Source organism: Psychroflexus salinarum, assembly GCF_042677225.1.
In the GTDB taxonomy this organism is placed as follows: Bacteria; Bacteroidota; Bacteroidia; order Flavobacteriales; family Flavobacteriaceae; genus Psychroflexus; species Psychroflexus salinarum.
The window spans coordinates 173,015-288,357 of record NZ_JBHTIV010000002.1; the positions used below are offsets into that span (position 1 = coordinate 173,015).

A 115,343-nucleotide genomic window follows, 5' to 3' on the forward strand; every position below is an offset into this window, starting at 1 on the left:
ACCAATGTTTTTGGACAAGAAATCAATGTCGATTCACTTCTTTATGAAACCATCGATCTGTTGAAAGAAAAAGAATATGAACAGGTGAAAATCAATGCACAGAAAGCTCTAAAAATCGCTCCCGATTATCTTGACTACAATTTGGTTTTAGGAAGAGCTCAGGAAATGACTGGTGAAATCGACAAGGCCCGCTTGAATTACGAGATCGTTATAAATCAAAATAAAGATTATAAAACCGCATTTTACTACTTGTTCAATTTAGAATTTCAGGCAGAAAATTATAAAAGAGCTAAAGAGGTAAGTGAAATGGGGATTGAATATCATCCCGACGAGGACAATTTTTATTACAAAAAGCTTTCCACATTCCAGCCCTTAGGAGACTTGAAAGGGGAATACACATACATTAAGGAAATTCAGCCAAGGTTTCCCGATAATAAAGATTTGGAGGGACGCAGGGTTAATCTTGAACTCCGGTTCAATTTTGATATTGCTGGGGTAAATTACAGTTTTACTACCTTTGACAGAGAAAACTTTGGCCCCTGGCATTTATTGAACTTTCAATATATACACCAAAGAAAATGGGGCTCTCTCATTGGTCGCGTAAATTATGCAAATCGGCTTACAGCAGGGGGGGATGATAGAGATGGTTTGCAATACGAACTGGAGTCTTTTTTCTTTACAGGCAAGAATAGTTACAGTTTCGTCGGTGGCTCCTATAGTAGTGATGAGGTATTTCCAACTTGGCGATTAAGACTTTCGCATTTTATGTATTTTAATAAAGGGTGGGGTGGAGATATCGGTGCACGATATGATCAAACCTTTGATGATCGTGAATTTTATACGGCTGCATTAGGCATTAATAAATACATAGGCTCTTACTGGATTTACTTAAGATCGTTTTTAATGACTGAAGACGAAAATAAATATTATCCGGCTTTTACGCTGATCACACGTTATTATATAGACACAAGATTCGATTACTTGGCTCTCAACCTGAGCTATGGAACAAACCCGGATGAACGTTCTGTTTTAGGTCAATTTCAACGCCGTGTTTCTACGGAATCCTATCGCATCAATTTGGGGTATTTCAGAATGATAAATCAGAAATATTTAGTCGGTATTCAGGCTGGTTTCAATAATCAGGAGTATTTACCAAACCGTTTTCAAAATGAATATGAATTATTTGTAAGCTTTCAATATAAGTTAAACTAAATGCAGAAACGAATATTTATACTATCTCTGATTTTAAATATGAGTCTGACTTTATATTCACAAAATATTTTGATTTTTGAAGCTGACGAATTTCAACTCAGTTTGTTTCATACTGAAGCTACTAAACAAGCGTCAGATGATCTAAATCATTATTTTTCAGAAGTCCTGGGTCAAACTATTGAGGTTTCTGCAGTAGAAAAGAATCACCAAATTCTTTTATCAATCAACTCCAAAACTTTGAATGAGATTACTTTTGAAATTTATTCGGATCAGGATAATATAAGGATAAGTGGCGGAAGTCAGAAAGCCTTACAACGTGGTATAGCTTTTTTTCTGGAAGAAATAGGAATTATTAAAATGACCGAGAACGATTGGTTTTTAAAGTCTGATCAAAAACTCAGCTTTCCTGCTTTTTACCATAAAAAATCTGAACCTGATTTTATTTACCGGTATTTATATTATCCGGGAAATTTCGATGAAAAGTTCAGCAACTGGTATCAGTTAAATCACATAAAAAGTGATTTTAATTTGTGGGGGCACACTTTTGATAAGCTAATGCCGCCAGCTGAATATTTTGAAAAACAGCCTGAGCTTTTCGCCTTATATGAGGGCGAAAGAAATCCAAGTTCCATTTGCTACACCAACCGGAAAACTAAAGCAATCTTTAAAAAAGAACTGAATAAAATCATTAAACAAAATCCAAATGCTGAGTTTTTTTCAGTAAGTCAAAACGATGATACCGTTTATTGTCAATGTCAAAAATGTGAACAACTGAATCTTGAATATGGTGAAGAACGCGGTGCACATTATGTATTCATCAACGATCTGGCTAAAGAATTTCCTGCAAATAACTTGTTGTCTTTAGCCTATTTACACACTTCACAACCTCCCGAAAATCTGCACCTTGTTCACAATCTTTACATGATGTACTGCCCAATCAGTGTAAACCGTGGCAGAAGTTTTGCCGAAGATTCGAGGAGTGCAGGTATGAGAACGACTCTGAAAAACTGGAGTAAGACGACAGAAAACCTATTGTTCTGGGACTATACGGTACAGTTTTCAGATTACTTTTCAGCTTTCCCAAATATTCACACCTTTCAGAAAAACTATGACTATCTGAAATCTGCTGGAGTTAAAGGTGTTTTTAGTCAAGGTTCTGCGGATATTCCTTCTCACTTTTATGAACTGAGACAATATATTCTTGCCAATTTGATGCAGAATACTGAAATAAATCTGGATGTAGAAATCAAAAATTTTATAGACATGTACTATGGAAACGCAGCGGTACATGTCTTGAACTATTTTAATCGGCTCACATCAAATCAAATGAACTCTAATTCATATCTGGATATTTACGACAATCCGGTCAGGCAGATTAAAACCTTTCTGAGTCCGGAAAATATGTCTGAATACAATCAAATTATCCTCAATGCTGAAGCTGCCGTCAGCGAAGATAAGAAGATGAGCAAGCGAATAAAGGACTTACGCCTTTCTCTGGAATACACCTATTTTCAGCAGTCAAAATATTTTGGAAAAGACCAGCACGGTATGTTTGTTAAGGAATCTCCCGAAGAAACATATACGATTCGCCCAAACCTAACTAAAAGAGTCAAAGATTTTAAAAATTACTTGAATGAAAAGGGAGTGTATGAAATTTCTGAAATGGGATTGAGTCCAGATGACTATTATCAACGCTGGACAGAGATAGTTAACTACGCCAATATCAGTCCTAAAGCTTTAAAAGTAGATATTAAATTATTGACTCAGCCTAGTGAAGTGTATGATGGTAAAGGCGCTTATGGTTTAGTTGACGGTGTCCGGGCTTACAAAGATTTTAATATCAATTGGTTAGGCTGGTATGGTAATGATGCAGAAATTCAGATTGATGTGGAAGGCCTTCAGGTAAAATATATCAGATTGAATTTTTTGGAAAATCAAAGACATTGGATCTTTACTCCTCAGAGCATCAGGCTTTCTGGAATAAAAGACGGACAAAAAATTAAAATTGAGACTTTAAATTTTCCAGAACTTACTGAAAACAAAACGATTGAAATTAGTTCTAAAACTTTGAGTGTTCAGGATTCAAATAATTTTAATGATTTAGTACTGGAAATTATTAATAGAAAAGACTTACCTCCTTGGCGAAAACGAAAAAATAAAAAAGCCATGTTTATGATTGACGAAATAGAAATATATTAGATATGAAACCAAAAATTTTAATTATTGATGACAACGATTTAACTTTAAAGCTTATACGTTTCATCCTGGAAAAGAATAATTTTGAAATTGTAATTGCCAAAGATGGGATTGAGGCCATAAAAAAGTTTGATCAGACAAAGCCAGATTTAGTCCTTGTGGATATCTTGTTGCCTTTCAAATCTGGATTAGAAGTTGCTCACCACATCAAATCAGTTTCTTCACAAACCCCGGTAGTGGTTCTGTCTGCTCTGGGAGATGAAGAGTCAACGGTTGAAAAAGCTTTTGAGTTTGAAGTAGATGACTTTATAAGTAAACCATTCTCTCCAAATGAATTGCTTCTAAGAGTCAAACGCCTATTGAAATAAACAGTGAAGTTTATATTCAGTATCTTTTAGGCAGCATTTTTTTCGATACTGTTGATAAGCAGAGCGAAAGCTGACGAATGGCCTGTCCGGCCTTAGCTAATCGGTACAGGCCGTTATATGTTGGTATTAAGCGTTTTAAATTAAGCTGGTTGTTTTGAATCTGACTCGTATTTACATTGAAATTGGCGCTTTAGATTTGATTGATACTTTTCAGTGATGTCTTCGAATTGTAGATAAAACAGACTTGAAATTTTATAATTGGTATGTTGGCTCCACTGTATTGGTATTTATATGACCCGGATAATTGAGTGTGATGCTGCCTTATGAAAGGAAAGTCGTGAAATTATAAAGTGATTTTGATGAAATCAATTTCAGTTTTTTATTTATATTTAAGAACTATATACTGGAACCTTAAATCACTTGTACAGAATTAAATCATTTAGTCAATTGACCTTTAAAAAGCTATTTCACTTGTTTTTAATTCCTGTCATTAGTGCATAAACTAACTAAATTATAAGACCATCGGCAAAGATGTTTAAAGAACTCATCAATAAAACAAATGGAAACCTTTCCACAATAAACCACTGTTGAAACAGGTTTTGATGACAAAAATTTAATTTATAGAAAACTACAGTAAATTATAATTTCAGATATGAAATTTTTTCCAAAAGCCTCATTTCCCTCAAACGAAGCAGATCGTCTTAAAGCGCTCGAGTCCCATAACATCATTAAGCCAGAACAGGAAAAGAACTTAGATGAACTGGTAGAACTTGCCAGCCGTATTTGTAAAACGCCTATTGGTTTAATCACGTTTATTGATGAAGAGTTGCAGTATGACAAATCTTCCGTAGGTATGCCGGATAATTCGCGATCACGAGCGGATAGCTTTTGCCAATATACGATTCTGCAGGATGATATTTTAGAGGTGGAGAATTTATCAGAAAACGAGATCTTCAGGTTTAACCCATTTGTAAAAGAAAGTCCTAATTTCCGGTTTTATGCAGGGACACCATTAAGTACATCAGAAGGACTCAATATTGGCACTTTATGTGTCATTGATACAAAACCGGGCCAGTTGAGTAGTCATCAAAAAGAGGCTTTAAGAATTATAGCCAAGCAGATAATGGCACAACTGGAAATAAATAGGCTAAATATCAATCTGGAAGAAAAGGAGGAAAGCCAGCTTGTGGAAAAAATCCAGGAGACAAAGAAAAAGCTGGATAGTAAAGAGTTGGAAAATGAACAATTGCATAAAGCCTTGAACAAGGCAAAACGAGAAGCAGAAAGAGCTGTCGTGGCCAAGGATAATTTTTTGTCCAACATGAGCCACGAAATCCGAACGCCTTTAAATGCAATCATTGGATTTTCAGATATCCTTAAGAAGGAAAAGCTTAATGATTCTCAGATAGACCTTATTGATACCATTTCAAACGCTGGAGAAAATCTGCTGAGTATCATCAATGATATTCTGGATTTATCTAAAATTGAATCTGGTCAGTTCTTATTAGAAAAAAAACCATTTAGCCCCGCTAAAGCACTAAAGGCTGTGTGTGAAATGCAGAGCGAAAAAGCCACAGAAAAAAACATCAAACTTGAAAAAGAAATAGATGATACTGTGCCTGAACTGGTTTTGGGAGATGTATTTAGATTAAGTCAAATCACCACTAACTTAATAAATAATGCCATAAAATTTACACAGGATGGGTTTGTCAAAGTTTCGGCCTCCGCTGACTTGTTGGATGATGACAATTGTACTTTAACGATAAAAGTGCAGGACAGTGGCATCGGTATTCCAGAAGATAAGCAGCAACTGGTATTCGAACGCTTTACTCAGGCTGATGCTGCCACTTCACATAAATTTGGCGGTACAGGTCTTGGCCTTAATATTGTCAAACTGTTGGTGGATAAGTTCAATGGCTCTTTGTCATTGGAGAGTAAAGTAGGTGAAGGCTCAGTCTTCACGGTTTCTATTCCTTTTAAAATAGAACGTGAATTAGAAGAAGCCAAGCAGAAAGAAATCCCAGAACATAAGTTTATCCCTGCCAGGATCTTATTGTTTGAAGATAATCCCTTAAATCAGAAGTTAGCGCAAAAAGTACTTTCAGATTTAGGTCATGAATTAATTACTGTTTCCAATGGAGTAGAAGGTGTGGAGTGGCTGAGAAATAACAACAATCAGGTAGATTTGATTTTAATGGATTTGCGAATGCCGGAAATGGATGGTTTTCAGGCTACCTCTAAGATCAGAAAAGAGTTAAAATTAGATGCCCCTATAATTGCAATGTCAGCCCATTCTTTAAGTCAGGGTAAAACTAAATGTATTGAATATGGTATGGATGATTTTTTGGCTAAGCCTTTCAAACTTGGTGACCTTAGCAATAAGATTCAGATGGCACTGAGCGGCAAAAACAACTTAACTAATTTGACAAGCGGAGTGGATGAGCAAACCCCTGATAAGTTATATGATTTAAAGCAATTGGAATTGCTAGCCTCTGGTAATAAAGAATTCATAGAAGAGATGTCAGATACCTTTATGACACAAACTCCTGTTGACTTACTGGAAATACAGAAGGGCATTACCAATAAAGATTATAAAACGATCTACCAAACAAGTCATAAACTAAAGTCTAGCTACGGGGTCATAGGCTATAAAAACGTACTTCTACTAAAAAGAATAGGAGAAATGAGCCAAAGTGAAGATGCAATGGAAGAGATACAAAAGATCTTCAGGAAACTGAAATCGGAAACAGCAGTTATAATTAAGGATATGAGCGAAGAATTAAGCTAAAGATCTTATGATTCGCCAGCCTGTGATGGTGAGAGTTTTCAATTTACATATCCGGCTCATTTGTTGATTTGTCGAGTGGATATACTTTGAAATCAAATGGATTCAACTAACTTCACTCTAAAGCTATAGTCACAGTAAATCTAGGTCTATAATGGTCTGTACATACTTCAGGTGATTCAATACCTGAAATATGATGCTCATTTGTAAGTTATCCTGGTTTTATCCAAACTAGATGATATGACTAGTTCCTTATTAATCAGGTCTTGAGAAGTTTAAAAAGTAAGAACATGGGTCCATTTTAGGATATACATGGTCAAAAATGTTGTTGCTGTGCCAACAAAAAGTGCACTTTGCCAGAAGTAAACGCGACCTCCCCCAAGTTTCCACGTCTTTTTACCGAATTCATTTTTATAATAAACATGAAGTGCTTTCCAAAAAAGAAAAGTAGCTCCTATAAAAATCAATAGTGCTAATGCTAAAACCTTTGCCATGTATTTAATTTTTAAAGTTGTCAACTAACTTACATATATTTTATGTTGGGAAAACATGTGAACGGTATTAATTTTATGCAACCCCTTTTTTTACTTCTAAAAGTCAAATTGGAGATGGGGTTTGATCGGTCAGAAAGGATAGGGATTAATTTTTTTGTTCCTTTTAAATAGATTAGAATGATTAACTAATCCTGTTTGAAGCCTCGTTAATTCATTCAGGGCCATCTCCTTGATGTCATATAATCCGGAAACAACGCCTTCCCCCACCACGATACATCAGTAATGAATGCACTTTCAGCAACCTCAGAGGGGATGTTTGGATGCGTTTAATTGAGATTATTCTTTAATACAAAGACTGGCCAATAAAGTCAGTCCTTGTCTTTCAATGTCATAAAAAGCCTTTTAAGCGTCAAAACCAATGAACTTCAGACAAAAAACAAAGCTCAAAAACTCATAACAGGAGATAAGAAGAGATAAAAGACCTTTTCTCTATTTGTCGGTATTTTACAGGTTTATAAAGTCCATTAAGATTATTTTAGCTTTCAAAAGTTAATTAATGAAATTTATTAACAGTTTGAATTTTAATCATTCTTTCATTAAAGATATTGTTAGAATTGATTATTCAGCAGATATGCCTTTACAATGCATAAATGATTATGGTTACAGTTACATCATGTTTCGTTTTGGTGATTTTGAAGCTTATGATTATAAAAATAACCTAATAGAAATACCTAAAATTTTTGTGAAAGGAACTGGTGACTTTTTTAATGTAAAAGCTTATAAAAACAGTAGCTGGATTTCAGTTGAATTACCCAATCATAGCTTGCATAACATCACCAGACTCATCGCAAAAAAAAGTAGAAATAAACTGATTGATTTATACGATTATGTGGATGCTTCCATCTTAGACAGGCTTTACTATGAAATCTACGAAAACAAAACTGTAGAAGCTATCACACAGACACTGGATAAGCATTTATATAAATTTTACAGCGCCTGGAACTGCGATTTGGATTCAACCGTGATGGTTAATTATATCTACAGTCGTAAGGGATTGCTTTCGGTATCGGAATTAAGTGAAAAATTTCCTTATGGAGAACGCAGTATAGAACGTATGTTTAGCAGAGAAGTGGGCTCATCTCCGTATCGCTTTATCCGCCTGGTCAGGTTCAATTTTATTATTCGGGAATTGGAAAAGGGGGAGTACACAAAGTTTGAAGATTTAATTGAAAGATACAATTACTATGACCATTCGCATTTCGAAAAAGATTTCAAAAAATTTCTAGGACAGAGCATCAGCACCTATAAAAATGATTTTAATCCTTTGTTGTCCTTGGCATTAAGCAGAGAATACAATAAAATATAGATTCTTATTTGAAATATCTTCGAAAAGTAAACTGCCTTAATTTTTAAAAAACTCCTAATTCACTTAAATTATTTTTCATGAAAAAACTATTACTCAGTTCTATACTAATATGTTTTGCGCTAATTGGCAACGTAATTGCTCAATCTGTAGCCAACCAAACAGTTTTACCCGCATCTTACAGAATGGCAATGGGTTATGATAGTGAGGTGTATGAAAATGAGCAATATATCGTTTTGGAGGACGGCTCTATCGGTGTTTATGGTGCTCTTTATAAAAATGATGGAGTCGATATTACAGAGATAACATTACCGGGATCATTAAGAATGGCTCAAGATCACGACATGGAAGTTTATGGAAGTGAATTGTATACTGTTTTAGAAGATGGTTTTAGTGGTATAAGAGGTGCACTTCATAAATATGATGGAACTACTTTTACACAAATAAACCTGCCTGGATCTCTGACAATGGCTCGAGATTACGACATGGAAGTGTACAACAACGATCTTTATTTAGTCTTGGAAGATGGTTCTAGTGGAATATATGGGGCATTATATAAGTATGATGGTACATCTTTCACTCAAATAGTATTACCAGGCTCTTTGAGAATGGCTGAAAGTTATAACATGATCATGTATGATAATGATTTATATGTAGTCCTGGAGGATGGTTTTAGTGGTATAAGGGGTGCACTTCATAAATATGATGGAACTACTTTTACACAAATTAACCTGCCTGGATCTCTTGAAATGGCCCGAGATTACGAACAAGAAGTGTACAACAACGATCTTTATTTGGTCTTAGAAGATGGTTTTAGTGGTATAAGAGGCGCTCTTCATAAATATGATGGAACTACTTTTACACAAATAAACCTGCCTGGATCTCTGACAATGGCTCGAGATTACGACCTAGAAGTGTACAACAATAATCTTAATTTAGTCTTAGAAGATGGTTCTAGTGGTATAAGGGGTGCTCTTCATAAATATGATGGAACTTCTTTAACACAAATAAACCTGCCTGGGTCTTTGGAAATGGCTAGAGATTATGACATGGAAGTTTTTAATTGCAAACTTTATTTTGTCCTAGAAGATGGTTCAAGTGGGGTATATGGAGCGCTTTATGAGTTAGATAATGTTTTACCAAGCGTTATAACTCAAAACATTACAGTGGAACTTGATGCTAACGGCGAAGCATCTGCTACTGCTGTTGAGGTCGATAATGGGTCTACAGACAACTGTGGTGTAGATACACTAGCTTTAGATGTCACTTCATTCGATTGTTCAAATATTGGAGAAAATACGGTAACCTTAACGGTAACTGATGCTTCAGGAAACCAAGCTTCTGCTACGGCTGTAGTCACTGTAGTTGATATTTTATCACCTGCTGTAGTCACTCAGGATATCACAGTTGAATTGGATACCAACGGAGAAACAAGCATTACAGCAGATCAAATTGATAATGGCACTTCAGATAATTGTAGCAGTATTTCTGGTTACTGTATTGAGGGGATGACCTACGGAAATGCCGAGATATTAATTGAAGGCGCCGGAATGGGTCGTGTAGACTTTAGTGCCGGTTTAGTGAGTGCCTCATCCGGAGGGGTTCCAATGGAATTAGTTCCTATTACTACCATTGACTCTAAAGTGCGTAGTGGTGACCTGGTGCATGCCAGATCTACATTAAGTACTGGAAGTCGACCATCCGGTGAATCCATTTTTTTCAGAACCTCTGATGGTCGCATTACCTGGGGAGGACATTCTCCTTCGGGACCTTTTGCAAATCGAACACGATTAATTATTGAACAAGAAAATGTTGCTGCTGGAGAATTGATTGACTTCAGTAAGCCATACAACTTAAGATTTCAATTAAATGGCAGGTACCTAAGTCAGGCAGGTAGTTTTTTTAGCTCAACAAGCACACCTGCAGAGGTTTCAGCTATACTAGTTTCAGGTGATTTAGGGGCAACCAATAATTGCTTGTTAACAACCAGCCTTGATGCTACAACTTTTGACTGTTCTAACTTAGGTGAAAAAACAGTAACCTTAACAGTAACTGATGGAAGTGGTAACTCTTCTTCAGCAACAGCAATAGTGACCGTAATAGATAATATAGCTCCAACAATAGTCTTACAGGATGTTTCTGTGGAGCTTGATGCAGAAGGCACGGTTAGTATAGAGGCTTCAGCTTTTGATAATGGAAGTTTTGATAACTGTGGAGAGGTCACTTTTAGCACAAATTTAGTTGAGATCTTGAGCTGTGGTGCTTTAGGACTAAACGAGGTTACCGTTACTGTTACCGATGCTTCAGGCAATCAATCTCAAAACACAGCGATCTTGACTGTTTTAGATAATTTATCTCCTGCTATGGTCACTCAGGACTTAACTGTTGAGCTAAATGCCAACGGTGAAGCTACCATCACTGCTGCTCAGGTCGATAATGGGTCTGCAGACAACTGTGGTGTGGATACGCTAGCTTTAGATATAACTACTTTCGATTGTTCTAATCTTGGGGAAAACACAGTAACCTTAACTGCGACTGATGCCTCAGGCAATCAGGCTACAGCCACGGCAACAGTAACTGTTGTAGATAATAGTCTGCCTACAGCGGTAGCTCAAAACCTTACAGTAGACCTAGATGAGTTTGGTGCTGCCAGCATTACTGCTGCACAAGTGGACAACGGATCCTCAGACAAGTGTGGTATTGATAATTTAAGCCTGGATGTCAACAGTTTTGACTGTTCTGCTTTAGGTGAAAACACCGTAACCTTAACTGCGACCGATGGCTCAGGCAATCAGGCAACAGCCACAGCGGTCATCACCGTAATCGATGCTATGGCACCTGCTCTGGTCACTGCGGATATTACAGTAAGCTTAGATGATAATGCTACAGTAAGCATAGAACCAGGTGATCTTGTCGATACGCTTGAAGACAACTGTTCGTTAGCAGGAGAGATAACACTTGCTTTGGATCAGGACACCTTTACGGCAACAGGTGTTTATGTGGTAAATATAACCGCAACAGATGCTTCAGGGAATACAACTACAGAATCTGCTGAGGTGACGGTGGATTCAACACTAAGCATAGATCAGGTCGATTCAGACATACAGGTTAAACTTTATCCAAATCCAACGACAGATCACTTATTCTTCGAAGTTTCCAATACAGAACTCATGCACATCACTATTTACGATATGAATGGTAAGCTTGTTAAAACAAGTCAGGAAAGTCATTCTGTTGATGTGACTAACTTATCCAGTGGAGTGTACTTCGCAAAAGTTGATGCTAAGGGCGGAAACACATTGAAGATCCTAAGATTTATAAAGAAATAAATTTCATCCTCTTATTTTTTTCTAAAGCCTCCTGTTCGGGAGGCTTTTTTATATGTATCCCTGAACAGCTAAGCCTATTCCACTCCAGCCGACTGTAAAGTCACCGACATCCAGCCTGTGAAAATTTAATGACACACGACCTTAACCACAACATCAGGTTTAGGATTGATTCCCAGGCTTAGCTGAGGTGTGGGGAGGAGTGAGGTTTGATTTCGATACAAGAAGTTGGTTTGCCAGTATATATAGGGTTTCAAGAGATGGAATTATAAAATGACAAAATACCTTGACGAAAAAAACATTACAATATTCAAGGAGCTGAGAGTGAAAAATAGTAATTCACTCAAAATCATCACTCAGTTTTCACCCTAAAAGAAGAATAGATGTAATGCTTCAACCTGAAACTTTGACAACCTGATGAGTTCATCTTAGCTCTCAGGTTTTAAACAGCAACCGTGAATGGTCACACAGGAGGAATTAGGGACAATTTTCTATCAGTCTATATCTGGTTTTGCGAGACATAAACACTTAAAACTCCTGAAACTTCCTTGCAATATGCTATATAGTGTACAAGTCACTCTTTATGACAGTTTATTAATTTCTTTCTCAATCTCTTGCATACAAAAGGGTTTGCGGAAATATCCTTGAATTAACCCTGACTTTATTGCATTTTCGATTTCATCATTTACTTCAAATCCTGTTAAAATATAAAACTTCTTTTCAGGATACTTTTTTTTCGCTTCCATAATAAATTCTATTCCGCTCATTTCAGGCATACTCAAATCACTAATTATGGCTTTTGTGTCAGCATGTTTTTCTAGTAGGTTCAGCCCTTCATATCCACTATACCCTGTATAGACCTCATAATTAACGGAAAAATTAATTTGAAAAAGCATGACATTTATTTTTTCGTCATCAATATATATGATCTTGATTTTCTCACTCATGGCCTATTTATTTTCGGTAATACTATTCTTACTGTTGTTCCTTTTCCTACTTCTGATTTAAATTCAAGTTTCCCTTTGTGCTCTTTTATGATGTTGTAGGTAATCGATAATCCCAGGCCTGTGCCTTTCCCGGGGGATTTGGTCGAAAAGAACGGGTCCGTAAGCCTTTTTAGATTCTCTTTTGGAATACCTGTACCAGTATCTTCAATTGTTATGACTACCTCAGATTCTTTTTCTCTTGTTTTTACTATAATTGTCCCGACTGATTCAATGGCCTGAACAGCATTACTTAATATATTTATAAATACCTGATGTAAACTCCCTACATTTCCTTTAATGACCATATCAGAATTGCTGTAATCTTTTTCAATAGAAATTTGACATTTTATCTGACTACTCATCATAATGAGTGAATTTTCAACTATCTCATGCAAATTACAATCTTCGTCATAAGAATCGCTTTTACGACTGAACTGGCTTAAACCCTTAACAATAGAAGAGGAACGGTCAACACCAATCTTCATAGCTTCAATTAATTTTCCAACTTGCTCAGGGTGATCTGAAAGTGAATTTTCTTCATAATGACGGTGTAAACCAACATAAGAGCCCATGATGTAATTCAATGGATTATTAATTTCATGAGCAACACCTGCTGTTAAAATACCAAGTGATGCCATTTTTTCTGTTTGAACTAGATGAGCTTGAGTATCTTTAAGACGTTTGATATTCAATTCTAATTCCTTTGTACGTTCCTTAACTGTCTCCTCAAGATGATTTTGATGTTCTTGTAATGCTATTTCTAAACTCCGATGTTTGTTAAGTTGCCTTCTGATGAAAAAGAATAAGAGAATTGCAGTAATAATCACATAAAACCACCCTTTGTAGGTTTGAAAATCACTCAGTTTGGCCTTGTTATTAACCAGTAAATGTAGAATTTTATCAGAGAAAAGTATCCAAAGACCACCTATTAGTGTGTAGAGAATAGTTATTCTATATTCAAACTTAAGGGACTTCATATAAAATAATTTTGTTAAGACATCATTAATAGTTCAAAAAAACATTTACCAAATACATTAATAATACCATAACACTGTTTCACTTGCTGCCACTGGTTATTAAATATTGAATCTAAACATTTATATCAGGCATTCATAAAATAAATTTATTTTAATAACATTTTTTTAACAAAAACTCCTTCAGCCACTTATCAGTGATGAGATTAGAGTTATTGACCCTCACCTTTAACATACTTTTTATTAGAAACCTAAAACTGTTTAATCAATTTTCATATCTATGTGAAATGATATAAGTTGGATAGCTGCTTTTAACAAAAAGCTGATCCTCAATGGACTTATAAAAGTCCATATGTTTGATAATTTAAATAAGCAAAGCTTTTCATAATCTTTAAGCCTATAATTTAACCTCCTTTCATCTAACCTAATCGCATAAGAAGCAAATATGAAGCAGTGGAGTTTTTTGAGTCTTAAATTTCTTTGAATAATTGAAAAAATGCAAAATTCTTTTGATCATACTAGTAGTCACCTAAGTTCAATTCTAGATTTAGACATATTGATCTACACTATATTTTCTACATTACTTTTTTATGAGCTTTTCTTTATTACGACTCATTATTCTTTCGTTCTATTTACAAATGTATTGTTCTCATAAAATGCGATATTCCTGATAAATTAAGCATTATATATTCTAAAGTTGTAAAAGGAAAAATGAGCTGTGGATAAACCGATATTCACCTGTGAAAAACTCATGTCCACTTGTAGTTGATTTAATTTAATGTACATTATTTGATACTATCCTCAAGTACTTTTTCTAATGACCTCTATAGAAAATAAGGCGATTCTCATGTGCATTTATAAATGAGAGCTTAAGAATGGGTTTATAAGCTATATCATCTTAAGCCAAAGGCTTTCTGGATTTGAAGGCCAACAGGATCCATTCCTCTCCAGCTGTTTTTAAAAAATTCAATGACACACGAGCTCAACCACAACATTAGGTTTAGGATTGATTCCCAGGCTTAGCTGAAGCATAGGGAGGAGTAAGATTTGATTTCGATACAAGAAGTTGGTTTGCCAGTATATATAGGGTTTCGGGATATGGAGGTACAAAAAGGTACAAGTTTTTGCCACTTTCCGTGAAGAAATTAACATTCCAGCAATGACGGGGCCTGCGAGCGCACAAAAATTAGCATTTGGCTAAAATCACCCCTCATTTTTCACTCCATTTGATTTGCACCTTTTGTAATAATCTGTAAATCAATTAAATAAAAATATTTAAATTTCAAATCCGTCATTTTTTTGATTTTCTTGTACCTTTTGAGGTACAAACCTGATTAAAAATAGAGTTTTTTACGTAAAGATGGGGGTGTTCAACTTGATTTTTTTTTATCGATACCTTCCAGATCATATCTCACCACTCCACCAATTTTATGAGCTTTTAGTTTTACAGATTTATTCCAGTTATTTAAAGTCATTAAGGAAACGTCAAGAAGTTCTGCAGCTTTTTTTCTAGACACACATCGTGTCAGTTCGTTGTATTTTAAATCTTTTAGTAGTGCTCTTAGTTCTCTGGTAAAATCTTATTTAAATTTTTTTCTGATTTCTTTTACAAGCTCGTGTTTTAGCTCTTCTAAAGTTACATCGATAAGCCTTTTGTAAGTTGACTCCATAATCTTTGGGGTTTAATATTTAATTTAATATTAATTCAAAAATATCGTCCGCCAATTTTTCATTAAGTCTCGATTCACTAACTACATTTACAAAACCTAGTTTACAAAAATGAGGTTCATCATTATTAAGCGGTAAAGCAAATGAACCTGGATTTGAGGTTTTATTGCTTTTACTAGGGTAGAGGAGCATGCTTTTTCTTGAGCTCCAGTGATGGTTGTAGGCAAACATCTGCTTTAAGTCAGCATCACTTGGTTTATTGTTGTCAATTAGTTTCCACTTGGTATCAATAATATAAGTTTCGCCATTAACTTCAAGGACAATGTCTGGTCGAATGGTTTTTGTATTCCAAAACCTTTTTGATTCCTGACCATGAATCTGCCAGTTACCTTGATTCGCTTTTTTCAAAATGCGTAATATATATTCCTCCCATAAAATATTCATATCAAACATAATGGCGAGTAGATCTCTACGTCCTGCTTTTATGTCTGGTCTGTAATTTAATAATATCAACTTAGCAATGTCTAATGCTTTACCATAAGGATTATGTTTTCTTGAATTAGGTATACGATCGAACACTGAAGGATTAATGCTCACTCTCGAAACCTTTGGAAACTGAGCAAGCATTCTACCTAACTTGTCTTTTATTATAGAGTTATTGGATATGCTAGAGATGATCAATAGAGCTTCATGTAAAATCTGATGTAATAAATGATTTTTAGAATAGACCGTGTAAGAAACGTAGAACCTTTCCTTATGAACACTATTTTTTGCTATATGCTTGTTGAAGGCCAAGGCTCCTTTGAGTGAGTTTTGTTGTCCTTCTTGCTTTTTATACTTCTTTATTAAACCTTGACGTAATAACAGTTCTAATTCATTTAAAAATAGCTCAAAATACAATTCAAGTACCGAATTAGCTCTTAACTTCAAATTAGCTGTTCCACTTTCTTTAGCTTGTAGAAGCTTACAAGTTTTGAGCATTTGGATCAAAACATGCTGCCATGCTTCAGGATTATCTTCTTTGCCTGCTTTAGGCAGAATTTCAATGGTAGTTTTACCTACTTGAATAGCTCCAACATAATTTTTAAACCTGACTCCATTATGAATCAATTCAAAGAATGGCGTATTGGGGTTGTGATCATGAAATTTTAAAAAGGCTTCATAAATTCCCTCTGTAAACCCTGACTTATAATGACGTTTCTCTTTCTTGTAAGTAATGGATTGATACTCAAAAACCGATATGTAGTTTGGTTGACTAGACATCTGTATTGTTCATCAACTTTTTGATGGCTTGTACAAAATCAACTTGCTTACTGATTTCATAGTTGACGGCATCATTATAATCTGACTCATAATCCCCTTCATTTGCAGCAAATTTGACATTAGAATATCTCTCCTTGTCCATAAATCCTTCCCCAATGACCATTGCGATCTTTACATAATCGTTGAAGAAGTATTCTTGTAATAACGGAATAATATTTTTCATAAACAGCGCTTCAAGATCCTTAGCAAGTTCCGCGGAATCTTTAAGCTTTAAAAAATATGAATGACCAATTTGATGATCTCGATCGATCAATACTGTAATGCGTTCATTTATGGTTCTAAGTATCTGAGAAAGTGGATAGCTTTCAAAGGTTTTATTCTCTAAGATAGTATCTATGAGTTCATAATCTGGTAACATTTCTTTAAATTCGAAACGTCTTCTTAATGCAGAATCTAAAGCCTCAATAGACCGATCAGCCGTATTCATGGTACCTATGATGTATAAGTTTTGAGGAACACTAAACTCTTTTTTACTATATGGTAAAGTAACTTTTAAGGCTTCCTCTTTGCCTTCTCGTTTATCTTCTTCAATTAACGTAATCAGCTCTCCGAATATTTGAGAAACATTACCTCGATTAATTTCATCTATAATTATGACATAATTATTATTTTCAGGTACTTGTTTCTTCGCCTTCCCAAAGAATTTAGTTTTTAACTTTTTTGTATATAGTTCGTAAATTGACTGCTGCGAAAAGTTTTTTTCATACACTTTCTTTACAGGTATTTTAGCATCTAATATTTTCCACTCAACTTTACGAAAATGATTATACCCAGTAAGAGGAGTTTTATCGGATGATTTATATTCATAATCTCCTGTAATTACTCCAACGGCTTTCAATGTCTTATTACCGTGAGACACAAAAACGAGGTCTCCTTTTCGCATCCACACTGCCAACCTTTCAATAGCACTAATATTAAAGTCCGTAGGTTTAACATTCATGCCTGATTTGACTAACCGATCCTGAATCTCTTTTCGATTTTTCACTCCAGAGAAATCTAAATCACCTCCCCAACCGATAGCTATGTAATTATTCTCTTTACAGAAATCGTATACCAATTCGCCTGTATCTTCTAATGTATTGCCCAAAGAAACTTTAAATATCTTTCTATCCTTGAATAAATCAGACTGAAGGTGATATTGATCTTCATCTGTTTCCTCAAACTCTTTTAAAACCTTTGCATTTTCACAGGCCTCTTTAAAAATTCCATTTACGATCTTGTAACTTACCTGTTCTCTTTCCTGATCTTCTTCTTTGTCTTCTTCACTATCAATAACAGGTTTAATCCCTTCAATAAAGTCTTCATAACTCATGGATTGATGAAAGGTGGTGAAAATAATTCTACCTTCCTCAACATAATGATCAAACTCCTTTTTGATTTGATGCCCTTCTAATCCATCAGGATTTATTCCAATAATTTTGAGCGCCTCATTTTTTGTTTGATAGGTTTTACCTGTTCCAGGAGGACCGTACAGTATTTTGTTTAATGAATTCATATTAGTCTTATATTTAAAATCAAATGGTTCATTAAGTGTATTTGCCTCATTATTAATTACAGCTGGATTGTAACCACTAAATAATAAATTATACGCTTCTTTAGTAAAAATGCACATATACATTTGTACAACTTTCAACTCTTTGGTGAATGGTCCGTACTTCTTAGGGAGAAGATCTTCTTTTCCTTCCATAACATCTTGAACTGAAGTAACTGGAATTGGTGTTTCCAATTCTTGATAGTTCACTTTTACTACAAGGTCAATTTCACCATTGGACTCATAAGGACGCGACTTAAATTCGAACTCTTTTGTGACTTTGGAAACTGCTCGAATAGCAGAATTAGCATAGTGAATAATTATATCCTCTTCGTATAAATCCCTCAATCTTTTGTGGTGATGTACGGAATGGTCTGGTGCAGAAACAATACCATGTTCTAATTCTACTTTGTAATTATTTCCTTGGTTTACCCAAAAGTAGTTCGGTTCATGATCCAATACTCTTTTATTCATAAATAACATGAAATCTTGTACCAACCAAACCAAATCTACATCCTCAATATTTGAAGCTTCTGGAAAAATAAGCTGAATCAATTCAATCAAATCACTCTCGTATTCTTCTAAGGCTACTTGAGAGATTTCATTTAAACATGTTGTGGCAAGATTAAAACTTCTTAAACCTGATTTTGGTTTATCATCTAAGTCAAATAAGTAGAAAAGTGGTTTTATAAGATCTTCATTCGCATACACTTTATACTTCTTCGGCAATAAGGTAGCCACCCAAATACTGAACTTAGGAAAAGATAAAGAGCTTTCTTTTAGATCTGAGTCATCAAGCAATTCATCTTTCTGCATTTTTCGGATATTCTCTATATCAATAAGTTCAATAAAATGATCATTAAACCTTTTGTTTATCACTATAAAGTTTATCCCCTTTGTTCCCTCGTCATATTCTTGCTCCTGAGATTTTCTGCACAGTTCAAGGACCTCTTCATTCGATTGATTATCAATATCAATATTGTCGTTTACCCAACGTGCAAATTTAAATTTATATGCTTCTCGGTATTTCAGCCACTGACTCCGTTTACAATAAGATATATATTCTTCAAAATGTTTTCGAAATCTGAATAAATCTAATTCCTTCTCAATCTTTTTATTCATGTACTTTAAATGAACATTCTTTTTTGTCACTGGCTCTTTGAGTTCTTTGGTATGAGACTTAGGTTCTATAGAAAATCCTTTTTCTCGTAAAAAAACAAAACAGGCACTATCCTCTCCTCCTTTAAAACGATTATGTGGTATGTAAAAAGCTGATGCAAAATAGGACGCTAATGAAGCCACATACTTTGGAGGAAAAGCAAAACCTTTATATACCAAATCATAAGTAGAGGATTTGCGTTTAGGGTTATATCCTTCTTCAAGTATTCGATTGAGCGCTTTTACTATATGTTTCTTCTCGATACTTTCGAAATAGTCTTTTTCAGTCATGTAATTTTAGGTTATCTCTTGTTTTAAAGCGATAGTAAATTTTTTATACAACTCTTGCTAATATATTAAGCACTCCAATCACTAAATTGCCCTTCAGCTTGCTGCATGATTTCTTCTAAGATTTCATTAAGCTTGGATAAACTCACTTTCTTGCGTAATTCTTTTTTAACAGCTAAGCGTATAGCTGCTTTGGCGTTTTCTTTCTTGGTCCAATCTAATTGTAAATTAGACTTTACCGCTTTTACTACAGCTTGTACAATGTCTTGAATAGGTCCTTCTTCTTTAATGATCTCTTGTTTAGCCGATAATATATCGTAAAAAGCCAATTCTTCTTCGCTTAGGCCTAATTCTTCTTTGCGTTGGTCTTCTTCTTGTAACTCTTTGGCACGATCAACTAATTCGGCAATAGTGGCATAACTATCTATCGCGTTGTTATGGTACCTGTCAATTACCTTTTCTAATTCTTCTTTGAGCGATGTGTATTTTTTAATGTTTTTAGGTAGCCGCAATTTGATTTGATCTTTCAGGATGTTTTTAATGATTTCAATCTTTAGCGCATGACCGTCTTTGTTTTTCTTTGCCCCAAGAAGAAAGGTCTCGTCGAGAATGGAAATGTCTGGTTTTTCTATGCCAGCCATAGCATATACATCCACGATGGCTTCTGAATCTATACTTTGTGAAATCAAATCACGGACTTCTTCTCGTCTATCGGTTTTATTGCTTTTAGTTGATTTGGCATTTCTTACCGCTTTGGAGACATGTTGAATAAAAATAGTATCCACGGCATAGTCTTGAATGGCTGGCTGACTTTTCACGATAGATAACAAACCCGAAAGCTTTTTCTCAGCTAACATGAATTCTTCTGCGGTGTCATTATCCTTTAAAAGATGGTTTAAAGCCTGATGAACTAAAAGGATTTTATCGGCTTCACGTAATTGTTTCCAATCACTGTAATCTATAGCTTCAGGAATCATGACTTTACAAATTTCCACCTGATTGAAAAACAATTCTAAAGCTTGTTCCATGTCTATGGCAGGTTTGCCTTCACCGCCGCTTTGGGTGTATTTATTGGTGGCTGTTTTTAAATTATCTCCAATGCCAATATAATCCACAATTACCCCGTTTTCTTTGTCTTTAAATACGCGATTGGTTCGGGTGATGGCTTGCATCAGGCTATGGCCTTTCATAATTTTATCCACATACATGGTATGTACGCAAGGCGCATCAAAGCCAGTGAGCCACATGTCTCTAACAATCACAATTTTTAAAGGATCATCTACCTGTCTAAAGCGTTTTTTTAAGCTTTCGTGGGCGTCTTTGGTTCGGATATGTTTATTCCAAGATTCCGGGTCTTTGGAAATATTTCCTGTCATTACCACAGCCACTTCTGGACAATCTCCTTGAGCGGTTAAGGCATCGTACATTTTTACACAATTTCTTCGACTCATACACACCACCATGGCTTTGCCTTCTAAGGTGTCTGTTCGGTTTTTGTAGTGATTTAAAATGTCTTTTGCTATTCTATTAACGCGGTCTTCACTTCCTGCAGCATCTTCGATGGCTGCCCATTTTAAATTTCCTGTATCTTCTTCATCTCCTGTAATTTTATCAACTTCTTGGTCAATATCTTCATTCCATAAATGCAGTTTAGCTAGGCGTGGCTCATAATAAATATTTACCGTTGCGTTATCTTTAACCGCTTGTTTGATATCATAGGTATGAATTACATTTCCAAACACTTCTTCGGTATCGGCATCTTTAGAATCTACAGGAGTTCCAGTAAAACCAATAAATGAAGCTTTTGGCAAGGCTTTTCTAAGGTTAGAAGCAAAACCTTCGAGCAAACCATACTGGGTACGGTGAGCTTCATCGGCCATCACGATAATGTTTTCTCGTTCTGACAATACGGGATGTTCTAACTCACCCAAACTTTCTTCCGTTGAGGTTCTCAGTCGAAATTTTTCTATGGTGGTAAAGATAACACCACCGGCACCCGCTGAAAGCAGTTTTCGCAAATCCTGAGTGCTATCGGCATGATGCACATCACCTACCAAATCTTTCGCTAGGACAAAGTTTTCATAAAGCTGCATATCTAAATCGCTACGGTCTACTTGAACCACAATGGTTGGATTACGCAAAGCTGGTAAGCTGCGTAAAATACCCGTATACATAGCCATGGAAATACTTTTGCCTGAACCCTGTGTATGCCAGATCACGCCAATACGGCCATCACCAAAAGGGCGAACTGATTTTAAGGCAGCTTCTACAGCAAAATTGACCCCAAAGAATTGATGATATTTCGCCCCTTTTTTAATGAGTGTGCCATTGTGGTCTTCGTGAAAAATGAAGTTTTTGATGTAATTGAGCAAACGTGCTTTAGGGAATAAACCGTGTAACAAGGTATGCATCTGAAAATCATCTTCATCTACTGTATGTCTGCCGTTGATGCTTTTCCACGGGGCAAACCACTCCAAACCACTACTAAACATACCGTGTTGTGCTTCATTACCATCACTAATTACAGTAAGTGCGTTGTACTCGAACAAAAGCGGAATGTCTTTTTTGTAATGCTGAATCTGATTATGGGCTTCTTTAATGGTGGTGTTTTCGTTATACCAATTTTTCAGTTCAAAGACTACAAGCGGTAAACCATTGATGTAAATGATGATATCTGGACGACGTCTGTTTTTACCCGTAATGCTAAACTGATTAACCGCCCAAAAGTTATTGTTTTCTGGGTTTTCGAAATCGATAGGATAGAGGTGAACCGCTTTTTCGTTGCCTTGGGCATCTTCAAAATCCAAGTCGATGCCTTTGGTGAGTTTACGATGAAAGCTGCGGTTACGGTGCGCAAGATCGGCACCTACATTATTGGTAAACTCAGCCACTGCCAAATCCTGCATATCATTAGGCAATTGCGAATAAGCTTTTTGTATAAAGGCTTTGAGCTCGGGTTTCAGCACCACTTCGTTAGGACGATGCTCGATAACTGTTCCGTCTTTATGCGTGTAACCTAAATCTTCTAACCAATCTATGGCGGCTTGTTCTATGCTTGCTTCTGTTGTCATATTCATACTGTCATTGCGAGGCGCTAGCCGAAGCAATCTGTTACTTTTTCTGTTAAATCATCCCACTCGGGATTTATGCTTTCAACTAATGCTATTTTTTTGGCTCTACTTCCTGCTTTTATTTGTTTTTCTCTTGCTATTGCATCACCAATCATTTGAAAGGCTTCTAAATATACTAACTTATTAAGGTTGTATCTTGCTGTAAACGACTTCTTGTTCATTTTATCTTGATGTTGTTTGATGCGTTGCAACAAATTAGCTGTTACTCCTGTATATAAGGTGGTGTTATTTTTATTGGTTAATATGTATATAAATCCAGGTTTCATTCTATTTTGTCATTGTAATGCCCTTTTTGTACGTCATTGCGAGGCTTTAGCCGAAGCAATCTTTTTATACTTAGTTCTATCTTTATTCATGAGATAGCTTCGTTCTTTCATTATTCATAAGATTACTTAGTTCTATCTTTATTCATGAGATTGCTTCGTTCGTTCCTCTCTCGCAATATTCCTTAAGACGTACTTCACCACTGATGAGTTTTGGTAAAAGTGTATCGCGAAGTTTGGTGAGGTTTTGGTTTTCAGTTAAATTATGAATTATCTGATTATGTAAATTAACTAATTCATTAATTAAATCTTGAATATCTTCTATATTATTCGGTAAACTAATTTCTATATTCTCTATTCCAGATGCACTTATATTTGGTTGTGCACTGCCATAGGCTAAACCTTGTATAACTTCATAATATTCTTTTGATTGCAATATTTTACCAACTAAAATGGATGAGTTTAGAAACAGTTTATCTTCAAGTTTTCCAACCCGTTGATTTAACCACAAAGGTTGTTGGTAATCTGGAACCACTCCAACTTTACCAACTTCTGCTCCTGTCATTGCAACTAAAAAGTCACCTGGTTCTATTTTGAACTTATCATTAATTTCTAACGCTTTTTCAGCCGTAATACAATTACAATTATTAATATCGACAACGTTATTTGATATATTTTTAATCTTTACAACCTTCTCTCCAAAATCTTGAAACCATTTTGACTTAAAAGCATATCCACTGATAACTTCTATTAAATCTTCTAGCCTTTTCACTTCCCACCCCTCAGGAATTGGCCCCAATTCACTATCCACAAACTCACCATCTTGAAAAGGTCCGAAGTCTACAAACCAATGCTTGTAGAGTGCCATGGCCATATCTTCTAGGGTTTTATTGATGGCGAGGTTGTTTTCTATTTTGTCGTCAATGGCGGAGAGAATATTGGCGATGGCTTTTTGTTCGGGTAGTGGGGGTAATTGGATTTCCCATAGCTTTAAACTATTCCAGTCTGCACGAGGCATTTTTGTGCCAGTGCTAGTTTCAGTTGCCTTATCTGTAAATTCCTGTGTTTTTATAAATTGATGTAAATAACTTTGAGTAACTAAGCTTTCATCTTGAGTATTAAATATTAACATGTCTGTTGAACAAATGCCTGAAAATTTTGGGCGATACACCTTTTTAAAATACGGTCTTATTTTGCCATATAAGATATCGCCTTCCCAAAATTTTGATTTATTGCTCGTAACATCACTTGCATCTCCTATGCTATCTAACAAGAAATTCCCTTGACCTATATGTTCTAACCCAATGTACTTTTCACTGTTAAATTCAGAAGGTTTTATCCCTTCCTTTCTTAATTTAGCAATATCTCCAAGTTTATATGTTTTCCATTTTTTGGACATTATTTGGTGTTATTTCATCTCTTTGTTAAAGATTTTCTTTGCTTAACTTTTCCTTTCACTTTATGATTTTTTAAAAGCTTATTTAGTTCTTCTATCCAATCTAATTTCCTTTCTATTTCTAAATTATTATAAATAATAGCTAGTCTAGTTTTTAAGGGCTTTATTACTTTTAACAGTTGGGCTATGAGTTCAACTTTCTCATGACCCTTTTTTTCTGTTTCAAGAAAGGAATAATCTCCTCCAAATTTACTTAACTTAAAATCCTTTTGTAAATTAAACTCACTTATTATTTCATTTAGTGTCTCATCTTTATTTGCTAATTTAACTAGAGCCTTCCACATTAATTCTGGATCCATAACATCTTCTATAGCTATTTGTTCACCATGTGTATTATCTGTATAATCTATTATTTCAACATTACCATTTTTAAAAATATATCTTTTGAAATGTAAAATTTCAGATGTTGTTGTCAAAGATGACTTATACTCTCGATCATTATCTGATAAGAAAATAATTTTATTATTTGTGTAATTTTTCTCGTTTTTATTTCGAAGTGGGACAGATAAAAAGTCAACTAAACTAATAAGTCTATCAATACCACCTATAGATAAAAATTTTACTTTTTCAGTATCAAAATATGATTGTAAATAGATTTTATCTGAATGTCCTTCGACAATTATCCAATCCTTATTTCCATTTCTTAAAGAAGCCAGTATAGAAGAAGCTAAGTCATATATACTTTTAAAAAATATATCTTCAACTTTATGGGCTTCGTGATTATCAAATAAATTAGAAGAGTCAAAATTTGATATCCTAGGTACTGATTTTTCTTCTTCCAAAGTATGACTAATTATCGCATCATTAATTATAGGCAAAGCGCCATACCAATGTGTAGTTACGAATGTTTGAATATTTCTTTTTGAGATTTTTTCAATTTTTTCAAACTGTTCAAAGCAATTTGTGACATCCAATGATGATTCAGGCTCATCTATCCCTAAAATAATATTACTTTCAGTATCACTGTTATCAATTAGTAAAGAATATATAATATCAATTAAAGCTTTTTTACGTTGTCCTGAACTCATAGAAGAAATTTTAGTGTCATTTTTCCTAAGTGTTCTATTCCTAAAATACTCTTCAATTACTTTACCTCTTAAGTCCTTTGAAGTAACTTTCTTTTTTACGTTTGGATCAGTCTTGAAAGAATAATTAGAATCGATTTTTTGGACTCTGTCTTCTACCGTAGAAACAAAGTCCCTAAGGTTTCCATTTATAATATCAATAATTTTTTTTTCAACTCTATCAAATGTCACTTTAGTATCAAAAATATCATCAATCTTCTTTTTTATATCTTGTCCAATGAGATATTGTAAGCTGTTATTTTCAAGCCTTAAATAGTCATTCAAATTTGTTTCAACTGGAATGAAAATGTATTCATACGAATTTTTTAAAGCTGAAGAAAAGCTGCTAATTTTTTTAGATTCAAATTTTTCAAGTAAAACACTATGTAATTCTTCAAATGGTCCAAATTTTAAGTTTTTTTCATAATCAATTCCATCTATTAAAAGATAATGAGTATCTCTGGACATTTTTGGATCAATATGCTTTTTTGAATTTTGAAATAATAGTTGAGGCTTACTATTATTTGGCGCTTTTAAACTCCATAAATAATCACTTATAATTTCTAATATTTCTTCTAACTCTTTTTTAGTTCCTGAATAATTAGAATATATTTTTTCAAAAAACTTTTTTTCAACACAAAATATTGGGGCTATATATGCATCTAAACGCTTTTCATTATGAGAAAATTGAAATTCAGACTTATTAAAATAAACATCAAATATTTCCAATATAGAAGTTTTTCCAGATCCATTTTTTCCAATAATCAAATCTAGATTAGAGCTATTATAATTAGTAGTAAAAGATATATAATGTAAATTCCTATAGCATTTATAGTGTCTCAAAAAAACTCCAAATATCATATCGTAAACTTTTCAAAATTATCCAAAATCTGTTGTTGCAATACATTGCCTTTTTCAAACTGTTCAGCCAATTGAGCTTTTAGGCTTTCCATTTTGTCTTCAAAAGGAATCCCATCGTCTTCAATGGCTTCGGTACCCACATAAATGCCGGGGGTGAGTTTGTAGTCTTGTTTGGCGATTTCTGCTGTTGTGGCGTTGTAGCAGAAGCCGTCAATGTTTTCGTAAGCTTGAGATTCATCGCTATCGCTCAGAATGACATTTCTCCATTTATGATATGTATCGGTGGCTTTTTTCAGGTCTTTATTGTCAAAGACACGAAGTTTTCGGCTTTCCATTCGACCTTGTTTAGATAAATCTATAAATAAGACTTCATCTAAACGTTTGCGGTGTTTGCCGTCTTTGCCATCTCTGTTTTTACTTAAAATAAAAATACAGGCGGGAATGCCTGTGGTTAAAAAGAGCTTATCCGGTAAGCGTACAATACAGTCTACCATATTGTGATCTACCATATGTTGTCTTACGTTTTTTTCACCTTTATTATTAGAAGTCATCGCACCGTTGGCCATCACTACCGCAGCAGTTCCGGTGTCGCTGAGGTGATTCCAGAAGGTTTGCATCCACATAAAGTTGGCATTGCCATCGGTGGTAAATTCGTCTTTAGGTCCAAATAATCGTGGATCGTTTTCAGGTAAATCTTCAGGATGCCACTGACTCACATTAAAGGGTGGATTCACTAAGATATAATCGGCTTTAAGGTCCGGAAATTTGTCCTGCAATAAGGAGTCGCCCAGACGTACATCAAAAGACAAATCACGTAAAGCCAGATTCATTTTGCATAAACGTAAAGTACCGTCATAGCGTTCCTGTCCGTAGATCGAAATATTGCGCTTACTGCCGCCATGGGCTTGTAAGAATTTAAGCGATTGTACAAACATACCACCAGACCCACAGGCATTGTCAAAGATTTTTCCCTGATAGGGTTCTATCATTTCAACCATTAAGCGGACAATACTGCTTGGCGTAAAAAATTGTCCAGCACCAGAGCCTTCCGCGATGGCAAACTTACCAATGTAATATTCATAAACCCGTCCAAGGACGTCGGAGCCGGGGTTTTCCTTTTCTGAAAGTTTCGGGTGAGATAACAAATTGATAAGTCCAGCTACATTTTTTGGCGTGAGTTGGCTTTTTACAAAAATCCGAGGTAAAATTCCCTTTAAGTCAGGCCGGTATTTTGCTAAAGTCTCATCGAGTAAATCGAAAGCATCGTCAACAATTACTTTTATATTGTCTTGTTCTGCATTGTCCTGAAGGTATTCCCAAGTGGCTTCTTTGGGTAAGATGTACGTATTTTTAGACAGGTATTCATCAGGATCTTCTAACACATAATTGATTTCTTCATCATCTGTGGTATAGTAATCTGAAGTTTTATCATGTAAGGCTTCATTTAGTTCTTCTTTCCTGACTTCATAGCGCTCAGATAGGTGTTTTAAAAATATGAGTGGTAATACGTAATCTTTATATTGGTTTTCAGCAACTGCGCCACGTAGTTCATTAGCGGCTTTCCATAATTCCTGCTCAAAATCGATGTCGGCTTTTGTTTTTTGCATTCCTTCTATTAGTGAATTGGTCTATTTTTTAAAAACCTAAATCTAAACAAACCCTTAACAGTATGCAATGAAAATGTGTATTTGTGTCATATGATGTCTGAATAATATTTGCAATTTGGTTATCAGAAAAGTAATTAATGGAATCTGTTGCAGGAGCCGTTGGTAATTTTGCAACGGTAAATGAAACAGCCGTTGCTAAAACCGTTGAATCAAGTTTTAAGCTAGGATTGGTCTTAGTCCATTTTATATTAAGTTAATGTTATATGAAATCGCATCTTAGCAATTATGCAATACTATAAGCAAAACATATTTATATTTGAAGCCTAATTAAAAAGAATAAACTTCAATGAAAAACTTTACACCTTTCTGGAAAGGTTTGATGCTTTGCGTATTAACCTTTTCCTTTTTTACAAGCAACGCTCAAATACCAACAGACTATTATTCGCCAGCTCAGGGAAAGACTGGGGAAGAACTTAAAACGACACTTTATACGATTATCAAAGATCATGTTGAATACCCGTATTCAAGTAGCTCAACAGACGTTTGGGACATTCTCAAAGAAACAGACCGCGATCCGAATAATCCCAATAATGTCATTGGTATTTATTCTAATTTTTCGATGACTGCTTCTCTGGAATATAATAGTGGCGACGGATGGAACAGGGAGCATGTCTGGGCAAAGTCCAAAGGGGATTTTGGAACTACGCTTGGTGCAGGAACAGATGTGCATCATCTTCGTGCTGCTGATATTTCAACCAATTCAGCACGGAATAACAGGACCTTTGCAGAAGCGACCGATCCGTATGTGGATGGAAGCGGCACCTATCAGGGAGCAACAGGATCTTATACCAGTAGTACTGAGTTTGTATGGGAACCTAGAGCCGAAGTCAAAGGAGATATTGCCCGGATGATTTTTTATATGGCTACTCGCTATGAAGGTTTTAATGGGGAACCAGATTTGGAACTTGTGGATTATGTAGTTGATGCCTCAGATAAATCGCCTCTTCATGGAAAACTTTCTGATTTGCTGGCATGGCATGCAGCTGATCCCGTAGATGATTTCGAAAGGCAGAGAAATGATATGATTTACAGCTATCAGCAAAACCGAAATCCTTATATCGACCATCCTGAGTATGTTGAATATATTTGGGGTACTACTACAGTCACCCCTTTAGCTTTGACATCAACACCCGTAACCGATGCAACAGTGAATGAGCAGTACACCTATGATATTACTACCACTGGTGGAGAACCTTCAGTTTCTTTGTCTGCAAGTCAGAAACCATCCTGGTTAACCTTTACAGATAATAATGATGGGACAGCTATTTTAGCTGGAACACCTACTGAAAATAATACAGGGTCGTTTAACATTAATATTAATGCTGCTGATGGAATAACAAATACATCACAGGCATTCACATTAACGGTCTCAATATTACCTTCTGGTAATGGGAAGGCGACAGATTTATTTATTTCAGAATATATAGAAGGATCTTCCTATAATAAAGCTATCGAAATAGCGAATTTCACCGGTTCCGATGTTGATCTCTCAACGTATTCCATTCACAAGCAGACCAACGGATCAGGTAGCTGGAGTGGAGGATTAAATCTAACAGGCATTTTACCACAAGGAGACGTATTTGTGGTTGCTCATTCCTCTGCATCGTCCGAAATTATTTCACAAGCTGATATAACGACAGCTGCTTCAGAAATGACCTTTAATGGTAATGATGCTGTATCTCTATTTAAATCTGGAAATGTATTGGATGTCGTAGGTACGTTTAACGACGCTGCTTATTTTGCTAAAGATGTAACATTGGTGAGAAAATCAAGTATTACAACACCCGTGACGACTTATAACGTCAATGAATGGGATAATTTCTCAACAAATACGTTTGTTAATTTAGGAACTCATGCCTCAGAGTATTCAGTGCCAAATGAAGCACCTACAGTTTCAATAACGTCACCTGCTAATAATTCTACTTTTATGGAAGGAGATGTAATTAGTATCGGTGCATCAGCAAATGATAATGACGGATTTGTATCAAAAGTAGTATTTTACCAAGGGACCACGTTTATTGGTGAAGATAATTCGGCGCCCTTTTCTGTCAATTGGTCAAATGTTGCATCAGGTGATTACGTTATCACTGCTTTAGCCATTGATGATGAAAACTCATCAACCCTTTCGGCCCCAATAAATATTACTGTAGAAGCTTCTGCAGCTGCCACTGATTTATTTATTTCAGAATATATAGAAGGGTCTTCCTATAATAAAGCTATCGAAATAGCGAATTTTTCTGGTTCTGATGTTGATCTTTCCGCTTATTCTCTTCACAAGCAGACCAACGGTTCAGGAAGCTGGAGTGGGGGATTAAATCTAACAGGTATTTTACCACATGGAGACGTATTTGTGGTTGCTCATTCCTCTGCATCGTCCGAAATCATTGCACAAGCTGATATATCAACGGCTTCTTCAGAAATGACTTTTAATGGTAATGACGCTGTATCCTTGTTTAAATCTGGTAATGTACTGGATATCGTAGGTGCGTTTAACGACGCTGCTTACTTTGCTAAAGATGTAACATTAGTGAGAAAGTCAAGTATTACAAGCCCAGCAACTCTCTATGATCTCAATGAATGGGACAGTTATTCAAAAAATACATTTGGCTATTTAGGGGCGCATGGTTTTTTAGGTAAATCCAGCTCTATTGGAAACTCAAAACTTTCCAAAGAAACAGTGGATAATAAACCGTCAGAAGAAAAACTGCTGTTTTATCCCAATCCTTTTCAGAACTCTGCTTTTCTTAGATTTAATGCACTGGTAGATTCAGAAATAGTGATAAACCTTTACAACATGTCTGGAGTGAAAATTGAAGAATATGTTTACTCAGGTAAAATAAAAAGAAATGAATTTACATTTGGAAGTAAGTTAAGTAGAGGGATTTATATTCTGGAAGTTGTTATTGAAGGTATTCCTGAGAGAATGAAAATCATCAAAAACTAGAGTAGTTTTATGGCTTATATAAGTAAAACGCGAAGGCCAGTCTTTCGCGTTTTTTAGTATCAGTATTTCAAAGCAATCAAAAGGAAGAAGATGTTAAGTGGAGGATATCCAGGGAAATACATAATCAAAACAGCTGGAAACGTGAGTAGTGCAATGCCGTTGGTGTTTTTGCAACGGCTATCGAGGAGAGCCGTTGCTTGAACCGTTGCTAATTTTGCAAAGGGAAATGAAACAGCCGTTGATGGAACCATTGGCCATAGCCTTAAAACACCTTAATTAAACTTTTGAAATAAAGTGAATAGTGCTTTAAACCGCTAGTTGTATGAGAAGCTCACAGATGTGTTCAACTTTATAAGGCATAGCAACATAGAATTACAAAAGGTATCACAAAGCTTTCCTAAGAAAACTAAAAAACGATTTTACGTTTAAGGGAATACTCTTATATTAAGGGTTATAACAAATTTTAAAACGATTGATTATGGAATTTAACGATAAGATTAAAGAAGAATTAGAAGGAAGAATTAAAGGACTGGAAGATCTCATTGCAAAAAAGGGGATAGGCTCAAAACAACTGAATAAAGCTAAAAAAGTACAGCGTGATGGTAATATAGCTTTATTTGTAGGGGGCTTAATCACCGCTGCAGGAATTGCTTTTTGGGCCATGAACCGAAACAATGACGATTAATTTAGGATAACATCTAATCCGGTTGCAAACGCATTGTAGCTTTTGAAATGTTTTTTATAAAAGTCCATTAGTTCACTAGTGGACTTTTAATTCTTTGCTTTTAAACTATAACTCATGTGCGCTCATATGTCTCAAATCCAAAAGGTAGAACAATTCGAAGAACAGTATAAGGTTAAACCCAGCTATGTAAGTAAACGCGGACTTTTTGATGTACAAATCTCTGGCTGGATTAGGTTTGGTTCACCTTATTGAAATGACGTTTTTTATAAGTTCAGTTTTACGCACTGGTTAGCCCATACCTCAACCGACCTGATTGATTGTTCAAAATTTCTTAACCTAAAAACTAACTAACGCATATATCTTGTTTATGACTTCAAAAGATAAAGATTTTAAAGCAGAAATTGTCTCCTTAGAAAAAGCTTATGAAGATTCCCTGAAACTCGCTGAAAAAATTGCCGCTTCTTCCGATCGCTTTGATGCCATAGTTGGCATAGCACGTGGCGGTTTTCCACCTGCGCGTTTTCTTTGTGATTTTCTCAATATTGAAGAGCTACACTCCATACAAGTTAAACATTATGGCAGTGGTGCTGAGGAGAAGGAAGATGCTGAAGTGCTCAACAAAGATTTTAAGGAGCTTAGCGATAAAAATGTATTGCTAGTTGACGATGTAAACGATTCCGGAAAGACGTTAAAAGCAGCATCTAAGTTCCTGGAGGCAGCGGCTTTGCTAAAAACGGCGGTCATTCACGAAAAAGATACCACCAATTTTAAAGCCGATTTCGTTGGAGAACCCGTAAAGGAATGGAGATGGCTCATTTACCAATGGGCAGCAGCGGAAGACGTTTTGGGATTCCTTAAAGAAGGAGATATGCTAGAAGCGGATGCGACTGAAGCACAGCAATTTCTTGAGGATGCCTATAGCCTGGAAGTGGAAATGTCTTTATTAACAAAGATACTTGCCACGAAACCCGCTTATAAGTAAACCAACTGCATACTACAGTTTATTTTTGTTCAAATAGCTTCCGCCTGATGTAGATTAGCCTTTATTCCAGAACTCGATGACCTGCGTTAAATCCTTGATTAGCTTAAGTTTAAGGTTTAGGTTGTCACTTTACTGAAAGATCGTGTATTTACCCGTTGACAAGCCTTGAAATTTTATAACTTCAAGTCAAATTTTAAAAATCCATGTGCGCCCATACGTCTCAAATCCAAAAGGTAGAACAACTCGAAGAGCAGTATCAAGTCAAACTCAGTGATGAGAGTAAACGGGAACTGTTTGACGAACCCAACTATCACATCATCGGCTTCACCCATGCGCAGATGCTGATCATCCCGCAGGAAAAGCCCAGTGTTTTAGCGGCGGCTACCTGGGGCATAGCACCCGAAAACAAGTCGGTAGACGAATTGAAGGACTATTACAAAGAAGCCAGAAAGTTTGGTGGGGGCATCAATGCAAGATCAGAAAAGGCCTTTGATCATTTTCTGTACAAACAATCTATTTATACCAAACGCTGTATCATATCCGTTTCCGCTTTTTTTGAACCTCACGATCATGAGGGTAATAAATATCCATTTGTATTCAAACCTAAAGGCAAAGATTTTTTGTCTCTGGCAGGCATTTATACGCGTATTGACAACAAAGTCACCTTCGCCATTCTCACCAAAGAAGCCTCACCCTTATTTGCCAAAATCCATAACAAAAAGAATCGGCAGCCGGTGATGCTTTCTGCAGAGCAGGAAAAGGACTGGCTGAAGGACGGCCTGGATCAGGAGGAAATAGAAGGCATTATAACCACAGACTACGATGAAGATCAGCTGGAGTATTATCCTGTCAGTAAAGATCTGTTTCATCCTCAGGAAAACTCTAATGTGGAAAGCATTTTAGACAAAGTAGAGTATGAGGGGCTGGGATAATGAACTATTGCTATTCTAGACCTTCAATACAATTGATTTTATAGTTGATTATTTTCTTTAACCCTAAAAAGCTTAGCTTATTGGGGAGGTAGTTGTCCAGCCTTGATGTCCTTTCCTTTGCCTAAATAAGGCCAGGCTTCGTTATTTGTGCGTTGTTCCATGGTCATTGAATGGTATATATCTTGCATACGTATTGTTTCATCTTTCCATGTTATTAGTGTATTATTCGCATCCATATACGCCTTATGCTTTTTAGCTAAACGATTGTATTCTGGTATTTCCTTTTCAGCAAAAGGCTTTCCCTTTGTTTCTTCAATTAACATATCCAATACGTTTTGTAGACTTTTATCCGATTGAAACTGATCTGTTTCAATATTAACAATGCTTTTTTCATTGTATTTGAATCCCAAATTTACATTAGCATTCGGATAATCTTTTAACTGGTCAATCATTTGATCTACAGTGTACTCTTTGCTATCAATGAGAAATTTTTTATTATCATCTATTTTATCATCAACAAATATAACGATTTGCTGAGGTAAGTTAAAGTTTGATGTTGCTTTAAGCTTAACTTCTTGCTTTCCACAACTCATGATGAGTAAAGTGATAATAGGGATGATGGCAAGACCTCTGATGAGTCCGCTGGTTGTTGAAGTGCTTGTTTTCATAATGTTGAACCTTTTTTTAATGATTGGGAAATGAAATGTATTGGCCATAGCTTGAGGATATCTGTTCGATGCCAGACTCAATATTAATTTTTGGTACTGTGTGGTCGAAAAACCTTGCTTTAAAACAGTTTGATCAGCCATAAACTCATGATTTAATTTGACGCTGTACCTGATCAAATAAACTATTGGATTGAACCAGAAGAGTACTAGTATTAACTCTACTATCAAAATATCGATACTGTGTTTCTGATCCAGGTGTGCCTTTTCATGCTCTAGAACAGCTTCAGGGATAAGCCCTTTCTTATAATCATATGCATTGACGTAGATACTGTTTAAAAAGGAATGAGGAACTTTTATTTCCTGGCGTAGAACTAATCGATAGCTACTATATCGACTGATTTTATCATTATCCTTTATTCTGAAAGCATATATATTTTTTACAAATCTCCAAAGCATCATGCAAACACCAGTTAAATAAACTGCTATTAAGACGTGAGACCAATCGATTTTAGAATCTTGCTTTTCAATAGTTGCTTCGGCAGGACTAATGTTAGCAAAGTCTGTTAAGGAATGATCTTGTAAAGGAATACTAAGGGTTTCTACGATTATAAAAGGGATGATGAATGAGATTCCAAGTGACCCAATCAGGTAAAAACGCTTGCAATGATGAAAGGAAGTATTTTCTAAGGCAAGCTTATAGAAAACCCAAAGCACAACTAAACAAACCGATGAGTTGATCAGGAAATGTTCCATAGTTATTTGTCTTTAATTTGCTGGTCTATGATTTTTCTGAGTTCTTTCAATTCAGTCTTGGTAAGCTCTGTCTCTTTGGTAAAGAAGGAAGCAAACTGTGAGGCGCTATCATTAAAGAAATTCTTTATTATTCCATTGACGTGCTTAGAAAAATAAGCAGATTTTTCTACTAGCGGGAAGTACTGACGGCTTTTCCCGAAAAGAGTATAACTTACAAAACCTTTGTCAGTCATTCGTTTTAGAAGAGTTGCAATAGTCGTCGTTGCTGGTTTTGGCTCTGGATAGTCATTGAGAAGATCTTTCATAAAGGCCTTTTCTCGTTTCCATAAATGGCTCATCAATTCTTCTTCAGATTTTGATAATTTCATATTCTACAGTATTAGAATTACATCTACAAATGTAGAATAATATTTTACATCTACAAACGTAGAGCTAAATTAACTACTTATAGTTATTTCGATCATCATAAGATTTTCTAATGAAAAGGGATGGCTTCATGATAATTTAGACCAGGATGGGATCGACTGAATTACAAATAAAGACTGCGATGAACATCAGCTGGAGTATCATCCTGTCAGTAAAGATCTGTTTCATCCTCAGGAAAACTCTAATGTGGAAAGCATTTTAGACAAAGTAGAGTATGAGGAACTGGAAGTAAGCTACTAAGTTGAAAGGCAACGGCTGTGCAACTGAAATAGAAAAGCTGCTGACTCCTGCAATAGTTTGGAATACTGCCTGTCCTAAAATACAACAGGACAATAGGGCATATTTTAAACAAAAGCATAAATCCTTTTGAAAGGGATTAACTTAATTCACTTTTTCAGCATGTTTTTGCTCCTGATGCTTATAGTGATCCTGGTGGATTCTTTCAATTGTCCCGGGAATCAGGAGTGGTTAGTTCTGAAATACTTACTACTGGAAATTCCCTTGCGATGACATAGGCTAGAGTACCTAATGCATAGGCAGGAATGTCCCAATAGTCTGCCGTAAACCGATCACTGATGAGCGGAAAGAGGACTTCGCCGATCAGCACCACCAGTAAAAAGTAGCCCAATATTTCGGTGTAGGACAGCACGAAGTGTCTATCGCACAAAAGAATCCGGCGTTCCCAAAGCACTGCATATAATAGTAACGGCATAAGAACTATAGGATCTAAATAATTATCCAGAAAAGCGATGTGTAGTTGAACTCCCAGTTGAAGATACTGATGTATTAAAAACAGCACTGCAGACAGACTTACCAGGATGAGGACCGGACTTTCCTGTTTCATAATCCAATAACAAGCGTGATGAACATCACGATAAAAATGACGGGGGATAAGGTTAGGAATAAGATCAAAACCGGTAATTTTAAGATAAACAGAAGAATCTGGAGGACAAGGGGATGTTTGGGTGACGGTTTCATCCAGTCCTTAGCAAAGTAATAGATCAAAGAGAATAAATTCTCTGTAGTTTTTTCTTCTTTATGAAGTAGTTTATCAAGTTTAGGCTTCTTCATCTATGTGATACTGTACGTTCTCGTTAATTAGAATCACCTAAAATTAACAATTTAAAATCAGAATAGTCCTATAAAAAGCGATGTATTCTGCCTATGTCTGCCTTTTCTCATCCACACAATGATGAAGCTAAAACCTATTTGATTGTATTGAAGTCAAAGGACAAAGCATCATTGTTTTAGAAAGGAATTTACACCCGGCTAGGCAAAAGTCACCTTCTACATTTTCAGCAAAAAAGCGTCGTCCTTATGTGTGTAAATCCACAGCAAAAAGAACCGTTAGTTGGTGATGTGATCTTCAAGTCAGCTAAATTCTTATTTGGATGACAGAGATTTATTTTTCCTCAGAATAAGTCTAATGTGGAAAGCATTTTGGATTCATTTGGGCATTACAAAACAATCAAATTAACATACAGCAGGGGTTCTGTTTGTTTAGAACGCTTGCGGGTGTAATCGTAATCAGGAACCGCAAAAACAGAGTAAACGATAAAGTGCAGTTTTGGTGCTTCAGGCGCTTCAAGCCGGGGACAAAAAGTAAACCCCTCCAGATCATGAATAGCTACCGACCGCTGTTGAAAATTGGATGTAAACGAATGCGTTTTAAAATCAAAAATCACTTCACCAATCACAAAATCTAAGCGCACACACTCAAAAAGCAGGTCATAATTCACCAGGTTGGGCAGTAATTCCAAACAGCCCTGAGAAGAATTAAACCGAAGTCCCGGTTGTAAGGCCTCCACCCAGGAGCTCGCATTCGGACTAAAGTTAAACTCTTTAAAAACCTTGTAAAATTCAGGATGCTTCAGAGCTTCATCCAGGCGTTTATGTCCCAGATCATGCTTGAGATCAAATTGATTTAGTTTTACAAATAACTGCTGAACATAGCTGTGAAAGTAAGGTATAGATATCCTGAATAAAGGAGCTAGCGCCAGCCTGAAATGCCTGTTAATCTCTGCGATGTAGGCAAACTCTGTATTGCTTTTTCGCACATTGGCAAAGGCTTCGTTATATCTCAAATCATCCCCGCTTGGCCGTTGGTAGCTGCGCCTAAAACACACCTTACCATCTGCTTCATAAAATTCGTAACCCTGATAGGTAAACGGAAGTTGAGACGGTTTAAAATGATGAAAACTCATATTTATAGCTTGAAATAGGAGAGGAGCTGCAGTATAGTTCCTTCGTAGCTAAAGTAGGGATAATGTAGGGTATAGGCCGTACTTTGTTAAAAAAAATCCGATCCTTTTGAATAGACCCCTGCTTAATGTTTACAGCTAAGAACAGGTTATTTTTACCTCAGCGTATTACTTGCCAATACAGAAATTAGCGAAAATGTTGCCTAAAAGCTCGTCATTGGTGACTTCCCCTGTAATTTCACCAAAATGATATAAGGCCTGACGAATATCGATAGCGAGTAAGTCAGTGGTCAAACCTTGATTCAAGCCTTCCTGGACTTTGTTGATTTCCTCCAGGGCAAGCAGCAGGGCATTATAATGTCTGGAGTTGGTAACAATCGTATCGTTGTTGCGTAAAGCGCCATCATCTACATAACTAAGGAGTTGGTCTTGAATAGCTTCTATTCCCGTTTTGTCTTTAGCAGAAATAAAAAGCAGATCTTTAAAGTCTGTTCTCAGTTGTTCCTTATTCTTCTCGGTAAGCAGGTCTGCCTTATTAGCGAGTAGGAGGAAAGGACGCTCAGGAAAGGCTTCTTTGAGCTGAGTGATGTCTTCTTTGACGCGATCCCACTCTTTAACAATGAGTTGATGCTTATGATCAAAAACTTTTGGAGTGTCTATTAATTTGATAATGACCTGCGATTGCTTAATTTTTTCGAAGGTGCGTTCAATCCCAAGACCTTCAATAGTGTCCTTAGTTTCACGAATGCCTGCAGTATCGATAAATCTGAAACCAATGCCACCAATGGAAATTTCATCTTCTATGGTATCGCGGGTAGTTCCTGCAATTTCACTTACAATAGCTCTTTCTTCATTAAGTAATGCATTGAGTAAAGTAGATTTTCCTACGTTTGGCTCTCCGACAATAGCCACAGGAATTCCATTTTTAATAACGTTTCCTACAGCGAAAGAGTCAATAAGCCGAGAGAGGACTTTCTGAATTTTTAAAACTAAAGCCTGAAACTGCTCTCGATTGGCAAATTCAACATCTTCCTCAGAGAAGTCGAGTTCAAGTTCCATCAAAGAGGCAAAATCCAGGAGTTCCTGTCTTAGTTCCTGCAGTTGGTTAGTAAATCCACCACGCATTTGCTGCATCGCCAACTGATGACTGGCAGAATTATCGCTGGAGATCAAATCGGCAACGGCCTCCGCCTGACTTAAATCCATTTTACCATTGAGGAACGCCCTTAAGGTAAATTCTCCAGGCTGTGCACTGCGACATCCTTTGGAAATAAGCAGCTGTATGATTTCTTTTTGAATAAATGAGCTGCCATGACAAGAGATCTCAACTGTTGGCTCCCCGGTGTAGGATCGCTGATCCCTAAATACACTCACCAAAACTTCATCCAGAATACGCTCACCCTTTCGGATAGTTCCTAGCTGTAGGGTATGACTCTTCTGATCTAAAATTGAAATGCCGTTTCTGGCATGAAACAGGGGAGCGCAAAGCTCTAAAGCTTGTGAACCGCTCACACGTATCACAGCGATAGCTCCACTTCCCGAAGCAGTAGCAAGAGCAACAATAGTATCTTTATTTATCATGCTACAAATTTACAGCCTGTTTTTTAATTTGAATTGCTTTTCTATTAGAATTGAGATTTATGTTTGGTTTTTATGGTTTAATTGTTAAATATTGTAACATTAAACAAAGTCTAAAGTCTAATTATAAAAAGAAATCATGGAAGTATATCAAGACCCTGTATTCAGAGAAGATCGTCAAATGTTACTTTTTGCTCACCTTTCTCAACTCTTAAATCTGTTCACCGGGTTTGGAGGTTTTTTGGTACCTCTGGTTATTTGGTTAACACAAAAAGATAAAGTAGAACACATGGATGAACAAGGAAAGCAAATTATGAATTTTCAATTGACTATGATTTTAGCGGCCTTGGTTGCAGTGCCTTTAATGTTGATTCTGGTTGGTTTTGTAATTCTTGCTGGTGTTGCCTTGCTTACTTTAATTTTTCCAATCATTAATGCTATAAAGGCAAATGATGGAGAACCAACTCATTACCCACTAAGCATAAAATTTTTCAGGTAAATACCGAACCTCAACTGATAAGTTCTCGTATATAAAGTGGATCGATAAAGATTCATTTGTTTTAAGTTCGTTTAAAAGAAAACAGCCTCTGTAATAGAGGCTGTTTTTTGTATTTAATACTAAGAGAACTGGTTAAACTGTATTATTGGTTACCCAGCATGACCGGCATCACAAGCATAGTGATGTGTTCACCTTCTTCCAGTCCGTCTACGGGAGTAAGAATTCCAGCTCTGTTCGGTAAGCTCATTTTGATTTTGATATCGTCAGAATTCAAATTGTTCAACATTTCAGTTAAGAACTTAGAGTTGAAACCAATAGTAAGGTCATCACCCTGGTAATCACAAGTGAGACGTTCTTCAGCTTTATTGGAATAATCCAGATCTTCTGCAGAAATATTTAATTCTGCACCAGCGATTTTTAGTCTGATCTGGTGAGTTGTTTTGTTTGAGAAAATAGACACACGTCTGACGGAACTCAGAAATAATGAGCGGTCTATAGTCAGGACATTTGGATTTTCTTTTGGGATAACAGCTTCGTAGTTAGGATATTTTCCATCGACTAGACGACACGTCAATTCCACATTCTCAAAGCTGAATTTAGCATTCGACTCATTAAATTCTATCTGTACATCTTCCTCACTGCCTAAAAGAACTCCTTTCAACAGATTGAGAGGCTTCTTGGGCATTATAAATTCTGCTGGTTTTTCTGTTTTGATATCCGTTCTCGAATACTTCACAAGTTTGTGAGCATCTGTACCAACAAAGATTAGAGCGTCTTCAGTAAATCTGAAAAAGACACCGTTCATCACTGGCCTTAAGTCATCGTTTCCAGTAGCGAAAATCGTTTTGTTAATAGCTGTGGCCAGTATATCTCCAACTAAAACAGTTTGGCTTGCATCTTCAATACTTACAGGCGTTGGGAAATCTTCAGCATTGGCGTAAGCTAGAGCATATTTACCCTGCTCAGAACTGATTTCTACAGTATGATTGTCTAGCTTATGAAAAGTAAGTGGCTGTTCAGGGAATGATTTTAATGTGTCTAAAAGCAATCTGGCAGGAACGGCAATTTCTCCTTCATCACTTGATTCTACATCAAGATTAGCACTCATAGTGGTTTCCAAGTCCGATGCAGAAATCTTAAGTGAGTTGTGATTCAATTCGAATAAAAAGTTATCCAAAATCGGCATCGTGTTATTATTGTTGATAACTCCGCCAAGTGTTTGGAGGTTTTTCAACATATATGTACTGGAAATTATAAATTTCATATGATAAATGTATTTAATCTATGCAAATATATTTTTTTCTACTGAATAATGGAGCATTCTTACTTTTGCAAAACTTTTTATTGACTCAATGTGTCTTTTACAAGCTCATCTTCAAATTCCCACTGAGTGACACCGCCTTTCAGCTGGAATATTTTTTTAAATCCTGCATCTTCCAGAATTTTTGAACATTCTTCAGAGCGTCTTCCTGTTCTGCAATAAACTGCTACTGGTTTGTTTTTATCCAGTTCTTGTATTTTCTGAACAAACTCGTCGTCATAAACTAAGTTTTGTGCTCCTTTAAGATGTCCTTCCCGGAAAGATTCAACTGATCTCACATCAATCAATTGAACTGAATCCAAAGCCATCAGCTCCTTCATCTCTTTTGAAGTTAAAAGTGTAGATCCACTTTTACTTTCGCAGGAGATGAGAGTACCCAATAAAAGAAATACAATCAAAATTCTCATCACTATTTTTTTACTTCACCATGCCAATCTATGATACCACCTTCAAGATTGTAGGCATTTTTAATTCCGGCTTTTTCCATGATCTGGCAGGCCATTTCACTTCTTCGTCCAGATCTGCAGTACACATAGTAATCTTTATCCTTTGGAAGTTGCTCAATTTGGTCCATGAACCTGGAAGTATCTTGAATATTTATAAGTTTAGCACCTTCTATGTAGCCTTCATTAAATTCTTCTGGAGTCCTTACATCAATTATTTCTGAGTTTTCTGATGCCTTTAATCCATCAACCCATTTTTTTTCGTTTAAATTTTCCATTGCTTTTTTTTGATATTAATGATGTAAAAATACAATAATCCTTACATCTAGTGATATTTCGCCTTTAATTCTGAATAAATTATTACTCCTAAACTTTAACATAGCTTTTAATTTTCATAGGGAATTTTGAAATTACATTTGTATCGACAACAATTGTAAGTACATGATAATCGAAAAAGAATTAAAAATTTCAAAACAGCTTCCAGAGTCGAAAAGAGCTTTGCTCAATCTCCTGTTTACAGAGAACTGGATTACAGATGAAATTACAACAACTCTGAAGCCATTCGATATCACTACTCAACAGTTTAATGTATTGAGGATTTTGAAGGGGATGAAAGGTAAGCCCAGCTCTCTTCAGACTATCCAGGAAAGAATGATAAATAAAATGAGTAACACAACTCGTCTGGTGGATAAGCTGATCAAGAAAAACTTTGTCCAGCGTGAGCAGTGTGAATCCAACAGGCGTAAAGTTGATATTACTATTACTAAAGAAGGGATTGAAGCACTGGAAGAGATTAATAAAGTGGTTGATGAGTCAGAGTCAAAACTGACTGAAAGTTTAACTCAGGATGAATTAAAACAACTGAATCACCTTCTGAATAAATTGAGAACTTAAACTAATATATATGAATAATTACATTGAAAATTTACATTGGCGTTATGCCACAAAGAAATTTGATTCTGAAAAAGAAGTCTCTGAGGAAGATTTAGAAACATTGCTTGAAGCTATAAGACTTTCAGCTTCATCATACGGTTTTCAGCCTTACGAAGTGTTTGTGATTAAAGACCCTGAAGTGAGAGCTAAATTAAAACCAGCTGCTTTTGGACAGCCCCAGATCACTGATGCATCTTACCTGTTGGTATTTGCTTACAACACAAATGTAGATGAGAAGTACCTCGATCAGTTTGTGAAAAATAACAGTGAAACAAGGAATCAGCCAGTAGAAGATTTCAATGGACTAAAAGAAATGATTCAAAATTCTGTTTTGACCTTTTCTGATGACAAAAAAGAAGTATGGGCTTCAAGACAGGTTTACATAGCTTTAGGTAATTTGCTTTCAGCAGCTGCAGAATTAAAGATAGACGTCTGCCCGATGGAAGGTTTCAATCCAGATGAATTTGATAAATTATTAGATCTGCATTCCAAAAACCTTAAGTCAGTAACTTTAGCAACTATAGGATATAGACATGAGGATGACCAGTTGAAAGATGCTAAAAAAGTAAGAAAATCCAAAGAAGAATTATTTACAAGAATTTAATATAAACACAAACCTTAAAATTTTAAACTATGAAAATGAACGTTTTAAAAGGCACATTAGCCCTAACAGTAATCTTAACCTTAGTAGCATTTACCAATACTATTGAGAAGAAAAAAGTGAACATCAAAGAAAGCACTATCCAGTGGGAAGGTGAAAAATTAACAGGTTCTCACGAAGGAACTATTGACCTAAAAGACGGTTTTTTCCTAATGGAAAATGGTGAGTTAGTTGGTGGTGAATTCACTGCAGACATGACTACAATTGATGTAACAGATTTAGAAGGTGATAACAGAGATAAATTAATGGGTCACCTAAGATCGGATGACTTTTTTGGTGTAGATAAATATGAGACAGCAAAGTTTGTTATTAAAACTGTAGCTAAAAAAGGAAATGTTTATGGTGTTTCTGGAGATTTAACCATCAAAGGAAAAACAAATCCAATTGCTTTTGATATGAAAATGAATGAAAATTCAGCAACAACCAACCTTACTATTGACAGAACAAAATACGATGTGAGATATGGTTCAAATTCATTCTTCGATAATTTAGGAGATAAAGCAATTTATGATGAATTTGATTTGGCAGTTAATTTAAAGTTCTAATAATTTTGTTTTGATTGATTGATTGATTGAGAAAACCTGCCAGATGGCAGGTTTTCTTGTTTTATATACCCTAAACGAGATGACTCTAAATGTAAATCAGATCTTATTTCTTGAAATACTCCCAGGTCACTTTCAGGCCTTTATGAACATCAAATTGAGGTTCATAATTCAATAATTTTCTTGCTTTATTAATATCAGCCAATGAATCTCTTACATCACCTTGCCTTGGAGGCCCGTAAATAGCTTTAAGTTCAGTTTCAGCAGCGTCCTGTAAGGTATTCCAAAGCGAATTAAGACTTATGCGTTCACTATAAGCAACATTATAAACCTGATTGACAGCTTTCTTATCTGCAAACGCAGCTTTTATATTTGCTTGAACAGCATTCTCTACAAATGTAAAATCTCTGGTCTGCTCTCCATCACCATTTATTGTTGGTGGATTTTGGTCTTTTAGAGCTTGCATAAATAAAGGAATGACAGCAGCATAAGCACCCTGTGGACTTTGTTTTGGGCCAAACACGTTGAAGTAACGTAATCCTATGATTTCCATACCATAAGTTTTAGCAAAAACATCAGCATAAAGCTCGTTGACATATTTTGTAACTGCGTATGGAGATAAAGGCTTTCCAATAGTATGCTCAACTTTTGGCAGATTTGGACTATCGCCATAGGTAGAGCTGGAAGCGGCGTATACAAAACGTACAACAGAATCAGCATTTTTACAGGCTACAAGCATATTAAGAAAGCCTGAAACATTTACATCGTTACTTGTTATAGGATCGTCAATAGATCTTGGAACCGATCCTAAAGCTGCCTGATGAAGTACAATATCCATTCCGTCAACAGCCTTTTCACAATCTTCCAGTTTTCGAATATCACCTTCTATAAATTCAAAATTTGACTCAGATTCAAACTCACTTATATTTTCTTTATATCCATTTGATAAATTATCTAATACACGAACTTGCTTAGCTCCAAATTTCAATAAATACTCAACTATATTTGAACCTATAAAGCCCGCACCTCCAGTAACTAAAAAATTTATCTTGCTTATATCTTTATCGTGATAAGTTTTAGAATACATCATAACCTTCCGTCTATTTTATCTGTTGGTAGAAAAGATTTTACATCAAAAACAACTGCTCTTTCGTTTTTAAGCGCGGAGAAATCTAATTTAAGAAATTCGTTGTGAGATACAGCGAGTACAATACTATCGTAGGTAGAATTCAATTCGTTGCATCTTAATATATCAATACCAAACAATGTTTTTACTTCTTCTTTATTTGCCCAGGGATCGCAGACATCGACCTGCATGTTATAAGCTTGTAATTCTTCAATCACATCAATTGCTTTAGTGTTTCTGGTGTCAGGACAATTTTCTTTGAACGTAATACCGAGAACAAGTGCTCTGCCATTTTTTACTTTTGCTTCTTTGTTAAGCATAAGCTTTATAACTTCATTGGCTACATACTTTCCCATACCATCATTCATTCGTCTTCCGGACAATATGATTTCTGGATTATAGCCAACTTCCAGAGCCTTCTGTGCTAGATAATAAGGATCAACACCAATGCAATGTCCACCTACAAGTCCAGGTGTGTATTTGGTGAAATTCCATTTTGTAGCAGCTGCTTCAAGCACATCATTTGTATCGATATCTAGTAATCTGAAAATCTTAGAAAGCTCGTTCACAAACGCAATATTGATATCTCTCTGTGAATTTTCTATCACTTTGGCAGCTTCTGCAACTTTTATACTGCTTGCCAGATGAGTTCCTGCTGTAATAACTGACGCATATAATTCATCAACTTTTTTAGCTATTTCAGGAGTAGAACCTGAAGTCACTTTTAGTATCGTGGTTACAGTATGCAACTTGTCCCCTGGATTGATTCGTTCTGGTGAGTATCCTGCAAAGAAATCCTTATTGAATGTTTTACCAGAGTACTGTTCCAGGACAGGTACACAAACTTCTTCTGTCACACCCGGATAAACTGTAGATTCATAAATTACAATATCATTATCCTTTAGTAATTTGCCTATAGTCTCACTTGCTTTTATTAGCGGAGTAAGCACTGGTTGTCTGTTTTTATCGGTTGGAGTAGGCACAGTCACAATAAAGATGGTTGCATCTCTCATATCTTCCGCGTCTGTAGAGAGTTTCATGGCAGGTGAAGCGCTGTTAGTCAAAGCTTCTTTTAAATCTTTATCAGAGACTTCAAGAGTATGGTCTTTGCCGGTATTCAGTTCATCTACTCTGGATTGATTGATATCAAAGCCTATGACGGAATATTTTTTGGAAAAGGCAACTGCAAGGGGTAAGCCTACATAACCTAAACCAATGACAGCTATTTTAGGATGACTCATAGTGAGGGGTATTTTAAATATTGAATATGTTTTTAATCTTGCTTTTGATTCTTTTTCTTAATGACTTTTTCCTTTCTTCTTGTAAATAGCCATTACCATAACGACCATAACCGTAACCATAGCCATAACCATAATTATAACCATAGCCGTATTTAGCTTTATGCTGAAAATAATTGAGGACAAAACTAATGTTCTTTACCTCTCCCTTTTCATACTTCTCATTGATCACGCTCAGCATTGCCTTTTTGGTGTAATTCTGTCTCAGTAAATAAAGAGAAGCATCTGCATATTTACCTAAATTCAAGGCATCAGAAACCAAACCAATAGGTGGAGTATCCATAATAATACAGTCGTATTTTTCCTTGAGAGAAGAAAATAAATCTTCCATTTTATCTGCCATAAGTAACTCAGAAGGGTTAGGGGGAACAGGACCGGAAACAATTAAATCCAGATTATCAAATTTCGTTTTTTGAATTATTTCTTCAATAGAGTTTTGGTCAATAAGATAATTGACTACTCCTATATCGTTTGTAATATCAAAATCTTCAAAAATCTTTGGTTTTCTTAAGTCAAGACCTATAAGCAGTGTTTTTTTACCGCTCATCGAGAATACAGAAGCCATATTGATGGCTGTAAATGTTTTTCCTTCACCACTTACGGAGGAAGTAATAAGAATGGTTTTATTCCCCTGAATATGCTTTTGCTTAAAGATAAACTGCATACTTGTCCTCAATCCTCTAAAACTTTCTGCAATAGCAGATCTTGGTTTTGAGAATACTGCAAGATTACTGCTGGTCTTACTTTTTCCTACAACGCCAAGAATTGGGATAGGCGATAACTTGTTTATATCCTTAGGATTGTTGATTTTATTATCTAGAAAGACTAATAAAAATACAAAGACCAATGGCACAAAACTTCCAATAAGTAAGGCCATAACATAATTGAGCTGCGTATTAGGCCCAATCTTACCGCCGCCAGTATCCATAGCTTTATCAATAATTTGGACATCGCTTACATTTGCTGCCTTTATAAGACCAGCTTCATTTCGTTTGCTTAAAAATAAACTGTAAGTCTGCTCACTTATCGTATATCTTCTCTCTATTTTAAGCAAATCCTGCTGCTCTTTTGGTAATGTTCGGATCTGACGTTCCAAGTCAGCAACATTTTTTCTTACGGTACTTAATTGTTCCTGTAAAATCTCTTTGGAAGAATCTATATTTTCCAGCAATACAGATTTGGTGGCGTTTATTTGCCTGTCTATATCATCAAAGACTGGAGCATCAGTTTTAAGCGAATACGCATATTTACTTCTTTGTTCAGAAAGAGTTACAATTTTTCCAACGGCTGAACTTATGCTTGGTTCATCTATTCCTGCTACAGACGGAGCGGGAACTTCTTTATAATTTTGTCTGTTCCTTAGGTAATCTTCAAGTCTGTTGTAATAATCCAGCTGCCTTTGGATTTCATTTTGTTCTAAATCGAGGTTTGTAAGCCTTTGTCTTATTTCACTACTCTCTGCAGTCAGGTCTATAATGTCATTACTTATCTTAAACTGATTGAGTTCTTCTTCAACAGACTTGAGTTCTTTAGATTTCTCGGTGAGACTACTGTCTATAAATCTGATGGTTTTTGTGGCAAATAGATTCTTCCTGTTTAGCATATCCTCACTAAGTACTTGGACTGTAGTGTTGAGATAATCCACTAGTTTTTCCTTATTGTTTCCAGTTAAAGATAGGTTCAAAATAGAACTTCCTTTGTTCTCTGGATTTACATTGATATTTTGATATCTTTTTACTGTGGAGTAGTAATTGTTGAATTGAATGTAGTAAGGTTTGCCCTCATTTACAGGTAAAGTATTTCTTAAAATTCTTCCTTTAAAATAAGGTGAGTTGACATATTCTGAAGTCGAAAAAACAGCTTTGTAATTTTCTTTATTTGAATAAACGCTCTCTTGCTCATTAGTGGTATAGTTATAAAAACTTAAATTTCCAGGTTCTTCCTCTTCAAATTTTAAACTAAGTTCAAAAGTGTTCTCATCCAAAAACTGAATCGTCATTTGCCTTCCAATGAGCTGAGCTCTCAAACTATCTTCCATTACTACAAAAGGAACTTTGCCGTAGGCATCTTCCTTTTGGTATTTTCCATCTTCAAGGTATTGGATATAATAGCGTAATCTGTCAACGACCTTTTCGTTGTGAGTCCTGGTTTTTAAAGTGGTTACGGAAGTGTTGACCTTGTCCGAAACGCCACCCCAGTTAAAGGTTAAACTTGTGTTGGAAGTAAAAAATGGGTTTTGATCATCTTTTATAGTTATTAAACTTTCTATTTGATAGATGGGTTGCTTACGTACATTTATGAAGTAGGCAATGCTCATTCCTATGAGAATACTAATCACAAATAAATACCAATAGCTAAAGATCTTGACTATAAATCCTTTAAAGTCAAAATACCCAGTAGATTCGTTGATTTCGAATTCTTCTTCCATTAGAGTCTTATCAGTAAAATTGTAATTCCAGTGACCAATGAAAATAAGGTGGCTAGTGTGCCAAAACCTGTTTCACCAATTCCCAGTGATTTTTGAGGCAGTGGGTCAACAATAATTAAATCATTAGGCTGTATATAGTAGAAAGGTGAATTTACTGCTGAAATTTTGGTTAAATCAACCCTGTGAATTCGCTGTCCTTCCGGGTACTGTCTTAGGATTTTTACATTTCTTCTGTCTCCGTAAAGCGTTATATCACCAGCATTTGCAATTGCTTCCATTATAGATACTTGCTCTTTGTAGATAACCTGACTCCCGGTTCCAATTTCTCCTAAAGTGGTATATCGAAGTCCAGCCAGTTTGACTGTAATGAAAATATTTGCTTCTTCTTTAAAATACTCATTCATCAGTTTTTCTCGGAGCTTAAGCCTTATATCTTCTAAAGTAAGTCCTATTACTTTTATATTTCCAAGAGTAGGAATCCTTATTTCACCATGCCGGTCTACTAGAAATCCGTCAAAATAAGCCCTTTCTTCAGTTGTTGCTGTAGAATTTTCAGCATCACCTATTGGATTGAACATGCTGGTTAACTCTTGATCGAGTGCCTTTACTCTTATACTTAAAAGATCATTGATTTGAACCCGATAAGGCCGTTGCATTTGTTGAAAAGAGATTAAACTGTCTGCTCCAGTTCCCTTGTCTTCAGATAAATAAGTAAGTCTTTTAGTACTGATACAAGACGTTAAGGACGTTATCGTTAGTAAAATTAAAATGAGTGATGTGAATTTCATTCAGTGGTCAATTGTTATGGCAAATATAGTTTTTGATTTAGAAACATAAACCAATATGTAATATTTTATAAATCTTAACGTACAGATTTCAGATTTATGTCTACAGTGCTTTCCCCTGAATTTAATTTTAGACTTGTTATTATTTACACTGAAGCTATTTTTAATATTTATGAAATGATTGATATTTGTCATTATTTAAAATGATGGCAAATAGAAAAATTTACTTGACGCTTGGACTATTTTTACTTTTCAGTCTGTCTGCTAAAGCACAGCAATTTGCTGAAAGCTGGGATGGTGTCCCAAATATAGAGAGGCATCAATTTACTCTAAATTTCATAGGTCCTGGAATACGCTATGAACTGGGCTTGTTTAAAAATGTGAGTGTATCGACCAGTATTTCTCCCGGACTTGCACTTTATCAGGAAGGATACTCTTTTGGGTTTGCATGGCATACCCGAGTAAGATATTATCATAATTTTAAAACAAGATATAATTTCAATAAAGAAATAGCAGGGAATTCTGCAAATTATATTGCTCCCGCAAGAACTGTGTTTTGGGACCCTTTACAAATCAGTCACAACCTTGATGGGGATAAAAACTTTTCACTCGCATTTTATGGTGCTGTTTATGGCTTTCAAAGGACTAATGAAAAGGGATTTAATACTACATTTGAGTTGGGTTTTGGCTATTATGATGGTTTTGGCGTTCCGAGTGGTTATGGGCCTTTACTTAATTTTACATTTGGTTGGGTTGCCACAAAGAAAAAATCAAATAAAATCATTAAAGTTAATTGATGATGATTTTATTTTTAGCCAAAAGCCTTAAATAATTATTATTTAAGGCTTTCACCAGTAGTGTTTCAGCTTGTTAGTCCGGGGATATCTGGCAGACCGTCTTTGGCAACTGCCGAAATTTCAGCTTCATTAACATCTCCCGCTTTTTTAATGGCTTTATTAAGTGTAAGTATTAAATAATCTTCAAGTTGTTCTTTGTCTTGAAGTAATTCATCATCGATTTCAATAGATTTGATCTCGCGATTGGCTGTGATTTTCACTTTCAATAACTCATCATTACTTTTTTCAAGTAAGGTGACACTGTCCAGTCGCTTTTTAGTTTCTTCTACTTTAGCTTGGGTTTCTTTGATTTTATTCATCATACCCATCATATCTCCAAACATATTTCTTTGTATTTAATTGATTTGCAAAATTACTATATTGTGTGGCTGAAATAAAAGTAATTCAGCAGAAATTAAATCTAGTCTTATGAAACAATTAATCCCTATTCTTGCCTTAAGCATTATATTTGCAGCTTCTTGTAAAAATGAAAATACGAAGATGATAAATACTGATGCTAAGCTACCTGTAGCTGAAAAAAAACCTAAGACACTTTCTATACATAACGAAGACAGAGTAGATAACTATTACTGGATGAACGATAAAGAAAATCCAGATGTAATAGCCTATCTCAATGCTGAAAATGAATATTACGAAGAGTCAACATCTCATACTAAGGAATTTCAAAATGAATTGTTCGAGGAAATGAAATCGAGAATCAAAGAAGATGATTCTTCAGTTCCTTACAAACTCAACGGGTATTGGTATCAGGTGAGGTATGAAAAAGGAAAAGATTATCCTATTTACTCACGCAGGAAAGGAAGTATGGACGCTAAAGAGGAAATAATGTTTGACTGCAATGCAATGGCAGAAGGTCATGCTTATTTCAATCTTGGGGGATTGGCCGTAAGTCCAGACAATACCTATGCGTCGTTTGGAATAGATACTGTAAGCAGAAGAAAATATACTATTCAAGTTAAAAACTTAAAAACTGGTGAAATTCTACCAGAAAAAATAGAAACTACGACTGGAGGTTCTACCTGGGCCAATGATAATAAAACATTATTTTATACAAGGAAAGACGAGCAAACACTTAGATCCAACCAAATTTTTAAGCATAAATTGGGAGATTCTCCGGAAAATGATGTGATGGTTTTTGAAGAAAAAGATGAAACCTTTAATACTTATGTGTATAAAACTAAATCCAAAAATTACATTATAATAGGTTCTTCAAGCACTATGTCCGACGAATATCGGATTTTGGATGCTGATAAACCAAATGAAGAGTTTAAATTATTTTCTGAACGAAGAAGAGGACTAGAACATGACCTCGCTCATTATAAAGACTCATTTTATATCCTGACCAATAAAGACGATGCGCAGAATTTCAAATTGATGAAAACTTCTGTTGATGCAACTTCAGAATCTAATTGGGAGGAGATGATTGCTCACAGAGAAAATGTCCTGTTGGAAGGAATAGATATTTTCAATAACTTTTTGGTAACTAGTGAGCGATATAATGGTTTAACAAGAATTCACGTCCAAAGTTGGGATGAAACACAAGATTATTACCTTCCATTTACTAGTGAGACCTATACCGCAAAAACGACGACCAACGTAGATTTTGATACTGATAAATTAAGATACTCATACAATTCACTCACAAATCCAGCTTCTGTGATCGAATTTGATATGGTTGATAAAACTGAAACTGTTCTCAAAGAGCAAGAAGTTCAAGATCCTGACTTTGATAAGAATAATTACATTTCAGAAAGAATTTGGGCAACTGCAGAGGACGGGACAGAAGTGCCTGTATCTTTAGTTTATAAGAAAGGAATAAAACGAAACGGTAAAAATCCACTCTTACAGTATGGTTATGGAAGCTATGGGGCTACGATGGACCCTTATTTTTCATCAACAAGATTATCTTTATTAGATAGAGGGTTTATTTACGCTATTGCTCATGTAAGAGGTGGAGAATATCTCGGAAGAGATTGGTATGAAAAAGGAAAATTACTTCAGAAGAAAAATACATTTACTGATTTTATTGACGTTTCTAAATATTTAATAGACCAAAAATATACATCTCCAGACCATCTTTATGCTATGGGTGGAAGTGCAGGAGGCCTATTGATGGGTGCGGTTATAAATATGGCTCCAGAGCTTTATAATGGAGTTATTGCTGCTGTTCCTTTTGTGGATGTAGTGACAACCATGTTAGACGAATCAATTCCGCTAACAACTGGTGAATATGATGAATGGGGAAATCCTAATGAAAAAGAATACTACGACTATATTAAAACCTATTCTCCATACGATAATGTTGAAGCAAAGGCATATCCCAATTTATTGGTGACTACAGGTCTTTACGATTCTCAGGTTCAATATTGGGAACCGGCAAAGTGGGTAGCTAAATTGAGAGAACTCAAAACTGATGACAACAAATTATTTTTTGAGACTAATATGGATGCTGGCCACGGTGGAGCTTCAGGACGTTTTGAAGCACTGAAAGAGTTAGCAAAAGACTACGTATTTATTTTTGATTTAGAGCAAATATCAGAGTAATCCAAAAAAAATCGTAATTTAGCCCCCTGTTATTTATTTAATAGACACTACTTACGTGAAAAGACGTTGGCTTTATGCATAAAAATTTGAATGTTCACGATAGCTTATTATCAATGGTAGGCTGTACACCTTTAATTAGATTAAAAAATATAACTCAAGATTTTCAGGGAGAATTTTTAGCTAAGTATGAAGCTCAAAACCCTGGGTTATCTTCTAAAGACAGAATTGCTCATTACATAATTGAAAAAGCTGAACAAAATGGTGATCTTAAGCCTGGCGATACAATTATAGAGACTACTTCTGGAAATACTGGTTTTAGTATTGCTATGGTAGCTGCAATTAAGGGATATAAATGCATTCTTGCTGTAAGTTCAAAATCTTCTAAGGATAAAATTTCTCTGCTTAGAACTATGGGAGCAGAAGTAACTGTTTGTCCATCCAATGTAGCTCCAGAAGATCCCAGATCTTATTACGAAGTTGCTAAACGTATTCATGAAGAAACTCCTGGTTCGATTTATATCAATCAATATTTTAACGATTTAAATATTGATGCTCATTATTTGACAACTGGCCCCGAAATTTGGGCTCAAACTGAAGGAAAAATTACTCATTTGGTAGCTTGTAGTGGTACAGGTGGAACTATATCTGGAACTGCGAGATTTCTTAAAGAAAAGAATCCAAATATTAGAATATTAGGAATTGATGCTTTTGGTTCAGTTCTTCAGAAATATCATGAAACTGGAAAACTGGATAAGACTGAAATATATCCATACAAAATAGAAGGTTTAGGGAAAAATTTGATTCCTACAGCTACAGACTTTAATAGTATAGATAAATTCACAAAGGTTAGTGATGAAGAAAGCGCTTATATGGCTCGCGACATCGCTAGAGCAGAAGGTATGTTTGTTGGTTATACAAGCGGTGCTGTTATGCAGGGAATAAAACAGTTGGATAGCGAAGGAGAATTTGATTCTAAAAGTAAGGTTGTAGCTATTTTTCCTGATCATGGCTCTAGATATATGAGTAAAGTTTTTTCTGATGATTGGATGAAAGAACAAGGATTTACAAATTATCCTGGATTAGAAGATGAACAAAACAAAAGCAATTTGAAAAAAGCCCATATCACAAATATCAACTAATTGATATTGGGTAAGTTTGCAACACAAAACATATTAAAATGAAAGATTTATTTTCAAAAATTTATAGAGATAAGGGTCCGCTTGGTAAATGGGCAGATCAAGCTGAAGGGTATTTTGTTTTTCCTAAACTGGAAGGACAAATAAGTAACCGAATGAAATTTCAGGGACGTGAAGTTATAACCTGGAGTATCAACGATTATTTAGGCTTAGCAAATCATCCTGAAGTAAGGAAAGCAGATGAAGAAGCAGTGAAGAAGTGGGGAAGTGCATATCCTATGGGAGCAAGAATGATGAGTGGTCATACTGATCTTCACGAACAACTGCAAAATGAATTAGCTGAATTCGTTAGCAAAGAAGCAGCTTACGTACTTAACTTTGGTTATCAAGGAATTTTATCTACAATTGATGCTTTAGTTGGTAAAGATGATGTTATAGTTTATGATGTAGATGCTCACGCATGTATCATTGACGGAGTTCGTTTGCACTTGGGTAAACGTTTTACTTATAAGCACAATGATTTAGACAGTATTGAATTGAACCTGGCCAGAGCTGAAAAAATTGCTGAACAAACTGGAGGTGGAGTTCTTTTTATTTCTGAAGGTGTCTTCGGAATGAGAGGAGAGCAAGGAAAGCTAAAAGAAATTGTTGAGCTTAAGAAAAAGTACAACTTTAGATTGCTTGTTGATGATGCTCACGGTTTCGGTACACTTGGTAAAACGGGTGCTGGAGCAGGAGAGGAACAAGGTGTTCAAGATCAGATCGATGTCTATTTTGCAACTTTTGCAAAGTCTATGGCTAGTACTGGTGCTTTTATAGCAGCTGACAAAGAAATTATCGATTATTTAAAATATAACTTAAGATCACAGATGTTTGCAAAATCATTGCAAATGTCACTTGTAGAAGGTGCTTTGAAACGATTGGAGCTATTGAAAAGGTCTACAGAGTTTAAGGATAAACTTTGGGATAATGTCAACGCTCTTCAAAACGGTCTTAAAGAAAATGGATTCGATATTGGTACAACCACGAGTTGTGTGACTCCAGTTTACTTAAAAGGAAGTATTCCAGAAGCTATGGCTTTGGTTAAGGATTTAAGGGAAAACCATGGTGTATTCTGCTCTATTGTGGTCTATCCAGTCATTCCAAAAGGTTTAATTCTATTGAGAATGATTCCAACTGCTACCCATACCATGGAAGATATAGATTTGACTCTGAAAGCTTTTTCAGCTATAAGAGAACGTCTAGAAAATGGTACATACAAAAAACTTTCTCAGGCTTTGATGGAAAAGATGGGAGAATAAATACTTTTAAAGTATTGAAAACAAAAAGGCCGAGCAATTGCTCGGCCTTTTTGTTTTCAATAGTCTCCAATTACTGCCATCCGCCACCAAGACTTCTATATAATTCAACTACAGCACTGAATTTATCAAACTTTATTTGAATGACTTCAAGCTCTGTGTTTAAAGCATTTTCCTGAGCATTAAGAACTTCAAGATAATTGGCTAAACCATTGTTAAGCAATTCTTTAGAATCAGATAAAGCTCTTTTGTAGGCTTCATACTCTTTGGTTTTTATTTCGACTCTTTGACTGGCATTTTGAAAATTGAGTAATGCATCAGAAACTTCTTTACTTGCTGTAAGTAGCGTTCTTTCAAAGTTAAGCAGAGCTTGTTCCTTTTCACTTAAAGCAACTTCATACTCGGTTCTTATTTGTCGCCTATTGAATATAGGTTGAGTTAACCCTCCTATCAAAGTCAGAAACAAAGAATTCGTTGAAATGAAATCTGCAGGTTCTAAACTTTGAAACCCTCCAGTTGCTGAAATTGTGATGGAAGGGTAAAATCTACTTTCTGCAGCATTGGTTAATTCGAACGCATTAATTAACTGATATTCTGCTGCAATCACATCTGGTCTATTTTCTAGAAGATCTGATGCTATTCCCGTAGTAAGGTCCTGGTTAATCTGTTGGGTAGAAAATTCACTTCGCTTAAAGTTTTGTGGGGATTCACCTTTCAATATAGAAAGTGTATTTTCTAAAAGCTTAATGTTATTTCTCAGATCTAGTAAAAGAGCTTCAGCTGCATAAACCTGAGCTTCAGTTTGATTTACAGCTACAGAGGTTAGATTTCCTGCCTCCTTAAGCGCAGCACTAGTCTCAAGACTCTTTTTACGGCTTTCTAATGTTTGTTCAGTAATTTTTATCTGCTCATCTAAAGCTAATATTTGATAATATCCTGAAGCGATTCTAGAAATTAAATCAGTCTTAACTGCTTTATGTGCTGCTTGAGTTTGCATAAATCTAGCTTGAGCAGCTCTTTTATTGCTTCTGATTTTACCCCAGATATCTGCTTCCCAGGATAAACTTGCATTGAGCTCATACTGATCAATAGAAGAGAAAAAGCTTCCAAACTGTGAATTTGGTGCTAGTTCCTGATGTGTAAAACTACCATTTAAATCTACGGTTGGATAATATCCAGCTTTACCTTGTTTGTAGTAAGCATTTGCAGCGTTTATTTGTTGTAATGCAATTCTAATATCCTGATTGTTTTCAAGAGCTTCATCAATATGATTTTGAAGAATGGTGTCTGTAAACATTTGCTTCCAGCTCACTTTTGAAATAGGAATAGAATCACTAGATAGCTGATCTGTTCTATAATTGATTGGGTCTATTTCTTCTTCTGGTCGTTCATAATCCTTAGCTACAAAGCAGGATTGCAGAGAAGATATACAGACGACTACGAAAATGGATTTAATAATATATTTCATGATCTATTCAGATTCTTTTAAATTAGTTTGAGATTTTTTGACTCTCGCCCTACTTGAAGGACTTACTTTTTCCTGTAACCATTGAAAAACAACAAAGAGAACTGGAATAACAAAAACTCCGATAACAGTTCCTACAAGTAAGCCTCCAGCCGCTCCTGTGCCAATAGAATTATTTCCTTTTGCTCCAACACCAGTAGCTAATACCAGAGGAAGAAGTCCTAAGATAAAAGCAAACGATGTCATTAGAATGGGTCTTAATCTTACTTTGGCTCCATCAAGTGCTGCATCGTAGATGCTCATACCTTCGTTTCGCCGCTGTATAGCAAATTCTACAATTAAAATGGCGTTCTTAGCAAGTAAACCAACTAACATAATTAGTGCTATTTGGAAATAAATGTTATTTTCCAGTCCAGCAAGATTAGTACTCCAAAAAGCTCCGGCTACTCCAATTGGTAATGAAAATATAACAGCAAATGGAAGCATATAACTTTCGTATTGCGCAGCAAGAAAGAAGTAGACAAATAAAATACTTAAAGCAAAAATAATTATAGATTGGCCGCTAGCTGCGATTTCTTCTCTAGTGATTCCTGAAAAGGCTATATCATAATCATTACCCAACTGTTGATCTGCTACATCACGGATAGATTGTATAGCATCACCAGAACTAAACCCTGGATTTGTGGATCCATTAATAGTTACTGCGTTATAAAGATTAAATCTGTTTATCACCTGAGGACCGTAAACTCTTTCTAACTCAACAAATTCTGAGACTGGTGAATTCTCACCAGAGGGTAACCTCACGAAAATACTGTTTAGGCTTTCTTTATCTTCACGGTCTTTAGGTAATGCTTGAACAAACACTCTATATTGTTTACCAAATCTAGAGAAATTGGATACAAAAAATCCACCTAAATACGATTGCATTGTCGATAAAACATCGTTTACAGATAAACCGCTTGCCTTAATTTTAGGCACATTTAAATTCAAATCATATTGTGGAAAGTCTGTACTAAATGAACTGTTGGCAAAAGCTATGCTTGGTTCTTGAAATAACCCCCCTACAAATTTTTCTGCTGTATTATCCAACTCATTTAATGAACCAGAAGATTTATCCAGAAGTTGCATTTCAAAACCGTCTGCAGCTCCATAACCTGGAACGCTGGGAGGAGTGAAAAATTGAATTTGGGCATCTGGAATGGTAGAAGTAACTTGATTTAGTTTTCCTACTATTGAGTTGATTTGTGTTGCATCAGATGTCCTTTTTTCCCAATTATCAAGAATGATGAATCCTTGAGCGTAAGAACTACCAGCTCCAGAGAAAAAGTTTCTGCCTGTAATCAAAGATGCAGTTCTAATACCTTCTATATTTTGTATTCTATCGTATACTTCCTCTGTAGCTTTAAAAGTTCTATCCAGAGAAGCGCCGACAGGTAGCTCCATATTCATAAATACAACTCCTCTATCTTCTGTGGGCACAAAACCTTTTGGTGTTAATTCATTAGCAAAATAAATAGCCACACCTGCAACTGCCAGAATAAGTAGTGTGACCCATTTCTGTCTTACCAAAAACTTTAATGAATTTACATATTTACTTCTTATTGCATTAAAACCAGCATTGAAAGCGTTGTAAAAACGTTGTAATAAATTGGGTTTATCTTTTTGTTCTTTTGGTGGTTTTAGAAATAAAGCACATAAAGCCGGGCTTAAAGTCAAGGCATTTATAGCAGAAATAAATATGGCGACTATTAATGTGACACCAAACTGTTCATAAAACACGCCTGCAGGTCCCTTTATGAATGTAATTGGAATAAATACAGCAGCCATAACGAGTGTTATAGAAACAATAGCGCCACTGATTTCACTCATTGCAGAGATAGATGCTTCTTTGGCACTTTCTGCACCCTCTTCAAGTTTAGCATATATAGCTTCAACTACAACAATCGCATCATCGACCACAATTCCAATAGCAAGGAGAAGTGCAAAAAGTGTTAAAAGGTTGATAGAATACCCAAATAAATTCAGAAAGAAAAAGGTTCCAATAATCGAAACTGGAACGGCGATAGCTGGTATTAAAGTTGATTTCAAATCTTGTAAAAAGAGAAAAACCACCAAGAAAACAAGTAAAAAAGCTTCAATAAGAGTTGTCTGGACTTTGTCTATAGAAGCAGTCAGAAATTCGTTTGTATCGTAATTGACAAGATATTCTACACCTTCAGGAAAGTTCTTTTCGAGATCATCCATTTTGTCATAGATCCTTTCAATTATCTCCTGTGCATTGGATCCGGGTGTCTGGAAAATACCAAAGTTAACACCCGGATAGCCTTTACTTCTTGATAATGAGTTATAAGAGAAAGCTTCAAGCTCTACTTTGGCTACATCTTTTAATCTAAGAAATTGATTATTATCAAATGTTTTTAAAATAATATTTCCATACTCTTCAGAAGTTTTGAGTCTACCTCTATAGGTAATCACATATTCAAAGGCTTTTCCAGCATTTTGTCCTACAGATCCCGCCGCAGCTTCTTGACTTTGCTCTCTTATAGCCGCAATGACTTCAGCTGAATTAATATTGTAATTCGCCATTTTATCTGGATCTAACCAGACTCGCATGGAATAATCCTTACCTCCGAATACAGAAACATTTGCAACACCATTAATTCGCTGTAATTCTGGTTTGATATTTATGTTTAGATAATTTTGAACATAAGTATCTGAATAATCTTCATTGGTAGAATAAATTGCAGCATAAAGTAATGCTGAATTCTGTTGCTTGGCTGTAATAACACCACTTCTTAATACTTCGTCAGGTAATACTGAATTTGCTCTGGCAACTCTATTTTGAACGTTTACGGCAGCAATATCTGGGTCATATTCCTGTTCAAAAAATACTGTAATAGTTGCACTACCATCATTACTTGCTGAAGAAGTAATGTAAGTCATACCTTCCACACCATTGATTTGCTCTTCAATAGGAATTATGACACTTTCCAAGATGGTTTCAGCATTGGCTCCTGGAAAACTTGTGGTGACTTGTACTGTTGGTGGTGCAATATCAGGATATTGAGTTACTGGTAATTCCTGTATTCCAAGAAGTCCCAACATTACAATTATGATGGAAACAACTGTAGATAAAACGGGTCTTTCTATAAATGTTTTTAGCATGATTTCTATTTAAAAACTTTATCAAATGAATTTACAATCGAATCCATTGTTGATGATACAGGTTTTATTTTGTCATTGTTTTTAATTTTATTGACACCTCTGCCAACTATTTTTTCACCTTTATTTACTCCAGATTTTATCACAAAATAAGGATCTGCCCTTACCACTTCAATCGCTTTTTCTGTGACTGTAGAATCTGATTCGTTAAGTTTGAAAACAAATTCTTTACCCTGCCGAGAAAATGTAGATATTCTTGGAATGACAATGGCATCTTCAGTATAAATAGGTATTTTAATTTTTCCTGTAAGCCCGTCTTTTAGTAATGAATTGGAATTATCAAAAGTAGCACGGAATCTTACAGTACCAGTTTGTCGGTTGACTTGACTAGAAATACTTGTGATTTTACCTTTATTTTGATATTCCTGCCCGTTGGACATAATCAAAATCACTTCAGGAAATGAAGAAATTAAATCTTCCTTTTCTTTCAAATTTTGATTAAATTTTGTGAGCATATTCAAGTAATCTTTCTCATTAACAGAGAAGTAAGAAAAAACTTTGTTCGTTTTAACTACTCTGGTCAATGGAAGCATGTCTGAAGGATTTATTAAAGCACCATCTCTGTAATTTATAGTTCCTACAAAGCCATCAACCGGACTTTGTATACTTGCGTAACTTACATTCGCATTGATACTATTAAGATTACTTTTAGCTGTTTCAAGTTGAGCTTTAGCTGTTTCTAACTGGTTCTGGCTAACAATGTTTTTTTCAACCAGAGGTTTTAACTTCTCAACTTCAATCTGAGCTGCATTGACTCTTGCTCTTGCTGCAGAGGCATCTCCACTCAGGCTTCTGGTTTCAAGTTCAAATAAAACTTCACCTTTTTTAACAGCCGCACCTTCTTCAACCAAAACATTTGTAATGTATCCTGAAACTTTAGCTCTTATTTCACTGCTGACGATTCCTTCTAGCTGAGTTGGATATTCAGAATAAGTAGTTACATCCATCGTTTCTGCTTTTATAATAGGAAGTTCTGGAGGAGGTGGTGCTTGTTGTTGACCTTGATTTTGACAGGAGCTTAACAATATTACTGTTAAGACAAGCAGGCAAACTAATTTATTTTTCATGTTGATCTAAGTTATGACTTGTTTGTTTAAGGTTATTTATTGTGTCAAGAATGTTTTCTTTCTCACTTTCAAGATGATTTTTGAAAATAGCGACAAGTTTTTTATTGAAATCTTGGTCATCTTTATATTTAATAACTTTGGAAAGCATCTTAATTTCCTTCTGAATTTTTTCTAAATGGGATTCAAGAGTATTACACAGATAATCACGCTTAGTTTTAAAATAGCGCTTTCTCTTGTCATCTTTATATATAAAATCCAAACGGTTTTCTTCAATTAAAAAGTTTAACTGGTTGGAAACAGAGCTTTTACTAGCTCCAGTTATTTCAATAATTTCTTCAAAAGTGAGGGATTCAGCTTTTGATAAAATGATAGAAGAATAGATTTTTGCAGCTAATGGAGGTAGATCGCGTTCGTTTACAAAGTGTGAGCTCAATTCCTCTATGAGATTGTGAGTTGAAGTGGGAACAGAGTCGTTTTTTTGTTTCATGAAACAAATGTAATTTTAGTTCGGTTACAAGCGAACCAAAACCACATAAATTAATGTTAATGACATGACTTTTAATTTTTACTTAAGGAATGTCTATTATAAAAATTAATAAATTTATTTCCTTATTGTTTGTTATTAGATTAATAGTATTAACAAAAAATTATAGTAAAGATTATTATTGTTTAATCTTTTTAAGATAGTTTTGAACAACTAAAAAAGTATAACTATGAAAAAAATAATTTTAAGTTTAAGTGTAATTGCCCTGATTGCATTTTCTTCATGCAAGAATAACGAAAGCAAAGAAAAAGAAACAGAAATGGAAGAAACAACTATGGAAGCTGAACCATCTTCTGAGGAAGCTAAGTCAGACCAACAGACCATAGTAGACATTGCATCTGGAAATGATGATTTTAGTACTCTAGTAACTGCTGTAAAAGCTGCAGGTTTAGTTGAGACATTAAGTAGTGATGGTCCTTTTACAGTCTTTGCACCTACCAATGATGCTTTTGGAAAATTACCAGAAGGCACATTGTCATCTTTATTAGAAACAGAGAATAAAGAAAAACTGACTGGCATTTTAACTTACCATGTTGTTTCTGGTGAATTTATGGCAGCAGATGTTGTAAGTGCTATCAAAGACAACAGTGGAAGTTTTACAATTCCAACCGTACAAGGTGAAGAATTAACTGCAACATTAGAGGGAGAAAATGTCATTTTAACAGATGCTAACGGTAATAAGACTACCGTTGTAATGACTGATGTTGATGCTTCTAACGGAGTTATCCATGCTATTGATGCTGTTGTGATGCCAAAATCATAAGGAAAGCACATTTTAAAAAGTTTGAAAACCCTTCAGTGATGAAGGGTTTTTTTATGCAGAATGTTGAGATTTAGGCCTAATTGGAATCATTTGAATTTAATTTGATGCTAAACCTGATAATTTGTAATCACTTTTTTGAATATAAACTTAGTTCTAATGTGGTTGTGAATTGAATAGGCAGGTAATTATATTTTTTTATTTAAATAAATAAAAACTCTTATCACTTCGGCTGTTGACGAAGTCACAGGTAATTCTTAATTTTAAAATAAATTTAAAGATGTCCAAACTTCAATCTATTTCAGTTACAGTTGATGCCGTTATCTTCTTTAAGGAAGAACAGGAAAGATTTCTGTTACTCATCAAAAGAAAAAGGGATCCATTTAAAAATCATTGGGCATTGCCAGGTGGTTTTATAGATGCTGATGAACTAGTTATTAATGCTTGTCAACGTGAATTAAAAGAGGAGACAAATTTAGATTTGAGTTTAGATCAATTTAGATTTTTAAGCTTCTATGATAAACCAAATCGTGACCCTAGAAGTAGGACAATTACTTTTGCATTTGTAGCTGAAATCGAAAATAGAATTGAAGTAAAAGGTGATGATGATGCCGATGAAGCTAAATGGTTCAATATTCAAAATTTACCTAAATTAGCTTTCGATCATCTTAAAATTATTAAAGATGCTCAAAACGCATAGTAAATTTAAAATTTAAAAAATTATGAGATTTCATACAAGAAAATGGATAAAACCAGAAGATTTAAATCCAAACGGGACCTTATTTGGAGGTAAACTCTTAGCGTGGATAGACGAGGAGGCTGCTTTGTATTCAATTATTCAACTGGAAAATCAAAAGACCGTTACCAAATATATGAGTGAAATTGATTTTAAAAGTTCAGCTCAACAAGGTGATATTGTAGAAATTGGGATTGAAGTCGTAAAATTTGGTACCGCTTCTCTTACATTGAAATGTGAAGTCAGAAATAAAATGACAAGGAAAACTATAATTGTTGTTGATAAAATTATAATGGTAAGTCTAGATGAAGATGGCAAGTCCAAACCACATGGGAAAACTAAAGTTGAATTTGTTAAAGACAGATTGATTAAGGAGTAATTAAGGCAAATACTTGCGTTCTACTACAAATGGACCAAAAGGTAAAATCGAACTTAAGAACACAATAAATAAAACTTTTACAGACCAGTTTAATTTTTCAAACATCCAATATCCACCAATAAGATAAAGTATAAAAAGGATACCATGAGCCATCCCTACAATTCTTACATATTCGGGCATTTCCCAAATGTATTTTAAGGGCATAGCTATAAAAAGTAATAACAGAAATGAAATGGCCTCAAGGATGCTTATCCATCTGAAGGCTTTTATTGAAGTATCATTCTTCGACATGTCTTTTTTGGTCAAAAATAAGGTTTACATGGCATTAATCTTATATTTTTGTAACTTGGAATTAAAATTTAACAAATTTATTAAATGAAAATACTTGTTACTGGAGGTCTTGGCTTTATAGGATCTCATACAGTCATTGCGTTGCAAAAAAAAGGATATGAAGTGATAATAATAGATAATCTTTCAAACTCTTCTTTAAAAGTGCTTGAGGGAATCACTAGTATTTCATTTAAAACTCCAGAATTCGAGAAGCTGGATTTAAGAGATAAACTTGGTTTAAAAGAATTTTTTGTAAAACATCAGGATGTGTCTGGTGTCATTCATTTTGCAGCTTCGAAAGCTGTAGGAGAAAGTGTTGAAAATCCGCTACTCTATTACGAAAATAATATCGCAGCTCTTACATATTTGCTACAGAATCTTGTGAAATTACCAGAGCAAAATATCATTTTTAGTTCTTCATGTACCGTTTACGGTGAAGCTGAAGACCTACCTATTTCTGAGGGGGCTCCAGTAAAGAAAGCGATGTCTCCTTATGGAAATACAAAACAAATCGGTGAAGAAATTATAACTGATACATGTAAAGCAAACGATAAACTGAAGGCGATCTCACTTAGATATTTTAATCCCATAGGTGCACATCCTACCGCAGAAATTGGCGAGTTGCCTTTAGGAACACCACAAAATTTAGTTCCTTTTATTACACAAACGGCAATTGGAAAACGCAAAGAATTATCTGTTTTCGGAGATAATTATCCTACCGAAGATGGAACTTGTATACGAGATTATATTCATGTTATGGATTTGGCAGAAGCTCATGTGGTGGCTTTAGAAAGAATCATGAGTTCTAAAAGCAAGGAAAATTTCGAGGTTTTTAATGTAGGGACGGGAATTGGTTCATCAGTCTTAGATGTCATAAAGGCTTTTGAAAGTGCTTCCGGAGAAAATTTAAAGTACAAAATTGTGGATAGAAGACCTGGGGATGTGGTTGCTGCTTATGCAGATACCCAAAAAGCCAACAAAACCTTGGGCTGGAAAGCTAAAAGAAGTTTAGGACAAGCTTTGAAAGACGCTTGGGAATGGGAAAAAAGTCAGGATAAGTCATAATTCATTAATTTTTTATCATGAAAATTTTAAGTGCTTCACAATTAGCAGATTTGGACAGCTTTAGTTGTAAGGAACAGCGCATAAGTTCATGGGAATTAATGGAGCGAGCCGCTGGATTGGCTTACGAAGAAATTAGTAGTAGTTTAGAGTCAACTTCACAGATGATTAAAGTTCTTGCTGGTCCAGGCAATAATGGTGGCGATGGATTGGCCATAGCTTACTTTTTAGCTCGGGACGGTTTTGATGTAGAAGTCTACCTTGTCAACTTTACATCTTCGCGATCTGATGATAATCAAAAAAATCTTGTAAGACTGAAAAATCAATCAAAATGCAAGATTGAAGATATTGATGAAGACTCAAAGGTTCCTAGTTTTAACTCTAACGACATTATTATAGATTCCATTTTTGGTGTAGGTCTGAATAGACCAATGCCAGAATTTGTTCAAAAATTAATAAAATCTGTCAATAAGCATTCTTTTAAAACTATTGCTATAGATATCCCTAGTGGAATGTACATGGATAAATCCATAAATGAAGATGAGCAAGTTTTCAAATCAGATTTAACTCTTACTTTCCAGACTCCAAAACTTTCATTTTATTTACCTGATTATTCTGATTTTATTGGAGAAGTTAAAATTATAGACATTGGTTTAAGCCAGAAACGCTTAAGTGAAATTTCATCTGAATTTACTTTCGTAGACCTAAATTTCACGAAAACACTTTATCAGCTAAGATCTAGATTTTCACATAAAGGAACCTATGGTCACGCTGTTTTGATTGGTGGCAGTCGTCTTATGTTAGGCAGTGTCATTCTTTCTTCCAAGTCTTGCATGCGTTCTGGTGTGGGTAAAACAAGTGTGTTGATGCCAAGTCGAGGATATTCTGCTTTGATTCAACATTTGCCAGAAGCTATGATTATAGAAAATACATCTGAAGAATTTATTAGCTATAAAAAGCTCGATTTCAATGCAGATGCGATTGGAATCGGTGTAGGTATTGGAACATCTAAAGATGCCTTAAAAGCTTTGAGCAACTGGTTAGAAAACTCCAAACAACCACTAGTAATTGATGCCGATGCTCTAAATCTTATTGCAGAGCATAAAGCTTTGCAGCGGCAAATTCCGAAGAAATCTATATTGACACCACATCCGGGAGAGTTAAGAAGATTAATTGGAAGCTGGAAAGACGATTTTGAAAAGTTAGAAAAAATTAAAAATTTCTCAACAAAACATGACGTAATCATTCTAGGAAAAGATGCTTTCAGTCTTTGTGTCTACAAAAATAAGGTTTTTGTGAATTCAACAGGAAATTCAGGGATGGCTACTGCGGGTAGTGGTGATGTTTTGACTGGTTTGGTTACTGGATTGCTAGCTCAAGGTTATTCAAGTCTGAATGCAGCTACAATCGGGATGTTTTTACATGGTATGGCTGGAGATTTGGCTGCTAAAGAAACCTCCCAAGAAAGCTTGATTGCTTCAGACATTACTAATCATTTAGGTTATTCTTTTTCCAAACTTAAGGATTGAACAATTCTTAAATATTATATTTGAAAAAAGATTATTAAATGTCACAAATCCATTATATAGATTCTACAGTACTTGGCTTTTCACAAATACAAACTTTAATTGACGACAATTATAAATTAGCCCTAAGCGAAGAAGCTACTTGCAAAATCAATAAATCCAGAGCTTATCTTGACCAGAAACAAAAGGAAAGTAAAAATCCTATTTATGGGGTAAATACAGGGTTTGGATCTTTGTGTAATATTAAAATTGACGAAGATAAACTTACCTTTTTACAAGAGAATCTTGTAATGTCACATGCTTGCGGAACTGGAGATAGGGTAGAGGAGTCGGTTGTGAAATTGATGTTATTACTAAAAATACAATCTTTAAGCTACGGTTATTCTGGAGTTTCTATTGAGTTGGTTGAAAGATTAATCGATTTTTATAACAGAGGAATTTTTCCTGTGATTTATGAACTAGGTTCATTGGGGGCTTCTGGAGATTTAGCACCTCTTGCACACTTGGCTTTACCCCTTATTGGAAAAGGAGAAGTTTTAATAGATCAAAAAGTTGAAAAATCTTCTGTTCTGAAAGAAAAATTTGGCTGGGAGCCCTTGGTACTTCAATCTAAAGAAGGTTTGGCATTGTTGAATGGAACTCAATTTATGAGCGCTCATTTGCTTAGAAATGTTTTAAAGACTAAACGACTGATGAAATGGGCAGATACAATCGCAGCTATTTCAATAGACGCTTTCGATTGTAATTTATCTCCTTTTGATAGTTTGGTTCATAAAGTGCGACCACATAGAGGTCAAATAGAAACAGCAAAAACAATTCTCAAGCTACTCGAAGGGAGTGAGATAGGAGGAGTCCAAAAACAAAACGTACAGGATCCTTACTCTTTTCGATGTGTGCCTCAGGTTCACGGAGCTACAAGAGATGCGCTCCGTTATGTTGAACAAACTTTGCTAACGGAAATAAATAGTGTGACCGATAATCCTAATATTTTTTCAGATGAAGATAAAATAATATCTGGAGGGAATTTTCATGGTCAACCCTTAGCTATTTCAGCAGATGTGATGGCTATTGCAGTAAGTGAAATAGGTAATATCTCTGAGCGTAGAATTTATCAGTTGGTTTCAGGTCTCCGTGGCTTACCAACATTTTTAGTAAGTTCGCCAGGACTTCATAGTGGTTTTATGATACCTCAATACACTGCAGCAAGTATTGTAAGTCAAAACAAACAGTTGTGCACACCAGCAAGTGTAGATTCTATTGTGTCTTCCAATGGTCAGGAAGATCATGTGAGTATGGGTGCAAATGCAGTGACTAAGCTCTCGAGAATTGTTGATAATGTAGAACGTGTTTTGGCGATAGAACTATTCAATGCTTCACAAGCCATATATTTTAGACTTCCTCTTAGAAGTTCAGATGCTATTGAATATATTTTAAAAGAGTTTCGGAAATTAGTTCCGTTTGTAAAAGATGATAAAGTGATGGCTACAGAAATTCAAAAATCAATTTCTTTTTTAAGAAGTTATAAAATTTAATATTGCATTGTTTATTAACTTATTTTTGTAAGAAATTAAATTCAAATATGATGATTAAAAAAATTGCTTTACCATTATCGATGTTATTATTAATATTTATTACCGCATGTGCTACTAAGGTAAACTTTCCTGTTTCCCAAGTTGCTCCAGGCGCAGATATTACCGCCAAAGTAAAAAAGGACGGTAATGATAATTACAAAATAGACCTTAAGGCTGAAAATTTGACTTCTCCAGATCGCTTAGACCCTCCAAAAGAAATGTATGTGGTTTGGATCGAAACTGCAAGAGGAACTAAAAATATCGGAAAAATAAATATGTCTTCGAGTCTGTTTTCTAGTACAAGAAAAGGGTCCTTAAGTACCACAACAGCTTTTGAACCTAAACGAATTATCATAACAGCTGAAAATACGTCAAGTAATAATGAGCCTGGCACATTTGTAATTGTGACTTCTGATAATTTTTAGCTGAAATTAAAAATTTAAGTATAAAAAAACCATCTGCCTGAGGCAGATGGTTTTTTTATACCTTTAAAAAGTAATTTATTTTTCTAAAGTAATAGTTCTTGTAGTAGAATTAAATGGACCTGGTATTGGCTTTAAATCCTCATCAACTAAAGTGATTTGAATTTTATTTTCACCCAGTGGCATATTTTCAATAACATGAGGAACCCATTCATTAATTAAATACTCTTCGTTATTATTTACCACTACTTTCACCTTATTCCCATTTTCACTGATTTCAGTTCCTACCAAGAAAAAATCAAGAAGAACTTTTTCTGTATCTTTTCCTTTGTAAGTTCCTTTTGGTCTGCTGTAGAATAAATGTTCTCCGGAAAAATCGATATCCATTTTTTGATCTTCAGATGGATTACCAGCTACGATTTTTTTCACCACAAAAGAACTTGGGTTTTTTACAGCCTCATGATAAGATCTGGATAGGAATGCTAGTAAAACATGTTCTCCTTCTTCGATGTCTTTTGAGAATTCACTTTCATAGTGAGCTGAATAAGGGCCATTGTCTAAAATGAAATGTATATGTTGACCATTTCCTGAATTTGCTAGGCCGTTTTCACCTGCGTTTTCTGTTTGAACTCCAAGTTCGTAGTTTTCAACCTTAAAGTCAAAATCTACAGAGCCTGCAGGTACTTCAATAACATCACCACCTGGGTGGGTTAAGGTAGCTTCTGAATATTCTGGAGATTCCTCCATTAATGGAGTAATAGTTACAAGTGTATCAGTTACACCAACAGCTTCTTTTTTGTCTTCTTCTTTATCTTTTTTCTTCCCCTCGTTACATCCTACCGCAAGGAGTAAACTGAGTGCAAAAGTTAATAAACCTATTTTTTTCATGATTATTTGATTTAAATTTAATTGTAAATGTAGCCTAAATACTGAGTTTGCTAAAATTTAAGCATTAACTTAACATTACTTTTAGTTTACTAATTCTGATGAAATATCTATATCGGATTCTAAAGTTTTGTGCACAGGACATCTATCTCCAATTTCATATAAACGCTTAATTTGTGATTCGTCTAGGTTTCCTTTGATTTCTACTTTTTTGTAGAAAAAGTCTTTTTGTGTAGTTTTTCCGTTTTCATTTTCAACTTTTCTTTTCTCATGATCCACATGGACGTACACTTCTTCAAGTTCCCATTTTTTGTGTCGAGCATAGACATGAAGAGTCATCGCAGTACATTCAGCAAGTCCTGCTGTAAGGAAATCGTATGGAGCTGGACCAAAGTTATTTCCATCGTGATCTTCCGGTTCATCTCCTATTAAACTAAAATCTCCAACTTTAAGATGTGTTGTAAATTTATCTTCATCCTTTAGAAATGCTGCTGACTGACTATCTGAAGACATCGCAGGATTCTCTTTTTTACTAAGATCCAGGCAGTTGGAAGCCCAGTGCCCAATAAGATTCCCAATGTAAGATGCATCAATATTTTCATTCAGAAGATGATCCGCTTTATCCAAACTGATAAAGCTTTTGGGATGATGAGCCCATTTATAGAGTTCTTCTGCATTTTTGATATCCACAATTTGATCTTGTGGCGAGTGCATAATTAAAAAAGGCTTCTTTAAATCACCTAAAAATGATTTTGTATCCATTGTTTTTAAAACCTCTAAAAAATGCTTTTTAATATTAAAGTCTTTTCCTCCAATATTTACAAGGGCTTCATCATTTTTTGTAATAGTGTCAACACTATCCTTTATCAAATTCTGAACATGAGAAGGTTGAGAAGGACTTGCTATGGTTGCAATAGCCTTAATATTATCCAATTTTTTGGCAGCATACAAAGCTGCTGTGCCGCCAAGTGAATGACCAATGATCAAGCTTGGAGCTTTATATTCTTTCGCAAGAAATTTAGAAGCTTCAAGCAAATCCTCTATATCATGAGAAAAATTGGTGTCTTCAAATTCACCTTCGCTTTGCCCTAGACCAGTAAAATCAAATCTTAAGACTGCTATTCCAAGTTCTGTTAATGCAGAAGATATTTCTCTTATTACTTTTAGGTTTTTACCACAGGTGAAACAGTGGGCAAAAATCGCATAAGCTTTTGGATGCTGCGTTTCTGGAAATTGTAATCGACCAACAAGTTGATCTCCATTTTTATTATTAAACTTTACTACTTTGAGTCCCATGCTAACTATCTTAAAATTAGTTTTGAAATAAGCTCCCGACCCAGACTTTCGTTGAGTGTTTTGATAATTTTCTCCTTACCATAACTCAACTCTTCCCTTAATGTTGAAGAAGACAAATGAACGGTGAGTATATTATTTTTGAATTTGATCTCGTTCGTGTAATTTTTGATCGCTGGTCCAAGTTGAGTCATCCATGCATTTTCAACATCCACCTTATTCAAACCAGGATTTAACCTGTGCTTGTTTTTAAAGATTTCCATCAAATCTTTCATAGACTGCTCTTCATTTGCTCTTTTATTTTTCATCTAAGTCTATAGTTTTGGGGTTGTGTCTTTTATAGGTGTAAATAAAGTTTTGTTTGTTTTTCACCACAAACTTATCTTCTTCAATGCTCAGCAAAGTTTCAGACCAGGTGTCATATTCATTTTTATAAACTAACACCAAACTATCCTCATAATCTTCTATCGTGAAGTACTCTCTGTTTTGAGAAGATTGATAATTCCCAAGTAAATTTGGTTGCATTTTTTTTCTGAATCCAATAGAATCTTCAATTTGAAAATAATCCACCATTTGATTCATTTCATAGGACTTATCTCCATAAGGCGTCTCTGCTTTTTCAATTTCCCAAAACCCATTAAGTTTTGAAACTTCTTTAAAGTCAGGCTTTGAGTTGCAGGAAACTAGTATTACAAAACTAATCAGTAAATAATTAAACTTCATGTTCTAGATTTATCATTTTATATTGAGTCGCATTTTTCTTCACAACTTCTTCCGTACGTTCTGGGTGCGTATCACTGATGCACATTTGCCCAAGTTCAGCATTAGTCACCATTTTTACGATTTGGGAAACCCGATCTTCATCAAGTTTATCAAAAATATCATCCATGAGTAAAATTGGTTTAACACCATAATGAGATTTTAAAAAATCATATTGCGCAAACTTTAATGCAATCAAATAAGATTTTTGCTGACCCTGAGATCCAAACTTCTTTACAGAATGTGATTTTATTTTGAAAACCAAATCATCCTTATGTGAACCATAATTAGAAAACTGACGCTGTAAATCGGTTTTTATACCTGATTTTAAAATCGATTTAAATGACTCTTCATCATTAAACTGACTTCTATAGGTTAAACTGATGTTTTCTCTGGAACTGCTTATTTCCTGATACCTTTTTTGAAGAATAGGTTTGAATTCTTCTATAAATTCACGTCGCTTTTCAAAAATAAGTTGTCCGAGTTCAATGATTTGGTCATCATAAACCTCAAGACTTGTTTCGTCATAAGTTCTGTTAGCAGCAAAATATTTTAGTAAGGCATTGCGTTGCGAAAGGATTTTATTGTAACTCAATAAAGTATCCAGATATAATTTGTCTCCTTGTGAGATCACACCATCCATGAATTTTCTTCGGGTTTCACTACCTTCAAGAATAAGATCACGGTCTGTAGGAGAGATAATGACAAGAGGGATGGTTCCGATATGATCACTTAATTTCTCATAATCTTTTCCATTTCTTTTGATTAATTTACGTTGCCCTTTTTTGAACGAAGTGATTATTTTCTCAGATTTTCCTTCATTTATAAAATCTGCCTCCAGCATAAAAAACTCTTCACCGTGCTTCACATTCTGACTTGTAATAGGGTTGAAATAACTTTTTCCAAATGCAAGGTGATAAATGGCATCAAGAATATTGGTCTTTCCGATTCCATTTTTACCGACAAAGCAATTTATTTTAGAATCGAACTCTAAAGTCAGTTGTTCAAAATTCTTATAATTGATAAGTGTCAGTTTATTTAAAATCATGTGATTAATTCAATTTACTTTTTGCTGTAAATGCTGGTATTTTACTTCTGATTTCAATAGAAGTCGAAATGTAAAAATATCAAATAAATAGTGTATTGTATATGGAATAAAATTATATTTTTGCTCAATAGAATAAAATACAATTATGGCATCATACAAGAAAAGAGGTTACAAACCAAATAACAAAGCTGAACGCGAAGAGCAGATTGAAAACGAATCTACAACAGCTGAAGTGTTTAGTACATTAGATGAAGGCGCAAGTTCTACAGAGCGGTTTTTATCTAAATATCAAAAGCCTATTTTTGGTGTGATCATCGCCATTGCAGTTGTTATCCTAGGATTTTTGGGCTACCAGAAATTTATTCAGGAGCCAAATGAAGCAGAGGCTGCAAATGAGATGAATCAAGCTCAGCAGTTTTTTGATTCTGCTATAGAAGCTTCTGGTGCAGAGCAGGACTCACTTTTTACAAGATCTCTACAAGGCGGAAATGGTAAATTTGGCTTTCAAGATATTGCTTCTAATTATAGTGGTACAAAAGCTGGAGAATTAGCTAACTATTACGCAGGTATATCTCATTTGAATCTAGGAAACTATCAAGACGCAATTGAATACTTAGACAAATTCAACGCTGATGATGAGATTTTAACTCCATTAGCAAAAGGTTCTATAGGTGATGCGTTTTTGCAATTAGATCAGCCAGAAGAAGCTTTAGATTACTTTGAAAAAGCTGCTAATCTTAGAAAAAATGAATTTACAACTCCTAAGTTTTTACTTAAAGCTGCTATTACTGCAATTAGTTTGGAAGATGGTGAAACTGCAAAAAAACACTTGAACAGAATTAAAGACGAGTTTCCAAATTCTACCGAAGCTAGAAATGCAGACGTATACTTAGGACAAGCAGAAGTTCTTTAAAATGGCTACTTCAGAAAAAAATCTTTCGGTTTACGATAAGGATAAACTCCCTGATGCCAAAGACATGAAAATTGGTCTTGTGGTTTCAGAATGGAATCCTGACATTACAGAAAATCTTTTCCAGGGTGCTTTCGATACTTTAATGGATGTTGGAGCTATCAAGGAAAATATTATAAGATGGAATGTTCCTGGCAGTTTTGAACTTCCTTACGGATGTAAAAAAATGCAGGAAAGTTTTGAGATGCTAGATGCCATAGTGGCAATTGGTAATGTGATTCAGGGAGAAACCAAGCATTTTGATTTTGTTTGTCAAGGTTTAACCCAAGGGATTATGGATTTAAATCTTAAAAATGATATTCCAGTAATTTTTTGTGTATTGACCGATAACACCAAGGAACAGTCTGAAGCCCGTTCAGGCGGAATTCATGGTAACAAAGGTTCAGAAGCTGCAATTGCTGCTATTAAAATGGCACAACTTCGCAAGGATGCTAAATTCTACAAATCGAATTAATCTATTAAAAGAAATTCGCTAGCTTTAAAAAGGTTTAAGCCTCATGAATTGATGGAAATTCTTTAATTTTGAATTCTCATCAAAAGATATGTTTAAATTAAAGTCGCTTAAATTAAGAAAGAATTCTAGGTATAACTATACTCCCAGATATTACAAGGGTAAGGATACTGGAAATCCATATAGTTTTGATTCTAAATTTGCTAAATATAAAGAGACGCATAATTCTGTAGATTTTGGCTCGCATTGGGCAGAAGCGCGAGAGAGTTCTAGAAATAGAAATAATCGTGGTGTAAATAGGACTATAATTATAATCGTACTGATTTTAACTTTTATCTTTTTATGGATCATCGATTTTGATCTATCAATTTTTTCTTCACAATAGTCAATGAGCAGTATTATTCATTTATTACCAGACCATGTTGCAAACCAAATCGCAGCAGGTGAAGTCGTTCAAAGACCAGCTTCTGTCGTTAAAGAACTTTTGGAAAATGCTGTAGATGCTGATGCAACATCCATAACTTTATTGGTAAAGGAAGGTGGTAAAACTTTGATACAAGTTATTGATAATGGCTCTGGTATGGGCGATACAGATGCAAGACTATCTTTTGAGCGACATGCAACTTCCAAAATTAATTCAGCTGAAGATTTATTTAGATTAAATACTAAAGGATTCAGGGGTGAGGCTCTAGCTTCTATTGCAGCTGTCTCACATGTAGAGATGAAAACTAAGACTGAAGATGAAGATCTGGGCTCTCATCTTGTTATTGAAGGGAGTAATATTGTAAAACAAGAACCTTGTGTAACACCAGTTGGAACTTCTTTATCTGTAAAAAATCTCTTTTTTAATATCCCAGCAAGACGTAACTTTCTAAAGTCTACAACAGTTGAGCAGAAGCATGTTATCGATGAATTCCAAAGAGTAGCTTTGGTTCATCCTTCTATTGCTTTTAAACTCAACCATAACGGAAGTGAACTTTTTAATCTTCCTGCAGCTAATCATCGACAACGTATAGTTGGCGTCATGGGAGCGAAGACCAATGAAAAGTTGGTTCCTGTAAAAGAAGAAACAGATTTAATAAAGTTGACTGGTTTTGTTGGAAAACCAGAATTTGCTAAGAAATCTCGTGGTGAACAATTTTTCTTCGTCAATGATAGATTTATAAAGCACCCATATCTTCACCATGCTGTTTCTAGTGCTTTTGAAGGTTTATTGAAAGATAAGGCATACCCATCATATTTTTTATACCTGCAAGTAGATCCTCAATCCATAGACATCAATATTCATCCTACTAAAACAGAGGTGAAATTTGACAATGAGCATGCTATTTATTCAATTTTACGAAGTAGTGTCAAACATAGCTTGGGTCAGTTTAATGTATCTCCAGTTTTAGACTTTAATAAAGATTCTAGTATGGATACTGATTATGTTCAGCATAAAACTGGAGCCAAAATTCCTTCAATAGATGTTGACAGGAATTTTAATCCTTTTGAATCTGAAAAAAAAGTAAGCAACTCTAATGCTAATACAAGTTCATTCAAATCAAAATCAACTGAAAACTGGGAGTCTTTGTATACGGAAACAGCTGATAATAATGATGACTTAATGAATATAGAAGTAGAAAGCGAGCCAGTTGCACCATCACTTTTTCAAGGACAAACACAAGTCCATCAATCCTCTGGAACTTTTCAACTTCAGCGAAAATATATTATAACCTCTACAAAATCTGAAATGCTCATCATAGATCAGCATCGGGCACATTTCAGAATTCTTTATGAAGAATTGCTTAAAAATATAACAGCTCAACCTGCTCTAAGCCAACAGCTTTTATTTCCTTTAAAACTGCGTTTAGATGCTAATGAAATGCGAGTATTCAAAATTTTGAAAGATGCACTAGTCAATGCTGGATTTTCAATCTCAGAATTCGGAGAAGATTTTGTAAAAATAAATGGAATTCCTAACAGATTGCCAGAAAGCGAAACTTCGATTTTACTAGATCAGCTTTTGTCTGATTTTGAAAATGACATACCTGATTCTGGTTTTGACCAAACCGATAGGCTTGCAAAATCACTAGCTCAAAGCATGGCCATAAAGAATGGAACAGTTTTGCAAAAAGAGGAACAAACAGAACTTGTAAATCTGTTATTTTCTTGTAAAGAACCAATGTTAACTCCTCTAAATCGATTAGTTTTCGTGAAACAGTCTGCTGCAGACTTCGACAAAAAATTTATGTAAATGGGAAGAATCACCGATACGGTAAAAGTCTTATTAATAGCTAATATTTTATTCTTTTTTGGAGCAAATTATTTAGGAGATTATGCCTATAAAATCTTCGCCTTGTGGTTTCCGGAAAATCCAAATTTTGGAATTTGGCAAATCATCACTCACATGTTTATGCATGGTGGGTTTTCACATATCTTGTTCAATATGTTTGCTTTATACATGTTTGGAAGTTTGCTAGAACAATATCTTGGCCAGAACAAATTCTTATTTATTTATTTTTCTGCAGGTTTAGGGGCTGCCGGCTTACAAATTCTATTTAGTTATATAGGTTTTAATAATGCTTACCAGGCATATATTGACGCGGGAGTAAGTTCTCAGGAAATTTCAAATATGTTTGAAAGTGTCCGAACTACAGGTGAATACAGAGTCTACTCTTCAATTCCCAAAGAAGTAAGCAATCAGCTATTCAGTAATTATCTAACACCTATGGTAGGTGCATCTGGCGCTATTTTTGGAATACTGGCAGCTTTTGCAGTTGTCTATCCCAACTTACCTCTATACATCATATTTGTTCCAATACCTATTAAAGCCAAATATTTAATCGGAGGTTATTTCTTATTAAACCTGTTTTCTGCAATAACTGGAGTAACTTTGCTTGGACCTTCCAATACAGCTTATTGGGCGCATATTGGTGGTGCAGTTATAGGTTTCATCACTATGTACTACTGGAAGAAGAATTCGTTTGATGCTAATAGATGGAATTGATATGGACTGGAAACAGAAATTAAGTTATAAATACAACACAGCGGATACCTTAGAAAAATTGATAGGTATTAATGTTGCATTGTTTTTACTCACCTTCGTTTTTAGAACTATAGGGTTTTTATTTCAAATACCAACAGACTTCTTTATAGAATGGTTAGTATTTCCCAAGAGTCTTATGGAGTATGCTTATAAGCCATGGACAATTATCACTTATGCATTTATGCATTCAGGGATTTTTCATATTTTATCCAATATGCTTATTCTATATTTTTCCGGAAAATTCTTTTTGACTTATTTTTCTGGGAAACGTATGTTGAATCTATATGTTCTTGGAGCTATTCTCGGTGCTTTAATATATACCTTAAGTTATAACTTATTACCAGCTTTTAGTGGTACCGGAAGATCTTATTTAATTGGCGCTTCAGCTTCTGTAATGGCCATTCTCGTAGCTACAGCAACTCAGGCACCTAACCTTCAGGTACGCTTATTCTTTTTAGGTAATCTCAAACTTTGGTGGATCGCTGCATTTTTAGTTGTTTTAGATATCATTCAAATACCAATATCCAATCCCGGAGGACACTTAGCTCACCTTGGTGGTTCTACAGTAGGGTATTTATACATTACTCAGTTAAAAAAGGGAAATGACATAGGTTCGTGGTTACAGACTATTACAGATTGGTTTATAGAATTTTTTCAGCCAAAGTCAAGAAAAAGTAATATGAAAACTGTTCATAAAAACACTAAGAAAAAACAGAGTTCATCAACAAGCAGGACAGATAAGCAGAAGAAAATTGATCAAATTTTAGAAAAAATCAGTAAAAGTGGTTATGATAGTCTCTCCAAAAAAGAGAAAGATTTTCTTTTTAAAGCCGGAAAAGACATGTAATTGTCATGAAAACTAGACTCAATTTTTTTCAAAAAGTAATTTTTTCATTCAATATATTTTTTGGAGTCTGTTTACTTGTTGCTTATATCTTACCTTTTGTACCGCCAAAACTGTCTGCATTTCTTTCGATTCTGAATCTAGGGCTACCTATTTTTATGCTCATCAATTTAATATTTGCAGTGTACTGGATTTTGAGGCTAAAGCTTCATTTTTTATTATCAACATTGCTTTTTCTTTCTGGTTTCTCATACTTAAGCAAAATTTTTGTTCTAAATAAGAGCTCCGAAGTTAACACAGAAAGCACTTTTAAAGTAATGAGTTACAATGTTCGTTTATTTAATGAGTATAATTGGATAAATGAAGACCGTGTTCCTGAGAAAATCTCCGAATTTATTTCTTCTGAATCTCCAGATATTGTAGCTTTTCAGGATTACTTAAAGGTCGATGGACTTAAGTTAAACGAATATCCTTATTTTTTTGAAAAGTTTAAAACTGAATCTTCAAAAATTGGAATTGCAATCTTTAGTAAACATAGAATCATAAAAAAAGGAACTATTGATTTTCCAAATACCCATAATAATGCAATATATGCAGATGTAGTCATGCGACAAGACACCTTAAGAATCTATGCAGTGCATCTTGAGTCGCTCAAAATCATCCCTGATGTAAATGCTCTCCAAAATGAAAACCATCAACAACTCATTAGCAGAGTAGGTAAATCTTTTGTAAAACAACAAGAACAAGCAAAGATGCTTACGGATAACTTTGAGTCAACACATCTTTCTAAAATAGTTTGCATAGACATGAATAATACGCCTTTTTCTTTTGTTGCAAGTAAAATTTTAGAGCATAACCTTAAAGATGCTTTTGTAGAATCTGGACAAGGCTTAGGTAAGACTTTCGATTTTGATTTTTTACCACTTAGAATTGATGCCATTTTCAATGAAGAAAACATTGAAAATATAAATTTTAAGAATTACGATTTAAAACTTTCAGATCACTATCCTATAATGGCAAGCTTTAAACTTTAACGAATAAGTTTTTGTGATTCTAAATAATTTAAAGCAGCTGGACCTTTATTAAATAAGAGATCGAGAATACTGAGGTTGGAAATGTACCCGTATTTGGATTGAAAAACTTGAATATATTCTTCAAATTCTGCCTTTTGTTTCCTTTTAGAATTAGTTAGATACCTCTGATCATCGTAACTTTCAGTTGTTAACTCAAAATTTTCAGTAAAACTGAAATCAAAGTCTAGACCTAGAGATTCAAAAACAATTTCCATACATTTCAAATTAAAATCCATTAGAAAGGTTGCTTTTTTTTCAAATAAAGGAACAAATTCATCTTCATAATATTCAAAAAAAGGAGATGTCCTGTATGCTGCTTCTAAAGATTTCCAGTGAAGACGCTGCCACTTGAAAGCATTTTCAATTTGTATATCTTTATATTTTTGATGTTTGTCCGTTTTTTTTTCTCGATGTTTAATTGGGACATTGAGTAAAAGTTTACCATTAGCTCCGTAAATATATTGCCGTGTTCTATAGGTTTGCTTTTGGTAATTGTCATGCTTTTCCATTACAATATTTTCAGATTGAGCAATAAAAGCATATAAATCTATAGGACCAAAGTAACTAGGATTTACGAGAAGTGGTTTCACAGTTTATTTTTTCTTTTTGATGAAATAATTATAACCGATAATAAGGACTAATCCTATCAAAAAATATACGAAATAGGAGGTAGGCTTACCTTCGCCGCCTACTGTAGTAAATAATCTTTCCCATCTAACTTTATCAATCAAGCCATTAGCATTTCCATCAAGACTCATCCAAATGAAAACTGGTTTACCAACTACATGATTTTGGGGGACATATCCCCAATAGCGACTATCTTCACTATTGTGACGGTTATCTCCCATCATCCAATAGTAGTCTTGTTTGAAAGTATATTCATTGATGGGTTTGCCATTAAGATATACCTGAGAATCTTTTACTTCAAGCTTATTATCAAATCCCATTTCAGATCCTTCATAAACTTCAATAATTCTTCTGTATAGTGAGAAACTCTCTAAATCAAGTTGAACAGTTTTCCCTGCTTTAGGAATATAAATCGGACCGAAGTTATCTCTGTTCCAATTTACCTTTCCGTTATTAGGGAAAATACCAGGGTCAGCTTTACCTTCTGGTGAAATTATGCGTTGAACTGACTTTACATTAGGATGATTTTTAAACTTAGCCAGATTCTCTGCAGTAATTGCATTGACTTGGTACAAGTCACGCTCTCTATCTACCCACTGTAAACCATCTGTGATTCCATATATTTCAACTAAGCTACGCATATTGAAACCCTGGCCTTTACCTTGAACTACATAAGAATATTGAGGTTTTGCTCTATCTGGGAGTTGGAGAGGGGAATTGTTGACATAAATTTTACCATCTATAATTTTTAAAGAATCTCCCGCAACACCTACAGCTCGTTTGACGTAATTTGATTTTTTATCTACAGGTTTATCGTAATGTTTACCAGATTTATCTCTAAACATTCTTACTGTGTCCACAGGCCAATTAAAGACAACAATATCATTACGCTGAACCTTTTGAAATCCGGGAAGTCTCAAATATGGTAATTGAGGTTTATTAGTGTATGATTTAACTCCCAAGCCAGGAATCGTATCATGAACCATAGGAAAAGAAACTGCTGTTTGAGGTAATCTAGCACCATAATGAAATTTGCTTACAAAGAGAAAATCACCAACTAACAATGTTTTTTCAAGAGATGAAGTTGGAATTGTAAATGGCTGCATGATATAAGTATGTACAATAGTGGCAGCAACAACAGCAAATAAAATTGAACTGACAAAATCTCCAGACTTCGACTTAGCTTTTAAACTTCTATCTTCAATGTATTCATGTTTAGTGAAATAGTTAATGTAGTAGGTATAAAACCCAAGTGTAAGGAGCTGTAAGATAGTGTCCTTTGTATCGTTTTTGCCAAAACTTCTAGCAGTTTCAACCCATATTACTGGGAACATTATCAAATTGACAATAGGAACAAAAATCAGAAAAACCCACCACCAAGGCCTGTTGATGATCTTAAATAAAATAATTGCATTATAAATAGGAATTGCAGCTTCCCACCACTTTCTTCCTGCACTTTGATATAATTTCCAAGTTCCAAAAAAGTGAATAACTTGAATTAATAATATAAAAAGTAATATATCTGTAAATGACATGAAAAGTGTTTTAATTAGGTGAGTTGAGTTGAAGGACATCTTTCATAGAATAAACACCTTCTTTTTGTTTTAAAATCCACTCAGCTGCAACAACAGCACCATGAGCGAATCCTTTTCGGGATTTTGCATTATGTGAAATAGAAATAGTATCAATATCAGAATCATAAGTCACATCATGATAGCCAAAAATTCCAGCTTCTCTTTCAGCTTCAATATCTATAGATGTTTCATCATTCTTTGGAGGATGATTCCATGATTTATAACTTGTTTCTTTGATAATTTGATCTGCCAAACTAATTGCTGTTCCACTAGGAGCATCCTTCTTTTCCAGATGATGAACTTCTTTTAGTTTAACTCCGTATTCATCGAGTCCAGACATCATTTTTGCTAAGTAGGAATTCAATTCAAAAAAAACATTTACGCCAACACTAAAATTGGAGGCATAAAGAAATCGACCAGACTCAGATTTACATTTATCAACGGCTTCGGTATATTTGTCTAGCCAGCCAGTTGTTCCAGATACTATAGCAACTCCATTCTCTAGACAACTAGTAATATTATTGAAGGCTGCTTCTGGAATACTAAAATCAATGGCAACATCAGCGTTTTTTAATTCATTAATATCTAGTTGTCCAGATGAAATATATACGATGTCATGATCCCTGGAAAGTGCAATTTCTTCAACAGTTTTACCCATTTTACCGTAACCTAGTATTGCAAGCTTCATTTAGTTAAATTTAAAATTCAAAGTTAAACCATAATCAACGTTTCCACTCAAATAATTCGGTTGAAAATTTGGTTTGAGAGAGAGATCTCTGGAGACATCAAATTGACGAAGGTGAGCATCAACATTAGCATCTACTATATTCAATAAATAAAATGCTACTGTTGCTAAAATTGCGAATTCTTTATTTTGTCTAAACTGCTTTTGTGCATTAATGAGCCCTTCATTCTCTAAGATATTCTGAAACTCGTCATCTGTAAATCCTGCAAGTCTTCGTTTATAAGCATCTCGATAACGATTATACTGACTGTCATTTTGAATTACTAAATATAAACTTGTACCTATACCAGCGTAAACTAACGGGATTTTCCAATAACTGCCATTATAAGCCTGACCTAAACCAGGTAATACAGCAGAATAAAAGGCTGATCTTGCTGGAGCTAGAGGATCATAAAGATCCAGCTTAAAAGCTTCTTTTGTGGAAATCATAGTTGTTCTCACTTCAAGACTATCTTGAACCTGTCCAAATGTGAGTAAAAACCCGCCTAATATGAATACAAGAGAGTAGAGAAAATTATGAGTCACCTTGTATTAATTTTTTAATTCTTTGAAAATCTTCATCGGAAGAAAAAGGAACGATGAGCTTACCATTTCCTTTTTTGTTTACTTTCAATTCAACTTTTGCACCAAAATAAGATGAAATTTGCTTTAGGGCTTTTTGTTTCTTTTCGTCAACTTTTGGCTCTTTTTTGTCTTTAGATTTTGAAGAATTATCTTGGATTCGCCTTACTAAGGCTTCTGTTTCTCTTACTGAAAGTTTATCTTTTAAAATTCTCTCATAGACTTGAAGTTGAATGTCAGTACTATCGATATTGATAAGTGCTCGACCATGCCCCATGCTTAAGAATCCATCTCTCATTCCTGTTTGGACAATAGGATCTAGCTTTAGTAGTCTTAGATAATTAGCAATAGTCGATCTATTCTTGCCAATTCTTTCACTCATTTCTTCTTGAGTCAAAGCAATTTCATCAATAAGTCTTTGATAAGATAGTGCAACCTCAATAGGGTCTAGGTCTTGACGCTGAATATTTTCTACAAGCGCCATTTCTAAAGACTCTTGGTCGTTGGCAATTCTTATATAAGCAGGAATGGTTTGTAAACCAACCATTTTAGAAGCTCTGTAACGACGTTCACCAGAAACTAATTGGTACTTGTTAAAGTCCAGCTTTCTTACAGTGATTGGCTGTATTACTCCTAGTTCTCTTATAGATGATGCCAGTTCTTTTAAAGCATCCTCATTAAAACTTGTTCTAGGTTGAAATGGATTAACTTCAATAGCCTCAAGGCTTAATTCTACGATGTTGCCAACCACCTTATCTGCATTCTTATCTTCAGCAGATTTGATGTCATTTTCTGGATCATTTAATAAGGCTGAAAGGCCTCTTCCTAAAGCTTTTTTCTTCGTCGTTTTCGCCATGAATCTAGTTTGACTTTTTAATAATTTCTTCAGCTAAACTTAAATAGTTATTTGCTCCTTTACTTGCAGCATCATATTTTATAATGCTTTCTCCATAACTAGGAGCTTCGCTTAAACGTACATTTCGTTGTATAATTGTCTCAAAAACCATGTCGCTAAAGTGTTTTTTGACTTCTTCAACCACTTGGTTGGATAAGCGTAATCTGGAGTCATACATTGTTAACAACAAACCTTCAATACTTAATTGTTGATTATGTATTTTCTGAACGCTTTTGATTGTATTTAATAATTTCCCGAGCCCTTCTAATGCAAAGTATTCACATTGAATAGGTATTAAAACTGAATCTGAAGCCGTAAGTGCATTCAGAGTAAGTAATCCTAAAGAGGGAGCGCAATCAATAAGAATATAATCAAATTTAGATTTAATAGGCATCAGAGCTTCTTTGAGCATGTACTCTCGGCGTTCCATGTCTACCAGTTCAAGCTCAATTGCTACGAGGTCTATATGAGAAGGAATCAACTCTAAATTTGGAGAATCTGTTTCCATGATAGCTTCTTCAGCATTTTTAGTGTGTTCCAAAAGCTGATATGTACCAATTTCTACAGTTTCTATATCAATTCCCAATCCTGAAGTTGCGTTAGCTTGAGGATCTGCATCGATTAGAAGTACTTTTTTCTCCAATACACCTAATGCTGCAGCCAGGTTAACGGCTGTCGTGGTCTTACCAACACCACCTTTTTGGTTTGCAATCGAAATTATTTTACCCATTAAAAGTTATGAATTACGAGTTGTAAAATTACAATTATTTATGGCATAAGATTATGCCTTCAAATCTTTGTGAAAATTAAGAAAATTTCTAGCTCTTTTTTTGAGAACGAATCATTTGCTCCAATTGATCCCACATTTCAGGAGTGACCTGCTCAAGAAGATTAAACTGTCCTGCACCTTTCAACCACTCTCCACCATCAATAGTTATAACTTCCCCATTGAGATATTGGGCAAAATCTGAAACTAAATATGCAGCTAAGTTTGCTAATTCTTGGTGATCGCCAACTCTTTTAAGAGGAACTTTCTTAGCTAAATCAAACTTCTCTTTCAGTTCTCCTGGAAGTAATCTATCCCAGGCACCTTTGGTTGGAAATGGGCCTGGAGCAATTGCGTTAAATCGGATTCCATATTTTGCCCACTCTACGGCCAGTGATCTGGTCATGGCTAGTACTCCTGCTTTTGCTGTAGCACTAGGAACTACAAATGCAGAACCAGTCCAGGCATAAGTAGTTACGATATTAAGCACAGTTTTGTTAGTTTGATGTTTGTCAATCCAATATTTTCCTAAAGCTAAAGTACAGTTCTTGGAACCTTTTAAAACAATGTCTATAATGGTATCAAATGCATTTGCAGACAATCTTTCGGTGGGAGAAATGAAATTTCCTGCAGCATTATTAAGCAAAACATCAACTTCTCCAAAAGCTTCATGCGCTTTATCAATCATACTTTCTACTTCCTCGTAATGTCTTACATCACACTGTACAGGCAGGCATTTCCCTCCTGTTTCTTCTTCCAGAGCTGCTGCAGTTGTCTTTAGTTTATCCAGATTTCTACTTGTGATAACTACGTTTGCACCTAGCTCCAAAAAGTAGCTAGTCATAGATTTGCCTAAACCACTTCCTCCTCCAGTTACAATTATAGTTTTGCCTTTTAGGGCATCATCACGTAACATTTTTCTTTTAAAATCCATCAGATATTTTTTTTCAATTTACAAATTAATGTTTCAAAGTCAAGTATTCGAGTAAATCAATTATTTAGTAGCTTAAAGATAAAATTATAAAAAAGATCAAAGCTAAAGCGAAAGTGCTTAGAGCTACTTTTTTAAGTTCAGGGTCCAGTTTTTTTGGATCCTTATAATTAATAATTTTCTTTAAATGAAAGACTAAAGGAACAAAAGCTAATAAAGAAGCATAGATTAGAAATAGATTTTGATTGAACTTTACAATGATATAAACAAGAAGACTTACAAAAGCTCCAGCAATTAGCCTAATGTGATAAGCTTTAGCAAACTTTTTTCCATTGATGACTACGAGGGTTTTTTTGTTTGCATTTCTATCGCTGTTTTCATCTCTCATATTATTAAGATTGAGTACAGCACTACTTAAAAATCCTATACTCATAGCTGGAAGAAGAAGCAAAAAATCAATTTGCTGGGTCATCAAAAAATTAACTCCAATAACACTTACAAGTCCAAAAAAAATAAAAACAAATATATCTCCAAGACCTTTATAACCATAGGCAGAATCGCCAACTGTATATTTTATAGCTGCTATAATTGCTGAAGCTCCTAAAAAAATGAATAACAAACTCAAAACAAAATTATCCTTACCTAAGCTTGTATATATCAAGGCAGCTGCAAATAAAGCTGTAATCACGGATGTTAAGATAATTCCTTTTTTCATCTCTTTATCTGTAATTATCCCGCTCTGTAGAGCCCTCATTGGACCTATTCGCTCATCATTATCGGTTCCTTTTACACCATCTCCGTAGTCGTTGGCAAAATTGGAAAGGATTTGCAATCCTAGAGTGGTAGCCATAGCTAACCAAAATATTCCAGATTCAAATTGATTGGATGGAAAAGCCAAAGCAGAGCCTACCAAAATTCCAGATAATGAAAGTGGTAATGTGCGTAAACGCGCTGCAGAAATCCAAGCTGAGAGTTTACTCATACTCTTAAATTCCTGTATAATTAGACGGCGTGATAGCTCTTAATTCAGCTTTTACGGAATCAGAAACTTCAAGCGAATCTATAAAAGTAGAAATACTTTCCTCATTTATTTTTGAATTGGTTCTTGTCAAACCTTTTAAAGCTTCGTAAGGATTTTTAAAACCCTCACGTCTCAAGATTGTTTGAATTGCTTCTGCTACAACAGCCCAGTTATCGTTGAGATCTTTTTCAATCTTGCTCGAGTTCAATACTAATTTATCAAGTCCTTTAGCTGTAGACTGTAGAGCGATAAGCATATGTCCTATTGGAACACCAATATTCCTGAGAACTGTACTATCCGTGAGATCTCTTTGAAGTCGACTTATAGGTAATTTTGCTGAAAGGTGTTCTAGTAAAGCATTTGCAATGCCTAGATTACCTTCAGAATTTTCAAAATCAATAGGATTCACTTTATGTGGCATCGCAGACGATCCAACTTCTCCTTTTTTAATTTTTTGTTTGAAATAATCCATAGAGACATAACTCCAGATGTCTTTATCAAAATCCAATAAAATCGTATTGATACGCTTCATGGCATCAAATGTGGAGGCCATATTGTCGTAATGTTCAATTTGGGTAGTAGGGAAGGAGTGCTTTAATTTTAAGCGTTTTTCTACAAATTCTTTTCCAAAATCCCTCCAGTTAATTTCAGGGTACGCTACTTTATGAGCGTTAAAGTTTCCTGTTGCACCACCAAATTTAGCAGAAGCAGGAACAGCAATAAGCTGACTTAACTGCTCTTGAAGTCTTACTGTAAAAACTTCAAATTCTTTACCCAATCGGGTAGGAGAAGCAGGTTGTCCATGAGTTCTTGCAAGCATAGGTACTTTAGACCATTCCCTCGCTTTCTCACCGATTTTAGTGATCACCTTTTCTAATTCAGGAATATAAACTTCATGAATAGCTTCAAGCAAGCTAAGCGGAACCGCTGTGTTGTTGATGTCTTGAGAAGTCAAGCCAAAGTGAATAAATTCTTTTGAGGTTCTTAAATCCAAATGATCCATTCGTTCTTTTATGAAGTACTCAACTGCTTTTACATCGTGATTGGTGACTTTTTCTATCGATTTGATATGTTCTGCGTCATCAAGGTTTAAATCCAAATAAATAGAACGCAAACTTGGATACAGAGAACTATCAACATTTTTTAATTGAGGAAGCGGTAGTTCACACAATGCAATGAAATATTCGATTTCTACTCTTACTCTGTATTTAATTAAAGCATGCTCACTAAAGTAATGCTTTAAAGATTTTGTTTTGGAAGAGTAACGTCCGTCAATAGGGGAAATGGCGTCAAGCGAATTCATGTACTGAGATTTAATTTCGCTAGCAAATATAAGCTTTCATCAGCATTTTTTTAAGTAAAAAGGATTTACTTTTAGACTTCAAACTTCTTCTGAATCTATTTAAGTTAACTTAAATCCAGTAGTTTTTTTACTACTTTTTCTACTCCTGTTGTAGCTTTTTCAGCAATAATATTAGTACTATTTGATTCTGAAATGGAAGGATCTGGATCGACAAAATAAATAGGAGTATGTTCCGGAGCAAAATCTATAAGTCCGGCAGCAGGATAAACCTGCATAGATGTTCCTATAATAATGATGATATCAGTTTTTTTGATAATGTCTATAGCTTTGTCCATCATAGGAACAGCTTCACCAAACCATACCACATGAGGTCTCAATTGATGCTCTTCTTCATTGACATGCCCAGGAAGTATATCTTCAGTCCAGTCATAAATCAAAGCTTCATCCTTTACACTTCTTGCTTTCATGAGTTCACCATGAAGATGTGTAATACTGGAACTACCTGCTCTTTCATGAAGGTCATCAACATTCTGGGTAATGATATCTACTTTATATTGCTTTTCAAGATCAACTAAAGGTTTGTGAGCCTGATTGGGGAGAACAGATTTTAACTGTTTCCTTCTTTGATTGTAAAAATCTAAAACTAATTTTGGATTTTGTTCAAATCCTTGTGGTGTTGCAACTCGCATCACATCGTGTCCTTCCCAAAGACCATCATGATCTCTGAAAGTTTTTACGCCACTCTCTGCGCTTATTCCTGCTCCAGTAAGTACGCTTATGTGTTTCAAAGGTTATCGGTTTATTGCTCTATATTCTTCGTAGCAACTGCTTATAGCATCTAGAACTTGTAGGTCGTTTGCTGTAGTGATAAAGTCTCTGGAATAATTGCATCTATCCAAAACTTGATCGATATCATCTTTATTTATTTGGAGTACTGCTGAAAGTGTTTCTCTGTCATATTTATCTTGTAGAATATCTTTAATGCTTTCGTTCATTTTCATCTTACGTAAACGTCGCATTTGCTGATCTTTTTTACTGAAGGTTTTGTAGAGTAAATCAGCAGGATTAGAAATGGATTGTAATACTTTTGAAATGGCACTGTTTTGATAATTCCCGCCTTCGTAGGCGTAATCTAAACCAGATATACTGTATCTGTAATTATCGTAAATAGGAATGTTTTGTGCATCTATTTCTAGATATCCTGTAAGCTGAACTTCTTTTAGTTTAACTTCTTGCAGAGCAATTGCAGATTCTGTCATTTTGATCTTGACATCTCCAAACTTTACCCAGTCATCAGTAATTTCAACTTGAATAGATCTATAACCAAGGTAAGATAGATATAAAGTATCGTTTATTCTTGCTTTGACTTTGAATTCACCTTCTTTATTTGTTGTGGAACCTTTAACTGTGTTAATATTTACAATATTAACGTTTTCTAAAGGCTTATCATTCGCTGCATTCATTACAACTCCTGTAATGATCTCTAAATCTTCATCTTGACTCCAGCTAGTAATTGAAATCAGAGAAAGGCAAATAAATATAAATAAGTGTTTATAATCCATATTTTAAAAATAGTCATTTCGATACAATAAGCTTATATCGAAATGACTTTTTAGAACTTTATTTAGTTTTTATTTCTTCTTCTTTCGAAAGAACTTTTTACGCTAGATCCACCAGATTTTTTTCCTTTAAAATCTGATGATTTATTTTTATCAAAACGTTTTCTAGGCTTACGATCACCACGATCACGGCCTCCACCGCCACCTTTTCTACCACCACCACTTTTTTGGTCTTTGGTGATTTCAACATTGACGTGTCTTCCTTTTAGCATAAATGTATCAAATGTACTTTGTACTTTTTCAACATCATCAGTAGGAACGTTAAAGAATGAAAATGTATTTTTCACATCAACTTTAGCTACGCCGTCACGGTCTAGATTCAATTGCTCTTTTAAGAAATCTTTTAAAGACATCCAGTTGAAACCGTCTTTTTCACCAATATTGATAAAGAAACGCGTTTCATCACCATAATCTTTTCCAGAAGAATATGCTTCATCTGCAGAATGTTGGGTGATTTTAGGAGCATTTTTGTAGTAATTGTGGAATCTTGTAAACTCTACAGAGAAGAATTTTTTAATGATATCTTCTTTACTCAAGTCTTCAAACTGAGCTTCCAGGTCTGGAATAAAAGAATCTATCTCAGGGTTAATTTTTGTAGTCTTAATTTCATCTGCAAGGTGAAATAACTGGCGTTTACAAATTTCATCTCCTGAAGGTAATTCTTCCTGAGTGAATTTCTGACCGATTATTTTTTCAACTTGACGAATCTTTCTAACCTCACTTTTAGTGACAATAACCAAAGATTTTCCTTCTTTTCCTGCACGACCAGTCCTTCCACTACGGTGAGTGTAAGTTTCGATTTCGTCTGGGAGTTGGTAATTGATCACGTGAGTAATGTCATCCACATCAATTCCACGGGCAGCAACGTCAGTTGCTACAAGCATCTGGATTTGTTTCTTTCTGAAACTGTTCATTACCATATCTCTTTGAGCTTGGCTCAAATCACCGTGAAGTGCGGAAGCACTGTAGCCATCTTCAATAAGCTTCTCAGCTACTTTTTGAGTATCTCTTTTGGTTCTGCAAAAGATCACTGCATAAATATCTGGATTGGCATCTACTACACGTTTAACTGCGCTGTAGCGATCACGACCTCCTACTATGAAGTATTCGTGACTTACAGATTTTGTAGAGATATTCTTTTGTCCAACAGTAATTTCTTTTGGACTTTTCATGAATTTTTTAGCAATCATCGATACCTCTTTTGGCATCGTTGCGCTAAATAACCATGTATTTTTTTGATCTGAAGAATGGGAAAGGATTTCTTTGATGTCTTCAAAGAATCCCATATTTAACATTTCATCAGCTTCATCAAGGATACAAATGTTGATGTTGGAAATGTCGATAATGTTTCTTTGGATCATATCTTTCATACGTCCAGGAGTTGCTACAATAATTTGTGCACCTCTCTTTATTTGCTTTGCTTGATCAGTAATGCTTGCACCACCGTAAACCGCAACAGTGTTGAGATTTTGATAGTATTTTGCATACTGTTTTAGCTCGTTGGTAATTTGCATACACAACTCACGCGTTGGAGAAAGAATTAAACCTTGTGTTTTTTTAGAATTAAGGTCGATATTCTGAATTAATGGAAAACCAAATGCTGCGGTTTTTCCTGTACCTGTTTGGGCTAGCGCTACCATGTCGGTAGGCTCTTCGAGTAAGATAGGAATCGTTTGTTCCTGTACTTCACTCGGGGACTCAAATCCCAAATCTTCAATTGCTTTTAAGATTTCGGGGCTTAAGCCTAATGATTCAAATGTAGTCATAAGTAATTTAAAAATAGGTGCAAAGGTACGTATTCCTAAACTGGTTATGAGTGGTATTTGTTTTTATTTTAGGCTTTTAGAAATTCAATCAGTTTATGAAAGGCCAAACCTCTATGACTTATTTTGTTTTTTTCTAAAGAAGACATCTCAGCAAAAGTTTTAGTAAACCCTTTTGGTTTAAAAATGGGATCATATCCAAACCCTCCAGTACCAGAAGGTTCTTTAGTGATTTCTCCATCGCATATTCCTACAAATTCTTTTATCTCGTTGCCGTTTATGAAAACAATGACTGTTTTAAATCTTGCTGATCTATCTTCAGCACCTTCGAGATTCTTGAGTAACTTTTCCTTATTGGCTTCATCGCTTTTTTCTTGTCCAGCATATCTTGCAGATTTGACTCCTGGCTTTCCGTCCAAAGCCTCAACTTCAAGCCCTGTGTCGTCTGCGAAACATGGTAAATCATATAATTCTGAAATCGTTTCAGCTTTTATTTTAGCATTGGCTTCAATCGTCTCTCCATATTCCACGATTTCTTTGTTATAGTCTAAATCATTTAGAGATAGAATTTGAATATGTTCTGGGAGTAGCTCTTGTATTTCCTTGACTTTATTTGGATTGTGTGTAGCGAAGATCAGTTTCATAAGATTCCTTTTGCTTTTATTTCTAAATATTTATTGATGGTATTCACAGATAAATCTTTAGGCTTAGTCAATACGGTTTGAATGCCGTTCTTTTCAAGCTCTTTTACCATTAATTGTTTGTTGTAGATAAATTCCTGGGCAATCGTTTTTTCGTAAATTTCTGTCAATTTGGTGGTTGACTTGTTAGCCAGTTCATCAAGTTCAGTATTTTCAAAAAAGATAACTACCAGAAGGTGAGACTTAGCCAAAGCTCTAAGATAGGGGAGTTGCCTCTTCAAACTTGTGATGTGTTCAAAATTGGTGTACATCATCAACAAACTACGCTGAGTAATTTTTCTCCTACTATGTGCGTAAAGTCTATTAAAATCAGACACCAAAAAATTAGATTCTATCCCGTAAAGAGTTTCCAATAAAGTATTTAAATGTGATTTTTTAGAATTGGCAGGTATAAAATTGTCAATTGTATCAGCAAACGTGAGCATACCAACTTTGTCTTTCTTTTTCAAAGCAATATTGCTGAAAGCCAAAGAAGCGTTAATGGAATAATCTAACAAAGACAAACCTTCAAAAGGCATTTTCATCACGCGGCCTACATCAATAATATTATAAATAGGCTGTGATTTTTCATCCTGATATTGATTTACCATTAGTTTGTTATGCTTGGCAGTTGCCTTCCAGTTAATGGTGCGGATATCATCGCCAGTTACATAATTTTTAATTTTCTCAAATTCCATGGTATGCCCAATCTTCCTAATTTTTTTCATCCCATAGTGACTCATTTTTTGGTCGATGGAAAGAAAATCTAAAGCTCGCATTTGAATAAATGAAGGATAAACTTTTACCATAGCTTCATTTTCGAATCTATAGCGCCGCTTGACTAATTTTGATTTGGTGCTGATGAAGCAATTGAGATACCCAAATTTATATTCTCCTCGTTTTACAGGAGTCAGCGAGTAATTATAATCTCGTTTTGAATTTCCTTCCAAGGATAAGATTTTTAAAAAATCTCTCTTCTGAAATTGCACTGGTATTTCATCTATTATTTCCAGATGAATAAGGAAGTTGTATTTATTTTCAAAATGAAGCTCAACTGCATTGGCATCGCTGTTTGAGAATTTTTCTGGCAAAATTCTATCTGCAGAAAACTTATTTCCATTGAATAATCTGAAAATTTCAATCAACAGTATTCCAATAAAAATAATCAATAAACCAGAACTGATGATAAATAGGCTTTCAAACCAAAAGGAAATCAAAAACAGACCCGATAAGCTATATAGAACTGTATAAACCCGTTTACCAAAATAAAGAGATGAAATAAATTGACGCACTATCTAGGAATTTCTATAGATTTCTGAATGAGATCGATAACTTGTTCTGGAGTTGTGCCTTCCATTTCCTTTTCTGGTGATAGAATAATTCTATGATTTAGTGTTGGTTTCAGGCTTAATTTTACATCTTCCGGAGTCACAAAATCTCTTCCTTGTATGGCTGCAAAAGCTTTCGACGCTTTAAGAATTGAAAGTGAGGCTCTTGGTGACCCACCAAGTAAAAGATGCGGATGTTTCCTGGTTTGTAAAACAATTTCAGCGATATAATCAAATATTTTATCTTCAACTACAATATCATGAATTTGATCTCTGAATTTAAGCAAAGTTTCTACATTCATAACCGTTTCAATTTCATCTAGAGGAAGCCCAGATTTACGACCATGGTGAGATTTCAATATCTGGACTTCTTCTTCCAGATTTGGATATTCAATTTTTAATTTGAATAAAAATCTATCCAGTTGAGCTTCAGGTAAGGCATACGTTCCTTCCTGTTCGATGGGATTTTGAGTGGCAATCACCATGAATGGAGGTGGCATTTTATATTCCTTTCCATCCATTGTAATTTGTTTCTCTTCCATAACTTCAAACAGAGCAGCCTGAGTTTTAGCAGGAGCCCGATTGATTTCATCTATCAAAACTATGTTAGAAAAAATTGGTCCTTTCTTGAATTCAAAATCAGATTGGTCCGCTTTAAGGATAGATGTTCCCAACACATCACTCGGCATAAGGTCTGGTGTGAATTGTATTCTGTTGAATTTAGTATTTATAGATCTGGCGAAAAGTTTTGATGTAATGGTTTTAGCAATACCGGGAACGCCTTCTATAAGTACGTGACCATCTGTAAGTAATCCAACGACAAGCAGTTTTACAAAATCATCCTGACCTACAATAACCTTAGCAAGTTCTTTGCTGATGGCTTCTACTGAAGATTTCAGTTCTTCTAAAGGTATTCTATTATTGAATTCTATTGAATTTTCTTCTTGCATAATCTAGCTGTTGAAAGTTGTAATTTTTTTATCTAATATTTTTAATTCGTCTTCGCTGACGACTTCGGAAGTATTAATGCGTTCAATATACTGAAATAAAGCTTTTAAGTCTTCATAATCTTTATCGGTTTTGGAAGCTAAATCTTTCAAAAATGAGGTATTAATGTCATTTGTGGATAAATGATAGGCAGACCTGATGTGTTCCAAAAAGGTTGTGATTTGTTTCTGAGCTATGACTTTATGGTCTTTTTTATCCAAATACATTCCTGCGATGGTTTGTGCAAACTCGTAAGACCGATTTTCGACAGGAGGAATTATTGGAATAGGACGTTGTTTGCGTTTACCTCCAAATATTATAAATAAAAGTGAGGTAACTATTATGAGATAATAAGTTGACTTTAGATAGGGGTTGGATAGTAGATAATACAATGGATTTGAAATTCTTTCCTTTCCAGATTTGTAGTAATTGTCCCAGTATAATGGTTGATTGAAGTCTAAATATCCAAGAGTTCTTGCTGTGTAGTCACTATTGTTGCCATCTACCATGAAATAATTGGTATAGACTTGCGGGGCAAGATGAAGAAGGAATTTTCCTTTCCCCCATTCAATTTCAACGAAATTGGTATGATTTAAGCTCTCAGCTTTAGTGTTTTTTGTCTTTACAATACCTAAGTTTTTTGTTACAGCTGAATCAATTTCAGAAAAATACAGATATTCAAAAGTTTTTTTTGATGTCCTAAAATTGGATAACTGAAGAGATTCTTCTTTCAGATTAAAACTAGGTTGATATTCAATTTCAGAATTACTTACATGAAAACTAACATCCAGATTTAATGTATCCAAAAGCAATTTTGGAATACCTTCTGAGGCTATAAAAACTGTGTTTCCAGAATCTACCCAACTTAAAAGAGCTTCATTCTCTTCTTTAGTCAAATTGACGTAATTGTTCAGAAAAAAATAAGTTCCTTCTCTTTGTATACTATCTTGAAAAATTTCGAAAGGCGATTGGTTAAAATGCTCAATTTCTGGAGTAAAGTTTTTGAAACTCTCATAAAATATTTCCGTAGCAAGTGCTCTGTCATCTGTATGCAGGTAACTTGGAGTCCAGTCAGTTGGTTTTTCTTTTGTAGCATCCAGTATGATGACTAGAACTATAAGCCCAATCAATCCCCAAAGCAAAGCTTTCATCTTTTTATCCATTTGCTTTGGTATTTTGAATAGTTGTGATTATGGCTTCAAAACGATTTTTAGCTTTTTTGTATTCTGTAATTTCCAGTTGAAAATCACCATACCACACAAATTCGTAAAATCGCGATGCATACGTAAAATCTGACTTGATCTCTTCTTGAGAAATTTCAGACTTGTAATCTGCATTTGTCTTCTGAAATTGATATTCGATAATATTGTTTTCTTTCAAATTTTTCAGAATATTGAGAAATAAATACCGGGATGCCAGCCTAAAGTTGGTTTCAGACTCTGCTTCTTCGATGAGCGTTGACAAATCTTTTTTCAGAACTAAACGTTCATCTTCAGACAGGTTGATTTCTGTTTTACTTTCAGGGACTTTTTTTCGTTTTAAAACATAATATTTATTAAAAAGCCAAACAATAAGAACGAGCAGACCGACAATGAGAAGAATTTTTAAAATCAAGGCTAGATAGTTCCAGAAATTTCCTTCTGAAACACCAGAAAATATCCAGTCAAGAAATTTACTCCATTGAAGATTGATCCAGTTTTGAAATTTTGACCAAGCTGACTCATCTTCAGTATATTTGAAATAGTCATAGTCATCATCTGCCTGATAGGATTCAATAATGGATTTATCAAACTCTACAACTTTTGGATGACTCTTTAAGCTATCGCTGGCTTGAGGCTGTTCAGTAGCCATCATTAATCCAGTCCCTATCAAATTCAGAATAAAGAATAAAATTAAAACATGAAATAAATGATTTGATTTAACTTCCAATACGGTCGATGTCTTCTAAAGTTCCTGTTTTGTTATGGTACTCATTCAAGTTGAAATAGATAAGGGCAATACTAATGAGAGTTACTATTCCTAAAATGTATTGTGCTAAAGCTGACAAAACATAAAAGGTCATGTATAACCAATTGCTGGCAAGATTTGCAGTTCCTGCAGCTCCTGTTTCTTCGATAGATGTGAATGTTTCCATAGCACTCATTATTACTATAGGAAGTTGAAATAAACCACTTATCAACCATATTAGTATACTTATGATAAGTAAAGTAGCGAAAGATATCCACCAGTTTTGTTTGATGAGTTTGAAACATTCTGAAAATGCATCTGAAAATGATTTTTCCTGAAATACAATAATTGGAAAAATTAAAGATAATGGAACTATTAAATAAATACCTGGTAATACGCATAACAGAAAACCAATAGAGACTAAAATTCCAACGACAATAAGACTTAATAGGGAGTTACCGAAAAATTGACTGATGAAGTGGCTTACGTCTTCATCTTTGATTTCACCTTCGTTCTTGACATAACTTTTAATGATGCTATTGATAGTAGTAATGCTTAGTGCTGAATAAGCAATAGACGTTAAGCTCAATAAGAGAATAGCTAATCCGGTTTCTGAAATCATTTCTAACAAAAAGTCTTGAGGATTCCCATTGCTTAAAAAATCTCCAGTAATATTTAAGGACTCGTATTGATAATATGTACTCATTGCTACAACTAGAAGTAAAAGCCATCCAACATGCTTTATATAAAGCCTAAATATAGATTTATATTCTTCTCTTATAAACTTGAATGTGTCTGAAATAATAGAGCCAAGATCACGCTCTTTCTTAAAGTTGATGTAGTTGTTTTGCATGTTTGTTATGGATTAGTTGTGGTAAGATAATGTAATAATAAATAATTAAAAATAATGATGATACTATAATTATTATGGCGAGCCAGTCTGGCATCCCTGTAAGACGAGTTACAAATCCTTCCAAAAACCCTGCAATTATAAAAAAAGGTATGGTGCTTATTACAATCTTAAGACCTGCTTTTACACCTTGACTAAATGATTGAAGCCTGGTATAAGTTTTAGGAAACAAGAGACTTTTTCCCATGACGAGTCCTGCACACGCAGCAACAATGATGACCGATATTTCAATGGTACCATGAATCCAAATGGTTCTGGCAGATTCCCAAAGCAAGCCCTGTTCATAAAAAAAATATTGAAACGACCCCAGCATGATAGCGTTTTGTATAACGATATAGATGGTTCCTAATCCAGCAAGAATTCCAGCAACAAAGGCAAGCAAGGCGACTTTTATATTATTGAGTGTGATCCCTAGAAACATGTCCGTTTGGTTGGCCTTTTTGTAAACTGCCATAGGATCTCCTTTTTGTATGTTTTCTATTGTTGCATTGACGTAGGCATCTCCCAGAATCAGCCTTACAAATCCATCATCTGCTGAAGCAGAATAAGCTCCAACAGCACTGAAACCAATAAAGAGAAGAAATGCTAAAAGTAAAGTAGACCTGTATTTGTAAAAAAATAAAGGAAATTCTTTAGTATAAAATTGATAAATCCTGTTTTTTGATTCTTTTTTAGTCTTGTAGATTTTTTGATGAATTCCTACCGAAAGTTCATTAAGATAGGCTAAAGTCTCGCTATTGGAATAGAAAGTTTGAGCATAATTGAGATCTTCAGTAAGCTCTACATACAGTTTTGAGAGTTCGCTTGGAGAAATGCTGATATTATTTTGCACAACCCTTTCAAATTTTAACCATTTGTCTTTATTTTGCTTGACAAAAGCCGCCTCTCGCATCTGTGATATAATTTATTCAAAGAAACACAATCTATGAGTCATTTTCAAATCGAAACTGCACAAAATGTAAAGATTAAACAAAGTGTAGCCACAGTTTGGGATAGAATATTGGCTTACATTATAGATTTTATAGTAATCATGGGCTACATCTTAGCGACTACAGCTATTATGTCTGGATTATTAAATATCTCTCCATTTGAAAGTGCTGCAACATCTCTTGTACTTGGATTACCACCTTTTTTATACCACTTATTGATGGAAACTTTTATGAACGGTCAAAGTATCGGTAAGGCTTCCATGAGATTACGAGTGGTAAATATTGATGGCTCAACACCACAATTTTCTAGTTATTTAATTCGTTGGCTCATCAGAATAGTAGAAATAAGTATGACTAGTGGTGCAGTTGCCATAGTTGTGATATTGATGAATGGAAAAGGGCAACGCCTTGGAGATCTTGCAGCCAAAACAACAGTAATTTCTGAAAGAAGAAAAACTGGGTTTAGAAAGATGCCATTATTTGAAATTGATGATACTTACTCGCCACAATATCCTCAAGTAGCCACACTGAAAGATGAAGATCTTAGACGTATAAAATCAATTTTTGAAAAAGCCAAAAAAGATCAAACTATCCTAGATAAATTAAGCTCTAAAGTAGCTAAACAACTTGATGTGGAAATAACTCAATCTCCACAATCTTTTATTCAAACTGTATTGAAGGATTATCAATACTATAGCACTCACTAATGGATTATACTTTAATACTAGATATACTCGGTGTCATCGCTTTCTCTATCTCCGGAGTGCTCACTTCACTAAAAAAACGAATGGATGCATTCGGAATTCTCATTATTGCTTTTGTGACTTCGGTAGGTGGAGGTACTTTGAGAGATGTTTTACTTGATGTTCCTGTTATGTGGTTGCAGGATATGACTTATGTTTACGTCATCATCGTTACAGCAATTCTTGCTGTAATTTTCAGAAAAAAATTATCCTATTTAAGAAAATCTCTTTTCTTATTTGACACACTTGGCATCGGACTTTATACCGTAGTTGGAGTTGAAAAAGGAATTGCCGAAGGATTTCCTGCGATTATATGTGTTGCACTTGGAACCATAAGTGCATGTTTTGGAGGTGTGATCAGAGATATTTTATGTAACGAAATTCCTCAAATATTTAGAAAAGAAATATATGCTACAGCCTGTATTTTGGGAGGGTTTAGTTATTTTATTTTTCTTAAACTTAATTTTCCGGTAAGTTTAATATTCATATTATCTGGTTTAGTAGTGATTATTGTCAGACTTTCAGCTGTGATATTTAAGCTTTCATTACCATCAATTTATAAGAAAGACGAAGATATAGAGGATTACTGGTAGTTTATCTTACAACTTTCATTTCCATTCCTACATTTTTGAGCGGCCATTCACTAGCATCAGTTTCTAAGTCATCAATTTTTTCGACTACTTCCATTCCTTTGATAACTCTTCCAAAGACAGTATGGTCACCATCGAGATGATAAGCTCCGTTTGGTTTTGTAACTACAAAAAATTCAAAAGGGGAAGAAGCATTACTTACATTTTGCTCCGCATACTTTGCAGCGGATACTGCTCCATAATCATGAGGATATTTTTGAGTAAACTCGTTTGGAATTAAATAATCGCCAATGGCTTTTCTGAATTCATGAGTTGCCATTCTATCGCTGTTTCCTCCTTGTATGACAAAATTGCTATCCACTCTATGAAACACTGCTGTGTCAAAATAGTCGAGTTTAACTAGCCTTAAGAAGTTGGCTCTGTGAAGTACGGGCTCAGGAAATAGCTCAATAGTAAAGGTTCCAAAATCAGTTTCAATATCTACAACTGATTCTGGATTTTCTTTTCCGTATTTTTTCAAGAAAGGAATTAACTCTTCTTGTTCTAGAAATTTTATTTCAGATAAGTCTTTATCTGTTCTACCATTTGATGGAATATTTACTTCAATCTTTTCTGCAATTGTATCTTTATCAACTTCAGATTCTTTAGTTGAATTATCTTTGTTTTCTTTACAAGAAACTAGAATAGTTAACAGACATAAAATATAAAATGGACTTTTCATCGCTGACAGATTTGATTTCAAAATTAAAGAAAATAGAACTTCCTGGCGAAACTTTTCATTATGATCTCGCTCCTTTATTTCGTCAAGATGAACTAAAACGTATTGACTTAAAGGGGAAAGATCCAAATTATGCAGGAGTTTTGTCTCTTTTATATCCAAAAGACGGGAAAGCATACATGGCTTTCATCCTCAGGAAAACTTACAAAGGAGTTCACTCCAACCAAATAGGATTTCCTGGTGGACGAGTAGAGGAAATAGATGAAAATATAATGGAAACAGCTTTAAGAGAAACCGAAGAAGAAATAGGTATTTCAGCTAGCAGTATTCAAATTATAAAACCACTTACACAATTGTATATACCTCCTTCCAATTTTCTAGTCCATCCTTTTCTAAGCATCATAGATTTTGAGCCTATTTTTGTTTTACAAGAAAGTGAAGTAGAAAATCTTATAGAACTTCCACTCTCTATTTGTCTTGATAAATCCAATTTTAAAAAGGAAATTATAGACGCCTCTTATGCTAAAAATGTAGAAGTGCCAGCTTACAATTTTGAGGGTCATGTGGTATGGGGAGCTACCGCAATGATTTTAAGCGAAATAAGAGAACTCTTCTCAAGATTAAGATAAGTCTATAAAACCGTATATTTGTAATCAACTTTTTGAGATATGGGCTTATTCAAGAAAAATCCTTTTGGACATTATCTATTTTTAAAAAAATGGCTGATAAGGATAATGGGAGGACTTACTCATCAACGCTATCAGGGTTTTAATGATCTTCAGATAGAAGGTTCTTCTATCATAAAAGATTTGCCAGATAGAAACGTTCTTTTTGTTTCCAACCACCAGACCTATTTTGCAGACGTGGTCGCAATGTATCATGTATTCAATGCTTCTTTAAGCGGAAGAGTGGACAATATAAAAAATGTTGGTTACTTGTGGGATCCAAAACTAAATATCTATTATGTAGCTGCAGCAGAAACAATGAAAAAAGGTCTTTTGCCTAAAGTTTTGGCTTATGCAGGTTCTGTAAGTATTGATAGAACTTGGCGAGCTGATGGACAAAGCGTTAACCGGCAGGTGAAAATGAGTGATATTTCCAATATTGGTAAAGCTCTTAATGATGGCTGGGTAATAACATTTCCTCAAGGTACAACAAAGCCTTGGAAGCCTATTAGAAAAGGAACAGCGTTTATAATTAAAAAATATAAACCTGTTGTTGTACCTATTGTAATAGATGGTTTTAGAAGGTCTTTTGATAAAAAAGGGATCCGTATTAAAAAAAGGAATATTCTTCAATCTATGATTATTAAGGAACCATTAGAAATAGATTACGAAAATGAAGATGTAAATAGTATTATTGAAAAAATTGAATATGCTATAGAACAACATCCTTCATTTTTGAAAGTTATTCCAGAAAGCGAAATTAAAGCTCATGAATCTCTCAATGAGCAAAGACGCTACAGTGCCAAAAACAAGAAGAATTAAGACTCAAAGTTAAATCTAATTTAAAGTTAGCTCTCAAATTTGATATTGATTTGTTTGAATTTATATTCATACAAAACTAAATATCATGAAAACTTTAAAATTTAATAATAACGATCAAATAGACGCGATAGGATTAGGAACTTGGAAATCTGAGCCAGGTGAGGTCAAAAAAGCTGTAAAACATGCTCTTACCATTGGTTACAGGCACATAGATTGTGCAGCCGTTTATGGCAATGAAAAAGAGGTAGGTGAGGGGTTAAAAGAAATTTTTGATGAAGGAAACATCAAAAGGAGTAACGTTTTCATCACCTCAAAACTCTGGAACAATGCTCACCGCAAAGAAGATGTAAAGCCAGCTTTAGAAAAAACACTTAAAGATTTACAACTTGATTATTTAGATTTATATCTTATGCACTGGCCAGTAGCGTTCAAATCTGGTCTGGAAGGCTTTCCGGAGTCAGATGATGACTTTTTATCTTTAGATGAAGTTCCCCTCAAGGAAACTTGGGAAGCAATGGTTGATTTGAAGAAGGAAAACTTAGTTAATCATGTAGGGGTTTCTAATTTCAGCAAGAAAAGACTGAGTGATTTGATGGAAGAAACAGATTTCGTTCCAGAAATGAATCAAGTTGAATCTCATCCGTATTTACATCAACATGAGCTTAAAAAGTTTTGTCATGATAATGGCATCCTAGTAACCGCATATTCTCCATTGGGAAGTCAGGATAGAACTGAAGAAATGAAAGCAGATGATGAACCTACTTTGCTTGATAATGAAGTAGTAAAAGCTATTGCAGAAAAACATAAAGCTACACCAGCACAAGTTCTTATTCAATTTCATTTAGAACGTGATGTCATCACAATTCCTAAATCAACCAACAAAGAGAGGATAGAAGAAAATTTCAAAAGTCAAGATGTAAATTTAGATCCTGATGATATGAAAAAATTTAGTGAAATAAATAAGCATTACAGATATGTGAACGGAAAATTTTTTGAAACCTCTGATGGTAAATATTCCAATATTTTTGATGAATAAATTTTCATCTTAATTAATATAAAAGCCTGAATGAAAATTCAGGCTTTTTTTGTGCAATAAATTTCACTGATTTACCATCCATGGACTGAAGCCCCATCTTGAAAAGATTGTAGAATCTTAGCTTCATAATCCAATAAGTCAGACCATTTTTGGTTAACTTCTTCTACGTTATGATATTGTCTTGCAAAACCTAAAAACATGGTGTAGTGATTAGCTTCACTAATCATCAACTTACGGTAAAAGCGTCTTAGTTTTTCATCGCTTAATTCTTCAGATAATAGTCTGAATCGTTCACAGCTTCTAGCTTCTATCAAGGCTGCATAGAGCAATCTGTGAGCAAGCTGAGTTTGCCGACTACCGCCTTTTGGGAAGAAAGTAACTAGTTTTGCTACATAATCGTCTTTGCGGTCTCTGCCCAAGGGTATATTTTTTTCTTTCAATAAATCGTGTACCATTTTAAAATGACTCATTTCTTCTTGAACCAATTCCGTCATGGCAGTTACAAGTTCTGTATATTCAGGAAAAGAAACAATCAATGAGATAGCAGTAGATGCAGCTTTCTGTTCGCAGTAAGCATGATCGATCAAGATTTCATCTATATTTTTTTCAGCAATGTTTGCCCATCTTGGGTCAGTAGGTAATTTAAGTCCAAGCATAATTATATATCTAGGTCAAAAGTTGTTCTCAGTAATTCTAAATTAGGATTTTTATCTCGTAATTTTTCAAATTTTTCACGGGGTGTGTATACATACTTCTTTTCAGATTTATGATTCACCGTGATATCAAGACTTATTAAAGTATTCTGTAATTTGTCTTTCAAAAACCTCATCAATTCACCTTGATCTTGAAGTAAGTTCAATTTCATAGACTCATTAGGAAGTTCCAGTTTTATGACGTGTCCATCGAGTTTGGGCTTAGACGTACCCATTACAGACGCAACTATTTTACTTCCATTATCACTCAAAACCTGCATGTAATCTTTCCATGCTTTGAGCATATCTTCTTCAGTAAATTCAGCAGTTAACTTTTCTTCTTCAGGCTTATCTTTTTTTTGCTGTTCCTTAAGACGTTTCTTTTCCTGAATACTCTTTATAGAAAGACCATTTACCTTTTTGGGAAGGTCTTTTAGCGAGGGTTTTATTTTTTCTTGTGGTTCTTCAGCTAACTGTTTCTCTTCTGATTTTGCCTCTGTCGGCTTAGTGGTTTCAGCTTGTGAGCTTATAGCTTCAGTTGATTTATTGTCAACGTCTTGAGGTGGAGAAGGTTTTAAAGTCTTGTCTTCAGTTTCAAATTTACGTTTATCTGAAGCTTTTTCGACAACCTTTTCAGTAGAGGGTTGATCATTAGTTGATTTAGAAAATCCAGATGAAGTTTTTTTAACCTCTTCTGGACTTAAGATGTTGTGTTTAATCTTTTTTTTTTCTGTTGAATTAGGATCTGTGAGAGATGCTAATTTCATGAGACACAATTCCACATGTAAACGCTGGTTTTGACTCAATTTATAGTTAAAATCACAGGTATTAGCCAAGTCAATTCCTTCTTGTAAAAACGTATAAGACGTTGCTTGCGATTGTTCGAAATATTTGGATTTCGTACGTTCTCCAACTTCTAGTAAAGCAATAGTTTGCTGATTTTTGGAAACCATCAAGTCTCTGAAGTGAGAGGCGAGACCAGCAATAAAATGCTGACCATCAAAACCTTTGGCCAGGATCTCATTAAAGTAAATTAAAGCTTCAGGAATATTGTTTTCAAGTAATAAATCAGTAGTCTTAAAAAAAGTTTCGTAGTCTAAAACGTTTAGATTTTCTGTAACTGCTTCTCTGGTAAGATTGTTTCCGCTAAAGCTAACAACCCTATCATAAGTAGACAAGGCATCACGCATGGCTCCATCTGCTTTTTGAGCTATGATATGCAAAGCATCTTCATCTGCATTGACACCTTCTTTTTTAGCAATTTCTGCCAAATGTTCCTTGATGTCCCCAACAGTAATGCGTTTGAAATCGAAAATTTGGCAGCGCGATAAAATTGTCGGAATTATTTTGTGCTTCTCGGTAGTTGCTAATATAAAAATAGCATGCTTGGGTGGTTCTTCCAGTGTTTTTAAGAACGCATTAAAAGCTGCTTGAGAAAGCATATGCACTTCATCTATAATATAGACTTTATACTTTCCAGATTGTGGGGGGATTCTTACTTGGTCTGTAAGGTTTCTGATATCATCTACAGAATTGTTGGAAGCTGCATCCAATTCAAAAATATTGAAAGCAAAATCTGTAGTTTCATCATCAGTAGCATCCTGATTTATTTTTTTGGCGAGAATTCTAGCACAAGAAGTTTTTCCAACACCTCTAGGCCCTGTAAAAAGTAGCGCTTGAGCTAGATGATCATTATTGATAGCATTGAGCAGAGTATTTGTAATTGCTCTTTGTCCAACAACATCTTCAAAAGTTTCAGGTCTGTATTTTCTGGCTGAGACAACAAAATGTTCCATAACACAAATATAGTTTTATGAATAGTATACGACAACGCTACATCGATTTTAATTTTGAGTATTCATAGAAGTTTTTTGTAAATGCCTTTTCAATTTTTTTATCTGCCAGTTTTTGTCCTTCAGAATCAGCTTCATGTTCCTCTTGCCGTTCTTCAGCAATAGTGGTCAATTCTAATTTGGCGTAAATCGGAAAATGATCAGAACCTATTTCTGGTAATACATGAATTCTATTTAAACTAAACTCTTTACTGTGGAACAAATGGTCTAGTGGCCACCTCAATAATTTATGTTGTGCATGAAATGTGCTAAAACGACCGCGGCCAATTCTAGGATCTAATAATCCACTTACTTTTCTAAACAAACGCGTACTTCTAGACCAGGCCACATCATTGAGATCTCCAAAAACAATAACAGGTTCATCAAGCCCTTTTACTCGTTTGGCTACAATCAGTAATTCTGCATCTCGTTTGGTAGACGTTTTTGCTTCTGTAGGGCTAGGTGGTTTAGGATGAAGTCCATAGAGTTTAATTTTATGTTGTTCATCCAATCTTAAATAAGCTTCGATTGAAGGTATATCATCTTTTAAAAGGTAGTTTATTTTCACATCTTGCAATTCTATTTTAGAATATAAATGCATTCCGTAGAAGTTATCTTGTGGGATTTTTACCGTAAACGGATATTCATTTTCGATCGATTGAAGCGCTTTTTCCCAATCATTATTGCTTTCTAAAGTCAGTAAAATATCAGGCTGGTATTTTTTAATTTGACGAAGTAACTTATCATAATGAGTGTTAGACATCAGTACATTGCTTGCCATTAAACTCACACAATTTGAGGAACTATCTGGAGTAGTTCTCAAGACTTCTTTTTTTAAAAATGAGGTATAAGGAAGTATTTTTTTAATATGAAAGAAGATGGCGAACAATACCGAACCTGTTCCAATCCATTGAAAAAGACTACTAAAGTTAAAGTAAACCATACCAGCAAACAAACCAAATAGGCTTAATACCAATAATTGAACTTTAGGAAAATCAAACAGTCTCACTATCCAATGATCTATTTTGAACAAAGTCACAAATGCAAAAATGGACATCAGGATTTGCCAAATAATGACGGTAGTAATCATTGAAGTTATTTGTCGTTTTTAGCAATTATCCAAATGGCGTGAATAATGCCAGGGATAAAGCCTAAAATAGTAAGTAAGATATTGAGCCAAAAAGCAGGTCGAATTCCTATTGTAAGGAAAACTCCCAATGGTGGAAGTATGATTGCAAAAATAATTCTTAAGATACTCATTGATTTAGGTTTTATTATTCAACTAATCTAGATGAAACTAATGATTTCAACAACAAATTATTTTGGTTTTAACCAATATATTTATTTAAAACCAATTAGTTAAAATTTAGATGATCTAAAATCAAATATTAATATCTCAGATTAATTTAATTTTTTTATAAATTCAACGTTTAATATTTTAAACAAGTTCGCATGAAAAAAATATATTTATTACTATTGATTGTTTTTATTTCTTTTGAATCATTTAGTCAAGGGACCATGCTCTTAAGACAGCCAACTTTATCGGCTGAAGATGTGGTTTTTGTTTATGCTAATGATTTGTGGAAAGCACCACTTTCTGGCGGTGATGCGATTCGACTGACAACCTATGAAGGCTATGAATCTTCACCGCACTTTTCTGATGATGGAAAATGGATTGCTTTTAGTGCAGAATATGATGGCAATACAGATGTTTATGTAATTCCTGCTGATGGAGGAACGCCAAAAAGATTGACTTATCACCCTGGAGGTGATATTGTGCAAGGCTGGACACCTTCTGGTGAAATACTATTTCGAACTGGTAGAAAATCACATCCTACTCAAACTTCACAATTATTTACTGTATCAACTGAAGGGAGTTTTCCGCAGCCTTTGGTAGACATTAGAGCGGCTTATGGAGAAGTGTCTCCAAATGGGGATTATTTAGCTTATACTCCTATTACTTCATGGGATCCCGAGTGGAGAAATTACCGAGGTGGACAGGCTATGCCGATTTGGATTTTGAATTTGAAAAACCAGGAATTGACCAGAACACCCCAGTTAGACAGGGAGAGACATCTAGACCCGGTTTGGGTTGGAGAAAAAGTATATTACTTATCAGAAAGGGATTATGTGAGTAATATCTGGAGTTATGATTTAAAATCTAAAGAAGAAGAACAAATCACTTTTCATAAAAAATTTGATGTCAAAAGTTTAGATGCCTTCGGAGATCAAATTGTTTACGAACAAGGGGGATATTTACACACCTTAAATACGAATGACAAATCAGCCCAACAATTAAAAATAAATGTAGCTAGTGATTTGAATTTTAGCAGAGAAAGATGGGAAGATGTAAACGGAGGAAATGTGAGCAATCCGAATCTTTCACCAAATGGTAAAAGAGCTGTTTTTGAACATAGAGGAGACATATTTACGTTTCCAAAAGAGGAAGGAAGCTGGAGAAACATAACTCAGAGTAGTGGAGTTGCCGACAGGTTTCCGATTTGGTCACCAAAAGGAGATAAAATTGCCTGGTTTTCAGACGAAAGTGGAGAATATCAAATGGTAGTTGCAGATCAATTTGGGGACAACCAAAAATCTTATGCTCTAAAAAATCCAACATTCTACTTCACTCCAGATTGGTCACCAGATGGAAAACTGATCAGCTACACTGACACTGATTATAACTTGTGGTATATCAATTTAGAAAATGGAAAAGTCAAAAAAGTAGATACTGACGGCTTTGCACATCCTAATAGGACAATGAATCCCAACTTTTCACCAGACAGTCGTTTTATTGCTTATGAAAAACAGCAAAACAGCCATTTCAAAGCTATTTTCGTCTATGACATCGAATCTGGAAAAACACATCAAGTGTCGGATCCTTTGGCAGATGCTACTTCACCACAATGGGATCAGTCTGGAGACTATTTGTATTTCTTAGCAAGTACAGACTATGGTTTAAATACAGGCTGGTTGGACATGAGTTCTTATGATCCCTCAGTTACAAGAAGTTTATATACAGTCGTTTTAAGCGCTGATGGGAAGGCTCCAAACTTGCCAGAAAGCGATGAAGAGGAAGCAAAGAAAGCCGAAGATGAGGACGATAAAAACAAAAAGGAGAATGATAAAAAAGAAGAAACCAAAATCGTAAATATTGATTTTGATAATATTCAAGACAGAGTTGTTGCCTTAAAATTACCAGCAAGGAATTATCAATTTATCAGAAGTTCCCAAGAACAAAAGCTATACATAGCAGAATCAATTCCTAATAAAGATGGATTAAAAGTTCATAACTATGATGTAAAGGAAGAAAAAGCTGAAGATTTTGAAGAAGGGGTTAGCCAAATGGTACTCTCCAAAAATGGTGATTTTACACTAATTCAAAAAGATGGAAGTTGGAACATAACCGATACCAAAGGAAAAGTAAAACCAGAGGATAAAATTTCAATTTCGGCTAAAATGAATGTAAATCCAAAAGCTGAGTATGCCCAGATTTTCAAAGAAGGCTGGAGATTTATGCGTGATTTTCTATATGTGGACAATGTACACGGTGCTCCATGGGACAAGGTGTACAGTTGGTATCAGCCTTGGGTTGAGCATGTGCATCATAGAACAGATTTGAATTACTTAGTTGATATCTTAAGCGGTGAAGTAGCCATTGGTCATTCTTATGTTTCTGGTGGAGATATGCCAGATGTGGAAAGAGTTCCTGTAGGTTTGCTTGGCGCTGATTATAAAATTGAAAACGGGCATTATAAAATTACCAAAGTATATGACGGAGAGAAGTGGAATCCTGATATTGAAGCTCCTTTAGGTCTAACCGGCCAAAAGATAAAAGAAGGAGATTATATTTTGGAAGTGAACGGTAGAAGCATTACTGCCGATGATAATATTTATGAACACTTCGCACAAACTGCTGGAAGAACAGTTTCTTTGATGGTAAACAGTAAGGCTTCATTATCTGGAGCAGAACTTGTATATGTCAAACCCGTCAGAAGAGAAAATGGACTTAGGTATATAGAATGGGTAGAAAGCAACAGAAGAAAGGTTGATGAAATGTCCGATGGAAAACTGGCATATGTGTATATCCCTAATACAAGTCAGCCAGGGTTTACAAGCTTCAATCGTTATTATTTCTCACAGCAAGATAAAAAAGGAGTTGTTTTAGATGAAAGAAACAACGGAGGTGGTTCTGCTGCAGATTATATGATAGATATTATGACCCGTGAACCTATTGGTTACTTCAACAGTAAGGCAGGAGATAACAGACCTTGGACTTCACCTTTAGCAGGAATTTGGGGGCCAAAAGTGATGATTATCAATGAAAGAGCTGGTTCCGGTGGAGATTTACTACCTTACATGTTCAAGAAAAAAGACATCGGTCCTTTGGTAGGAACTCGCACCTGGGGCGGACTTGTGGGGACCTGGGATACGCCTCAATTTATTGATGGCGGTAGAATGGTGGCACCAAGAGGAGGTTTTTATGATACTGATGGAGAATGGGCTGTAGAAGGTGAAGGTGTAGCACCAGATATTGAAGTGATTGATGAACCTAAAATGGCTTTGCAAGGCAGAGATGCACAGTTGGAAAAAGCAGTACAGGAAGCTTTGAAGTTGCTGGAAACTGAAGAATTTAAAATGGAACCAGAGCCTGAAGCTCCAGTGAGGTGGAAGCGACCAGAAGGTTATGATAAAAAATAAAAATCTAAATGAAATAGAATGAGCCGTGGAGTATTCATATTTCACGGTTTATTATATGTAAAACAGAACGCCGTAAACTAAATCATTTTCAACATCACATAATTGGGGTTGGAATGTTTGTCACTGATCTTGAAATCATGTTCACCGATGATTTTAAAATCATTTTTAGTGTAAAACTTGAGTCCTTTTTTATTTTCGGTCCAGACAAATAGCCAAAAAGCTCTTTGTTGATGGTTTCTTGCGATTTCTATATTATGTTTCAAAAGTTCTTCGCCTAAACCAAGTCCGTAGAAATCTTTTAAAAGATAAAGCCTTTCAAATTTGGCGATAGGTGTGATGTCTGTGAAGGGTTGAGGTTTATCTAAAATAAGTTTGGAATAACCAGCAAGTTGGTTATTGAAATATATTTTATTGAAATGAATATTAGGATCATTAAGGGCTTTTGAAAGTTCTTCTATATTGAAATGAAAGTCAACGTAATTTTCAATATCTGAAGCTTCGGCGCTATGCCCATGAGATTCTATAAAAGTGGCTTGACTTAGTTTTGCTAGAGATTCAACTTCAGAGGAACCAATAGCTTTTATACTTATCGACATCTTTCAATTTTTCTGCAAATAAAAGCAATAGCATCAACTTATCTTTATAATAAAAGTTGAATTATCTTTGAGCAACAAGTCAATTTAAAACAAATTCAGAATAATGATATATCATCATCTCCGAAATGCTACAGTCGTAATTGAAACTGAAACTGATTTCATCTTGGTAGACCCAATGCTTGGCGAGGTGGGAACTATTGAAGCGTTTACCAAAGAACGTTTTCCTCCTCAACGAAATCCCTTGGTTCAGTTACCCAATGCTAAATATAAACTTGCAAAAACAACTCAGGTTTTAATTTCTCATCAACATGCAGACCACCTAGATGAAGCTGGAATAAAGTTTATAAAAGAGAATAATCTTGCGGTAACCTGTAGTGTTTTGGATGCGAAAAATCTAAAAGACAAAGGTCTGAGGGTTGTACAGGAATTAAATTATCATCAGCCAGAGGCTTTTTTGGGTGGAAAAATAGAAGGAATTCCTGCTCAACATGGATATGGAGAAGTTGCGGAGTTGATGGGAAATGTGATGGGTTTTTATATTGAGTTGCCTAATGAGCCAAGTTTGTATTTGGCATCTGACACTATTTTTACAGATGAGGTTGCCAGAGTTTTGGTTAACTATGAACCTGAAATTTCAGTGATTGCTTGTGGATCTGCACAGCTGGATCAATATGAGCCTATTTTGATGACCGAAGAAGATATTGTAAGGTTCACGAATTTAAATTTTGGAACGACTATTTGTAATCATCTTGAAGCTTTGAATCATTGTCCAACTACACGTGCAGAATTGAAATCGAAATTCAAAGAACAAAAACTAAATCATAAAGTCTGGATTCCTGAAGATGGAGAGTCGAAGGAATTTTAAAAAATATACCTTACAAATCAACCTATACTTACTACTATGAAATTTTTTTACATCATTCTATTCTCTTTGCTAATTTCTTTCACTAACTATGCCCAAGATATCTCTGGGGACTGGACCGGTGAATTGAACTTTGCAGGAACATCACTCGTTATTAATTTCAAAATTTATAAAAGTGAAGGAAAATACCAATCTTTGATTAGCTCTCCTGCTCAAAACCTTAGTGATTTAAAAACCACCTCCACCTCTTTAGCAGATTCTTTATTGACAATCGATATAGAAACTTTAAGAGCAAAATATAAGGGAAAATGGTCTACAAAGGATACTATTGCTGGGAATTTTATTCAAAATGGAATGTCTTTGAAATTAAACCTCTCCCGTGGAAATACTAAATTAGAAAGACCACAAGAACCACAGCCACCTTTTGATTATTATGTGGAAGATGTGGTCTTTACAAATGCAAAAGATAGCATAGATCTGGCTGGAACACTTACTTTGCCAAAAAAAGAAGGGGAATTTCCAGTTGTGATTCTTATAAGCGGGACCGGACCTCAAGACCGTAATAGTACAATTTTGAGGCATAAGCCTTTTTTACTATTGGCTCATGAGTTAACTCAAAGCGGAGTAGGTGTTTTCAGGTTTGATGAACGTGGCGTCGGAGAGTCTGAAGGTGAATTTCTAAAAGCCGAACTTGAAGATTTTATAACTGATGTTAAATCTGCTTATGATTTTTTGAAAGTTAGGGACGATATAAATTCAGAAAAAATAGGTCTTTTAGGACATAGCATTGGAGGAGTTGTTGCCCCAAGACTGGCTGTAAAAGAAGATATTTCATTTTTGATCTTACTTGCAGCACCAGGCATTGATGGTGATAAAATGATGCTGAAACAAAGAGCAGACTTTCTAAAAATCAGAGGATTGAATGATACTCAGGTAGAACAGTCTAATGAAATTTTTGAAAATACCTTTAAATTTATAAGAACAAGCAGCGCGACAGGCAAACAGTTTGAAGTTGAACTTATTCAATTTATGAAAGAAAATTATGCAGATGTGATGATGGAAAAAGAATTGAAGGCTATTGTAGAGCAAGTGTTATCAAAAGAAATATTGGGTCTTTTAAGAAATAGGCCTTCTCAATATCTAAGTTTGGTAGACTGTCCAGTCCTGGCTATAGGTGGAACCAATGATTTCCAGGTGTCTTCAAAAGAAAATTTAGAGGCCATTGAACTTGCAGTGAAAAAAGGAGGCAACGAAAAGATTGAAATAAAAGAATTTGAGGGATTAAATCATCTTTTCCAAGAAAGTGAAACAGGCGACAGTGCAGAATATGGAACAATTGAACAAACCATGTCTCCAGAAGTTTTAAAATATATTAAGGACTGGATGATGAGAACTCTATAAATAAGATTTTGGAATCTTTTATGTCTAGTTGAGGTCAATATGGGTAACACACGTTACACTTAAAATCACAGTAGATATTTACTTTTGTGAATTAGCAAAAACTTCTCAACCAAATTGAAAACTAATTTATTTTTAATTCTTTTTCTTGCCTGCATTGCGACTAGTAATGCGCAAAATGGAGTTGAAGATGAAAGACAATCTCGTATTGAAAATTACTTCAAAAATTCTACGTTAAAGGGTAGAATTCGAAATTTTACAATGGCTACGTACAATCGAGGTAGTCTTCAGAATTATTCTACAAATGCATCTGGGGGTGTCATTAATTTTAAAACAGAGTCATTCAAAGGATTTCAAGCTGGAATCCAGGCAAGTTTTACTTACAAAACTATTGGTAGTGATTTGAAAAGTATTGATCCTGTTGTTGAGAGGGGTGATAAGTGGGAGTTTGAACTTTACGACGTTTTCAATAAAGGAGAATTCAATCATTTAGTAAGGTTGGATGAGCTTTATCTAAAGTATCAAGTAGGGAATAATTATTTATCCTACGGAAAGATTAAAACAGAATATACGAGAATCATAAATGCGAGTGATGGACGGATGAATAGATTTGCGCATTCCGGCGCTTGGATGCATCTCAATTTTGATTCCTCTCACAGTTTGGATTTGGGTTGGCTCAACAGAGTATCACCAAGAGCTTCATATGATTGGTTCGATTTCAAAGATGTATTTGGGCTTGTAAATCAAGGATTTCAGCCTAACGGAGAACTAGCCAGTTATAGAAATTTCTATCCAAGTAATGGTATTTCAGTTGTGAGTTATGGTATTAAAGGTGATAATTTAAATTTTCATTTTTATAATTTTCTTTTTGATAAAATCAGCAACATTTCTTGGTTGGAGGTAGACCTTACATTTCAATCCTATAAAATTGGGATTCAATATGCACACTCAAGACCGCTAGACTTTGGCGATCAGCTAAATTTTGAAAATAGATATCTACAACCAGATGAGCGAGCCAATATTTTCAGCACGAAATTATCATGGTTCAATACACCATGGGAGGTAAGTTTAGCTTATACTCATGCAATGGACACCGGCAGGTTTCTATTTCCAAAGGAAATAGGAAGAGATAATTTTTATACGTCTATGCCAAGGTCTAGATTAGAAGGCCTTGGAGGAGTTGATGTTTTTACCTTCAGGATAGATTATCATTTTATAAATCCAAATCTAAAAATTGGCTTCAATTATCAAGATTTAAGTGGTGCAGAAGTAGGAGATTTTCATCTCAATAAGTATAACATAGACAGTACACGACAATTCAATACACAATTTACCTACAGTCCAAAAGGGTTTTTTAAGGGTTTAAGTTTTGATTTACTATGGGTCTACAGAGAAAACAAAAACGAAAATCAGCCTGAATTATTTTTCAATAGAAGTAACTTTCATCAGCTCAATTTTGTAACTAATTTTCATTTCTGAATTTGATACAATTAGAGTTTTTGATTTTAGATACTAAGCTTAAATATCAAGATAGTAATTATGATAACGTCTAGAGGTGTAAACTAAACTGAATAAATAAGCTAAATCCAATTTAGAAACTTATCTGAAATAAAAAGATTATTTTTAATCAAAATTTCATGAATAGTCAACTATATAAACACAAAATCAGTCAAAATGAAAACAATCCTATTTTCTTTTATAATTTTAGTAGCCAACTTAAGTTTAGCGCAATCATTTGAAGGTTCATGGCAACTTATTAGTCTAAACGATGAAAAAATTACCAACAGAGAAGTTGTAAAAATTGTGGTAGATGGCTATTTCTCCTTAGGATCTAAGAAGCTAGAAGACAATTCATTTCTTGGAGCAGCTGGTGGGGAATACAAAATTGATGGAAATACTCTCATAGAAAAAAGAGATTATGACACCTACGATAATTCCAAAATTAATGAGGAAAGAGAATACAAGCTCTCCTGGCTCAGTGATGATAAGGTTGAAATATCTGATGCTGAACATATAAAAATATGGAAAAGACTATCTGATGAAGAAGATGAATTAACTGGAAACTGGGTAATTACAGGAAGAAAAAGAGGGGATAAAATGAATACAATGACCCCTGGTGATCGACGAACTATCAAAATCTTGAATGGGAATCGTTTTCAGTGGGTAGCTTTCAATTCGGCTACAAAAACTTTTAATGCCACTGGAGGAGGTAACTATTCAGCAGAAGAGGGTATTTATATAGAAGACATAGGCTTCTTTTCTAAAAATAAGACCAGAGTAGGAGATGAACTTGACTTTGAATATGAAGTTATCAATGGCAGATGGCATCACAGAGGTCAAAGTTCCAAAGGTCAGCCGATTTATGAAATATGGTCTCCATATTCTGAAGCCTATCCAACTAAATTTCTGAGTGACAATTAACATTGTAAAATTTTTATTTTTTTACTATTTAATTACTACGCTTATAAAGTTTTAATATCATAATTTTTTGTTGTCTGTCATTGCTACGATTACATTATTATTTACATTTGTTTAACAATTAGTGAGCGGTCACTTATCTAAACAAAAATAAATGCAAGATGATATTCTTATCAATAAAATACCTCATTCTCTCAAAAATTCTAAAATCTATGATGTCGTAGTAACCGATCTAAAAGGTAACTATGCTTATGTAAATGAAACATTCAAAAATCGATTCTCTTTCATAACACATGAGTTTGTTGGAAAATCTTCAGCGATAACAATGCATCCTGATGAAAAGGCAAAAATGGAGGCATTAGTAAATAAATGCTTTGAACATCCATTTGAGTGTTTTCCTGTAGAAATAAGAAAACCTTTAAAAGATAAAAAAGGTTATAATTGGACCCAGTGGGAGTCTTCCGTATTGAGTGACGAAAACCTTCAACCCATTGGTATATTGTGTGTTGGATTTGATATTACAGGCCCTCAACATAATAATATGAAATTTAAGGAGTCTCAAACTAAACTGACAAAGACTATAGAGGCAATTCCCCACCCATTACTTATCTTATGTGAACAAAGTTACATAATATATGTAAATAATGAATTTGAGAATATTTTTGGATATTCGCCTAAAGAAATTTTAGGTGAAAAGTTAGAAATTCTTTTTCACAAAGATAAAGTGAAGGATTACAACAAACTCTTTAGCCAATATATTGACGATAGTGCTAAAAAAATGAGAGTGAATCACTTTTTGAATTTTGTAAATAAGAAAGATGAAAATGTAACTGTAGGAATAAGCTTAAATAGCTTTTACGATAACGATAATCTAAACGTTATTGTTATTCTGGAAGACTTGACAGTAGCTAAAGAAAATCAAGATACAATTGTTAATCAAAACAATGCTTTTAAAAAAATAGCATGGAAGCATTCTCATGAACTCAGAAAACCTGTTGCTAATATTCTTGGCTTATCAAATTTGTTGAATATTGAAAATTTGCAAAGCGAAACTAATTATAAAACTATTTCATTTTTGAAAGAAGCTGCAAATGA

The 115,343-nt window shown here is 34.8% G+C and carries 103 protein-coding genes (2 of these 103 running past the window's edge); 44 read left to right on the forward strand and 59 right to left on the reverse strand.

Going from position 1 to position 115,343, the window contains the following annotated elements:
- The 4 genes from ACFQ0R_RS00815 to ACFQ0R_RS00830 all read left to right on the forward strand — a co-directional run.
- Positions 1 to 1,212, forward strand: partial view of a YaiO family outer membrane beta-barrel protein gene (locus tag ACFQ0R_RS00815; RefSeq protein ID WP_379656469.1) — the 3' portion only. 63 nt of this gene lie to the left of the window's left edge; the window shows 1,212 of its 1,275 coding nt (coding positions 64–1,275); its start codon lies off the left edge, out of view; its stop codon occupies positions 1,210 to 1,212.
- A 39-nt stretch (positions 1,213 to 1,251) separates the two neighbouring features.
- Positions 1,252 to 3,411, forward strand: coding sequence for a DUF4838 domain-containing protein (locus tag ACFQ0R_RS00820; protein WP_379656470.1), 2,160 nt, complete (start codon positions 1,252 to 1,254; stop codon positions 3,409 to 3,411).
- 2 nt (positions 3,412 to 3,413) lie between these two features.
- Positions 3,414 to 3,776 (forward strand): response regulator transcription factor, encoded by a 363-nt coding sequence (locus ACFQ0R_RS00825; RefSeq protein ID WP_379656471.1) that lies wholly within the window; start codon positions 3,414 to 3,416, stop codon positions 3,774 to 3,776.
- Positions 3,777 to 4,428: 652 nt separating this feature from the next.
- Positions 4,429 to 6,564: an ATP-binding protein gene (locus ACFQ0R_RS00830; protein WP_379656472.1), complete on the forward strand. Its 2,136-nt coding sequence runs from the start codon at positions 4,429 to 4,431 to the stop codon at positions 6,562 to 6,564.
- Positions 6,565 to 6,836: 272 nt separating this feature from the next.
- On the opposite strand, the gene ACFQ0R_RS00835 is transcribed toward ACFQ0R_RS00830, so the two are convergent.
- Positions 6,837 to 7,055, reverse strand: a complete 219-nt coding sequence (locus ACFQ0R_RS00835; protein WP_379656473.1) for a hypothetical protein — start codon at positions 7,053 to 7,055, stop codon at positions 6,837 to 6,839.
- A 556-nt stretch (positions 7,056 to 7,611) separates the two neighbouring features.
- On the opposite strand from ACFQ0R_RS00835, the gene ACFQ0R_RS00840 reads away from it, so the two are divergent.
- Both ACFQ0R_RS00840 and ACFQ0R_RS00845 read left to right on the forward strand, forming a co-directional pair.
- A complete protein-coding gene (locus ACFQ0R_RS00840; RefSeq protein ID WP_379656474.1) occupies positions 7,612 to 8,421 on the forward strand; it encodes a helix-turn-helix domain-containing protein in 810 nt (269 codons plus the stop codon).
- 77 nt (positions 8,422 to 8,498) lie between these two features.
- Positions 8,499 to 11,747, forward strand: a complete 3,249-nt coding sequence (locus ACFQ0R_RS00845; protein WP_379656475.1) for a T9SS type A sorting domain-containing protein — start codon at positions 8,499 to 8,501, stop codon at positions 11,745 to 11,747.
- A 578-nt stretch (positions 11,748 to 12,325) separates the two neighbouring features.
- On the opposite strand, the gene ACFQ0R_RS00850 is transcribed toward ACFQ0R_RS00845, so the two are convergent.
- The 10 genes from ACFQ0R_RS00850 to ACFQ0R_RS00895 form a co-directional block, all read right to left on the reverse strand.
- A complete protein-coding gene (locus tag ACFQ0R_RS00850) occupies positions 12,326 to 12,691 on the reverse strand; it encodes a response regulator (RefSeq protein ID WP_379656476.1) in 366 nt (121 codons plus the stop codon).
- Positions 12,688 to 13,707 carry a sensor histidine kinase gene (locus ACFQ0R_RS00855; protein ID WP_379656477.1) on the reverse strand — a complete coding sequence of 340 codons (1,020 nt, stop codon included), beginning with the start codon at positions 13,705 to 13,707 and terminating at the stop codon, positions 12,688 to 12,690. The genes ACFQ0R_RS00850 and ACFQ0R_RS00855 overlap by 4 nt, the downstream gene beginning before the upstream one ends.
- A gap of 1,367 nt (positions 13,708 to 15,074) precedes the next feature.
- Positions 15,075 to 15,221 carry a helix-turn-helix domain-containing protein gene (locus tag ACFQ0R_RS00860; RefSeq protein WP_379656478.1) on the reverse strand — a complete coding sequence of 49 codons (147 nt, stop codon included), beginning with the start codon at positions 15,219 to 15,221 and terminating at the stop codon, positions 15,075 to 15,077.
- Positions 15,222 to 15,393: 172 nt separating this feature from the next.
- Entirely contained in the window at positions 15,394 to 16,635 is a 1,242-nt protein-coding gene (locus ACFQ0R_RS00865; RefSeq protein WP_379656479.1) for an McrC family protein, read from the reverse strand.
- The gene (locus tag ACFQ0R_RS00870) at positions 16,628 to 19,675 is read right to left on the reverse strand and encodes an AAA family ATPase (protein WP_379656480.1); all 3,048 of its coding nucleotides are present in this window, start codon (positions 19,673 to 19,675) and stop codon (positions 16,628 to 16,630) included. The genes ACFQ0R_RS00865 and ACFQ0R_RS00870 overlap by 8 nt, the downstream gene beginning before the upstream one ends.
- Before the next feature lie 65 nt (positions 19,676 to 19,740).
- Positions 19,741 to 22,749 (reverse strand): type I restriction endonuclease subunit R, encoded by a 3,009-nt coding sequence (locus ACFQ0R_RS00875; RefSeq protein ID WP_379656481.1) that lies wholly within the window; start codon positions 22,747 to 22,749, stop codon positions 19,741 to 19,743.
- Positions 22,750 to 22,766: 17 nt separating this feature from the next.
- The gene (locus ACFQ0R_RS00880) at positions 22,767 to 23,069 is read right to left on the reverse strand and encodes a GIY-YIG nuclease family protein (protein WP_379656482.1); all 303 of its coding nucleotides are present in this window, start codon (positions 23,067 to 23,069) and stop codon (positions 22,767 to 22,769) included.
- A 142-nt stretch (positions 23,070 to 23,211) separates the two neighbouring features.
- Positions 23,212 to 24,465, reverse strand: a complete 1,254-nt coding sequence (locus ACFQ0R_RS00885) for a restriction endonuclease subunit S (protein ID WP_379656483.1) — start codon at positions 24,463 to 24,465, stop codon at positions 23,212 to 23,214.
- A gap of 14 nt (positions 24,466 to 24,479) precedes the next feature.
- A complete protein-coding gene (locus ACFQ0R_RS00890; protein ID WP_379656484.1) occupies positions 24,480 to 26,447 on the reverse strand; it encodes an AAA family ATPase in 1,968 nt (655 codons plus the stop codon).
- Positions 26,444 to 28,054, reverse strand: coding sequence for a type I restriction-modification system subunit M (locus ACFQ0R_RS00895; protein WP_379656485.1), 1,611 nt, complete (start codon positions 28,052 to 28,054; stop codon positions 26,444 to 26,446). The genes ACFQ0R_RS00890 and ACFQ0R_RS00895 overlap by 4 nt, the downstream gene beginning before the upstream one ends.
- 346 nt (positions 28,055 to 28,400) lie before the next feature.
- Here ACFQ0R_RS00895 and ACFQ0R_RS00900 point away from each other — a divergent pair, with 346 nt between their 5' ends.
- The 5 genes from ACFQ0R_RS00900 to ACFQ0R_RS00920 all read left to right on the forward strand — a co-directional run bounded on the left by ACFQ0R_RS00900 (position 28,401) and on the right by ACFQ0R_RS00920 (position 33,657).
- Entirely contained in the window at positions 28,401 to 31,058 is a 2,658-nt protein-coding gene (locus ACFQ0R_RS00900) for an endonuclease (protein ID WP_379656486.1), read from the forward strand.
- A gap of 478 nt (positions 31,059 to 31,536) precedes the next feature.
- Entirely contained in the window at positions 31,537 to 31,743 is a 207-nt protein-coding gene (locus ACFQ0R_RS00905) for a hypothetical protein (RefSeq protein ID WP_224460813.1), read from the forward strand.
- A 126-nt stretch (positions 31,744 to 31,869) separates the two neighbouring features.
- Positions 31,870 to 31,995, forward strand: coding sequence for a hypothetical protein (locus ACFQ0R_RS00910; RefSeq protein WP_379656487.1), 126 nt, complete (start codon positions 31,870 to 31,872; stop codon positions 31,993 to 31,995).
- A 115-nt stretch (positions 31,996 to 32,110) separates the two neighbouring features.
- Positions 32,111 to 32,725: a phosphoribosyltransferase gene (locus ACFQ0R_RS00915; protein WP_379656488.1), complete on the forward strand. Its 615-nt coding sequence runs from the start codon at positions 32,111 to 32,113 to the stop codon at positions 32,723 to 32,725.
- Positions 32,726 to 32,928: 203 nt separating this feature from the next.
- On the forward strand, positions 32,929 to 33,657 hold the full coding sequence (locus ACFQ0R_RS00920) for an SOS response-associated peptidase (RefSeq protein ID WP_379656489.1): 729 nt from the start codon (positions 32,929 to 32,931) through the stop codon (positions 33,655 to 33,657).
- A 77-nt stretch (positions 33,658 to 33,734) separates the two neighbouring features.
- Here ACFQ0R_RS00920 and ACFQ0R_RS00925 read toward each other — a convergent pair whose 3' ends face one another.
- The 5 genes from ACFQ0R_RS00925 to mnmE form a co-directional block, all read right to left on the reverse strand.
- On the reverse strand, positions 33,735 to 35,078 hold the full coding sequence (locus ACFQ0R_RS00925; protein ID WP_379656490.1) for a M56 family metallopeptidase: 1,344 nt from the start codon (positions 35,076 to 35,078) through the stop codon (positions 33,735 to 33,737).
- Between the two features lie 2 nt (positions 35,079 to 35,080).
- Positions 35,081 to 35,446: a BlaI/MecI/CopY family transcriptional regulator gene (locus ACFQ0R_RS00930; protein ID WP_379656491.1), complete on the reverse strand. Its 366-nt coding sequence runs from the start codon at positions 35,444 to 35,446 to the stop codon at positions 35,081 to 35,083.
- Between the two features lie 500 nt (positions 35,447 to 35,946).
- Positions 35,947 to 36,114 carry a hypothetical protein gene (locus ACFQ0R_RS00935; RefSeq protein ID WP_379656492.1) on the reverse strand — a complete coding sequence of 56 codons (168 nt, stop codon included), beginning with the start codon at positions 36,112 to 36,114 and terminating at the stop codon, positions 35,947 to 35,949.
- A gap of 847 nt (positions 36,115 to 36,961) precedes the next feature.
- On the reverse strand, positions 36,962 to 37,708 hold the full coding sequence (locus tag ACFQ0R_RS00940; protein ID WP_379656493.1) for a hypothetical protein: 747 nt from the start codon (positions 37,706 to 37,708) through the stop codon (positions 36,962 to 36,964).
- Between the two features lie 165 nt (positions 37,709 to 37,873).
- Positions 37,874 to 39,286, reverse strand: coding sequence for a tRNA uridine-5-carboxymethylaminomethyl(34) synthesis GTPase MnmE (gene mnmE, locus ACFQ0R_RS00945; protein WP_379656494.1), 1,413 nt, complete (start codon positions 39,284 to 39,286; stop codon positions 37,874 to 37,876).
- 136 nt (positions 39,287 to 39,422) lie between these two features.
- Between mnmE and ACFQ0R_RS00950 the strand changes: the two genes are divergently transcribed.
- A complete protein-coding gene (locus ACFQ0R_RS00950; RefSeq protein WP_379656495.1) occupies positions 39,423 to 39,782 on the forward strand; it encodes a DUF4870 domain-containing protein in 360 nt (119 codons plus the stop codon).
- Positions 39,783 to 39,924: 142 nt separating this feature from the next.
- On the opposite strand, the gene dnaN is transcribed toward ACFQ0R_RS00950, so the two are convergent.
- The 3 genes from dnaN to ACFQ0R_RS00965 form a co-directional block, all read right to left on the reverse strand.
- Positions 39,925 to 41,046 (reverse strand): DNA polymerase III subunit beta, encoded by a 1,122-nt coding sequence (dnaN, locus tag ACFQ0R_RS00955; RefSeq protein WP_379656496.1) that lies wholly within the window; start codon positions 41,044 to 41,046, stop codon positions 39,925 to 39,927.
- Positions 41,047 to 41,123: 77 nt separating this feature from the next.
- On the reverse strand, positions 41,124 to 41,510 hold the full coding sequence (locus tag ACFQ0R_RS00960) for a rhodanese-like domain-containing protein (protein ID WP_379656497.1): 387 nt from the start codon (positions 41,508 to 41,510) through the stop codon (positions 41,124 to 41,126).
- A 2-nt stretch (positions 41,511 to 41,512) separates the two neighbouring features.
- Positions 41,513 to 41,824: a rhodanese-like domain-containing protein gene (locus ACFQ0R_RS00965; RefSeq protein ID WP_379656498.1), complete on the reverse strand. Its 312-nt coding sequence runs from the start codon at positions 41,822 to 41,824 to the stop codon at positions 41,513 to 41,515.
- 163 nt (positions 41,825 to 41,987) lie between these two features.
- On the opposite strand from ACFQ0R_RS00965, the gene ACFQ0R_RS00970 reads away from it, so the two are divergent.
- Genes ACFQ0R_RS00970 through ACFQ0R_RS00980 form a run of 3 tightly spaced genes read left to right on the forward strand, consistent with a single transcriptional unit; the run spans position 41,988 to position 43,685 of the window.
- On the forward strand, positions 41,988 to 42,440 hold the full coding sequence (locus tag ACFQ0R_RS00970) for a MarR family winged helix-turn-helix transcriptional regulator (RefSeq protein WP_379656499.1): 453 nt from the start codon (positions 41,988 to 41,990) through the stop codon (positions 42,438 to 42,440).
- A gap of 10 nt (positions 42,441 to 42,450) precedes the next feature.
- Positions 42,451 to 43,083: an NAD(P)H-dependent oxidoreductase gene (locus ACFQ0R_RS00975; RefSeq protein ID WP_379656500.1), complete on the forward strand. Its 633-nt coding sequence runs from the start codon at positions 42,451 to 42,453 to the stop codon at positions 43,081 to 43,083.
- A 29-nt stretch (positions 43,084 to 43,112) separates the two neighbouring features.
- On the forward strand, positions 43,113 to 43,685 hold the full coding sequence (locus ACFQ0R_RS00980) for a YceI family protein (RefSeq protein WP_379656501.1): 573 nt from the start codon (positions 43,113 to 43,115) through the stop codon (positions 43,683 to 43,685).
- Between the two features lie 103 nt (positions 43,686 to 43,788).
- Here the strand turns inward: ACFQ0R_RS00980 and ACFQ0R_RS00985 are convergent, their stop codons facing one another.
- Genes ACFQ0R_RS00985 through ACFQ0R_RS01000 form a run of 4 tightly spaced genes read right to left on the reverse strand, consistent with a single transcriptional unit; the run spans position 43,789 to position 49,322 of the window.
- Entirely contained in the window at positions 43,789 to 44,769 is a 981-nt protein-coding gene (locus ACFQ0R_RS00985) for an SDR family oxidoreductase (protein ID WP_379656578.1), read from the reverse strand.
- Positions 44,769 to 46,049, reverse strand: a complete 1,281-nt coding sequence (locus ACFQ0R_RS00990; protein ID WP_379656502.1) for a nucleotide sugar dehydrogenase — start codon at positions 46,047 to 46,049, stop codon at positions 44,769 to 44,771. The genes ACFQ0R_RS00985 and ACFQ0R_RS00990 overlap by 1 nt, the downstream gene beginning before the upstream one ends.
- Before the next feature lie 13 nt (positions 46,050 to 46,062).
- Complete coding sequence (locus tag ACFQ0R_RS00995) at positions 46,063 to 48,534, reverse strand: GumC family protein (protein WP_379656503.1); 2,472 nt, start codon at positions 48,532 to 48,534, stop codon at positions 46,063 to 46,065.
- Positions 48,534 to 49,322: a polysaccharide biosynthesis/export family protein gene (locus ACFQ0R_RS01000; RefSeq protein ID WP_379656504.1), complete on the reverse strand. Its 789-nt coding sequence runs from the start codon at positions 49,320 to 49,322 to the stop codon at positions 48,534 to 48,536. The genes ACFQ0R_RS00995 and ACFQ0R_RS01000 overlap by 1 nt, the downstream gene beginning before the upstream one ends.
- 203 nt (positions 49,323 to 49,525) lie before the next feature.
- Here ACFQ0R_RS01000 and ACFQ0R_RS01005 point away from each other — a divergent pair, with 203 nt between their 5' ends.
- Positions 49,526 to 50,116 (forward strand): hypothetical protein, encoded by a 591-nt coding sequence (locus ACFQ0R_RS01005; RefSeq protein ID WP_379656505.1) that lies wholly within the window; start codon positions 49,526 to 49,528, stop codon positions 50,114 to 50,116.
- Positions 50,117 to 50,181: 65 nt separating this feature from the next.
- On the opposite strand, the gene ACFQ0R_RS01010 is transcribed toward ACFQ0R_RS01005, so the two are convergent.
- Positions 50,182 to 50,499 (reverse strand): YbaB/EbfC family nucleoid-associated protein, encoded by a 318-nt coding sequence (locus tag ACFQ0R_RS01010; protein ID WP_379656506.1) that lies wholly within the window; start codon positions 50,497 to 50,499, stop codon positions 50,182 to 50,184.
- Positions 50,500 to 50,584: 85 nt separating this feature from the next.
- Here ACFQ0R_RS01010 and ACFQ0R_RS01015 point away from each other — a divergent pair, with 85 nt between their 5' ends.
- The 3 genes from ACFQ0R_RS01015 (at position 50,585) to ACFQ0R_RS01025 (ending at position 55,157) form a co-directional block, all read left to right on the forward strand.
- Positions 50,585 to 52,720 (forward strand): S9 family peptidase, encoded by a 2,136-nt coding sequence (locus tag ACFQ0R_RS01015; protein ID WP_379656507.1) that lies wholly within the window; start codon positions 50,585 to 50,587, stop codon positions 52,718 to 52,720.
- 74 nt (positions 52,721 to 52,794) lie between these two features.
- The gene (locus tag ACFQ0R_RS01020; RefSeq protein WP_379656508.1) at positions 52,795 to 53,859 is read left to right on the forward strand and encodes a PLP-dependent cysteine synthase family protein; all 1,065 of its coding nucleotides are present in this window, start codon (positions 52,795 to 52,797) and stop codon (positions 53,857 to 53,859) included.
- Positions 53,860 to 53,897: 38 nt separating this feature from the next.
- Entirely contained in the window at positions 53,898 to 55,157 is a 1,260-nt protein-coding gene (locus ACFQ0R_RS01025) for an aminotransferase class I/II-fold pyridoxal phosphate-dependent enzyme (RefSeq protein ID WP_379656509.1), read from the forward strand.
- A 70-nt stretch (positions 55,158 to 55,227) separates the two neighbouring features.
- Here ACFQ0R_RS01025 and ACFQ0R_RS01030 read toward each other — a convergent pair whose 3' ends face one another.
- Genes ACFQ0R_RS01030 through ACFQ0R_RS01045 form a run of 4 tightly spaced genes read right to left on the reverse strand, consistent with a single transcriptional unit; the run spans position 55,228 to position 61,395 of the window.
- A complete protein-coding gene (locus ACFQ0R_RS01030; RefSeq protein WP_379656510.1) occupies positions 55,228 to 56,622 on the reverse strand; it encodes an efflux transporter outer membrane subunit in 1,395 nt (464 codons plus the stop codon).
- 3 nt (positions 56,623 to 56,625) lie between these two features.
- On the reverse strand, positions 56,626 to 59,784 hold the full coding sequence (locus ACFQ0R_RS01035; RefSeq protein WP_379656511.1) for an efflux RND transporter permease subunit: 3,159 nt from the start codon (positions 59,782 to 59,784) through the stop codon (positions 56,626 to 56,628).
- Positions 59,785 to 59,789: 5 nt separating this feature from the next.
- Positions 59,790 to 60,908, reverse strand: a complete 1,119-nt coding sequence (locus ACFQ0R_RS01040) for an efflux RND transporter periplasmic adaptor subunit (protein WP_379656512.1) — start codon at positions 60,906 to 60,908, stop codon at positions 59,790 to 59,792.
- Positions 60,898 to 61,395 (reverse strand): GbsR/MarR family transcriptional regulator, encoded by a 498-nt coding sequence (locus tag ACFQ0R_RS01045; protein WP_379656513.1) that lies wholly within the window; start codon positions 61,393 to 61,395, stop codon positions 60,898 to 60,900. The genes ACFQ0R_RS01040 and ACFQ0R_RS01045 overlap by 11 nt, the downstream gene beginning before the upstream one ends.
- Before the next feature lie 226 nt (positions 61,396 to 61,621).
- Between ACFQ0R_RS01045 and ACFQ0R_RS01050 the strand changes: the two genes are divergently transcribed.
- The 3 genes from ACFQ0R_RS01050 (at position 61,622) to ACFQ0R_RS01060 (ending at position 63,327) form a co-directional block, all read left to right on the forward strand.
- Complete coding sequence (locus ACFQ0R_RS01050) at positions 61,622 to 62,215, forward strand: fasciclin domain-containing protein (protein WP_379656514.1); 594 nt, start codon at positions 61,622 to 61,624, stop codon at positions 62,213 to 62,215.
- A 277-nt stretch (positions 62,216 to 62,492) separates the two neighbouring features.
- Positions 62,493 to 62,912, forward strand: a complete 420-nt coding sequence (locus tag ACFQ0R_RS01055) for an NUDIX domain-containing protein (RefSeq protein ID WP_379656515.1) — start codon at positions 62,493 to 62,495, stop codon at positions 62,910 to 62,912.
- 22 nt (positions 62,913 to 62,934) lie between these two features.
- Positions 62,935 to 63,327 carry an acyl-CoA thioesterase gene (locus ACFQ0R_RS01060; RefSeq protein ID WP_379656516.1) on the forward strand — a complete coding sequence of 131 codons (393 nt, stop codon included), beginning with the start codon at positions 62,935 to 62,937 and terminating at the stop codon, positions 63,325 to 63,327.
- On the opposite strand, the gene ACFQ0R_RS01065 is transcribed toward ACFQ0R_RS01060, so the two are convergent.
- Entirely contained in the window at positions 63,328 to 63,618 is a 291-nt protein-coding gene (locus ACFQ0R_RS01065; RefSeq protein WP_379656517.1) for a DUF3817 domain-containing protein, read from the reverse strand.
- Between the two features lie 84 nt (positions 63,619 to 63,702).
- On the opposite strand from ACFQ0R_RS01065, the gene galE reads away from it, so the two are divergent.
- From galE to ACFQ0R_RS01085, 4 genes are read left to right on the forward strand one after another with little or no spacing between them, the layout of a single operon-like run.
- Positions 63,703 to 64,722, forward strand: coding sequence for a UDP-glucose 4-epimerase GalE (gene galE, locus ACFQ0R_RS01070; protein ID WP_379656518.1), 1,020 nt, complete (start codon positions 63,703 to 63,705; stop codon positions 64,720 to 64,722).
- Positions 64,723 to 64,739: 17 nt separating this feature from the next.
- Entirely contained in the window at positions 64,740 to 66,248 is a 1,509-nt protein-coding gene (locus tag ACFQ0R_RS01075) for an NAD(P)H-hydrate dehydratase (protein WP_379656519.1), read from the forward strand.
- 38 nt (positions 66,249 to 66,286) lie between these two features.
- Entirely contained in the window at positions 66,287 to 67,777 is a 1,491-nt protein-coding gene (hutH, locus tag ACFQ0R_RS01080; RefSeq protein WP_379656520.1) for a histidine ammonia-lyase, read from the forward strand.
- Between the two features lie 47 nt (positions 67,778 to 67,824).
- The gene (locus ACFQ0R_RS01085; protein ID WP_379656521.1) at positions 67,825 to 68,241 is read left to right on the forward strand and encodes a hypothetical protein; all 417 of its coding nucleotides are present in this window, start codon (positions 67,825 to 67,827) and stop codon (positions 68,239 to 68,241) included.
- A 75-nt stretch (positions 68,242 to 68,316) separates the two neighbouring features.
- On the opposite strand, the gene ACFQ0R_RS01090 is transcribed toward ACFQ0R_RS01085, so the two are convergent.
- The 5 genes from ACFQ0R_RS01090 to recF form a co-directional block, all read right to left on the reverse strand.
- Positions 68,317 to 69,126, reverse strand: a complete 810-nt coding sequence (locus ACFQ0R_RS01090; protein ID WP_379656522.1) for a hypothetical protein — start codon at positions 69,124 to 69,126, stop codon at positions 68,317 to 68,319.
- An 81-nt stretch (positions 69,127 to 69,207) separates the two neighbouring features.
- Entirely contained in the window at positions 69,208 to 70,419 is a 1,212-nt protein-coding gene (locus tag ACFQ0R_RS01095; RefSeq protein ID WP_379656523.1) for a bifunctional alpha/beta hydrolase/OsmC family protein, read from the reverse strand.
- Positions 70,420 to 70,424: 5 nt separating this feature from the next.
- A complete protein-coding gene (locus tag ACFQ0R_RS01100; RefSeq protein WP_379656524.1) occupies positions 70,425 to 70,724 on the reverse strand; it encodes a DUF721 domain-containing protein in 300 nt (99 codons plus the stop codon).
- The gene (locus ACFQ0R_RS01105) at positions 70,714 to 71,139 is read right to left on the reverse strand and encodes a hypothetical protein (protein ID WP_379656525.1); all 426 of its coding nucleotides are present in this window, start codon (positions 71,137 to 71,139) and stop codon (positions 70,714 to 70,716) included. Before ACFQ0R_RS01105 ends, ACFQ0R_RS01100 begins: the two co-directional genes overlap by 11 nt.
- Positions 71,129 to 72,223 carry a DNA replication/repair protein RecF gene (gene recF / locus ACFQ0R_RS01110; protein WP_379656526.1) on the reverse strand — a complete coding sequence of 365 codons (1,095 nt, stop codon included), beginning with the start codon at positions 72,221 to 72,223 and terminating at the stop codon, positions 71,129 to 71,131. Before recF ends, ACFQ0R_RS01105 begins: the two co-directional genes overlap by 11 nt.
- Positions 72,224 to 72,368: 145 nt before the next feature.
- Between recF and ACFQ0R_RS01115 the strand changes: the two genes are divergently transcribed.
- The 7 genes from ACFQ0R_RS01115 to ACFQ0R_RS01145 all read left to right on the forward strand — a co-directional run bounded on the left by ACFQ0R_RS01115 (position 72,369) and on the right by ACFQ0R_RS01145 (position 78,550).
- On the forward strand, positions 72,369 to 73,136 hold the full coding sequence (locus ACFQ0R_RS01115; RefSeq protein ID WP_379656527.1) for a tetratricopeptide repeat protein: 768 nt from the start codon (positions 72,369 to 72,371) through the stop codon (positions 73,134 to 73,136).
- A 1-nt stretch (position 73,137) separates the two neighbouring features.
- Positions 73,138 to 73,647 (forward strand): 6,7-dimethyl-8-ribityllumazine synthase, encoded by a 510-nt coding sequence (gene ribH, locus ACFQ0R_RS01120; RefSeq protein ID WP_379656528.1) that lies wholly within the window; start codon positions 73,138 to 73,140, stop codon positions 73,645 to 73,647.
- 88 nt (positions 73,648 to 73,735) lie between these two features.
- On the forward strand, positions 73,736 to 74,029 hold the full coding sequence (locus ACFQ0R_RS01125) for a hypothetical protein (protein WP_379656529.1): 294 nt from the start codon (positions 73,736 to 73,738) through the stop codon (positions 74,027 to 74,029).
- A 3-nt stretch (positions 74,030 to 74,032) separates the two neighbouring features.
- The gene (gene mutL / locus ACFQ0R_RS01130; RefSeq protein ID WP_379656530.1) at positions 74,033 to 75,880 is read left to right on the forward strand and encodes a DNA mismatch repair endonuclease MutL; all 1,848 of its coding nucleotides are present in this window, start codon (positions 74,033 to 74,035) and stop codon (positions 75,878 to 75,880) included.
- Positions 75,881 to 76,633 carry a rhomboid family intramembrane serine protease gene (locus ACFQ0R_RS01135; protein ID WP_379656531.1) on the forward strand — a complete coding sequence of 251 codons (753 nt, stop codon included), beginning with the start codon at positions 75,881 to 75,883 and terminating at the stop codon, positions 76,631 to 76,633. It begins immediately after the preceding gene.
- 1 nt (position 76,634) lies between these two features.
- Entirely contained in the window at positions 76,635 to 77,519 is an 885-nt protein-coding gene (locus ACFQ0R_RS01140) for a rhomboid family intramembrane serine protease (RefSeq protein WP_379656579.1), read from the forward strand.
- Positions 77,520 to 77,833: 314 nt separating this feature from the next.
- Positions 77,834 to 78,550, forward strand: a complete 717-nt coding sequence (locus ACFQ0R_RS01145) for an endonuclease/exonuclease/phosphatase family protein (protein ID WP_379656532.1) — start codon at positions 77,834 to 77,836, stop codon at positions 78,548 to 78,550.
- Here ACFQ0R_RS01145 and ACFQ0R_RS01150 read toward each other — a convergent pair.
- The 19 genes from ACFQ0R_RS01150 to ACFQ0R_RS01240 form a co-directional block, all read right to left on the reverse strand.
- Positions 78,547 to 79,179, reverse strand: a complete 633-nt coding sequence (locus ACFQ0R_RS01150; protein WP_379656533.1) for a WbqC family protein — start codon at positions 79,177 to 79,179, stop codon at positions 78,547 to 78,549. The genes ACFQ0R_RS01145 and ACFQ0R_RS01150 overlap by 4 nt on opposite strands.
- Positions 79,180 to 79,182: 3 nt before the next feature.
- The gene (lepB, locus tag ACFQ0R_RS01155) at positions 79,183 to 80,751 is read right to left on the reverse strand and encodes a signal peptidase I (RefSeq protein ID WP_379656534.1); all 1,569 of its coding nucleotides are present in this window, start codon (positions 80,749 to 80,751) and stop codon (positions 79,183 to 79,185) included.
- A gap of 10 nt (positions 80,752 to 80,761) precedes the next feature.
- Complete coding sequence (gene dapB, locus ACFQ0R_RS01160) at positions 80,762 to 81,478, reverse strand: 4-hydroxy-tetrahydrodipicolinate reductase (protein WP_379656535.1); 717 nt, start codon at positions 81,476 to 81,478, stop codon at positions 80,762 to 80,764.
- Positions 81,479 to 82,060 carry a DUF5683 domain-containing protein gene (locus ACFQ0R_RS01165; RefSeq protein WP_379656536.1) on the reverse strand — a complete coding sequence of 194 codons (582 nt, stop codon included), beginning with the start codon at positions 82,058 to 82,060 and terminating at the stop codon, positions 81,479 to 81,481.
- Complete coding sequence (locus tag ACFQ0R_RS01170) at positions 82,050 to 82,952, reverse strand: ParB/RepB/Spo0J family partition protein (protein WP_379656537.1); 903 nt, start codon at positions 82,950 to 82,952, stop codon at positions 82,050 to 82,052. The genes ACFQ0R_RS01165 and ACFQ0R_RS01170 overlap by 11 nt, the downstream gene beginning before the upstream one ends.
- Positions 82,953 to 82,956: 4 nt before the next feature.
- Positions 82,957 to 83,721: a ParA family protein gene (locus ACFQ0R_RS01175; RefSeq protein ID WP_379656538.1), complete on the reverse strand. Its 765-nt coding sequence runs from the start codon at positions 83,719 to 83,721 to the stop codon at positions 82,957 to 82,959.
- 88 nt (positions 83,722 to 83,809) lie between these two features.
- Positions 83,810 to 84,691 carry an SDR family oxidoreductase gene (locus ACFQ0R_RS01180; protein ID WP_379656539.1) on the reverse strand — a complete coding sequence of 294 codons (882 nt, stop codon included), beginning with the start codon at positions 84,689 to 84,691 and terminating at the stop codon, positions 83,810 to 83,812.
- Positions 84,692 to 84,755: 64 nt separating this feature from the next.
- Positions 84,756 to 85,670 carry a 1,4-dihydroxy-2-naphthoate octaprenyltransferase gene (menA, locus tag ACFQ0R_RS01185; RefSeq protein ID WP_379656540.1) on the reverse strand — a complete coding sequence of 305 codons (915 nt, stop codon included), beginning with the start codon at positions 85,668 to 85,670 and terminating at the stop codon, positions 84,756 to 84,758.
- 4 nt (positions 85,671 to 85,674) lie between these two features.
- On the reverse strand, positions 85,675 to 87,012 hold the full coding sequence (gene purB / locus ACFQ0R_RS01190; RefSeq protein ID WP_379656541.1) for an adenylosuccinate lyase: 1,338 nt from the start codon (positions 87,010 to 87,012) through the stop codon (positions 85,675 to 85,677).
- A 104-nt stretch (positions 87,013 to 87,116) separates the two neighbouring features.
- Positions 87,117 to 87,800 (reverse strand): Sir2 family NAD-dependent protein deacetylase, encoded by a 684-nt coding sequence (locus ACFQ0R_RS01195; RefSeq protein ID WP_379656542.1) that lies wholly within the window; start codon positions 87,798 to 87,800, stop codon positions 87,117 to 87,119.
- Positions 87,801 to 87,803: 3 nt separating this feature from the next.
- Positions 87,804 to 88,574: a carboxypeptidase-like regulatory domain-containing protein gene (locus ACFQ0R_RS01200; protein ID WP_379656543.1), complete on the reverse strand. Its 771-nt coding sequence runs from the start codon at positions 88,572 to 88,574 to the stop codon at positions 87,804 to 87,806.
- Between the two features lie 62 nt (positions 88,575 to 88,636).
- Positions 88,637 to 90,397, reverse strand: coding sequence for a DEAD/DEAH box helicase (locus ACFQ0R_RS01205; RefSeq protein WP_379656544.1), 1,761 nt, complete (start codon positions 90,395 to 90,397; stop codon positions 88,637 to 88,639).
- Positions 90,398 to 90,465: 68 nt separating this feature from the next.
- Positions 90,466 to 91,038, reverse strand: a complete 573-nt coding sequence (gene rdgB / locus ACFQ0R_RS01210; RefSeq protein ID WP_379656545.1) for an RdgB/HAM1 family non-canonical purine NTP pyrophosphatase — start codon at positions 91,036 to 91,038, stop codon at positions 90,466 to 90,468.
- Complete coding sequence (locus ACFQ0R_RS01215) at positions 91,035 to 92,366, reverse strand: DUF58 domain-containing protein (protein ID WP_379656546.1); 1,332 nt, start codon at positions 92,364 to 92,366, stop codon at positions 91,035 to 91,037. Before ACFQ0R_RS01215 ends, rdgB begins: the two co-directional genes overlap by 4 nt.
- Positions 92,366 to 93,352 (reverse strand): AAA family ATPase, encoded by a 987-nt coding sequence (locus tag ACFQ0R_RS01220; RefSeq protein WP_379656547.1) that lies wholly within the window; start codon positions 93,350 to 93,352, stop codon positions 92,366 to 92,368. The genes ACFQ0R_RS01215 and ACFQ0R_RS01220 overlap by 1 nt, the downstream gene beginning before the upstream one ends.
- A 3-nt stretch (positions 93,353 to 93,355) precedes the next feature.
- The gene (locus tag ACFQ0R_RS01225; RefSeq protein WP_379656548.1) at positions 93,356 to 94,552 is read right to left on the reverse strand and encodes a DUF4350 domain-containing protein; all 1,197 of its coding nucleotides are present in this window, start codon (positions 94,550 to 94,552) and stop codon (positions 93,356 to 93,358) included.
- On the reverse strand, positions 94,545 to 95,318 hold the full coding sequence (locus ACFQ0R_RS01230) for a hypothetical protein (protein WP_379656549.1): 774 nt from the start codon (positions 95,316 to 95,318) through the stop codon (positions 94,545 to 94,547). Before ACFQ0R_RS01230 ends, ACFQ0R_RS01225 begins: the two co-directional genes overlap by 8 nt.
- Entirely contained in the window at positions 95,308 to 96,189 is an 882-nt protein-coding gene (locus ACFQ0R_RS01235) for a hypothetical protein (protein ID WP_379656550.1), read from the reverse strand. The genes ACFQ0R_RS01230 and ACFQ0R_RS01235 overlap by 11 nt, the downstream gene beginning before the upstream one ends.
- Positions 96,164 to 97,138: a stage II sporulation protein M gene (locus ACFQ0R_RS01240; protein WP_379656551.1), complete on the reverse strand. Its 975-nt coding sequence runs from the start codon at positions 97,136 to 97,138 to the stop codon at positions 96,164 to 96,166. The genes ACFQ0R_RS01235 and ACFQ0R_RS01240 overlap by 26 nt, the downstream gene beginning before the upstream one ends.
- 33 nt (positions 97,139 to 97,171) lie before the next feature.
- Between ACFQ0R_RS01240 and ACFQ0R_RS01245 the strand changes: the two genes are divergently transcribed.
- Positions 97,172 to 97,882, forward strand: a complete 711-nt coding sequence (locus ACFQ0R_RS01245) for an RDD family protein (RefSeq protein WP_379656552.1) — start codon at positions 97,172 to 97,174, stop codon at positions 97,880 to 97,882.
- The gene (locus tag ACFQ0R_RS01250; protein WP_379656553.1) at positions 97,882 to 98,511 is read left to right on the forward strand and encodes a trimeric intracellular cation channel family protein; all 630 of its coding nucleotides are present in this window, start codon (positions 97,882 to 97,884) and stop codon (positions 98,509 to 98,511) included. The genes ACFQ0R_RS01245 and ACFQ0R_RS01250 overlap by 1 nt, the downstream gene beginning before the upstream one ends.
- A 1-nt stretch (position 98,512) precedes the next feature.
- Here the strand turns inward: ACFQ0R_RS01250 and ACFQ0R_RS01255 are convergent, their stop codons facing one another.
- Positions 98,513 to 99,229 carry a peptidylprolyl isomerase gene (locus tag ACFQ0R_RS01255; protein ID WP_379656554.1) on the reverse strand — a complete coding sequence of 239 codons (717 nt, stop codon included), beginning with the start codon at positions 99,227 to 99,229 and terminating at the stop codon, positions 98,513 to 98,515.
- Between ACFQ0R_RS01255 and ACFQ0R_RS01260 the strand changes: the two genes are divergently transcribed.
- The 3 genes from ACFQ0R_RS01260 to ACFQ0R_RS01270 all read left to right on the forward strand — a co-directional run bounded on the left by ACFQ0R_RS01260 (position 99,217) and on the right by ACFQ0R_RS01270 (position 101,749).
- Positions 99,217 to 99,855, forward strand: a complete 639-nt coding sequence (locus tag ACFQ0R_RS01260; RefSeq protein WP_379656555.1) for an NUDIX hydrolase — start codon at positions 99,217 to 99,219, stop codon at positions 99,853 to 99,855. The genes ACFQ0R_RS01255 and ACFQ0R_RS01260 overlap by 13 nt on opposite strands.
- A 39-nt stretch (positions 99,856 to 99,894) precedes the next feature.
- Positions 99,895 to 100,713 (forward strand): lysophospholipid acyltransferase family protein, encoded by an 819-nt coding sequence (locus ACFQ0R_RS01265; RefSeq protein WP_379656556.1) that lies wholly within the window; start codon positions 99,895 to 99,897, stop codon positions 100,711 to 100,713.
- Positions 100,714 to 100,798: 85 nt separating this feature from the next.
- Positions 100,799 to 101,749, forward strand: coding sequence for an aldo/keto reductase (locus ACFQ0R_RS01270; RefSeq protein ID WP_379656557.1), 951 nt, complete (start codon positions 100,799 to 100,801; stop codon positions 101,747 to 101,749).
- A gap of 71 nt (positions 101,750 to 101,820) precedes the next feature.
- Here ACFQ0R_RS01270 and miaE read toward each other — a convergent pair whose 3' ends face one another.
- The 4 genes from miaE to ACFQ0R_RS01290 are packed head-to-tail and all read right to left on the reverse strand — an operon-like array spanning position 101,821 to position 105,533.
- Complete coding sequence (miaE, locus tag ACFQ0R_RS01275) at positions 101,821 to 102,405, reverse strand: tRNA-(ms[2]io[6]A)-hydroxylase (protein WP_379656558.1); 585 nt, start codon at positions 102,403 to 102,405, stop codon at positions 101,821 to 101,823.
- A 2-nt stretch (positions 102,406 to 102,407) separates the two neighbouring features.
- Positions 102,408 to 104,237, reverse strand: coding sequence for a DNA polymerase III subunit gamma/tau (locus ACFQ0R_RS01280; protein WP_379656559.1), 1,830 nt, complete (start codon positions 104,235 to 104,237; stop codon positions 102,408 to 102,410).
- Positions 104,238 to 104,274: 37 nt separating this feature from the next.
- Complete coding sequence (locus tag ACFQ0R_RS01285; protein ID WP_379656560.1) at positions 104,275 to 105,363, reverse strand: endonuclease/exonuclease/phosphatase family protein; 1,089 nt, start codon at positions 105,361 to 105,363, stop codon at positions 104,275 to 104,277.
- A 5-nt stretch (positions 105,364 to 105,368) separates the two neighbouring features.
- Complete coding sequence (locus tag ACFQ0R_RS01290; RefSeq protein ID WP_379656561.1) at positions 105,369 to 105,533, reverse strand: YqaE/Pmp3 family membrane protein; 165 nt, start codon at positions 105,531 to 105,533, stop codon at positions 105,369 to 105,371.
- Between the two features lie 192 nt (positions 105,534 to 105,725).
- Here ACFQ0R_RS01290 and ACFQ0R_RS01295 point away from each other — a divergent pair, with 192 nt between their 5' ends.
- On the forward strand, positions 105,726 to 108,974 hold the full coding sequence (locus ACFQ0R_RS01295) for a S41 family peptidase (RefSeq protein ID WP_379656562.1): 3,249 nt from the start codon (positions 105,726 to 105,728) through the stop codon (positions 108,972 to 108,974).
- 77 nt (positions 108,975 to 109,051) lie between these two features.
- Here the strand turns inward: ACFQ0R_RS01295 and ACFQ0R_RS01300 are convergent, their stop codons facing one another.
- Positions 109,052 to 109,570, reverse strand: coding sequence for a GNAT family N-acetyltransferase (locus ACFQ0R_RS01300; RefSeq protein WP_379656563.1), 519 nt, complete (start codon positions 109,568 to 109,570; stop codon positions 109,052 to 109,054).
- A 103-nt stretch (positions 109,571 to 109,673) separates the two neighbouring features.
- On the opposite strand from ACFQ0R_RS01300, the gene ACFQ0R_RS01305 reads away from it, so the two are divergent.
- The 5 genes from ACFQ0R_RS01305 to ACFQ0R_RS01325 form a co-directional block, all read left to right on the forward strand.
- A complete protein-coding gene (locus tag ACFQ0R_RS01305; RefSeq protein ID WP_379656564.1) occupies positions 109,674 to 110,435 on the forward strand; it encodes an MBL fold metallo-hydrolase in 762 nt (253 codons plus the stop codon).
- 36 nt (positions 110,436 to 110,471) lie between these two features.
- Positions 110,472 to 111,833, forward strand: coding sequence for an alpha/beta hydrolase family protein (locus tag ACFQ0R_RS01310; protein ID WP_379656565.1), 1,362 nt, complete (start codon positions 110,472 to 110,474; stop codon positions 111,831 to 111,833).
- Positions 111,834 to 111,947: 114 nt separating this feature from the next.
- The gene (locus ACFQ0R_RS01315; RefSeq protein ID WP_379656566.1) at positions 111,948 to 113,309 is read left to right on the forward strand and encodes a hypothetical protein; all 1,362 of its coding nucleotides are present in this window, start codon (positions 111,948 to 111,950) and stop codon (positions 113,307 to 113,309) included.
- Between the two features lie 195 nt (positions 113,310 to 113,504).
- Positions 113,505 to 114,251 (forward strand): hypothetical protein, encoded by a 747-nt coding sequence (locus ACFQ0R_RS01320; RefSeq protein ID WP_379656567.1) that lies wholly within the window; start codon positions 113,505 to 113,507, stop codon positions 114,249 to 114,251.
- Positions 114,252 to 114,402: 151 nt separating this feature from the next.
- Positions 114,403 to 115,343, forward strand: partial view of a PAS domain S-box protein gene (locus ACFQ0R_RS01325; RefSeq protein WP_379656568.1) — the 5' portion only. Its footprint extends 91 nt past the window's final position; the window shows 941 of its 1,032 coding nt (coding positions 1–941); its start codon is at positions 114,403 to 114,405; its stop codon lies off the right edge, out of view.

Coding starts and splice junctions, on each gene's coding strand:
- ACFQ0R_RS00820 (WP_379656470.1), top strand. CDS start 1,252: ATGAGTCTGACTTTATATTCACAAAATATTTTGATTTTTGAAGCTGAC.
- ACFQ0R_RS00825 (WP_379656471.1), top strand. CDS start 3,414: ATGAAACCAAAAATTTTAATTATTGATGACAACGATTTAACTTTAAAG.
- ACFQ0R_RS00830 (WP_379656472.1), top strand. CDS start 4,429: ATGAAATTTTTTCCAAAAGCCTCATTTCCCTCAAACGAAGCAGATCGT.
- ACFQ0R_RS00835 (WP_379656473.1), bottom strand. CDS start 7,055: ATGGCAAAGGTTTTAGCATTAGCACTATTGATTTTTATAGGAGCTACT.
- ACFQ0R_RS00840 (WP_379656474.1), top strand. CDS start 7,612: ATGAAATTTATTAACAGTTTGAATTTTAATCATTCTTTCATTAAAGAT.
- ACFQ0R_RS00845 (WP_379656475.1), top strand. CDS start 8,499: ATGAAAAAACTATTACTCAGTTCTATACTAATATGTTTTGCGCTAATT.
- ACFQ0R_RS00850 (WP_379656476.1), bottom strand. CDS start 12,691: ATGAGTGAGAAAATCAAGATCATATATATTGATGACGAAAAAATAAAT.
- ACFQ0R_RS00855 (WP_379656477.1), bottom strand. CDS start 13,707: ATGAAGTCCCTTAAGTTTGAATATAGAATAACTATTCTCTACACACTA.
- ACFQ0R_RS00865 (WP_379656479.1), bottom strand. CDS start 16,635: ATGTCTAGTCAACCAAACTACATATCGGTTTTTGAGTATCAATCCATT.
- ACFQ0R_RS00870 (WP_379656480.1), bottom strand. CDS start 19,675: ATGACTGAAAAAGACTATTTCGAAAGTATCGAGAAGAAACATATAGTA.
- ACFQ0R_RS00875 (WP_379656481.1), bottom strand. CDS start 22,749: ATGAATATGACAACAGAAGCAAGCATAGAACAAGCCGCCATAGATTGG.
- ACFQ0R_RS00880 (WP_379656482.1), bottom strand. CDS start 23,069: ATGAAACCTGGATTTATATACATATTAACCAATAAAAATAACACCACC.
- ACFQ0R_RS00885 (WP_379656483.1), bottom strand. CDS start 24,465: ATGTCCAAAAAATGGAAAACATATAAACTTGGAGATATTGCTAAATTA.
- ACFQ0R_RS00890 (WP_379656484.1), bottom strand. CDS start 26,447: ATGATATTTGGAGTTTTTTTGAGACACTATAAATGCTATAGGAATTTA.
- ACFQ0R_RS00895 (WP_379656485.1), bottom strand. CDS start 28,054: ATGCAAAAAACAAAAGCCGACATCGATTTTGAGCAGGAATTATGGAAA.
- ACFQ0R_RS00900 (WP_379656486.1), top strand. CDS start 28,401: ATGAAAAACTTTACACCTTTCTGGAAAGGTTTGATGCTTTGCGTATTA.
- ACFQ0R_RS00905 (WP_224460813.1), top strand. CDS start 31,537: ATGGAATTTAACGATAAGATTAAAGAAGAATTAGAAGGAAGAATTAAA.
- ACFQ0R_RS00910 (WP_379656487.1), top strand. CDS start 31,870: ATGTCTCAAATCCAAAAGGTAGAACAATTCGAAGAACAGTATAAGGTT.
- ACFQ0R_RS00915 (WP_379656488.1), top strand. CDS start 32,111: ATGACTTCAAAAGATAAAGATTTTAAAGCAGAAATTGTCTCCTTAGAA.
- ACFQ0R_RS00920 (WP_379656489.1), top strand. CDS start 32,929: ATGTGCGCCCATACGTCTCAAATCCAAAAGGTAGAACAACTCGAAGAG.
- ACFQ0R_RS00925 (WP_379656490.1), bottom strand. CDS start 35,078: ATGGAACATTTCCTGATCAACTCATCGGTTTGTTTAGTTGTGCTTTGG.
- ACFQ0R_RS00930 (WP_379656491.1), bottom strand. CDS start 35,446: ATGAAATTATCAAAATCTGAAGAAGAATTGATGAGCCATTTATGGAAA.
- ACFQ0R_RS00940 (WP_379656493.1), bottom strand. CDS start 37,708: ATGAGTTTTCATCATTTTAAACCGTCTCAACTTCCGTTTACCTATCAG.
- mnmE (WP_379656494.1), bottom strand. CDS start 39,286: ATGATAAATAAAGATACTATTGTTGCTCTTGCTACTGCTTCGGGAAGT.
- ACFQ0R_RS00950 (WP_379656495.1), top strand. CDS start 39,423: ATGGAAGTATATCAAGACCCTGTATTCAGAGAAGATCGTCAAATGTTA.
- dnaN (WP_379656496.1), bottom strand. CDS start 41,046: ATGAAATTTATAATTTCCAGTACATATATGTTGAAAAACCTCCAAACA.
- ACFQ0R_RS00960 (WP_379656497.1), bottom strand. CDS start 41,510: ATGAGAATTTTGATTGTATTTCTTTTATTGGGTACTCTCATCTCCTGC.
- ACFQ0R_RS00965 (WP_379656498.1), bottom strand. CDS start 41,824: ATGGAAAATTTAAACGAAAAAAAATGGGTTGATGGATTAAAGGCATCA.
- ACFQ0R_RS00970 (WP_379656499.1), top strand. CDS start 41,988: ATGATAATCGAAAAAGAATTAAAAATTTCAAAACAGCTTCCAGAGTCG.
- ACFQ0R_RS00975 (WP_379656500.1), top strand. CDS start 42,451: ATGAATAATTACATTGAAAATTTACATTGGCGTTATGCCACAAAGAAA.
- ACFQ0R_RS00980 (WP_379656501.1), top strand. CDS start 43,113: ATGAAAATGAACGTTTTAAAAGGCACATTAGCCCTAACAGTAATCTTA.
- ACFQ0R_RS00985 (WP_379656578.1), bottom strand. CDS start 44,769: ATGTATTCTAAAACTTATCACGATAAAGATATAAGCAAGATAAATTTT.
- ACFQ0R_RS00990 (WP_379656502.1), bottom strand. CDS start 46,049: ATGAGTCATCCTAAAATAGCTGTCATTGGTTTAGGTTATGTAGGCTTA.
- ACFQ0R_RS00995 (WP_379656503.1), bottom strand. CDS start 48,534: ATGGAAGAAGAATTCGAAATCAACGAATCTACTGGGTATTTTGACTTT.
- ACFQ0R_RS01000 (WP_379656504.1), bottom strand. CDS start 49,322: ATGAAATTCACATCACTCATTTTAATTTTACTAACGATAACGTCCTTA.
- ACFQ0R_RS01005 (WP_379656505.1), top strand. CDS start 49,526: ATGGCAAATAGAAAAATTTACTTGACGCTTGGACTATTTTTACTTTTC.
- ACFQ0R_RS01010 (WP_379656506.1), bottom strand. CDS start 50,499: ATGTTTGGAGATATGATGGGTATGATGAATAAAATCAAAGAAACCCAA.
- ACFQ0R_RS01015 (WP_379656507.1), top strand. CDS start 50,585: ATGAAACAATTAATCCCTATTCTTGCCTTAAGCATTATATTTGCAGCT.
- ACFQ0R_RS01020 (WP_379656508.1), top strand. CDS start 52,795: ATGCATAAAAATTTGAATGTTCACGATAGCTTATTATCAATGGTAGGC.
- ACFQ0R_RS01025 (WP_379656509.1), top strand. CDS start 53,898: ATGAAAGATTTATTTTCAAAAATTTATAGAGATAAGGGTCCGCTTGGT.
- ACFQ0R_RS01030 (WP_379656510.1), bottom strand. CDS start 56,622: ATGAAATATATTATTAAATCCATTTTCGTAGTCGTCTGTATATCTTCT.
- ACFQ0R_RS01035 (WP_379656511.1), bottom strand. CDS start 59,784: ATGCTAAAAACATTTATAGAAAGACCCGTTTTATCTACAGTTGTTTCC.
- ACFQ0R_RS01040 (WP_379656512.1), bottom strand. CDS start 60,908: ATGAAAAATAAATTAGTTTGCCTGCTTGTCTTAACAGTAATATTGTTA.
- ACFQ0R_RS01045 (WP_379656513.1), bottom strand. CDS start 61,395: ATGAAACAAAAAAACGACTCTGTTCCCACTTCAACTCACAATCTCATA.
- ACFQ0R_RS01050 (WP_379656514.1), top strand. CDS start 61,622: ATGAAAAAAATAATTTTAAGTTTAAGTGTAATTGCCCTGATTGCATTT.
- ACFQ0R_RS01055 (WP_379656515.1), top strand. CDS start 62,493: ATGTCCAAACTTCAATCTATTTCAGTTACAGTTGATGCCGTTATCTTC.
- ACFQ0R_RS01060 (WP_379656516.1), top strand. CDS start 62,935: ATGAGATTTCATACAAGAAAATGGATAAAACCAGAAGATTTAAATCCA.
- ACFQ0R_RS01065 (WP_379656517.1), bottom strand. CDS start 63,618: ATGTCGAAGAATGATACTTCAATAAAAGCCTTCAGATGGATAAGCATC.
- galE (WP_379656518.1), top strand. CDS start 63,703: ATGAAAATACTTGTTACTGGAGGTCTTGGCTTTATAGGATCTCATACA.
- ACFQ0R_RS01075 (WP_379656519.1), top strand. CDS start 64,740: ATGAAAATTTTAAGTGCTTCACAATTAGCAGATTTGGACAGCTTTAGT.
- hutH (WP_379656520.1), top strand. CDS start 66,287: ATGTCACAAATCCATTATATAGATTCTACAGTACTTGGCTTTTCACAA.
- ACFQ0R_RS01085 (WP_379656521.1), top strand. CDS start 67,825: ATGATGATTAAAAAAATTGCTTTACCATTATCGATGTTATTATTAATA.
- ACFQ0R_RS01090 (WP_379656522.1), bottom strand. CDS start 69,126: ATGAAAAAAATAGGTTTATTAACTTTTGCACTCAGTTTACTCCTTGCG.
- ACFQ0R_RS01095 (WP_379656523.1), bottom strand. CDS start 70,419: ATGGGACTCAAAGTAGTAAAGTTTAATAATAAAAATGGAGATCAACTT.
- ACFQ0R_RS01100 (WP_379656524.1), bottom strand. CDS start 70,724: ATGAAAAATAAAAGAGCAAATGAAGAGCAGTCTATGAAAGATTTGATG.
- ACFQ0R_RS01105 (WP_379656525.1), bottom strand. CDS start 71,139: ATGAAGTTTAATTATTTACTGATTAGTTTTGTAATACTAGTTTCCTGC.
- recF (WP_379656526.1), bottom strand. CDS start 72,223: ATGATTTTAAATAAACTGACACTTATCAATTATAAGAATTTTGAACAA.
- ACFQ0R_RS01115 (WP_379656527.1), top strand. CDS start 72,369: ATGGCATCATACAAGAAAAGAGGTTACAAACCAAATAACAAAGCTGAA.
- ribH (WP_379656528.1), top strand. CDS start 73,138: ATGGCTACTTCAGAAAAAAATCTTTCGGTTTACGATAAGGATAAACTC.
- ACFQ0R_RS01125 (WP_379656529.1), top strand. CDS start 73,736: ATGTTTAAATTAAAGTCGCTTAAATTAAGAAAGAATTCTAGGTATAAC.
- mutL (WP_379656530.1), top strand. CDS start 74,033: ATGAGCAGTATTATTCATTTATTACCAGACCATGTTGCAAACCAAATC.
- ACFQ0R_RS01135 (WP_379656531.1), top strand. CDS start 75,881: ATGGGAAGAATCACCGATACGGTAAAAGTCTTATTAATAGCTAATATT.
- ACFQ0R_RS01140 (WP_379656579.1), top strand. CDS start 76,635: ATGGACTGGAAACAGAAATTAAGTTATAAATACAACACAGCGGATACC.
- ACFQ0R_RS01145 (WP_379656532.1), top strand. CDS start 77,834: ATGAGTTACAATGTTCGTTTATTTAATGAGTATAATTGGATAAATGAA.
- lepB (WP_379656534.1), bottom strand. CDS start 80,751: ATGTCATTTACAGATATATTACTTTTTATATTATTAATTCAAGTTATT.
- dapB (WP_379656535.1), bottom strand. CDS start 81,478: ATGAAGCTTGCAATACTAGGTTACGGTAAAATGGGTAAAACTGTTGAA.
- ACFQ0R_RS01170 (WP_379656537.1), bottom strand. CDS start 82,952: ATGGCGAAAACGACGAAGAAAAAAGCTTTAGGAAGAGGCCTTTCAGCC.
- ACFQ0R_RS01175 (WP_379656538.1), bottom strand. CDS start 83,721: ATGGGTAAAATAATTTCGATTGCAAACCAAAAAGGTGGTGTTGGTAAG.
- ACFQ0R_RS01180 (WP_379656539.1), bottom strand. CDS start 84,691: ATGGATTTTAAAAGAAAAATGTTACGTGATGATGCCCTAAAAGGCAAA.
- menA (WP_379656540.1), bottom strand. CDS start 85,670: ATGAGTAAACTCTCAGCTTGGATTTCTGCAGCGCGTTTACGCACATTA.
- purB (WP_379656541.1), bottom strand. CDS start 87,012: ATGAATTCGCTTGACGCCATTTCCCCTATTGACGGACGTTACTCTTCC.
- ACFQ0R_RS01200 (WP_379656543.1), bottom strand. CDS start 88,574: ATGGATTATAAACACTTATTTATATTTATTTGCCTTTCTCTGATTTCA.
- ACFQ0R_RS01205 (WP_379656544.1), bottom strand. CDS start 90,397: ATGACTACATTTGAATCATTAGGCTTAAGCCCCGAAATCTTAAAAGCA.
- rdgB (WP_379656545.1), bottom strand. CDS start 91,038: ATGAAACTGATCTTCGCTACACACAATCCAAATAAAGTCAAGGAAATA.
- ACFQ0R_RS01220 (WP_379656547.1), bottom strand. CDS start 93,352: ATGCAAGAAGAAAATTCAATAGAATTCAATAATAGAATACCTTTAGAA.
- ACFQ0R_RS01225 (WP_379656548.1), bottom strand. CDS start 94,552: ATGGATAAAAAGATGAAAGCTTTGCTTTGGGGATTGATTGGGCTTATA.
- ACFQ0R_RS01235 (WP_379656550.1), bottom strand. CDS start 96,189: ATGCAAAACAACTACATCAACTTTAAGAAAGAGCGTGATCTTGGCTCT.
- ACFQ0R_RS01240 (WP_379656551.1), bottom strand. CDS start 97,138: ATGCGAGAGGCGGCTTTTGTCAAGCAAAATAAAGACAAATGGTTAAAA.
- ACFQ0R_RS01245 (WP_379656552.1), top strand. CDS start 97,172: ATGAGTCATTTTCAAATCGAAACTGCACAAAATGTAAAGATTAAACAA.
- ACFQ0R_RS01250 (WP_379656553.1), top strand. CDS start 97,882: ATGGATTATACTTTAATACTAGATATACTCGGTGTCATCGCTTTCTCT.
- ACFQ0R_RS01260 (WP_379656555.1), top strand. CDS start 99,217: ATGGACTTTTCATCGCTGACAGATTTGATTTCAAAATTAAAGAAAATA.
- ACFQ0R_RS01255 (WP_379656554.1), bottom strand. CDS start 99,229: ATGAAAAGTCCATTTTATATTTTATGTCTGTTAACTATTCTAGTTTCT.
- ACFQ0R_RS01265 (WP_379656556.1), top strand. CDS start 99,895: ATGGGCTTATTCAAGAAAAATCCTTTTGGACATTATCTATTTTTAAAA.
- ACFQ0R_RS01270 (WP_379656557.1), top strand. CDS start 100,799: ATGAAAACTTTAAAATTTAATAATAACGATCAAATAGACGCGATAGGA.
- miaE (WP_379656558.1), bottom strand. CDS start 102,405: ATGCTTGGACTTAAATTACCTACTGACCCAAGATGGGCAAACATTGCT.
- ACFQ0R_RS01280 (WP_379656559.1), bottom strand. CDS start 104,237: ATGGAACATTTTGTTGTCTCAGCCAGAAAATACAGACCTGAAACTTTT.
- ACFQ0R_RS01285 (WP_379656560.1), bottom strand. CDS start 105,363: ATGATTACTACCGTCATTATTTGGCAAATCCTGATGTCCATTTTTGCA.
- ACFQ0R_RS01290 (WP_379656561.1), bottom strand. CDS start 105,533: ATGAGTATCTTAAGAATTATTTTTGCAATCATACTTCCACCATTGGGA.
- ACFQ0R_RS01295 (WP_379656562.1), top strand. CDS start 105,726: ATGAAAAAAATATATTTATTACTATTGATTGTTTTTATTTCTTTTGAA.
- ACFQ0R_RS01300 (WP_379656563.1), bottom strand. CDS start 109,570: ATGTCGATAAGTATAAAAGCTATTGGTTCCTCTGAAGTTGAATCTCTA.
- ACFQ0R_RS01305 (WP_379656564.1), top strand. CDS start 109,674: ATGATATATCATCATCTCCGAAATGCTACAGTCGTAATTGAAACTGAA.
- ACFQ0R_RS01310 (WP_379656565.1), top strand. CDS start 110,472: ATGAAATTTTTTTACATCATTCTATTCTCTTTGCTAATTTCTTTCACT.
- ACFQ0R_RS01320 (WP_379656567.1), top strand. CDS start 113,505: ATGAAAACAATCCTATTTTCTTTTATAATTTTAGTAGCCAACTTAAGT.